Here is a 115,343-nt window from a genome sequence, read left to right on the forward strand (position 1 = left end):
GCTTTGCCGCCTGTTGCCTTTGCCGTCATCTTGATTGATGAACCAAGGTTAATTGATGTTGCGCTGATTGTAGAAGCATTTGCAAGTTCTGCAACCTTATTAACATTTACAGTAAATTGTTTTGTAAGATTCTTACCTGTTGAATCAAATACTCTTACTGCATAATAATATGTACCTACCTTAGTTGGCTTATAAGTATAGGTTGTTGCTGTTGTTGCATTCTTGAGAGTTACCCAATCAATTTCTCCGGCCGGCTTGCAGAAATAGCTGTACTTATATGGTGCTTTGCCGCCTGTTGCCTTTGCCGTCATCTTGATTGATGAACCAAGGTTAATTGATGTTGCGCTGATTGTAGAAGCATTTGCAAGTTCTGCAACCTTCTTAACATTTACATCAAATGTCTTTGTAAGATACTTACCTGTTGAATCAAATACTCTTACTGCATACTGATAGTTAGCCGCCTTAGTTGGCTTATGTGTGCATGTTGTTGCTGTTGTTGTGCCTGTAATAGCTGTCCAATCAATGTCGCCACGAAGTCTATAGAAATATCTATACTTATATGGTGCTTTGCCGCCTGTGGCCTTTGCGGTTATCTTAATTGATGAACCAAAATTGATTGATGTCGCACTGATTGTTGAATTGTTTGCAAGTGCTGTTGTAGTAGCCTTTACAGTAACTGTAAATTTGTTAGTTAGACTATTGCCTGTTGAATCAGTAACCCTAACCGCATAAGAATATGTACCTGCACTTGTTGGAGTATGCTTATAGCTTGTTGCCGTTGTTGTTTTAAGCGTTGTGTAGCTTGAGCTTGAAGGTGACTTGCAGAAATAGGTATAAGTATAAGGAGCTGTACCACCTGTTGCTGCTGCTGTCATTGTAATGGATTGTCCCTTATTGATAGTTGTAGCACTGATTGTTGAGTTGTTTACAAGCTCTGCTGGAGCATTGCTCTTATAAACATAACTTACAGTTATTGTGTCTGCTGTATAAACTCCAGATGCGTTTGAAGGAGTAGAAGAAAGTGTATAACCTTCAAAAGTTTTAGCTGATGTTGTGTACTTATTAGTACCATCAACCATGCCCTTGAGTGTTTCCTGAGCAAGGACCTTGCCATCGTCACCTGTGTAAATAACTTTTACTTTACCTGTTGGATAAACCTTTGCGTTCTTAATCCAAACTTCACCTGTTGATTCGTATCCCCTAGCAACCGTACCACCTGATGGCTCCTGAACACCTGAACCGTTATTGAAGATAACTAATGCAGATTCTGTATCTGCTGCTTCACCAACGAACCAGCCGTCGCTTTCTGCTTTCATCTGAGTTCCAGGCCACTTGCCATTATACTCAGTAGCTACTGAACCCTCTTCTGTGTATGTATACATATAAACAGAAGACCAATTGTTTGAGTTATAATAGTGAACCTGAAGATTTGTAGGCTCTACATAATTATACTTAAACACAACTTTAATATTACCGGATTTGTATGTGCCTGTTGCATTGTTTGTTTGTGTGAGGTCAACCTCATAGTTTTTGATAGTCTTAGGAGTTGCGGAATATGTTTCACCAATCTTGCCTGTCATTGTTGTAGAATCTGCAAGAGCAGTTCCGGTTGAAGCATCTACATAAGAAACTGAAACTGTACCAAACTTTGAAGCGTCAAGATGATAGTAGAAAGTAACTGTTGCGTCTGTTTCTGAATATGTGCCAGATGTAGAACCTTCTGTTCTTACGAGGTCATATGTTCTTGTAAGCTCAGAATCAGCAGAAACTGTGTAAGATTCGCCGATAAGACCTACCATTGTCTGAGTCTTGAGAACTTCGCCATTGTCTTGGTTGATATGCTTAACTATAACCTTACCCTTAGCACCCTGTGGTTCTTGGAGAAGGATTGTGCCATTAGCACCTGAATTAAATGTAACCTTACCACCAGAAACTGTGCATGTTGTATCATCATAACAGTTTGTGATAACCATACCGTCGCCCCATATAGAGGAAACATCAATAGTAATATCTTTATTTGCCTGTGCGAAGAGTGTAGCAATAATCTTGTCCTCTACACCATTCTTGTTATATGTTCTTGAGAATGTGTAACCATTTGAAGAATCATAAGAAGAGATAACCTTGTGCTGACCGGCACCAACTGAAAGGTGGTTATTTCTGAATGTACCAACCTTCTGCCAGTGAGAAAGAACGCCTTTGTCGATAGAATCCCAGTTCATAAAGCTTCTGAACTGATGTCCTGCACCTGGGTCAACATTTGCAAATTCGCTATTTACCAAAGGTCTGTTTGTTTCATCACCATAGTAAATCTGAACAGCACCAGGAAGCATAAGTAGGAATGAACCGGCATACTTTCTGTCGCCCTTTGCAAGAACTGTATCGTGAGAAGAAATGTAGCTCAATACATTGAAGCTATCGTCATTATTGATAGAACTTGCATATCTGCTATATGTACTTTCAACAGAACTTGCAGATGGAATATTACTGCTATTTACAGCAGGAGCAAACTCAAAGTTAATCATTGAGTCGAAACCGCCTTCTGTATAATATGCACTCTTACCAACCTGATGTCCGAAGCATTCACCTGTCATCCAGAAGTCGAGGTCGTCAAGCTTCTTTGTCGGATTTTTTTGCTTCCACTCTTTAAGAGCAGCTACGCACTTAGTTTTAAGTATTTTCCATGCTGAAAGCTCAACATGCTTAGCAGTATCGCAGCGGAAACCATCAACGCCGTAATCACGAACCCACTCTGCAAGCCAATCTGAGATATAGCCTGTAACTGTGTTTGAAGTGCCGTATTTACTTGACTTAGCAGAATATGTACCTTCTTTGTTCCACTTTGTCTTGAGAATTTGAGGAAGGCCTACATTATTATTTGAGCCTGTCTTGAAGTCAGGTAAGCCTGCAAGACACATTTCAATGTCACCGCCACCTTCTGTATAACCAGGGAGTCCGCAGCGAATCCAGTCAGAACCCCACCATTTGCCCCATACATCAGCAGAAGCGTTATAATCAATATAGCCGTGATAATCGTTATTGTTTATATTTTGATGTGCATAGTAGTATGAATCCCAACCACTCTTGATTGAACCAAAACCAAACTCGTCCATATCCTTAAGTGTGTTATAACCAGCGTGGTTCATAACGATATCCATAACGATACGGATTCCATGTTCGTGAGCTGTATCAACGAGAGTTTGGAACTCTGCCTTTGTACCGAAGTTTGCGTCAGATTCGGTGTAGTCAAGGACATAGTAGCCATGGTATGAATAGTGAGCGAAACTGTTTCCGTTACAACCTACGCAATAACCATGAATCTGCTCATATGGAGCAGAAAGCCAGATAGCATTAACACCAAGGTCATTGAAGTAACCTTCATTGATTTTCTTTGTGATACCAGCAAAGTCACCGCCCTGGAAAGCTGCATACTGGTCATAGTTTGCAACATTACCATTCTTGTCAAGACCTCTGCCGTAGCTATGGTCATTAGATGTGTCTCCGTTATAGAAACGGTCAGTAAGTAAGAAGTAAACTGTTGCGTTATCCCAAGAGAATGGGGTATCTTTTGGACTTGTTGAAGTAGAAGCTGCGTTTACTTCTGTGTTCATCGCAGGAATAGAGCCTGAAATGAAGCTTGTAAGAACCATAGCCATAGCTAATGCTGCACTTATGACTCTTGCACCGAATTTGCTTTTTCGTGTCATTTTTTTCCTTCTTTCTAAAATTTCGTCAAATTGTTTGCTTAGTTAACTGCCTAAAACTAAGTTTCACCTCCATTATAATAGAAATTTAATACAAGATTTACTATGACTGCACAATTTTCACACAGTCGTCATATATAATTTAACCTTTTTTGTTATAAATTTAATTCTAAATAAGAAATAAATGTCAGTTTTTACCTTATAAAGCAAAATTCGCTCTTTTAAACAAACAAAGTATATTTTTTTTGGTTAAATATTCTAATGATTTTAAATTATAACAAAATATCTATATCTCACAATATACAAAAAATCCTCTGCCTTTCGACAGAGGATTTTTATAAATTATATTAAATTAGATAAGCTCAATGATAGCCATCTCAGCTGCGTCACCGCGGCGTGGTCCAAGCTTTGTAATTCTTGTATATCCGCCGTTCTTATCAGCATACTTAGGAGCAATCTCCTTAAAGAGCTTTTGTGCTACATCTTCCTTTGTGATGAAAGAAAGAACGAGTCTCTTATTATGAAGATTTTCTTCCTTAGCTATTGTAATGAACTTCTCAGCCAAAGAGCTGACCTCTTTAGCACGAGTTACAGTTGTCTCTATCTTGCCATTCTCAAAGAGAAATGTTACCATTGCTCTGAGCATAGCGGTTCTGTGGGCAGTATCCCTGCCGAGCTTTCTTGTACCTGGCATAGATATTCACTCCTTTACCTTTTGGTTTGGTGATTGAAGAATTATTCTTCCTCGTTTTGTAAACTGAAACCGAGACTTGTCAACTTCTCGACAACCTCTTCAAGCGATTTGCGTCCAAGGTTACGAACCTTCATCATATCATCCTCAGACTTATTGATGAGGTCTTCGACTGTATTTATTCCAGCACGTTTTAGGCAGTTAAAGGAACGAACCGAAAGGTCGAGCTCCTCTATTGTCATCTCAAGAACCTTTTCCTTGCCCTTATCATCTTTTTCTACCATAATTTCGGTACTGCTGCCCTTATCAGATAGATTTACGAAAAGGTTAAGATGCTCTGTGAGAACCTTCGCTGCAAGCGAAACTGCCTCTTGTGCATTTATAACTCCGTTAGTCCAGACGTCGAGCGTTAGCTTGTCATAGTCTGTGATTTGACCTACACGAGTATTCTCGACAGTATAATTAACCTTGAGAACAGGAGTGTAGATAGAATCAACGGGGAGAACTCCGATAACATTCTGTGGCATACTTGCCTTATTTTTCTCGGCAGAAATATATCCACGACCTCTATCAAGAGTAATCTCCATATTGAGTTTAGCTCCCTCGCCGAGTGTGGCAATGTGCATATCAGGGTTGAGTATTTCAACTTCGCTATCACACTTGATTGAATCAGCTGTGACATTGCAAGGACCTTCAGCAGAGATATTAACTACCTTAGGACCGTTGCAATAAAGCTTAGCTGTAAGACCCTTCATATTGAGGACGATTTCTGTTACATCCTCTTTAACTCCGGGAATTGTAGAAAATTCGTGGAGCACACCATCAATCTTAATTGATGTTACAGCAACACCTTCGAGAGAAGAAAGAAGAACTCTTCTAAGGCTATTGCCGAGTGTGTTGCCAAAGCCTCGCTCGAGAGGCTCGACTACGAACTTACCGAAAGTACCGTCCGTTGTAAGCTCGGCTGTGTCTATTCGTGGCTTTTCTATCTCAATCATTAGCTAACCTCCTTAACAGACAGCGGCATATGCCGCCAAAAAGTGCATCCTGCAATAATCGACCGGATTACTTGGAGTACAACTCAACGATAAGGTGAGCTTCTACATCATAATCAAGATCTTCAATGTTTGGCATACGAGTTACTTTTGCTGAGAATTCATCTTTGTTAACTTCGAGCCAAAGCGGAACGATTCTTCCGTTTGTTTCTTCTACATTAGCCTTGAACTTAGGGCTGCTCTTGCTCTTATCTCTGAGGGAGATAACATCGCCAACCTTAATTCTATAAGAAGGAATATCTACTCTCTTACCGTTTACGAGGAAGTGACCGTGATTAACGAGCTGTCTTGCCTCTCTTCTTGTAAGAGCGAGTCCCATTCTGAAAACAACATTATCAAGTCTGGATTCGAGGCAAACGATAAGGTTATTACCTGCTTGACCTTCCATCTTAGAAGCGATCTCATAGTAGTGATAGAACTGCTTCTCAAGAACGCCATAGATGAACTTGAGCTTCTGCTTCTCTTTGAGCTGGAGTCCGTACTCAGAAACCTTTCTTCTGCTATTAGCATTAGGATTCATCTTGGATTCCTTATTGATGCCGACAACTGCCGGGCTGATGCCCAAATATCTGCATCTCTTTAAAACTGGATCTCTCTGAACTGCCATTTATCTAAACACCTCCAAATTTTATACTAAACGCGTCTTCTCTTAGGAGGACGGCAACCATTGTGTGGGATTGGAGTAACATCTTTAATCATGCTGACTTCAAGACCTGCTGTCTGAAGAGCACGAATTGCTGCCTCACGACCTGCACCTGGTCCCTTAACATATACTTCAACAGACTTCATGCCGTGCTCCATAGCAACCTTAGCTGCTGTTTCTGCAGCTGACTGAGCTGCGAAAGGAGTAGACTTTCTTGAACCTCTGAAGCCGAGTTCGCCTGCGCTTGCCCAAGAAATAGCATTGCCCTGTGTATCAGATATAGTAACAATAGTGTTATTGAAGGTTGACTGAATGTGTGCTGCACCCTTTTCGATGTTCTTGCGTTCACGACGTCTGCGGACGCCTGTCTTCTTAGCACCCTTTTGTACTGCCATCGATTAATCCCTCCTAAGATTATTTCTTTTTGTTCGCCATAGTCTTGCGTGGTCCCTTGCGAGTACGAGCGTTTGTCTTTGAACGCTGGCCTCTTACCGGAAGACTCTTGCGGTGACGAACGCCGCGGTAGCAACCGATTTCGATAAGTCTCTTAATATCGAAAGCAATGTCTCGTCTGAGATCACCCTCAACGCGGCAGTTATGATCGATATACTCACGAAGCTTAGAAATATCATCCTCTGTGAGGTCTCTGACTCTTGTGTCAGGGTTGATGCCTGTGGCTTCGATAATGTTTGTAGCTGTCTTACGGCCGATACCATAGATATATGTGAGGCCGATTTCTATTCTTTTATCTCTGGGTAAGTCAACGCCTGCTATACGCGCCATACTTTTAGCACCTCCATAAATTCCAAAGCGTCAATTAACCCTGACGCTGCTTATGCTTCGGATTTTCGCAGATAACCATAATCTTGCCCTTACGCTTGATTACCTTGCACTTTTCGCAAATTTTTTTAACAGAAGGTCTGACTTTCATTTATATCCTTCCTTTCATGTTAACAATATATATTACTTGCTTCGCCATGTGATACGACCCTTTGTAAGGTCATATGGCGACATTTCGATTGTAACCTTATCACCGGGAAGTATACGAATAAAATTCATTCTGAGTTTTCCCGATATATGAGCGTTAATTGTGTGTCCATTAGGAAGTTCTACTACAAACTGAGCGTTTGGCAATGCTTCCTTAACTGTACCTTCGATTTCGATTACATCCTGCTTTGACAATTTAATAACCTCCTCATATCAGTATAAGACAAACTTATTTCAGAGTGTCTGTTCTTCATCATCGGCGTTAAAAGCCGAAAGAAACTTTCTGATTCCACGGTTGGTCCGCATTGAAGCCTCATCAGCAACTGTATTAGTTACTGCAAGGTGTATCAGGTTTTTCTTCTTTGTCTTTTCAAGTGTTCTTCTTTTTCCGTCGCAGATAACTGCGAATTTGGAATCGCACTCTAATATAATGAAGAAACCACCTTTATCGTGTCCGTTAAGGGAGCGAACAACCAATCCTTTTTTAAATTCCATAACCACAATCGTCCTTTCTCTCAAGGAAGTGTCATTATAACAGGTCCATCAGATGTTATTGCGATTGTATGCTCAAAATGAGCCGAAAGGCTTCCGTCTGCTGTGACGGTGGTCCATCCATCGCTGAGAACCTTAACCTCGTGGTTGCCGGCATTTATCATAGGCTCAATGGCTATTGTCATACCAGGTAGAAGGCGCACACCACGCCCCGGTGTGCCGTAATTTGGTACACTTGGATCTTCATGCAGCTTCGCACCTACTCCGTGACCGACGAAATCTCGTACCACCGAGTAACTGCGCGGCTCGACATACCTCTGTACCGCGCTTCCGATATCGCCGATTCTATTACCTGCGACAGCCTTTTTGATACCTTCAAAAAGTGCTTCACGGGTTGTATCGAGTAGAGCCTGAGCTTCCTTAGAAATATCACCGCAGGCAAAAGTCCATGCGTTGTCTCCGTGATAACCCTGAAGGCAAGCACCAACATCTATGCTGACGATATCACCTTTTTTCAAGATTTTACTCTTGCTTGGTATGCCGTGGATGACTACATTATTAACAGATATACACGCACTTGCGGGAAATCCGCCGTAGCCGAGAAACGATGGGGTTGCCCCCTGTTCCTCGATATACTTACGGACAATCCTGTCGATTTCGAGTGTTGAAACACCCGGCTCGACTGCTTCACCAGCTAATCGCAAGGCTTTTTGAGAAACTCTGCCCGCATTACGCATGGCAGAGATTTCACGAGTTGTTTTGAGGACTACCATTTTTAAGCCTCAAGAGCTTCTATAAGAAGTCGAGTTGTATCTTCGATTTCTTCCTGACCCTCAACAACTGTGAGCTTACCTTGCTTCTCATAGTAATCCTTAAGAGGTTCTGTTTCACTATGATAAACATCAAGGCGTGACTTAACTGTGTCAGGATGGTCATCCTTGCGTTGAATAAGGGTGCCTGAGCAAGCGTCGCAAACGCCCTCAAACTTAGGCTTTTTATACTCAAGGTGATAACTTGCGCCACACTTTTCGCAGACACGGCGTCCGGACATTCTATTTATTATCTTTTCATCAGGTACTTCAATATCGATTACCTTGTCGATAATAATTCCCATCTTATCCAGAGCCTCAGCCTGAGGAATAGTTCTTGGAAAGCCATCGAGAATGAAACCGTCCTTGCAATCGTCCTTGACGATTCTTTCCTTAATGATGCCGATAACGACTTCATCAGGAACAAGAGCTCCGGATTCCATATAGCTCTTGGCTTTAAGCCCCATCTCTGTGCCGGTTTTCAACGCCTCACGGATAATGTTACCCGTAGAAATTGCGGGAATATTGTAGCGATTGCAGATAACCTCGGCCTGTGTGCCCTTACCTGCACCTGGTGCTCCGAGAAGTATGATTTTCATAAAATGTACTCCTTTCAGGATTCATCAGTCAAGGAAACCCTTATAATGACGCATCATCATCTGTGACTCAAGCTGCTTCAATGTTTCAAGAGCAACACCAACGAGAATGATAACTGATGTACCACCCATCATAAGGCTACTTGTATTCAAACCTGTAAGCTTTGAATAGAGAAGCGGAACAAGAGCAATAACTGCGAGGAATAATGCACCAATCAAAGTGATTTTTGACAATACCTTGGCAATAAAATCTACAGTTGGCTTACCAGGTCTGATACCTGGGATTGTTCCATTATTCTGACGGAGATTATTGGCCATTTCTACCGGATTATACTGAATTGCAACATAGAAATATGCAAACCCGAGAATGAGCAGGAACTCAAGAGCGATATAAAGCCAACCGCCCATAGAGAAAGCATTAAAGAAGCCTCTCCAGGAACCTGTAATATTCTGTGAGCCGATAAAGAACTCTATCGTGCTTGGAATAGAAAGAATCGAGCTTGCGAAGATTATTGGCATAACACCAGAGAGACCAACCTTAATTGGAAGGTGGCTGCTCTGACCACCGTACATTTTACGACCAACAACACGCTTTGCGTATTGAATTGGAATACGGCGTTCTGCTTCGTTCATAAAAACGATAAGCCATACGATTACAAGAGATATAATAACATAAAGTGGAACAAGAATCAAATACTGTGTTTGACCATTTACTCCGAGCATAAAGAAATTATAAAGTCCTGTAAACATATAAGGGATTCTTGCGACGATACCTGCGAAAAGGATAATTGAAATACCGTTGCCGATACCCTTTTGGTTAATTTGTTCACCAAGCCACATCATAAGAGCTGTGCCTGCGGTAAATGTAAGAATGATAGTTGCCGCAGCAAAAACGCCATAGAAACCATCTGTATATGTTACTATCTTAGAAGCTGAAAGCCACCAGTAGTAAGCACCACCTTGGATAAGACCAAGGAGAACTGTAACATATCTTGTAATCTTACCTATTTTCTTTCTGCCTTCTTCGCCTTCTTTAGAAAGACGCTCGAGAGCAGGAATTGCAACAGTCAGAAGCTGGATGATAATTGACGAGTTGATATATGGTGTAACCGACATAGCGAACAATGTTGCGTTAGAGAACGCACCACCCGACATTGTGTCGAGATAAGCGAGCATACCACCATTTTCGGAAAGATTGCCCATAAGTGAGTTCAACGCAGTAATATCAAGAAACGGAACAGGAATAACTGAACCGATTCTAAATATTATGATTATAAAAAGTGTAAAAAGAATTTTTTTGCGAAGATCAGGAATACCCCAGGCGTTTCTGATTGTTTTGAACAATTAAACCACCTCGGCCTTTCCTCCGGCGGCTTCAATTTTCTGCTTTGCAGACTCAGAATATGCAGCAACCTTAACAGTGAGCTTCTTAGAAATTTCACCATTTCCAAGAAGCTTTATGCCATCGTATTCTTTCTTAACGATACCTGCGTTAATGAGAGCCTGTGCATCAACTTCTGCTCCATCATCAAACTTATTAAGATCAGAAACATTGATTGCAACAATCTTCTTTGCGAAGATATTATTAAAGCCTCTCTTAGGGATTCTTCTTTGGAGAGGCATCTGGCCACCTTCGAATCCAGGACGAATGCTTCCGCCTGAACGAGCCTTTTGACCCTTATGACCCTTACCGGCTGTCTTGCCTTGGCCTGAACCATGGCCTCTGCCGATTCTCTTGCGTTCCTTAGTTGAACCCTCAACTGCTGTTAATTCGTGCAATTTCATCTTACTCGCACCTCCTTCTTTAACCTTCAACCTCGATGAGGTGGATTATCTTAGCCACCTTACCCTTTGTTGCGGCGTTATCCGGCTGAACTGTTGTGTCACCGGGCTTTTTAAGACCGAGTGAATGGGCGGTTGCAATCTGGTCCTTTAGAACTCCGATAAGACTTTTTTTAAGAGTAATCTTAATTTCTGCCATGTTTGCTTCCTCCCTTAAAGAATTTCTTTAACAGACTTGCCGCGGATAGCAGCAACTTCTTCTGCTGTTCTGAGGCTCTGAAGACCTGCGAGTGTAGCTCTAACTACATTGCAAGGATTAGAAGAACGAAGAGCCTTTGTTCTGATATCTCTGATACCGACTGCTTCAACAACAGCACGAACAGGGCCACCGGCGATAACACCGGTACCAGGAGCAGCAGGCTTCATAATAACCTTACCTGCACCAAAAATACCAACGATTTCATGTGGAATTGTGTTGCCCTTAAGTGCAACCTTAAAGAGGTTTTTCTTAGCGTCCTCGATACCCTTGCGGATAGCGTCCGGAACCTCTCCGGCTTTGCCGATACCGAAACCGACAGTGCCGTTGCCGTCGCCTACGACTACAAGAGCGGCAAATTTATATATACGACCGCCCTTAACAGTCTTAGAAACACGGTTGATTGTAACAACGTGCTCTTTCAAATCAAGCTTAGATGCGTCAATGATAGCCAAAGTTATTCCTCCTTATCAGAATTTAAGACCGCCCTCACGAGCGCCTTCGGCCAATTCCTTGACGCGTCCGTGGAAGATATATCCACCGCGGTCAAAAACGACCTCTGTGATGTTCTTTTCTGCTGCACGCTTTGCTATAAGAGCGCCAACCTTGCGAGCTGCGTCTTTGTTTCCGCCATAACCATCTATATCCTTATCAAGTGATGATGCAGAAGCGAGTGTAACACCCTTTACATCGTCGATAAGCTGAGCGTAGATGTTGTTAGTGGAGCGGAAAACATTAAGGCGAGGACGAGCCGCTGTACCGCTTACTTTACCACGCACTCTCTTGTGGCGGTTAAGTCTTGCCTTGTTTGTATCAGGCTTTTTCACCATAGTTTATTCACTCCTTAATTACTTCTTGCCGCCCTTACCGGCCTTGCCTTCCTTGCGGCGGATAACTTCATCGGCGTACTTAATACCCTTGCCCTTATATGGCTCAGGCGGACGCTTCTCTCTTACTTCAGCAGCGAACTGACCAACCTTTTGCTTATCAGCACCGCTGATGATAATCAAGTTAGGAGTCGGAGCTTCAATAGTGATATCGTCTGTATCAGAAACGATAACCTGATGTGAAAATCCGAGGTTCATAACAAGATCTTTGCCCTTCTTCTGAACACGGTAACCAACGCCGTTTACTTCGAGCTGCTTCTTGAAGCCATTTGTAACGCCTTCAATCATATTAGCGATAAGTGAACGAGTTAAACCGTGCAGTGAACGGTTCTCTTTGTCGTCATTAGGACGCTCAACAGTGATAACACCGTTTTCAATCTTTACAGTCATATTTGGGTGAACCTTCTGAGTAAGTGTACCCTTAGGTCCCTTAACTGTCATAACACCGTTTTCGAACTTAGCATCGACACCGGCGGGAATATTTATGGGTTTTCTTCCAATTCGAGACATTTACTGCACCCCCTCTTTTACCAGATGTATGCGAGAACTTCGCCGCCAACATTTTCCTTACGTGCCTGACGGTCTGTCATAACACCCTTAGAAGTTGAGATGATTGCGATTCCAAGGCCCTTCATAACCTTAGGAAGATTCTCTACATCACTATATATACGCAAGCCCGGCTTAGAAACTCTGCGGAGTCCTGTGATAACCGGAGCCTTGTCCTCTGTATACTTGAGAACAACCTTAATAACACCCTGTTTGCCGTCTTCAGTTACTGTGAAGCTCTTGATATAGCCTTCGTCGAGGAGAATCTGGACGATAGCCTTCTTAAGATTGGAAGCAGGGATTTCGACGGATTCATGCTTCTGAGTATTTGCATTACGAATTCTTGTAAGCAAATCTGCGATTGAATCTGTAATTTGCATACGGAAACCTCCTTCTTAAAGCCTTATTACCAGCTTGCTTTCTTTACGCCCGGAATCTCGCCCTTATAGGCAAGCTCACGGAAGCATATACGGCATATGCCGAACTTGCGGAGGTATGCATGAGGCCTGCCGCAAATCTTGCATCTGTTATATTCTCTTGTAGAGAATTTCTGGTCTCTTTGCTGCTTTACTTTCATTGATGTCTTGGCCACAATTATCCCTCCTTATTTCTCAAACGGAGCACCGAGAAGCTTTAAAAGCTCACGAGCCTCTTCGTCTGTCTGTGCTGTAGTAACGAAGCAGATATCCATGCCTCTTACCTTATCAACCTTATCAAACTCGATTTCTGGGAAAATGAGCTGTTCCTTGAGGCCCATGTTATAGTTACCACGGCCATCAAAAGAGTTAGCATTGATTCCTCTGAAGTCACGAACTCTTGGAAGAGCTACATTGAAAAGTCTGTCGAGGAATTCATACATTCTGTTGCCACGAAGTGTTACCTTAACACCGATAGGCATACCCTCACGAAGTTTGAAGTTAGCAACGCTCTTCTTAGCCTTGCAAACCATAGGCTTTTGACCTGTAATAGCTGCCAAATCGGAAGAAATGGCATCTATTGCCTTCGAGTTCTCTCTTGCTTCACCTGCACCGACATTGATAACAATCTTGTCGAGCTTAGGAATCTGCATAACGCTCTTATAGCCGAACTTCTTCATAAGAGCAGGAGCAATCTCGGAGATATATACATCTTTCATTCTAGCCATTTGTTATCCTCCTTAGAGTGCTTCGCCGCATTTTTTGCAAATACGCTGCTTGCTGCCATCAGTAAGAATCTGATGACCTACACGAGTAGGCTTGTTGCAGTGTGGGCAAACAACCTGTACCTTAGAAGCGTACATAGCGCCCTCTGCCTTAACAATACCGCCTGCTTCGCCCATCTTGCGGGGCTTAACGTGCTTAGAAACAAGGTTTACCTTCTCGATAATAACCTTGCCCTCTTTTGGGCTTACTTGAAGAACTTTGCCCTTCTTGCCACGCTGTGTGCCGGAGAGTACGACAACAGTGTCGCCTGTCTTAACATGAACCTTATTTTTCTTATCAGCCATTTCCGGCACCTCCTTAAAGGACCTCCGGAGCAAGGCTCAAGATTTTCATATAATCCTTATCTCTGAGCTCTCTTGCTACCGGGCCAAATATACGAGTACCTCTCGGGTTCTTATCGTCTCTGATGATAACTGCTGCATTCTCATCAAATCTGATGTATGTGCCGTCATCACGACGTACGCCTCTTGCCGAGCGTACTATAACTGCCTTAACTACATCGCCTTTTTTAACAACGCCGCCGGGTGCTGCTTTTTTAACTGAAGCTACGACTACGTCGCCTATATTAGCGTACCTCCTGCCGGTACCACCGAGAACGCGAATGCACATAAGCTCTTTCGCGCCGGTATTGTCGGCAACTTTGAGGTAGGTCTGCTGCTGTATCACAGTGCGTTCCTCCTTTTAATAAACGAAAAATTACTTCGCTTTCTCTATGATTTCTACAAGACGCCATCTCTTATCCTTAGAGATAGGGCGTGTCTCCATTATACGTACACGGTCGCCTACTGAGCACTCGTTCTTTTCATCGTGTACCTTAAGTCTAACTGTACGCTTAATAATCTTATTATAAAGCGGGTGCTTAACACTGTTTTCGATAGCAACGACAACAGTCTTATCCATCTTAGTGCTTACGACCCTGCCTACATCTGTTTTTCTAAGATTTCTTTCCACTTTGCGTTTCCTCCCTTCCCTTATGCATTAGTGCTGTCTTGGAGTTCGTTCTGACGCATAATTGTCTGTACGCGAGCGATGTCCTTCTTAACAGCAGAAATACGCATCGGGTTTTCGAGCTGGTTTATAGCAAGCTGAAAACGCAGGTTGAAAAGCTCCTCTTTAAGGCTCTTGAGTTTTTCTTCGAGCTCTGTGTTATTAAGTTCTCTGAGTTCTGAAGCCTTCATAATTACTCAACCTCCGTTTCTTCCTTAGTGACAAACTTGCACTTAACCGGCAACTTCATAGCCGCCAAACGCAAAGCCTCTCTTGCGGTCTCTTCTGGTACGCCGCCAAGCTCAAACATAACTCTGCCTGGCTTAACAACTGCTACCCAAAATTCCGGTGCACCTTTACCTTTACCCATACGAGTCTCTAAAGGTTTCTTTGTAACCGGCTTATCTGGGAAAATCTTAATCCAAACTTTACCGAATCTCTTGCAGTAACGTGTCATAGCAACACGGGCTGCTTCAATCTGGTTTGAGGTGATCCATACAGGCTCAAGTGCCTGAAGACCGTAATCACCGTAAACAACCTTGTTACCGCGTGTAGCCTTACCGGTCATACGACCTCTGTGAACTCTGCGGTACTTTACGCGCTTTGGTAACAGCATTATTTACTGCCTCCTTCCTTGCGGGGCCTGCGTGTCTCGTTGAGAACCTCGCCCTTATAAAGCCAAACCTTAACACCTACGATACCGTATGTTGTGTTTGCCTCAGCAAAGCCATAGTCGATATCTGCTCTAAGTGTCTGAAGGGGAATTGTTCCCTCGTGATACTGTTCTGATCTTGCGATTTCAGCACCGCCAAGACGGCCTGAGCACTGAATCTTTATACCCTTAGCACCGAATCTCATAGCGTGTCCGATAGACTGCTTCATAGCACGGCGGAAAGAAATTCTCTTCTCGAGCTGTTGTGCAATGTTCTCTGCTACGAGCTGTGCGTTCAAATCAGGGTTCTTAACCTCTACGATATTGATTGCAACCGGCTTGCCGAGGAATTTCTCGCACTGAATGCGAAGCTTCTCAATCTCACTGCCGCCCTTACCGATAACCATACCCGGCTTAGCACAGTGAATGTGAATTCTTACCTTGGAAGCGTCACGCTCAATCTCAATCTTTGGGACGCCTGCCGCATAAAGCTGCTTCTTGAGAAGCTTGCGGAGGTTATAGTCCTCAACGAGTGTATCACCGAAATCCTTATCGTTGACATACCAGCGAGAGTCCCAATTTTTAATTACGCCCACACGAAGACCGTGTGGATTAACTTTCTGGCCCATAATTTACCTCCTCATCACTTATTCTTTCTCTTTGAGTACGAGTGTTACGTGCGATGTCTTCTTATCAATTCTGTACGCACGACCCTGTGCTCTCGGACGAATACGCTTGAGAATCGGACCTTGAGATACGAAACACTCAGCTACATATAATTTAGAAACATCCATATTGTGGTTGTTCTCGGCATTTGCCATTGCTGATTTTAGAAGCTTTTCTAAGTCTTCACAAGCAGCCTTGGGGGTATGCTTGAGGACAGCCATCGCATATTCGCAAGGCTTATTACGGATTAAATCCAAAACAATCTTAACCTTGCGTGGTGAAATACGGGCGTATTTAAGCTCTGCCCTTGCTTCCATTTTCATACACTCCTTTCGGCTTATTTCGTTGTCTTAGAACCGGCATGACCCTTGAAGGTTCTTGTCGGAGCAAACTCACCGAGCTTGTGGCCGACCATGTCTTCTGTTACATAAACCGGAACGTGCTTGCGGCCATCGTGAACCGCAAATGTGTGTCCTACGAAGTCAGGGAAAATTGTAGAAGATCTGCTCCAGGTTTTGAGAATCTTCTTCTCGCCTGCTTCGTTCATCTGCTGAATCCTTTTAAGCAGCACAGGCTGTACATAAGGACCCTTTTTAATGCTTCTTCCCATAGTTCAAAGCTCCTTTCTGTATGCCTTACTTACCGTTTCTGCGTCTGACAATCATCTTGTCAGAGTTCTTATGCTTAGATCTTGTCTTATAACCGGCTGTTGGCTTACCCCAAGGTGTTACAGGACTTGGACGACCTACAGGGCTCTTACCTTCACCACCACCGTGTGGGTGATCGTTAGGGTTCATAACAGAACCTCTGACCTTTGGTCTCCAACCCATGTTACGCTTACGACCAGCCTTACCGATTTTAACATTCTCGTGGTCGATATTGCCGACCTGACCGATAGTAGCCATACAGGTGTTAGGAACATTTCTAAGCTCGCCTGACGGAAGTCTTAAAAGTGCGAGGTTACCTTCCTTAGCCATGAGCTGAGCCATGTTACCAGCACTTCTTGCGAGCTGAGCACCCTTACCAGGATAAAGCTCAACATTATGAATGAAAGTACCTGTTGGGATATTAATAAGTGGAAGTGCATTACCAGGCTTAATATCCGCACTAGGACCTGCTGTAATCTTGTCGCCAACCTTAAGTCCGTTAGGAGCGATGATGTAGCTCTTCTCGCCGTCAGCATACTGAACAAGAGCGATGTGAGCAGAGCGGTTTGGGTCATACTCAAGAGTAAGAACTGTACCCTCTACATCAAACTTCTGACGCTTAAAGTCGATGATACGATATTTTTGACGGTTACCGCCGCCTCTGTGGCGAACCGTAATTCTTCCGTAGCTGTTTCTACCTGAAGTCTTCTGCTTTGGTGCGAGAAGGCTCTTTTCAGGAGCAACCTTTGAAAGACCTGAATAATCAGTGACCGACATATTTCTTCTGGAAGGTGTAGTCGGCTTATAATTCTTTATTGCCATTCGTATTCACACTCCTCATGATGGCTTTGCGGAGAAATGGCGTTCTCCATTCATTCTGCCTGTGTTAATTTCAGGCTTACATCATGCCTTCAAAAAACTCGATTGTCTTGCTATCTTCTGTAAGAGTAACGATAGCCTTTTTCCAAGACGGTGTATATCCGCCTGTTCTGCCCTGACGGCGATACTGGCCTCTTACATTGATTGTGTTAACCTTCTTAACACTTACGCCGAAGATTTCCTCGACAGCCTTAGCTATCTCAATCTTACCAGCTGTTTTAGCAACCTTAAAGGTGTACTTCTTATCAACTGCACCTGCCATGCTCTTTTCTGTAATAACAGGCTTTATAATGATGTCACGAGCAATCATGCGTACACCTCCTCAATCTTTGTTAATGCATCCTTGGCAATGATGAGCTTATCAGCATTGAGAATATCATAAACATTGATTGTGTTAACCTGAGCTGTCTTAACGCCAGGAATATTTCTCGCAGACTTGATAACCTTGTCGTTTACTTCGGGGATGACTATGAGTGCTTTCTTATCTGCACCAACTGCTGAGAGGAAAGAAACGATTGTCTTTGTCTTGTACTCATCTGCATTGATGCTGTCTACTACGATAAGCTCCTTATCGAGTACCTTAGATGAGAGAGCAGACTTAAGAGCAAGTCTTCTTACCTTCTTATTAACCGAGAATCTGTAGCTTCTTGGCTTTGGTGCGAAAACAATACCTCCGTGTGTCCACTGTGGAGCACGAGTCGAACCCTGTCTTGCGTGGCCTGTACCCTTTTGCTTCCAAGGCTTTCTGCCGCCGCCGGAAACCTCTGAACGAGTTAGAGCGGACTGTGTGCCCTGACGGTTATTTGCAAGGTAGTTAACTACCATTCTGTGCATTGCCGGCTCATTAGGCTCGATACCGAAGATTGCTTCTGAAAGCTCAACTGTACCTACCTCTTTGCCGGTCATATCTACAACTGCTAAATTAGGCACTATAATTCCTCCTTCCCTTACGCCTTAACACTGTCACGAATTGTAACGGTACCACCGTTAGGACCCGGAACAGCGCCCTTGATGGCGATAAGGTTGTTTTCAGCGTCTATCTTAACAACCTGTAGGTTTTGAACGGTGACTCTTTCAGCACCGAGATGACCTGCCATCTTCTTGCCCTTCCAAACTCTTGAAGGAGTTGAGCAAGCACCCATTGAACCACCGTGACGAGCAACTGGACCCGAACCGTGTGTTTCCTTCAATCTCTGGAAGTTCCAACGCTTGATAACGCCTGCGTAACCCTTACCTTTGCTCTTACCGGTAACATCAATCTTGTCACCCTCAGCAAAAGCGTCTGCCTTGACAATGTCGCCTACGCTGTAAGCGGAAATGTCAGCAACTCTGAACTCACGAAGAGTTCTCTTAGGAGCTACATCTGCCTTCTTGAAGTGACCAAGAAGTGGCATTGTGATGTTTACAGGCTGATCCTTGAACTTATCACTGCGGACTCTCTTGCCCTTGCCGGTGCCGTTCTGAATCTTGAGCTTAACATCGCCGAAACCAAGCTGAATAGCTTCATATCCGTCATTTTCAACTGTCTTAATTTGAGCAACAACACAAGGTCCTGCTTCAACAACAGTTACAGGGATGACATTACCCTTCTCATCGAAAATCTGTGTCATACCGATTTTCTTACCGATGATTGCCTTTTGCATTTTGTTTCCTCCTTGATAGGTTATTGGTTGGATTCGGAATACCTTACCAACTTGACCTCAACCTGCCTGTTGGTCTAAATCAAAATTAAAGCTTAATTTCGATTTCTACACCGGCGGGGAGCTCTAATCCCATTAACGCTTCAACAGTCTTGTTTGAAGGTCTGAGAATATCGATAAGTCTCTTATGAGTTCTCATCTCGAACTGCTCACGGCTGTACTTGTACTTATGAACAGCACGGAGAATTGTGATGATCTGACGCTCTGTCGGAAGTGGTACAGGACCTGATACTCTCGCACCTGTACGCTTTGCTGTTGCAACAATCTTCTCAGCAGACTGGTCAACCAACTGGTGGTCATAACCCTTGATTCTTATCCTGATTTTTTCCTTGACTGCCACTGTAATCGCCTCCTTATTGTAGTTGGCGGGCGTTCTCTTTCTGACTTAACACCCTGCCGGGTGTTTCGTGAACTACCTTTAAAAAACCGGATTCGGCAATCCGAAATCCGGGTAAATAGTCAGAAAAAGGTCGTAGTAGTTCTGAGACACAGCAACCCTCAGTATCTCTTAACTTCCTTCTTTATTCTTTCGCCCGGTTTAAAAATCGGACATACTCCACGGAAAAACCGACTCTATGGTCGCAACCTCCCGCTTCATCGCATATCTGTCGCAGTCACGCTCAATTATAATACCATACCGACCTACATTTTGCAAGCTTTTTTCTTGTAATTTTCGTAAAATTTTGCATATATTTTTTATGCAACTTTACTAATGGTATTTGAACCGCTCTGCATTTCTATAAGGGTTCAACGCCCTCACAACATATTTATTATATCACAAACTCTGCAATTTGTCAATTATTTTTATAAATATTTTTAATTATTTTATATTTATTTAAAAGAAATAGTAACGAATTAGTGAATATAGTTTCTATATAACTAGTTAATAACAAAAGCATTAATAGGCGGATAAAATCCGCCTATTAGAAAAAACAAGTGTTGGGCTTCGCCAAAAGGTATTTCGCTCTCTGCGGAGAGCGACCAAAGGCTCTGCCTTTGGAAACTGCAAGCTTTTGAAAAAGCTTGAGCAAAACTTTTGCGGTGAGTCACCGCTCCCAAGTTTCATAATCGGTTTTGCGTTGCAAAACATCGACATTCATAAAAGAAATTTATCTACACATAGGAAATAGTTCCCGCTCTTCTAAATACATTTCATTAGCTTTTATTTTATATAAAAAGACACCGCTCAGAAATCATTTCTGAACAGTGTCTTATATCATTTATTAGTATTGTTTACCCCAATATACCATATGCTTTGCCGGTTTACCACAGCATACGCAGGTATCAGCCAAATGTTCCTCAACAAAAGGAATACATCTTGACTTTACGCCGCCTGTTTCTTCCTTGAGCTTTTCTTCACAAGCTGTTTCGCCACACCACATAGCTTTGATAAATCCAGGCTTATTCTTTGCAATATCAAGAAATTCCTCGTGTGTTGTTGCAACAAAGGTCTTTTCCTTGAGATTCTGCAAAGCTCTGTCATACATTGCATCGTGAATATCTTGCAATGTCTTTGCTATTGTTTCTTCAAGATTTTCAAGAGCAACAACAATCTTTTCTCTGTTATCACGCCTTACAATAACGCATTGTCCCTTTTCAATATCCTTAGGACCAAGCTCTACACGAACAGGCACACCCTTCATTTCATACTGTGAGAACTTCCAACCTGGTGAGTTATCGCTGTCATCAAGCTTTGTTCTGTAAGTATCAGAGATTCTGTTATAAAGCTCACGAGCCTTATCAAGAACACCTTCCTTATGCTGTGCAATAGGAACGATAACAACCTGAATCGGAGAAATCTTTGGTGGAAGTACAAGTCCGTCATCGTCACCATGAACCATAATGATTGCACCAATCATTCTTGTTGATGAACCCCATGAAGTCTGGTGCGGATACTGTAATGTATTATCTCTGCCTGTGAACTTAATATCAAAACTCTTAGCAAAACCATCACCGAAATAGTGTGATGTACCACCCTGCAATGCAACACCATTGTGCATCATAGGCTCGATTGTATATGTTTCCTCTGCACCTGCAAATTTTTCTTTTTCAGTCTTTCTACCGACAACAGCAGGAATAGCAAGAGTTTCTTTATAGAAATCCTCATAAACCTTGAGCATACGGAGAGTTTCTTCACGAGCCTCTTTTTCAGTTTCGTGCATTGTGTGACCTTCCTGCCAAAGGAACTCTGATGTTCTGAGGAAAGGTCTTGTTGTCTTTTCCCAACGAACAACTGAACACCACTGATTATAAAGCTTTGGCAAGTCACGATATGAATTGATAATCTTTGAGTAATGTTCGCAGAAAAGAGTTTCTGATGTAGGACGAACACAAAGACGCTCTGTAAGCTTTTCATTTCCGCCATGAGTTACCCATGCAACCTCAGGAGCAAAGCCCTCGACATGGTCTTTTTCCTTTTGTAGAAGGCTCTCCGGAATGAACATAGGCATATATACATTTTCGTGGCCCGTTTTCTTAAAGCGTTCGTCCATATCCTTCTGCATATTTTCCCAAATAGCATAGCCGTAAGGTCTGATAACCATACAACCTTTAACACCTGAATAGTCAACAAGTTCAGCTTTTTTGACTATATCAGTATACCATTTTGCAAAATCTTCATCTCTTGAGGTTATTGCCTCAACCATTTTCTTTTGATTAGCCATTATTAAAAATCCCCTCGGTAATTTATTTTTTAAAAGAAAATCACAATGCCATACCTTATCATTATATAATCAATTTACAAAATTTTCAACTATTTATTGAGCAAAACTAAATTTTGTCAACCAGTATTTCTTCATTCAATCTGATTATATTTTTCATAGCTTATGTATCTCCTATAATTTTTCTCTTAATCTTCTTGCTGAAACTATTTAAAACCGTATCATATGCAAGGTCAATCATATTAAACAATTCATCATCAGGAAAATCATTCAAATAAATTGTATTCCAATACGGCTGTTGTATAGGCGGACAATGATACCCTCTTACCACCTTATCAGGGTATAACGACCGAAAAAAATTTCCTGCATCGGCAGTACACTTCAGTGTGATTTTATAATCTGTTTCATTCGGATAAAGCTGGGCAAAAATTTTTCCATTTAATCTATAACATATCGGAATATCTCCGAATGGATAATCCTCATAGGCTTTGTGCTTACTCAAGCAATATTTTATAATATCTTCTACTGGCATAATACCCTCATCCCAATTTTTTGTTTAGTCTTAAATTCAATTTTTTAGACTTAAATCCTTAATAACCTCTCCTGCAATAATCAAGCCAACAACTGACGGAACAAAGGCTGTACTTCCTGGAATCTGTCTTCTTTCAGTACATTTTCTTGCCGCTCCCGGAGGGCATACACAATGAGCGCGACAACTAATAGACATATCCTCTATTGGTGTTATTGGTTTTTCCTTTGAATAGACAACCTTTAGCTTTTTAACTCCTCTTTTACGAAGTTCGGTTCTCATAACTCTTGCAAGCGGACAAACAGAAGTCTTATAAATATCCGCAACCTCAAAGGCTGTCGGGTCTAATTTATTTCCCGCACCCATAGAACAGATTATAGGTGTTTTTGTTTCATTAGCTTTCATAACAAGCTCTATCTTTCCTGTAACGGTATCAATCGCATCTACAACATAATCATACTGTGAAAAATCGAACTCTCCGCTTGTTTCAGGCGTAAAAAACATTTTATGTTTATTTACAACAATTTTAGGGTTTATATCTTTAATGCGTTCTTCGGCAACATCAACCTTATATTTGCCTATTGTACTTGTTAAGGCAATAATCTGTCTATTTATATTAGTAAGACAAACCTTATCATCATCAATAATATCAATAGTTCCGACGCCACTTCTTGCGAGAGCTTCTACGGTATATCCGCCGACGCCTCCAACGCCGAAAACTGCAACCCGAGAATTTTCGAGTTTCTTCATAGCCTCATTACCAAAAAGTAATTCAGTTCTTGAAAATCTACCAAGCATATTATCATTCCCTTTTCATAATTAGTATCAATCAAAAAGTGCGAACTTCGTTCGCACTTAGAATGCAAGAGATGTTAAGGGCTTTGCCCTTAAAACCCACCAAAGGCTCGAGCGGAAACTTTTATCTGTCTTTGGGAAGTTTTGTTGAGCCTAAAACAATGTCATCTGACTACTTTCCGGTAAATCTCCGAAAGCTCCTGTTGACTGTAAAAGTTCTATGGCGGTCTTAGATGCTTTTGAGCGGTCACGGAAATCCTCTATCGACATAAATTCTCCGTCTGCTCTTGCATCCATAAGTCCCTGTGCGGCGGAATCTCCGACGCCTGGTAAAGACGAGAACGGCAAACGAATATCTTCTCCCTCAACAAGAAATTTTCTTGCATCAGACTTATATATATCAACAGGCAATGCTTTTATACCTCTTGCCTGCATTTCATTGACAATCTGAAGCGTTGCAAATTCTGAATTTTCCTTTGCAGAAGCTTCCTTACCTTTCATCTTAATATCCTGCATTCTTTTTCTTACGGCATCTCTGCCCTTTGCAACGAGCAGTCCGTCAAGGTCTTCACTTCGTACCGTAAAATATGCGGCATAATATTCCTTTGGTCTGTGGACCTTGTACCAACCAAGTCTTAGCGTTGCAATCATATATGCGGCAGCGTGAGCCTTCGGGAACATATACTTAATCTTCATACAAGAATCAATATACCACTGTGGAACATTATGTTCTTTCATAGCGTTAATATGCTCTTGAGTAAGAAGCTTTGTACTTTTACCCTTACGGACAATTTCCATAATCTTAAATGCCATATCAGGCTCAAGACCCTTGTGCATAAGGTAAACCATAATATTATCACGAGTACCGATAACCTGTGAAATGTCGCAAACACCTTGTTTAATAAGTTCTGCGGCGTTTCCTATCCAAACATCTGTACCGTGTGAAAGTCCCGAAACCTGCAAAAGGTCAGAAAATGTTTTTGGCTGAGTTTCTATAAGCATTTGGCGAACAAAGTTTGTACCAACTTCCGGCAGAGAAAATGTTCCTGTAAGCGAATCTATATCCTCAGGTTCAAGACCAAGAGCCTTTGGAGATGTAAAGAGCGACATAACATCAGGGTCACTCATAGAAATATCCATAACGCTTATTCCCGTATAGTCTTCAAGATAACGATAAATCGTTGGAACATCGTGTCCAAGCTCATCAAGCTTACAAATAGTATCGTGAATAGAATGGAAGTCGAAGTGCGTTGTAATACTATCGGAATTCTGGTCATTAGCAGGGTGCTGAATCGGACAGAACTGGTATACATCATTCCTTCTCGGAACAACAACCATACCTCCCGGGTGCTGACCGGTAGTCCGTCTTACACCTGTACAACCAATTGCAAGACGCATTTCCTCTGCTCTGTGCATAATAACGCCGTTTTCCTCTGCATATTTCTTAACAAAACCGAGAGCGGTTTTTTCCGCAACAGTTGCAATAGTACCCGCTTTAAAGACATTCTCCTTGCCGAAAAGTTCTTCTGTATATCTGTGCGATTTATTCTGATATTCACCGGAGAAATTAAGGTCTATATCAGGTGTTTTATCTCCTTTAAAGCCAAGGAAGGTTTCAAACGGAATATCATGTCCGTCCTGTTTATAAAGTGTACCGCACTTAGGACAGTTTTTAGGTGGCAGGTCAAAGCCAGAACCAACCTCTCCATGTTCAAAGAACTCACTATTTTTACACTTAGGGCAAACATAGTGTGGTGCAAGCGGGTTAACTTCTGAAATACCAGACATAGTCGCAACAAATGAAGACCCAACAGAACCACGAGAACCAACCAAATATCCATGTTCCTCTGAATTTGCAACCAGCTTTTGAGCAGTCATATACAAAACAGAGAATCCATTCTTTATTATGGAGTTAAGTTCTTTTTCTATACGCTTTTCAACAATTTCAGGAAGTGGGTCGCCATATGTATTTCTTGCCCGTTCCCAAGTAATTCTTGTCAAGTCTTCCTCTGCACCCGGAATAAACGGCGGAAAGTTTCCTTTCGGAACAGCACGAATCTCGTCACACATATCAGCAATAAGATTTGTATTTTCTACAACGATTTCATATGCTTTTTCTTTGCCGAGATACTCAAATTCCTTGAGCATTTCAGCGGTAGTTCTGAGATAGAGTGGTGCCTGATTACCAGCGTCTTTAAAACCTTGACCAGCCATAAGAATTTTTCTGTATTCGCTGTGATGTGGTTCAAGGAAATGTACATCACAGGTAGCAACAACAGGGATAGACAATTCCTCGCCGAGTTTTACAACCGTTCTATTCAAATCCTGTAATTCTTCAATACTGCTTACCGTACCGTTATTCAGCATAAACATATTGTTTCCAAGTGGTTGAATCTCAAGATAATCATAGAATGAGGCTATCTTTTTCAAATCCTCCCAAGGTCGCTTTTCAACTATTGCTCTGAAAAGTTCTCCGGCCTCGCAAGCACTTCCGACAATCAAGCCCTCACGATATTTTATAAGTTCAGACTTAGGCAAAAGCGGTTTCTTATAGAAATAATTAAGATGTCCCTTTGAAATAAGTCTATAAAGATTTTTAAGTCCTGCGGTATTTTTCGCAAGAACGATTTGATGGAAATATTTTAAACTCTTATAGTCGCTATTAGAAAGCAAGCTGTTAAGCTGCGAAATATTCTTTGCACCGTAATCCTCAGAAAGCTTAGTAAGCATAACTTGAAATATCTTTGCAAGCATAAAGGCATCATCGCAAGCTCTATGATGATTAAAATCTCCGAGTTTCAGATATTCGGCAATGAAATTCAACTTATGCTTTTTAATCTGTGGAAACATTGAGCGTGACATCATAAGCGTATCTATACTTGTAAAATTCCACTCTATATGATGACGGTTCATAACCGCTCTCACGAATGATGTATCGAACGGTGCGTTATGCGCAACAAGAACACAGTTATCTCCACAAAATTCCATAAATTTACGAAGAGCCTCGTCCTCAAGCGGAGCATCCGAAACCATAGAATCGTCAATTCCTGTCAGCTCTGTAATCTTAGGCGGAATAGGTTTTTCAGGATTTACAAACATAGAAAATTGATCTTTAATTTCACCGTCAACTATTCTAACCGCACCAATTTCTGTTATCTTTTCCTTTGCCGCTCCCAATCCTGTTGTTTCGAGGTCAAATACTATAAATTCTCCTGAAAGCAATTCCTGACTTTCACCATTTACAACTCGGCTCGAAACATCATCTATAAAGTACGCCTCAACGCCATAAAGAATTTTAATATGACCGCCCTTTTTCTTTACATCATCGGCGGCATTCATAGCACCAGGGAAAGCCTGTACAACTCCGTGGTCCGTAATCGCAACCGCAGGCATACCAAAGCTATACGCTTTCTGAACAATATCTCCAACATCTGAAACACCGTCCATAGCGGACATATTTGTATGCAAATGAAGTTCAACACGCTTTTTCTCTGCTTTATCTACAACCTTAGCCTTGCTTATCCCAGAAATATTTGTTGCCATAACAACAAGCTCTCTGTCATATTTATCGTACTGTGCGTCACCCTTAACAAGTATAGAGCTTCCCTTTTTTAACTCTAAAATAGGGGCACACTTTGCGTTTAGGTCAATAACCTTAATTGTCGTAGAGCCTGTATAATCAGTAATATTTATAGAAATAATTTTCTTTTTTTTATCTCTTGTATCTCTTTCATCTATTGAGAAAATATCGCCTTTTATAATAACCTTACCCGAATCAGGAGCAAGTTCAGCAATCTTAATTGGATTTCCTTTCACATTCGTACCATATATAGGCTTAGGGTTATCCAAAATAAACAATGGATATAAAGATTCTCCCTCACGAATTTCAATTTCTGTGTTCACAGCTGGCTTATGCTCAGAACGCTTTTTAGCCTCGTGCATAACTCCCTCATAGATTTCCATTTCGTTGATTACAGCTTCACGCTTAGCAGTTTCCTCTGCAATCTTTTGATGTTCAATATAAATCTCACTGTCTGCGTCTATATGCGTTATACCATCGAATTCAACCTTTACATTAACGCCAAATTCCTCGTTAATAAGTTTTTGAAATTCCTTGTCAACCTTCTTTTCAAGAAGAATATCAGCACCACCATGTGTAAGATTTATTGTCATTTTACCATCAGCAATTTTAACAGTAGAACCATTCAACGTACCGTTTATGCTTGCAAGTCTACGGCGAATTTCCTCCACAAGGTCAAAATAGCAAGCCTCACCGAAAAGCGATGAATCAAAATGCGGGTGAATAATACACTTAGCTAAAGCAAGAGCCGATTGCTCTATTTGTTTTTCAGTTGAAAAAATCTCATTTCTTTTCACAAGTTGTGAAAGAAAGAGATTCATATCCATTGTTCTTTTTTTAGTGTCGATTTTTATACCGTCTACCTCAGCGTCAAGCAAGGTTTTAGACAGCTTTAAATCTCCTATGTACTGTGAAAATACATCTATAAATTTACTCAAAACTATTTTCCTCCAAACGGAAAGGTCAAAGTTCTATTTCTACTATCTTAAAATATAACATTATTCATAAATAGGCTGAAATTTTCTTGATAAAACTTATAAATCCTTCCAGCCACATAGATAACTATGCTCATAGACAAAACCTAAAACTTGAGCTTGAATCGCATTTTTATCTTCTTTCTTGCTAAAAAGCCAACCAAAAGTCCCATTTGGCTTCTTTTCTGACTGAACATATTCATAGCCCCAATATTCACAATCTTCAATAAAATCACACATCGTCATTCCTCTATGAATGTTATGGTGATTATACTCTGCATAGACAAAATATTGAGTATCAGACCAATCTTCTATAAATATTTCTACTTTTTCTTTCTTGAATATAAAAGTTTGATTCATAACTTTATCACCTATAAAAAGCTATTTCTAATTAGGTTAATATATTTTTGCTTTTTAAATTTTAACTTTTATAATGTCTATATTTTTATCTCAATAATAAGCTTTATCATATCTATCTTCATAATATATAATGTTACATCTTTTCTATCTCTGCCATAAGTTCGTCTAAGAGCTTATCTTCTTTAACTTTCTTAACTATTTGACCTTTTTTGAAAATAAGTCCGTCACCATTTCCGCCTGCAATTCCAATATCGGCCTCTTTTGCTTCGCCCGGCCCATTGACAGCACAACCCATAACTGCAACAGTAATATTCTTATCGCAGTTTTCAAGCCTTCTTTCGGCTTCCTGTGCAATGCTTATTAAGTCTATACTTGTTCTTCCACAAGTAGGGCAAGAAATAAACTGAACTCCTCTCTTGCGAATCTCAAGAGCCTTTAGAATATCCTTAGCGGCTTTAACCTCATTGACAGGATTATCAGTAAGCGAAACACGAATAGTGTCGCCAATACCTCTTAAAAGCAAAGCACCAAGACCGGCGGCGGATTTTATAATTCCCATACGCTGAGTACCTGCTTCGGTTACTCCAAGATGAAGCGGATAGTCGCACTTTTCTGCGGCAATCTCATATGCCTCAACCATAAAAGGCACAGATGAACTTTTCATCGAAAGAACTATATCATAAAAATCGAATTTTTCAAGCAATGATGCGTGGTATAATGCACTTTCACACAATGCTTGCGGTGTAGGGTGTCCATACTTTGCAAGGATTTCTTTCTCAAGAGAACCTGAATTTACTCCTATTCTTATAGGAATATTTCTTTCTCGGCAAGCCTTGACGACAGCCTTAACTCTGTCGTCACTGCCGATATTACCTGGATTTATTCTGATTTTGTCAACGCCTGCTGCGGCGGATTCTATTGCAAGACGATAGTCGAAGTGTATATCTGCAACAATTGGCACACTGACAGCCTCTTTAAGAGCGGGAATCAACTTAACTGCATTCATATTAGGAATAGCGGCTCTTATAATTTCACAGCCTGCTTTTTCAAGTTCAATAGCCTGTTTAACGCTTCCCTCAATATTACTTGCCGGAACGTTCAGCATAGATTGTACGGTAATCTCTGAATCTCCGCCTATATAAATATTTCCAAGTTTAATTTTTCTACTTTGTCTTTTCACTATCCACCAAGCCCCGTTCCTGTAAATAGTCTTAATATATCACTAAACGAAATTAAAGCCATAAATGCCAAAAGAACAATCATACCTATTGCGTGAACCAAACCCTCATACTTTGCCGGTACAGGCTTTCTTCTTATAAGTTCAACAACCAAGAATACAAGTCTACCACCGTCAAGAGCCGGTAAAGGCAACAAGTTGACAACACCAAGGTTTACAGTAATCATCATCATAATGCTTACAATATTCATAACAGCATCGCCGAAACTACTTTGAAGTCCTGCACTCGCAACCTGTGAAATCGCAGAAGTCATTCCGATAGGACCGGCAAGCTCATTAAATCCAAATCTTCCTGTAATCAATCCGAAAAGGCTTGCCCAGACAAGTCTTACAGTCGAAACAACGCCCTTGCCTGTTTCAGCAATAAGATTCCAGAAATTATTTTGTATCGGTGCAACATAGAAATCAAGCACTATTGCTTTTTTATCGTTGACCTCTCTCGAGCCGAATTTTACATTTCCGAGATTTACGGTTTCACCATTTCTTCTTACAACAATTTCAGGTGTAAATTCACCATCGCTATTTTGATTAGCTGTTACAAGAGAGAAAGATAAATCCTGAGAAGTATAAACACGATAACCGTTTATAGAAACAATCTCATCACCAACCTTTAATGCAGCTGATGTTGTAGCATTCTCGTGGAATTTTGAAATCGTAGTCGAGGCAAACTGAGAATTTGGCATAAGTGTTATCATCATAAGGATAAAGCCAAGTACGATATTCATTACCGCACCTGCAACTACTATTATAATTCGTTTCCAACAAGCAGCTTTGCCAAAGGCTCTCGGATTATCGCTGTCCTCATCCTCGCCTTCCATAGCACAAAAGCCGCCAATAGGCAAAAGTCTTAATGAATATATGGTTTCGCCCTTTTTGAATCTAAGAATTCTCGGTCCCATACCAAGAGCAAATTCGTTGACCTTAACACCCGATGCCTTTGCAGTCATAAAGTGTCCAAGTTCGTGTATGAAAATAATCAATTCAAAGAGTAAAACGCCGATTATTATAAGAAGTGCGGATTCTACAAAAGAAAATACACAAACAAGAGTAATAATTACAGCAAGAGCGGCTAAAACACCGACATAAATAAAGTTATTCTCACGAATATGTCCGATTTCTTCACCGTTGTCATCAACAAGTTTATTTCTTGCCGACATTTTATACATAATCTTTCCGTCATTATCAACTATCTTGTCTCCATCAATTTTTCCGACAGCCTTTTTGTTGCGTTTATCTGCAACTGTTCCATCCTTGCGAACTGAAAACAGCTTTTCACCGTCATTATCATAAATATGCTTCATTAAATCCCCTCTCCCTTAGTTAAATCAGCCTTTTAAGACAAGCTCCCTTGCCATTTTATCAGCATTAAATACATCATCTATATTTATGTTTTGTTTATTAGGAATATTTATCATAGCCTTTTTAATAAGCTTCGGAATATCCAGAAAGCCTATTTTCCCTTCAAGGAATAATTCAACTGCCGCCTCATTTGCACCATTTGCAATAGTAGGCATAATTCCACCTTGTCTGAAAGCATCCTCACATAAAGCAAGACACTCAAAAACTTCCCTGTCAGGCTTTGCAAAAGTAAGACTTTTAAGCGTAGTGAAATCAAGAGATTGGGCAGGTGATTCGTACCTTTCGGGATATGTAATCGCATACTGTATAGGTATACGCATATCTGCTGTTCCAAGCTGTGCAATAACCGCATTGTCGCTCAATTCTATCATAGAATGAATAATGCTCTCACGATGCACAACTACTTCAATCTGCTCTAATTCAACTGAAAACAGATGACAAGCCTCGATAACCTCAAGACCTTTATTCATCATTGTAGCAGAATCTATTGTTATTTTTGCACCCATACTCCAATTAGGATGGTTGAGTGCGTCTTTCACTGTAACATTTTCAAGTTCATCATAAGTTTTTCCGAAAAATGGACCGCCCGAAGCGGTAAGTATAATCTTCTTTAAAGAGCCATTTGGTGTACCCTGTAAGCACTGGAAAATTGCACTATGTTCACTATCAACAGGCAAAAGCTTTACGCCATTCTCACGAATAGCCTTTTTGACAAGTTCACCGCCTGTGACAAGAGTTTCCTTATTTGCAAGCGCAATATCTTTTTTTGCAGAAATAGCCTCAAGCGTAGGTTTTAGGCCTGCGATACCCACTATCGCATTAACCACAACATCGCTCTCTCTAAGTCTTGCGCACTCAAGTATGCCGTCACTTCCACCGAGAACTTTTATATCAGTGTCGGCAAGATTATTTTTTAATTCTAAATATTTATTTTCGTCAGCTATACAGACGGCACGCGGCTTAAATTCGCGTGCCTGTTCTTCAAGTAATTTAATACTGTTATTAGCCGTCAAAGCACAAACCTTGATGCCGAGCTTTCGCACGACATCAAGCGTTTGACGACCTATTGAACCCGTAGAGCCGAGAAGTGTGATATTTTGATACATAATTGACACACCTCTGATTTTTAAATTTAAAGTAACATAGATTTATGTTTTGCTTTTGTTTTTTGATAAATTTCTTCAGCTGTTAATTCCTTATTGTTAAAAAATATCCTATTACATATTTTTTCGTAAAATGGAACAGAATTTTCCAATTTGTGAATTACTTGGTATAATTTTACATCTGTCTCATCAGGAATTAGTTGTAATATTTTATCAATTATTTGGATTACTTCTTTTTCGCGTTATTTATATTTCATCACCAAAAATCAAGCTAATACCGGCAAATATGTCAACGAAATAAGCAAAAATGGTGAAACGAATACTACGCTATCAAATCTATCAAGCACACCGCCATGACCGGGTATGAGATTTCCGTAATCCTTTATATTATAGGTTCTCTTGACAAGTGAAAAGCTCAAATCGCCAAGAACCGAAAGCAGAGAACCGACAAAAGAAAGTATAATCAGATTAACATAATTTATGCTCTGAATATCCTTATAAATGAACGCTGAGAATATATATCCCATAAGACAACAAAATCCGACGCAGCCAATAACTCCGCCGATAACACCTTCAACTGTCTTTTTAGGACTGATTTTCGGGCAAAGCTTATGTTTGCCTAAAAAGCTTCCTGCAAAATATGCTCCGCCATCTGCAAGCCAAGGCAATGCAAGAGCAAGTACAAAATAGAATGATGAATGTGCAACATCAAGGTTTTTCATTGAGATAACTGTTGCCAATCCATATGATATGATAATCGTCATTCCGTAAGTATCTGAAACCTCTCTGAATGAAAGTTTTTCATGAAAGAATATCATCACAGAAAGCATAATTGCTGTATATACATACCATATTATAGACTGATAACCGTATGAAACCAGCATTGCATTACAGAATGCAAAAGCTATACTTGGTATGCTTATAAGATATTTTTTCAGTAAGCCTATTGCGTGAACAAATTCACCTACGGCAATAGCGCAAACCAATGCCATAAAAATATCTATCAATATATGCCAAGTATGGCTTAGAAATATAACAAGCAATATAAATGAAATGCCTACAATGGCAGAAATTATTCGTTTCGCCATTTATATACCTCCAAAACGTCTATTACGCTTGCTGTAATAATCAATCGCACGAATTAAATCGTCTTCGGAGAAATCAGGCCAAAGAGTATCTGTTATATAAAGTTCTGAATATGCCGCTTGATATAAAAGGAAGTTGCTTATACGAGCCTCACCGCCCGGACGAATTATCAAATCCGGGTCCGGTTGATTAGCTGTATAAAGCTTTTGTGCAAACATTTCCTTGGTAATATCATCGGCAGAAATTTTACCATTGATACAATCCTCACAAAGTAGTTTTGCTGCTCTTAAAATTTCATCTCTGCCCCCATAATTCATAGCTATGTTAAGAACCATTCCGGCTCTATCCTTAGAAACTTCCTCGGTTTCAGCAATAAGCTTTTGCAGGTTATCAGAAAAGCCACTTTTATCACCTATAAAACGAACTACAACATCGTCATCACGAAAATCTGTAAGTGATTCTACAAGCTGTTTATGAAATAGCTTCATAAGTGCATTGACTTCATCAGCAGGACGCTTCCAATTTTCTGTCGAAAAAGCATAAACCGTAAGATATTTTATACCAATTCTGCTCGCATATCTTGTGATATGACGAAAGGTAGCCGCTCCCGCTGTATGACCGGCAGTGCGTGGCAAGCCACGCTTTTTCGCCCAGCGACCATTTCCGTCCATAATAATAGCAACATGAACAGGTATACCACTTGATTGTTTATTATTAAGTTTTGCCATAGATTCATTCTCCCTTCTCGGGTAGGATAAGTCTAAAAATATCACCTGATAAGGCAGTATTTTTTAGATTTCCATAACCTGCTTTTGCTTACTTTCGCAGATTGAATCAATCTCCTTAATTTTCTTATCTGTAATATCCTGAACCTTTTTTTCGCCCTTGCTCTCATCATCTTCGGTGATTTCACCGCTCTTCTTCATTGCCTTGATTTTATCAATAGCATCTCTTCTTGATGAACGAACGGCAACCTTAGCTTCCTCAGCCATCTTAGAAACCTCTTTAACAATATCTTTACGCCTATCTTCTGTGAGCGGTGGGAATATCATTCTGATAACCTTACCGTCGGACTGTGGGTTGATACCAATATCAGAAGTTTGAATAGCCTTTTCAATAGCACGACAGATAGAAACATCCCAAGGCTGAATCATAAGTGTTCTTGCTTCTGTAACAGAAACAGCTGCAACTTGGTTGATTGGTGTAGGGGTGCCATAATAGTCTACTGTAAGCTTATCAAGTACAGCAGGATTAGCTCTGCCTGCTCTGATAGCTGAATAAGCTTCCTCAAGGTGAGTGATTGTTTTAGTCATTTTGTCCTCTGCATTTTTTAATACTGTTTTCATAGATAAAAGCCTCCTGTTTATATAATTTAATAAAATAAAAGTCCCAAGATTAAAAGTATAAAACCTATTAAAGAAAAATCTGAACCACCTGTTGCTTCCATAAAAACACCTATTATTCTACAAGTGTTCCTACATCTTCTCCGCAAACAGCAGATACAATATTCTGAGGATTATCAAGGCTGAATACAATAATCGGAATATTATTATCCTTGCAGATTGCTGCGGCTGTGCTATCCATAACACCAAGATTTTGATTAAGCACTTCTTGGAAAGTAAGAGTCTTAAATTTCTTTGCGTCCGGATTCTTTTTAGGGTCGCTATCATAAACGCCATCGACCATAGTTGCTTTAAGGATTATATCTGCCTCAATTTCAGCGGCTCTGAGTGCCGCTGCCGTATCTGTTGAGAAAAACGGATTACCGGTTCCGCAACCAAATACAACAACTCTACCCTTTTCAAGATGACGAACAGCTCTATTTCTGATATAAGGCTCTGCAACCTGCTGCATAGAAATAGCTGTCTGTACTCTAACCTGAAGGTCAAACTGCTCCAAAGCGTCAGCAACACCAAGAGCATTTATAACTGTTGCAAGCATACCCATATGGTCAGCACGAGTCCTATCCATCTGACCACTTGAACGACCTCTCCAGAAGTTTCCTCCGCCAACAACGATTGCAACTTCAACGCCCATATCAACAAGTTTTTTGACAGGTTCACAGAATTTAAGAACTGTATCAAAATCTATTCCATGTTTTTCATTTCCTGCAAGTGATTCACCGCTAAGCTTCAACAATACTCTCTTATATTTAGGCTTCAATTTAACCACTCCTAATTTTTATTTCTTATTTTTATCCATTTTTCATTTTACTATATTTTTGCAATTATGTAAAGATAAAAGTTATAAACGGCTAATTTAAAAGTTAAAACTATATTTTACAAATATAATAATTTTTTATAATTAAAACAGGCGAACACTCTTACCCTATTAAATAAATTACATTTAAAGGTAGCTGTATTCGCCTATTTCTATTATGATTTTAATTATAATTCCTCATCAATACCTTTACTGAGAGAAATATTAGTAACAAAATCATCCTCAAAAACAAATATTATTATATTTTTGCCTATTTCGTAAGATGTCATCTTGTCATCTGTAACCTTACCATATATCTTTTCAATACTGTCCTTAGTTGCACCGATTTTAACTCCATTTGCAGTGCTAGCATCTCCAGGACCATCTATAGAAACATCTGTTACATATTGCTTCTTATCTTTAAAATAAATATAGATAGTCATATTATCATAAGTATAAGAATATGAGCCTTCGGAATTATCCTCATTTGATTTGATGGTTTCACTATGGTCAGGCTTACCAAGCTTTTCAAGGATTGGTGAAGCATCCATTCCAATTTTAATTTCTACATTATTATATATAACTGCGTCAATTGCTTCTGACTTTTTATCTTCCTTAGAATTTTCATTTTTGGACTCTGCACTCTCAGTTTTAGAAGATTCTTTGCTATTTTCCTTGCTTTCCTCTGAATTTTTACTTTCTGACTTTGATGTATTTTTAGATTCATCTTTATCTGCTTGGCTTTCGCTACTACTTACCGTTGAATTAGTTGCTGAATTTGTTGATGTGTTACTTGAAGAATTATCAGAGCCACCTGAACAACCTGCCATAATAGCAGCAGCCAGTGCAGCTGTTAAAATTACTACTGTCATTTTTTTCATATTACCTCTCCTTTAAAAATTTAGGGCAAATTCAATTAATAGATATATTATACACTTAAACTATATCAAACTTTATGCTTTTATAGAATAAATTATAAAGAATTTAATGAACAATTTCAATTATTTATAGAAATCTACTTGATATTGCAATTTTCTTATACATTCAAATTCATATCGAAATTTCTTAATAAATAATAATATTTAATTACTTTACAATTTTCGAAAGATTAACTTTACTTATCTTTTTGCTATATCTAAAGCATTTATATTATATATTGCTGATTGTGTTTTTGTATTTATCGACATTATTTTAAATGAGTATACATACTGGTTACTTACTCAAAAACCAACATCTATTTTTAGATAAAGGAATAATACTAATAATTCATCAATTATCTTCTATACAATCTCTAATCTTCAATAAGATATTGAAAACAAACTTTCGTATATAAAATACTTAAAGCAAAAAGAAAGTGGACAGAAATCCACTTTCTCTAATTCTCAAACTTTTCTTATATCATTTTGAAGTATTAAAATACCTTCATAATCAACATTAACATATTCAATTTCTATTATCGTTGACCATTTTTCTACCCAAAAGAACTACTGTCTATACGTCGTTTCGTTTGAGCAATAATTTTTCTATACAGCAATAGCTGCTTATTTATCCAAGCTGTCCGGATCAAGCAGAAAATCGAATATGCTCATTACCAGCACACCCTTCTCATTGTAGAGCGGAGCAAGCGCATCCTTTGCAGTGCAGATTAACAGATTGAAATTTGTTCTTCTTTCAAAAACTGATTATTGATTCCTGAGAACCCCTTCAATTAATCGTACAGCCACAACGACTCCGTTTTCCTCTTTTATTTTTTCGGAGATCTCAAGCGCATTCTTCCTTTTTTCGTCATACGAAGAATTCATTTCTTCGATTGCTGCGATAATTGTTTGTTCGGATAAATCTTTGGCTTTTAAAGGCTTTGTCGCAACATTGATTTTGCCAAGCTGCAGCGCAAATCCCAATTGATCCAGCACATGAGGAACCGGTATCGAAGGCACTCCGTAAATCATTGTAGCTGCAGATGTTCCAAAGCCGCAGTGATGTATGACAAATTTAGCGTTCGCGAATAACCAGCTGTGTGGAACACTTCCACAGGCAATCATGGTTTCGGGCAATTCATAGTCCTCTAATGTTTTCTGAAATCCCTGTATAATTACCCTGCATCCTGTTTTGAAAAGTGCCTGTACAAACATATCCAGTTTATCTTTTTCCGGTTTGTCCTCAAATGACATTGCACCAAGTGCAAGCACCACCGGCTTTTCACCACTGTCTATAAAGCTCTTGAGTTTTTCATCCGGAACAAAGTCTTCATTTTCATCATACCAGTATCCCGTCAATATATTTTTATCTTCCCAGTATGGATTTCTTTCAATGACATACCTGCTGATCGGAATAAGATTTAATTCCTTTGACATGATTTCATCTACTGATTTAACCGGTTTGAGACCATATATCTTTCTGATTTTGTTGTAAGGCTTTGCAACCTGTTTTGCAATCGCTCCGCCTATAAGCTTATCCTTGAACGTTTTATGCTTTAATTTCTCTCCTATCATTTCTGTTTGCAGCGTTACGTTTACGGTGGGAATACCTAATACCTCTGCTTCAACAGCGCCCATCTGACTATGACTGACTATTATTAAATCCTTATCCTTGCAGACTTTATAAACTTCTTTACTGGAATCCTGAATCATTCGGAAAACAAAATTCATTGTTTTAAACATACTCAAAACAGGATTGGGATTCTTTCCTCTGATAGCAGCTGCTTCTTTTTCTATGTCAATTTCCGGTCCAATTGGTTCAAATCTAATTCCTGACCCTTCAATCAGTTTTCTCCAACATGGATGAGATCCTAATGTAACTTCATGATTATTCTTAATAAGCTGCTTCGATAAATAAATGTATGGCTGCACATCTCCGCGCGTGCCCATTGTGAACATTGCAATTTTACTCATCCGAATTTCCTCCTGAAACACTTCTCCATCTCATCATTGCCCTGTTGTAAAAACTATGTACTTCCTGAGAATAAGCTGCTTTTCTCTCCTCCGTAAGTTCACCATTAAGCAGATATTTATAAGTGAGCATAGTCATAAACGAGAAGAATTCCTGCACGAGCCATTCTGCCTCTGTTTCCGAAACCATGCCCGCCAACACAAATTGATTCAGAATTCTTTTCTGAATCTCATAAGGCTGCGTAAACATAAACTGCTCATATAAATCTCTTATTTCAGCATTATGAAACTGTTCGATCATCATAAGTCTGAGCATTAAATTACAAAAGGGCTCGAACAGATAACTATCCATCATATAGTTATCCATCATCTGCGCTTCACCGCTGTCATTTTTATCAGGATCAGGCATATTAATATTTCCAATTAATCCCTCAATATGATCCTCAAACCTGGTAATAAGAGAATCTAAGATATCGTGCTTATTCTTAAAGTGATAATAAAGTGTACTTTCCTTGATTCCGACTTCGCCGCAGATATCTCTTATCGAAGTTGCTGCATATCCTCTTTCGGAAAACATATGTAACGCAACATCCATGATTCGTTCTTTTGTACCCATAATCATCATTCCCTAACATTCGTTAGAATAATTATACCTAATACTCGTTAGAATGTCAAGCAAATTGTTTCTTTTGCTCATTCACAATGTCCTCCGGTCTTTTTATTACATTCCCGGAAATGACAAAAGCCCCTTGCTGCTTTATCGTCACCAAGAGGCTATGTAAAATATCAGTTATTCAATTGTCATGGACAAAAAATTAAAACTTTCTTTTCAGGTCTTTGATGTAATAGTAGTCCTCAGCATCCACACTTATTTACACATAGTCCTTCGATTTTGTATTTCCCTTGCTCATAAGAACCACCATCTCCACATGGCACGAGGCAACAAGTAGTACGTCAAATGTGTCGGCTCGTAAACGGAAACATGTCCACTCACTAGCATTATAGGAAAACTGTCGACTGAATTGTCCATATAAACGGGAATTTGAATGATTAACTTCCGATTTTATATCGCATTCCAAATAAATAAAAATGCGAACACACATCCCCATGAATTTCCTGTGTGTTTCCTGATGATCAGCATTCCATATAATGCTATGAATATCGTTATCAGCTCTATTATTCCAAGCAAGCTAAAACTTATCGGATGGAACAGGATTCCCATTATCGTACACACGAGCGCACCCCAATCGAAAAGCTTATTGTTCATAGGATAACGCCTGTCTATGATCTCACTTATAACAGCATAATTAAATCCTTCGAAAAATCCCCAGACAATTGCGATGATAAGAGTTCCTATGATCGTTGCAACAATGCCAGCCTTATGAAGATCAGGCGTCACCATGATGCTCAGAGGTTCATAGCCTTCAAATTGACCGGTTACAATAACATATACTATGTACGGCACAAAACACAGAATGGTTCCGCCGATACTTTTGAGAATATTCTTCCGCGTAAGTCCGAAGTTTGCAAAAGATTCTTTTCGAATAATACATACTATTGTTATCCCTAATCCCGCAATGCCATATTCCATTACAGTCGCAGCAAGAAGTCTCAACCACACGGAAACAGTGCTGTCTTTGCAAAAAGCCATAAGACAACTACCGATAAATGCATAGATGACATATACAAGTATAGTCGTAATCGCTATGATCCATAGATCCGCATCAAGTTTCTTTTGTTCATCCGATAAAGTTCTTTTTGTCTTCATTGTGTTTGCCTCCTTGTTATCTTCTGGGATAAATTGCCACTATATTATTGTAACATAACTCATTTTAGCACTTTCCGCTCATTTTTTCAATCATTTTAGTCTATCCAACCCAAAATTAACACCTCTATCTATCCAACTATAAAAATCAGTCTCTTTGCAGCCCCTAAAACGCAGAAAATTCGAGGATTTGGATTTCTGTTCAACCTCTCGAAAAAGCCTTATATTTTAAGCATTTTCACACTATTAATTATGTATCTTAGTCAACATTACTACGCACTCAACATGGCTCGATACGTGCTGATTGATGTCGCAATATCGGAACATATCGCCCTATTTTGAGCCGATTTTCGATTGTTCTCGGAAACATATCTATCGGCACATTTTGCCCTTATTCAATCCGCAACCTAAACCCTTCTCGTTGTCGGAAACATAGCGAGATTTTCTAGTTGCTACTATATATAAGCAGCACATAAGCTTCCATCGCCTCAAGCCCGGACTAGCCTTTTAGGGAATTAGTCATAGTAGAACTGTTTCCACATAGAAGGCATCGTCTCAACCTTATTATTTAGGACTTCCCGTGGCAAAATTTGTATTTCTTTCCACTTCCGCAAGGACACGGTTCATTGCGTCCAATTTTCTTAGGCCAGTTTGCCCGCTCTTGAACCATGAGAGGTATTTTACCATCATACATGAGTGCAAGTTCTCTCAAACGGTATAGATATTCCGAAATTCCTAATATACCTTGGAACATATGCATAGCTTCATTCTCAAACTGAAGAAGGTATTCAGTTTTCTTTTTTGTTCTGTCTTTCGGATTAGGAATATAAGTAATCAGCTGGTCTACTGAATTATATTCAACATCATTATGACCGATGGCATTTCTCAATTTCGCATTCACTAGGATTTTCAAAAAGCCTGTGTAAACTTCAGAGTCCAAACAGAAATGATATCTTGATGCTTTTGTAAGTTTAATATAGTCCTCCAAAGAATTTACATTCTTCTCTATCGGATTCATAGCATTGATGTCAGACCTGTATTTAATATTATTGAGAGCTACAGGTATAATCATTAAATTACCTAATGCTTCATAAACATCCAGATAAAACTGCTTTACACTATCAAAGCTGCTTGTTGTAGAGCCTTCGTGTTCAAAATCAAAAGAATTATCTTTACAGTATTGTAATGCAAACGCAGGTATAAGTCTTTGATATACGGCCATAAACTCATCATAGACCTTGTAAATTAATTCCTGCAATTCTTCGAGGTGGAAGCCATCATGAGAATTAAGGAAATCAATCAAACTCTTCATTTGCGCTGAATCCATTTTCATTATTCCGGCACTAAACGAAAGGTCATTAAGGATATCTTTTCTTAATGATGAGTAAAGACCATGCACCTCAATCATATGAACAGCTCTTAGCGTTTCAGATTCATCTCTACATTGAAAGAACTGACCAGAAAACTCCTTTTGAATTTCTTGAGTTAGATATTCGCTATTGTTTTTTGCTAATGTTAGAATTCTCTTATAACTCTTCCATTTTTGGGCTGTTGCATTCAGTCTAGACACATCTTGTCCAAATTCCTCATAAGAGTCATCCGTTTTCATGCAATTCATATATCGAATAAACGGTGTAATCACTAGCCCTTCTAATTCTGCTGCTTTTCCTTGTTTTACAGTAGGAAACTCTCCGGAGCACTCAACAATATAATCAGCTTCTGCATCTTGAACATCATCTGCATTATCGAATGAAAAACTTAACCCCGGATGCTCCTGTCCTATCTTAACGCTACCAGACAAGGAGGTTCCACATTTACCACACGCAACTTCTATCGGATGTTCTTCTTGCCAGCCAACTTGCAAGCGGATTCTAGTGATGCTGCCGCAAACTTGGCATTTAATAAAGGTATTAAAAACCATGAAACCTACCTCCTTTAGCTGGATTACATAAACATATCATCATTCCAAACGAGTTTTACCAAATCAACGAGTACTGCTATTCTCTCAGTAATCTCATTTTTGCCAAATGAAGCATACGATTTGAATCCAAGATTGTTATCTGCAATGAACTTCTTAAATTTAGGATTATTCTGATATGCCAAATCACCAAGCGATTCAGTATAGATATTGCCTTCGTTAGAACAATATTTCTTCAGTTTATAATCATACTTTGCATCATTTAAGCTGGCATTAATGCTCTTATGAAGAAGCAGTAACGCACCGATACTATTTCTCCAGCGTCTAAAATCATCTTGGTCAGAATACTCTGCAGTAAACCATTCATAGTGGTCTGTAATAATATGTTCAATCTCGAAAGGATTCTTTGTTTGAGTATTCATATAATTACAGTAGTTTGATGCAACACCAGTCTGCTCCTCGATGAAACCAGTAATACGTGCAAGAATGTTCTTGATGTATTTCTTTGTAAAACTGTTAAGTCTCAAATCACTTAATGCTGCGGCAGGGTCAAATGCAAGATTGATATACTGCTGCTCTAACTTCTGTTTCAAAGTAGGGATATCTGTCATACGAATATCCTTTGTCACATTGAAAACAAAGTTCTTGATAGTACTGTAATCAACAGAGCGATAATTCGTCACTCTAGATACTATCAAAACATCAATAAATCTTGCTACCAGATTAATCTTCTCGATAATAACTGGCCACGAATCTTCATAGCATACAGGAGCTAATAAAAGTTGTGGCTGTAATGTGAAGTTAACCTGCGCATTGTAATATACATATTTTGTTTCTTCAGCAAAGGTTGTTTCAGCCTGACGAATGCGCTCATAAACCTCTGCGAATTTTGCAAATTTCTTTATGAACAGCTCAAAATCATCGGAACCATTAAGCCCTAACTTATCGCGTTCATCTCGCACCCATTTATGGAAGGAACCACCGATGATGTCAAAATCCTTATTTACTGCACCGGCTTTTGTCTCACGGATTGTTTCTGCATAGTGAGCTCTAAGCCAAGCTTTAATAAATGTCTCGTCACCCTTGTCATCATCTTTTTTCAATGTAAGAACTTTATCCTTCCAAATACCATTCATCTTTTCACGTGATGAATCAGATTTGATTTCTGAAAGAATATAACCCTTTAACATTTCTGTAGATGTAATGCTCAAACCACGGTCGTTCATTGTAACAAATACTTTATGAGCGTCCTGCTCAGTTGTTGCTACAATTTCTATAAAGAATACTTTTTCCGCAACCCAATCGCAGAAATGCAACAACATATCATCTGTAATATCAGCTGGGAAAACATCCTGAATATCTTGATAACGTCCATAAAGATTTTTTACTGATTCTCCGGCACCTGTAGTATCAAAATCAGTATCGTTGAAAATTGCATTCATACAATCCTGACGGTCATCAACGTTGATGTTGAAAGACTTTGTACCAAAGGATTCTGAGAAAATCATTGTCTCAATCATGTTATAACTCTGACCGATATTCTTTAATCTGTTATTAAGATACATCAGCAACAATGTCAAAGAAGAGAATCTTTGCTGGCCATCAATGATTGCATTTTCTCTTCCGGCCAGAACAATAGAACCCATGAAATATGCACCGTAATCAGCTACAGCTTGTCTTGGGTCATCTGTTTTATAATATTCCAAGAATTCTGATGTAAGGTCATCAATCAATTCTTCTATGTGCTTACGCTGCCACATATACTCACGCTGGTAATAGTGAATAGAGTATTTCGTATTCTGTAATAATTGTTTTAGATTCTTTGGCGAACCTTCAATCTTCTTCATTAGGCGTCCTCCTCCAGAAACAGTTCTGGTGTATTATACCAAGCCAACTCAGCATCAGCTTTAACACCCTTGTTAGGACATTCTAATAGCGATTTCTTAAGTTTGAGCTCTGTTTCTGATTTATAAACATACTCTGCTTCATGCTGTAAAATGTACAAAGCAGATTCTCTTGAAAAGCCATATTTTTGTATTTCGATTGAACGTTTATTTGTTGAGCCATATTCAACAAACTCGTACCAATCATTCGGTGCTGGCTTTCCTTTAATATCCTTATAAGCATTTGATATTTTCAAAAAGTAGTTTGAAAGCTTAAACAGGATAATTTTATCAATTACTGATAGCACTTCGGAAATAATGATATTGTTATGCTCCGAACCTTCTTTATAATCCACTTTTTTGCCATCGATAAACATAGCCTCACGTGGATTATTCTTCTTAAATCTTATAGCCTCAGAAATAATCTGTTGCAGTCCATGTCCAGAAACCCACTGTCCAAGAATTACTCTGTAATAAGATAATGAGCTATATTTGTTCGGGTCATTTCCCGGAGCACCAAGCGTATAAGATTCGTAAGATTTCCATTTGAAAATCTTAGCAATTCTCAATAAGAAGTCCCACAGTTCATCTTTATCATATCGACCATTGCTGTCAATAGAAGGGAATTCTAAGCCATTAACCGCAATCGCCTCATATAATGATTCATTTTGGTCAACTGATACAGTTATGTCATTATCTTTCATGTGTTGCTGACGATTTGAGAAGTTTTCCTTAATCTTATCTTCATCGCCCGGTTTCATCACTTTTTGAAATTCTCGACGCACACGACTCTCTCTACCAGCCATGATATCATTCAAGAGAATAATCGCAAATTTCCTCATCAGGTCATATGAATCTTCAGTCTGTTTCTGCGGATGTTTAGGAAATTCAACATCGCCTTTCAACAGAATATTAATTACATTCTGCTTTTGAGGTTTTGTTAATCCCTTTTCAATAGATAGTGTTTGTTTATCAACTGATTCAGAAAGCAATGTTTCAAACTTATCTGATGCTTTCTCAGATGTTGCCACTAAAAATACATTTCCATAAAGATTGAACTCTAGACGTCCTACTCTACCAACAAGATTTCGGAAGTCTATAGGTCGCATGTCCTTCTGTCCGTTTCTATAATCAGTGATAAAAAGATTATCTGCAGGAAGATTCACGCCTTCAACAAGAGTACTTGTACAGAATAAAGCTGTTATCTTTCCGGCTTTAAACAAATCCTCTATACGTTGACGAATTGAAGCTGGAAGGTAACCAATATGGTATGCAACTCCCTTAGAAACCAAATCTGCAAGGTAGTAATCACCGTGGACTTCATTCTTTATATCTTTAGCAAGCTCTATCAATTCTTGACAATTTGTTTTAGGAATACGATTTGCACCAAAATCACGTGCAGCAACCACCGTCTTTCTCGTAGATGGGAAATATACAATAAATGGTTTCTCTTTCTGTTTTTCATCTTTTTCGAATCTAAGCAAAACATCTATTAAATCAGCATCATCAAGCGCAATCGAGGTAATAGGAATATTGCTATCATTGTGTTCGTTGTAGATACTTACTTCTCTGTTAATCAGATTAATAATAAACTTCGGCTGCGAAACTGGAGAATATGATGTCTGCAATTTATGTTCATTTGCAGACTGCACGTCCGGTATAGTATCTAAAAACACTTCAGGATTTGGCACATTGGGCGAAGCAAAGATTATATGCGGTCTGTGCGGTCTTACCGACAGCATATTTACAACCTGATAATAGAAAGGACTTCTTTTGTCTGCGCCTGTAATTTTATGAGCCTCATCTACAAACAGATAATCAATTTGAATATCCGGCTCATTTATCATCAGGTACAGCATTCGTTCCGGCGTCATAACAAAGATATAATTTTGCCCTTTGTCTTTCCAATTAGATAGAGCTGCATCACCTGCTGCAGTAACAACGTGGTAATTCTTTTGATGCAGAATTTCGCCTAAATCCTCTTTAGTGATTTTTATTCTGATTTCATTTATCAGCGCTTTGGTAGGTACAACAATTGCAAAATTGTGTCTACAATCACTGAGGATTTTCTCTTTAATGAACATTCTCATTATGAAAGATTTCCCCATAGATGTAGGCGCTGAATAGCTATAATATGAATTCGCAAAATGGTCATAAGCAGACTTTTGCGCTACCATAAATTGCTTATCCGGTGCCGATGGAATTGTATAATAATCCTTCTTTAATTCGAGATAAATCTTTTCCATAGCATCGGCCCCATTAAAGTCCGACTTAATGATATTGCGTCCCTGATAGTTACCAACGCTGGTCAAAACAGAGCCAGCTACGTATAAAACATCAGGATTTTCTGGGTATATGTAATTAAGCATGGTGACAATTTCTTGAGCCCATACTTTATGCTTATCTGCTTTTGTGCTGTGATTAGATTTTGAAAGAATATCTGCAAATCGTAACGCATCATTTATAGCAAGATTTCTTTTTAATCTTCTCGTATAACCGAATACTTTTAAGGCGTAGTTGTAAAGAATATCTTCATACAACTTCTTTAGGTATTCGTTCTCATCTATTTTCTCAAAGAAGATTTCTCCGAAGGTAGTATTAGATTCCATAGGCACCTCCAGTTACTTTCTTCATTATTGTCGTTTTATCTTCTGTGGCATCATCTAAAGGCACTACATAAATATAGAACGAGCGTCCTGACAAGCCTAAATCATCAATATGTTTTTTGATTCTTGGCAAATAATTATGAATATTACTCACCATCTTCTGTTCAACTAATTTTTTATATTCAGCTACTGAATATTTTGTTTTATCCAACCCTAAAGAGCAGCAAAGGAATATACCATAGGCAGAATCTACATCCGGAGCATCTGGTGCCGGTGTAATAATCTTGCTCAACGCATCTGCAAGAACTGTATCTGCACTTTGAGCAAAAACAAGGTCATTTACTAGAGCGATACCCCTTTTAGGTTGTTCAAGTCCATTTTTTATTTTCAGAAAGGCATTATCAATTACATCATCCATCTGGTCTTCAACATAAGAAGTGCCAAAAACCATCTGAAAAGATGTGTCATCCATCTTCAACAGATGGATACCATCATAGAAACTTTCGGAAGTTAAAGAATCCAATTCGATTTTGCTAAAAATCTTAGGCGCACCAAGCTTCTCCTCGAAAAATGCATACAGAAGGATTTCTCCAAGCATGTTCCCAAACGAATCCGGATTTTTGATTCTCTGCTCATTAATCAACTGCATTGCCTCAAGGCCTATACTTGCCTCGTCGTCTTCTTCCTTAAACTTAGCAATTCGTGTTCTTGAATAAACATACTGTCCGATATTCTTTCTCAAGCACTTATAAAGGCCTTCGTTGGTAAAAGTATCTCCATCAAGTTTCAGATGAAAAAGGCGCAGCTGAGCAGGGTTACGCAAACCAAGACTCTCAGAATGCGTAACCTCTTTAAAAACGGAATCAATTGTTCCAGCTTTTATAGTTGTATTGATATCAATAGTACTGCTCAACTTTAATCACCTCAATTTTTCTTCGTACCATATGGTGCAGGTTCCTCAGCAACCTTTAAAACTGCACTTGTACTTGGAGCATACTGATAAATCTTTGCTTTAGCAGGTTCTGGTGCATCTGAAGATACATCTGCATACTTTTTAAAGTTTTCAGCCTGTTCCATAACTTTTTCGAATACTTCTTCATCCCATTCAGGTGGATATCCATTTTTATAAAGAAGTACTGTCAAATCCATATTTAACTGATTTTTTATGTCATCTCTTGTAGACCAGTCAGCAAACTGTGCCTTATCATCTACAAGCTCTTTAATTTTCTTTGCAAGCAACAAGCACTTTTCTTCTTCATAAGGGAAGCCGTGGTCATCTCTTACTTTTACAAGAATATCGTAGAATGCTTTTTCTTCATAACTGATGCCGAGTTTTTCAAACGATGTTTTGTCCTGCTGTAAATCCTGCAGAATCTTAATCAACTCATCAGACAAATCATTTACAAAGTCAGCTACAACCTCACTGGTAAATACCAGCTTATCTCTGCTGTTGTAGGCTTCTACAACCTTGCGCAAACGCTCATCAAATTCAACTGCTTTAACTTTATTAGTTCTTCCATAAGCAGAGATAGCCTTACGAAGCAGCTTAAGTAAAGCATTGAACTTTGTAATTGGCATTTTTACTGTATCCAACTCAGCTAAGAAATCATCACTAAATAAATCTACTGATTTATGGTCGTCAACAATATTCTCGATACCAGTACAAGTAATCGCTTCTTTAACCATGTCTTCTACAACACGGTTCATGATTTCTGCATCTGGAGCGTTACCTTGAGTCTGCTTATAAATAATTGAACGTATAGCCAAGTAGAACTGAGCTGTAGCTGTCTCTTTTTCAGTCAGCTCACCTGAAGGGAAACAGATGCCATATGCACTTTTCAAACGTCTTGAAAGGCCCATAAATCTTGTCTGCATTTCCTTCTTCATCTGAACATATTCAGCTGCAGTATTTAAGCAGTTCAATCTTTCCAATGGTGTTCCGGTGTGGAATTTTGTCGCATTGAAATCAACAAGAAGTTCATCTATCAATGCAAGATGATTTCTAAAGATTCCAAGTGAGATGTTAAGCTCATCAATCGGACTTTCCTGTGGCCCACCATACTTCTTAACTGCTTCAAGCATATCGTTCTTGATGCCGATATAATCGACTACAAGACCTTTATCCTTACCATCAAACACACGGTTAACACGTGAAATTGTCTGAATCAAAGTATGCTTCTGAAGTGGCTTGTCAATATACATCACAGCAAGTGATGGAACATCGAAACCAGTAATCCACATATCCACAACGATTGCGACTTTAAAGTTTGAATTATTATTCTTGAACTGTTTATCAAGCTTCTTACGGTATTCCTTGGTACCACACATCTCGAACAGTTCTTTCTCATCATTCTGTCCCTGAGTTGCAACCATGTTTACTTTAGGAAGTGCCATAAGTTTATCTAACTCTTCCTTTGAAAGCTGACTTTCATCTTCAGCTTTCTTTGCTTCACCCCATTCAGGACGAATAGCAAGAATCTCTTTTAAAACCTTGAAAGCTAAAGGTCTGTCAGCACAAACAATCATAGCTTTCTGTACAATCTCAGGTTTTTCAGAACATAATGCTTCGTAGTGGCTAACAATGTCAGCAGCAAGCTTTTTCAGTCTATCCGGATGTCCAAGGATAGCTGTCATCTTACTCATCGCGCGCTGACTCTCCTCAATCTGTTCACTGGAAGAGCCTTCTGCAGCACACTGCTCATAATATTTTTGAATTTCTTTTGCCTGCTCATCTGATAACACGACACGAGCAAGACGAGGTTCATAAGCGATACGTACAGTAATACCATCATCGCTAGATTCCTTCATTGTATAGCTATCGACTACATCACCAAAAACAGCGATAGTTTCATCGATGGGAGTCCCAGTGAAGCCACAATATGTTGCGTTAGGGAAGCTAGCACGAAGATAATGACCAAATCCATATGTAGTAAATACACCCTTATCGGTCTTCTTCAATTTGCTTCCAGTGCTTGTCTGAGTTCTATGTGCTTCATCAGAAATGCATATAATATTGCTTCTGTCGGAAAGCAGTCCAGTGTTCTCACAGAATTTTTGAATAGTAGTGATATAAACACCGCCGCTTGGCCTGTCTTTTAATGTCTGCTCTAAGTCTTTACGACTTTCAATGCTTCGAACATCGCTCTCGTGTAAATACTTAGTGGCAGTAACAAATAATTCAGAAGTTTGAGTATCCAAATCCTCACGGTCAGCAAGGATGATAATCGTTGGATTATTAAATGCTTCATTATCTCTTTGTGCAATCAATCGAGATAAGAACAGCATTGTGTATGTTTTTCCACAACCTGTAGCACCAAAATACGTACCACCTTTACCGTCGCCAGCAGGACGCATATGCGCTTTAATATTTGCAAGCATTTTATTAGCTGCAAAGAACTGCGGATAACGACACACGATAGCTTCGCTCTTCTTACTATCATCTGGATAGAAAACGAAGTCTCTGATAACACGCAACAAACGCTCTGGTGCAAAGGCTCCGGCAATCATTGTTTTCAATGAGCTAATTCCGTTTGCTACTGTATCTGTATCATTTGCTTTATTCCATGAGTAGTAATACTCATAAGGAGTAAAGATACTACCAAGCTTTGTATTCGCTCCATCACTGATAACAGACAAGAAGCAATATTTCATCAGCTTAGGAATATCACGTGTGTAGCGGATAGTGATTTGTTCCCATGCATCATGAACAGTTGTATCCTCGTTGATTGCAGACTTAAACTCACAGATGGTTACAGGAATACCGTTAACAAAAACCAATAAATCAGGTCTGCGCAATCTTTCGCCCTGCACAGAATACTGGTTTACTACCTTAAAGATATTCTTTTCCGGATTGTCATAATCAATATAATCCACATGAAGTGCAACTTTGCTGATGTCATCACGTTGCAAATCAAAGCCCTCATTTACAAGCCAGAATGTTTCTCTGTTACCGAGATACAAAGGTGATGCCTGTATCAGCGCTATTTTATTTATAATCTTTTGTACTTCAACTTCACTTAGGTCTGTGTAGCGGCCAAGTAAATAAGTACGCAAGTCATCTTCCAACAAGATATCCTCATATTGACGATGAATATTTTCACCGTGGACATAGGTATATCCTTGCAATTGGAACAGCTCGATTATGGCCTGCTCCAACTGGTCTTCAGTGAACTTACCTTTTTCGAAGAAGTAGTCCATATACGACACCTCCTTTTATGCACGGGCCTCTTCGATTGACCCCTTTATCAATATCGGACACATATCCTTTATTTGTGCTTTTAATCTTTCATTAATTTCTCTTCTCTCAGAATATGAATTGTAAATATTCACAATGCTCTGCTGGATAGAAACATCCGGAATAGGAATTTTCGTATCTGCGAGAGTATCAAACGGATACAATTCTCTTGCAGAACCCCACGATTCAAATCTAGCATATCTGTCATACTCGCTTCTGTTAAACCACAAGCAAAGATATTCTGGTAATAAACCTTCTTTTACAACTCGGAAAGTAGTATAAAGAGGCGAAACTAGACACTTTTCAGAAGTATTTAATGCTATCGAAAGCTTATCTGCATTTCTTGTTGTTACAGTATTGTAAGCAAAGTCATATGGTTCAACCACCAAATAATTCTTGGTATCAACACCATTAACAACTGCTTCTTTTGCATCAATAAAAACTTTCGTATTTGAAACTGACCTATTTGGAAGTATCTCCGCATTTTCGTTCTTTTGCTTAGTTTCAAGCAAATATTCACCGATACGCTTACAAGGAGTTTTTCGTCTTAAATCTTCAATATAGGCATCACAAACAAATTTTAAATCATCTAATCCTCTCTCGTAACTTTGTTGATTAGCTAGCATCGAAATGTAAACATCAGCGAATCTTTTTTGAACATCAATGGATGGAAGTTCAATTTCTATATCACACATTTCATTCCAGTCAAAAGTTTCTCTAGCTGACCCCCATGAATTGAATCGAGAATATCTGTCGAACTCTGCTCTGTTGAAGTACATAAACAAATATTCAGACGAGAGAATTTCAGTATTTTTAACTCTAAATACGATGTATGAAGAAGATACAATATATGTCTTTTCAGTATTGTTATGTGCTAATGTTATTTTTTCACCATTTCTTGAAGTTACAGTAACATAAGCAAATTCATCCGGTTTAACAAGCTTATATGGTTTAAGCGAAACTCCTTCCATATCCGCTTTTGTTTCAATAAAAATCTTTTGAATTGAAATACCTTTAACATCATCTAATGTATATTTCAGCTCAGCATTTCGTTCATCACAAAGTTCTATCAATTCACCTAATCTATATTTAGTCAATGCCATATCCAATCCCCCTAAATGCATCTTCCAGCATCTGCTGAGATTTTTTCTCGACCTTCATAACATCTTGCATTTCGAGCTGAATGCGAGTCATTTCTTCTGCATAGTTAATATCTAAATCATGGTCAATAAACTCAACATACTTACTTGGTGCAAGTGAATAATTTCGAGCTCGCAAGTCATCGATTGTTGCTGATTTGCAGAATTCTGCCACATCACTATAACCAGATTTATCGGCACTCTGCCAAGCACTATATACCTTCTTGATTTCGGCAATCTGCTCATCGGTAAGTACTGTCTTCTTCTTTTTCTTACCTTTATCAATTACAATTTCTTCAATATTGCTATCCCAACGTCTTAAATCCATAAACAGAATTTCATTTGTTCTGTCACGAAGCTGATGACCATTCACAACACCAGCCTTTTTATTCATGTTTATAATCCAAAGCGTAACTGAAATATCCGTTGTATAAAACATATCTCTAGGAAGGACAATAATTGCTTCCACTTTATCATTTTCGAGAAGCTGTTTTCTAATCTCAAATTCGTCAGGGTCATTCAATGCACCATTGGCAAGAAGGAAACCTGCAATTCCATGACTAACGTCCAACTTAGAAATCATGTGCAGAATCCATGCATAGTTGGCATTGGATGCACGCGGAACGCTATAACCTCTCCAACGATAATCGTCAGTTAATTCGTCCTCTTTTCTCCAACCCTTAAGATTAAAAGGTGGATTAGCCATGATGAAGTCAACCTTTCTATCTTTATGAAGGTCTTCTGTGAATGTTGAAGCATTCTTTTCACCAAGGTTGTGCGCAATACCTCTGATTGCAAGATTCATCTTACAAAGACGCCAAGTCTCAGCCTGACTTTCCTGACCAATAACAGAAATTTTCTGACGGTTTCCATTATGACGGTCAACGAACTTCATACTCTGAACGAACATACCGCCGGAACCGCAACAAGGGTCATAAACAACACCACTGTAAGGCTCAATCATCTCTGCGATTAGTTTTACAACACATGCAGGAGTATAAAATTCACCATCTTCCTTTGTTCCAGAAGCCGCATAAATCTGAAGGAAGTATTCATAAACACGACCGATAAGGTCTTCTTCTTGGAATCTCTTCTCATCAATCTGGTTTACATTATCAATAAGGTCTTTAATCTTAGATTTATCTGCTCCAAGTGTTGCAAATAAGTTTAATGTCAATGCACCTTTAAGAGGCGGATTGCTTTCTTCAATATCTGCCATTGCTTGGTCGATAATAACTGCAATATTATTTGCAGATGCATTCTTAACAATATATGACCATCTAGCGGTTTCTTTTAAGTAGAAAACATTTGCCGCATTATAGAATGAAGGCTTTTCAAGGAAAGCTGGAATGTCACCGTACTGTTCCTGAAGTTCCTTACGGCGTTTCTCAAATTTGTCTCCTGCAAACTTTAAGAATACTAATCCAATTACCGCATCACGATTCTTTTCTGTTGTACCTACTCCACGAAGTGCTACTCGACAGTTCCAAAGGACGGTCTCTAATGAAACTTCCACTTCTTTTTTAGCTTTTGCTGCTCTTGCCATTGCTTTATTCCTCCTTGTTATCTGCCGGGTCTGTTTTATCAGCTGCTTCTCCAGAGTGTACCCACGCATCTACTTCTGATATTTTAAATTTCCATAGTCTGCCCATTTTATATGCTGGCATATTACGTTTTGCTATCCACTGCAAAATGGTTTCTCGTCCTACACCCAAATATGCCTGAATCTCTTTAAGGGTTACCCATTTTTCAATGTTGTTATCGTTCACAATTAGTCCTCCGTATCTATTTTGTATGACACATTAACAGTCACATTTAAGCCAGCACTCATTCTAAAACAAGACTGGTCTTTTGAGTCTTTCATATCCCACTCAATAATAAACTTTCCTTCCATGCTACGAGCTTCAAAGTTCGTAGCAATTTTTATAATTCCGTTTGGCCCAACGTCTGGAATCGGTATTTCCATCGCTTCTGGACGAGGGCTATTTTTGTTTGCATCCTTCAAGACAAGTTTTCTTCCGCTCCAATACACTGTTCCGGCATTATGAATCACCCAAGTATGATTAAATCTTTCAAAACAGTTCACTTCGTGTTTCTGATGGCTTTCTTCAGCCCAGAAGTTATCTCCCGGATATAAAACACTGTTTCGCAGTTCGTAGCTATTATCCACTCCATTAACAAGAGCTTCGTACTCAGTAGGAACCTCATTATTAACATCTTCTGAATCAGCTTCAATAAATCTTTGAAATTGCAAAGCTAATGCACGTGCTAATACCTTTTTATTTTCTTCGTGCATAGCTGCTATTCCAAAATGGTTCATGCATTCTCTAACAGAATCATCTCTTAGAGAATCATTCAGATATTTAGATAATCCATCAATGTCTATCGGATTTGGAAAATCGCTTCTCATCTGAAACACAGAACGGTCTTTAGCATAATGTCTTTCATTTTCTAAGTACTGTGTTGTTCTTTGAGCTTTGAGTCTTGGCAAAGTGAATGTTTTGCAACCTGCTGCATTAAAGAAATTAATAACATAGACGCCTTGGTTCTCTTGCTTGCTCAAATATCTATATAAATCTTTCAAAAATTCCTGACTTTTAATGCTAATCACCTGCCTGTACCTAGTCTTGTACCTACTGTACCTAATTCCCAGCGTTTAGCTCGTAGAGCCGTACCTAATCGAAAGTGTACTTTAATAATGTGCTTTGGAAAAGGGAGGCGCCTAGTGGCTTAAGTACAAAAATCCATTAAATATTATATCACGAAGATTTGTAAAAATCAATCTTACGGGCTAATACGAGATGTAAATACTTATAAATCCACTTTAAATAACTTAACCAATACATAAATTAACAGAAAGTGGTGATTCAAATGAATTATTCAGAACGAATGATGTGGGAAACCAACATCGAGAATGCCGCTTCAAGAGTGGCAGCCGAGTATGGTTCCGCTGTTGTTAATTCAGTGTTCGCAAGATATGACGCAACAGGATTACACAACTTAGCTTCCTGCTACTACAGCGAAGTCTTCGCAGATTTAGAGCAGATAGCAAACGACAACTAAATAAACAACCGTCCCAGACAAGACGTTAAACTGTCTGACCCAACTATCAATTCACCATCTTCGTGGCCACGTGGTGTGTTTGCAATTGATAGAAAGGTCTCACAAGTAAATACAGTGCCAGCTTAGCAAACGAGCTGGTCACCAGAAACAAAGCGGAGCAGTCCGCATGAGGTGACCAACTATGAACATGAATACTGGCAGCCATGCTTCTTTACTCCGCTTGGAAATTCAAGCCAACGGAGGTAAAAGACATGGCAAATTTAGACAATCAGAGTCAAAGATTCATCTACATTCGTTCACTCAAGGAGAAAGTTCCTTGTACTGAACAGCAATTTCAAGAATTCTATCGTGAAGCAACTCGCATCCGTAAGAAGGAACAGTACTACCATCGCTGCAAGTGCCCTAAGCAGTTCATCTGGGCCTGTGATGGTGATTGTGAGAATTGTGAACATCATTTAGGTTATGGACTTCTTTCACTTGATGCTCCTAATACTGAAGATGGCAGCACCCTTCTTGAATCAGAAGAGCTTGCTACTCCTGACTTAATGGAAGAAGTCATCAGCGACAGAATCTTATTAGAACAGCTCTTCCAGCGTTTAAGAGAGCTTGACCCGGATGCGGACAAGATTATCGAATACTGGAAAGACGACAGTTCTATCTCCGACAGAGAAATTGCAAAGCGCTTAGGTCGTAAACAGCGTACCTTTGCAGACCAGATGAAGAAAATCAGAACCGAACTTCATAAGGTTCGCGGCTACTAATATATAGGTAGCAACACGTCCCTCTGACCGTCCTTTCAAAGATAGTCAGAGGGATTTTAACTTTTTTCAAAATTTCTCCGCTCAAATCGTCTCCCTCTCTCCAGTGGGAAAGTGTAAGGCACGAAACAACAAGCCTTGCAACTAACACAGATTGGAGGTGACAACGATGAGAGAACACTACTTCGATTCCGGTGGTACCGACGCTGAAGTGATTGCAGTACTTAAAGCAATCAGTCAGGTCTCAGCAAGAATGGCGAGAAATATGACAATCCTCGCAAAGCAAAGACAATCTAAGGAAGGAGAAATTCACCATGAGCAAAATGAGCGATATGGCTATGACTATCGAAGAGTTACGCAATGCAGCCGCTGCTATTAATGAAGCAGCCAATTGGTTAGCTGCACAGTTTAGCTCAGATGCTGATGCGACTCCGGTAGCAGAAGCAAAAACAGAAAAGAAACCGGAACTTACATTAGAAGAGGTACGTGCTGTCTTAGCAGAAAAGTCTCGTGCAGGACATACAGCTGCTATCCGTACTCTGCTTCAGAAATATGGAGCTAAGAAGTTATCCGGTGTAGACCCTAAACACTATGAAGCCTTGTTAAAGGATGCGGAGGAACTGGATGATGGCAAGTAAAGCACATGCGGTCTTATCCGCTTCAGCATCACATCGCTGGCTTCACTGTCCACCTTCAGCAAGGTTATGTGAAACCTATGAAGACAAAGGTAGCGACTATGCTGCCGAAGGTACTGATGCTCATGAGCTTTGCGAGTACAAGCTTCGTAAAGCCTTAAACATGAAAGCTTCAGACCCTACTGAAAACTTAACATGGTACAGCGAGGAAATGGATGACTGCGCTAATGGCTATGCATCCTACATCCTTGAACAGGTAGAAGCTGCCAAAGAAACCTGTGCAGACCCAGTAGTCTTAATTGAACAGAGAGTTGATTTCTCACGCTGGGTTGAACAGGGATTTGGAACTGCCGACTGCATCATCATCGCAGATGGTACTCTTCGCATCATTGATTACAAGCACGGGCTTGGTGTTCTTGTATCAGCTGAAGATAACCCACAGATGAAATGCTACGCACTTGGCGCTCTGGAATTGTTCGATGACATCTATGACATTGATAACGTCAGCATGACCATCTATCAGCCTCGTCGTCAGAACATCTCTACCTATGAATTAAGCAAAGAAGATTTATACGCTTGGGCCGATGAAGTGTTGAAGCCTACTGCAGAACTTGCCTTTGCCGGTGATGGTAATTTCCTTTGTGGAGAATGGTGTGGTTTCTGTAAAGCCAAACATGAATGTCGCGCCAGAGCTGAAGCTAATCTTCTGCTTGCACAGCATGATTTCAAGCTTCCACCGCTGTTGGAAGATACAGAAATTGAAGTCATCTTATCTCGTGTGGATGAGCTTGTAGCATGGGCATCCGATATCAAGGAATACGCTCTTCAGCAGGCTATCAGCGGTAAAGAATGGACTGGTTGGAAGTTAGTCGAAGGTCGTTCTAACCGCAAGTACTCAAATGAAGCTGCAGTCATTGAAGCAGTCACAGATGCTGGATTTGACCCTTACGAAAAGAAGCTCCTTGGCATCACTGCCATGCAGAAGCTTTTAGGTAAATCTCGCTTCGATGAACTTCTTGCAGCCTACATCGAAAAGCCGCAAGGCAAACCAACTCTCGTACCGGAAAGCGATAAGCGTCCGGCTATGAACAACGCAAAATCTGATTTTATGGAGGAAAATTAAATGAACAAGAATGTAAAAGTATCTAATCCTATGAAGGTAATCACTGGCCCTGACACTCGTTGGTCTTACGCTAACGTATGGGAGCCTAAGTCAATCAATGGAGGTACACCTAAGTACAGCGTATCTCTTATCATCCCTAAGTCTGACACAAAGACTGTTGCCAAGATTAAAGCTGCTATCGAAGCTGCCTACAAGGAAGGTGAAAGCAAGCTAAAGGGCAACGGTAAGTCTGTTCCTGCTCTTTCTGTCATCAAGACTCCGCTTCGTGATGGTGACCTTGAAAGACCTGATGATGCAGCTTATGCGAATGCATACTTCGTCAACGCCAACGCAACATCTGCACCGGGTATCGTAGATGCAGACCGCAACCCTATCCTTACTCGCTCTGAAGTTTATTCTGGTGTATATGGTCGTGCCAGCATCAGCTTCTACGCATTCAACAGCTCTGGTAATAAGGGAATCGCCTGCGGTCTTAACAACTTACAGAAGATTCGCGATGGTGAGCCTCTTGGTGGTAAAGCAAGTGCTGAGTCTGATTTCGCATCTGATGAAGATGACGATTTCCTTGATTAATGGAGGTGCCGACTATGGAAATGATTGAAGCTATCCTTATTATCATTCTTCTTTCTATCTGGCTTGTATTTAGCGTGGTATTCCTTATCACTGCTATCCAGAACTTCATCAACGACCGCAAGCGTGAACAGCGCGAAGCTGACAAGGACAAACGCGACCTTGAATATCACGAAGCTCGTATGAAGGAATACAGAAAATAAATACCCAACCGGAGGTGGCATCCAGTCATCTCCGGGACTTTGAAAACGAGGTGACAATCAATGGATAATATGATTAATATTGCAAACCAGATTATTGTTTACTCCGTCTGCTACACTCTTATTTTCGTGGTCTATGGATATGTGTTCTATCACGTGTTCAAGTTCATTGCACAGATTGTAATCTATGCATATAAGAAACTTGCAGCTGACTGGCGTAAATGGCGCTCTGGTAAATAGCATCAAGCAGGCGGCAGGAAGGAACACAACCTCTCTGCCGCTTGTGTTATAGAAAGGACAAGCTAATGAAAACATTAAGTATTGATATCGAGACTTACAGTGATGTACAGCTTCCAAAGACTGGTGTGTATCGTTACTGCGAGTCCGATAATTTTGAAATATTACTCTTCGCCTACAGTGTCGATAGTCAGCCTGTTCAGGTGGTTGACTTAGCTTGTGGTGAAACTATCCCGGAAGAGATAATTGCAGCACTTGAAGATGATACTGTTATCAAGTGGGCCTTCAATGCAGCCTTTGAACGTATCTGTCTTTCGAGATTTCTTGGGTACCCTACTGGTACTTATCTTAATCCTGAAAGCTGGTGCTGTTCTATGATATGGGCTGCCACAATGGGACTGCCTTTATCTCTGGAAGGTGTCGGTGCTGTATTAGGTCTTGAAAAGCAGAAGCTCACAGAGGGAAAAGACCTCATCAAATATTTCTGCCAGCCTTGTGCTGCAACTAAAACCAATGGTGGCAGAATAAGGAATCGTCCTTTTCACGCACCAGACAAATGGGAAGCGTTCAAGCGTTATAACATCCGAGATGTAGAAACTGAGATGGGTATCCAGCACAAGCTTCGTAAATTCCCGGTACCTGATGAAGTCTGGGAGGAATACCATATCGACCAAGAAATCAACGACCGTGGTGTCAGACTTGATATGGAATTGGTGCAGCAGGCAATTGCAATGGATACACGTTCACGTGAAGAGTTAACCGCTGCTATGAAAGATATGACTGCACTTGAAAATCCAAACTCCGTCCAGCAGATGAAACAATGGTTATCGGATAATGGCATCGAAACAGATAGTCTTGATAAGAAAGCTGTGGCTGAATTATTAAAGGATGCACCAGATAATCTTGCCGATGTACTTACCCTTCGCCAGCAGCTTGCAAAATCATCTGTGCGTAAATATCAGGCTATGGAGAAAACTGTCTGCAGTGATGGTCGCGCTCGTGGGATGTTCCAATTCTATGGAGCAAACAGAACCGGTAGATTCTCCGGTCGTAATATTCAGTTACAGAACCTTCCGCAAAACCACCTGCCTGATTTATCAGAAGCCAGAGGTCTTGTAAAAGGCGGTGATTTTGATGGCGTTGAACTTTTATATGAAGATGTACCGGATACTTTATCTCAGCTTATCAGAACCGCATTTATACCAAGAGAAAATGCTTTATTCTACGTTGCTGACTTCTCTGCTATTGAAGCACGTGTTATCGCATGGTTTGCAGGTGAATCTTGGAGGCAGCAGGTCTTTGAAAAAGGTGGTGACATCTATTGTGCTTCTGCTTCTCAGATGTTTAAGGTTCCGGTTGAAAAGCACGGAATCAATGGTCACTTACGTCAAAAGGGTAAGATTGCAGAATTAGCACTTGGCTATGGAGGCAGTGTCGGTGCCTTAAAAGCAATGGGAGCTCTTGATATGGGCCTTAGTGAAGATGAACTTCCTGCTCTTGTGGATGCATGGAGACAAGCCAACCCACGTATCGTTGAATTCTGGTGGGCAGTCGACCGTGCTGTTATGGAAGCAGTCAAATATAAACATACCACAACAGATTATGGTCTGACCTTCTCTTGCAAAAGCGGTATGTTGTTTATCACCCTTCCTTCCGGCAGAAAGCTCGCTTACGTGAAACCGAAAATCGGAACCAATAAGTTCGGCGGTTCCTGCATCACCTATGAAGGAGTTGGTGGCACTAAGAAATGGGAACGCCTTGATTCCTATGGGCCAAAGTTCGTAGAAAATATTGTGCAGGCAACTGCGCGTGATATTTTGTGCTATGCCATGAAAACACTACGCTGTTGTTCCATTGTGATGCATATCCATGATGAGCTTGTTATTGAAGCTGACCCGAAGGTATCTCTTGATGCTATCTGTGAACAGATGGGCCGAACACCACCTTGGGCTAAAGGCTTACTTCTTCGTGCAGATGGGTACACTACACCTTTTTACAAAAAAGATTAAATAATTCCGCTCAAATCGAGCGTTCATCTCCAGTGGGAAATTAGAGGTGGACGCTCTTTTTATGTCTGCCGGAAAGGAGGACTCTGGTATGAGCATCAGTAAATACAACAACGAAGGTTATCCTGACCCAACAGCACACGGTGCATTGGAGATTATTGAACAGGAAGAACATGCCCTTCGCGCTTTCAGGCCTATCGTCTATATCTGTTCACCCTATGCAGGTGACATTGAAGCAAACGTAGCTGCTGCAAGACGATACAGTCGTTTCGCTGTGGATGCCGGATATATTCCGATAGCTCCACATTTGCTTTTCCCACAATTCCTTGATGATGCAAATCCAAAAGAACGTGAGTTTGGCTTGTTCTTCGGAAATGCCCTAATGAGTAAGTGCTCTGAGGTCTGGGTATTCGGCAGTCGCATCTCAGAAGGAATGAAAGCAGAAATCAACCGCGCCAAGTGGAAAAACTACCGCTTGCGCTATTTCACAGAAGAATGTCAGGAGGTTTAAGACTATGTATGAAATTAGAGAAAACAGACGCAGATTAAAAGATGGAACAGAAATTACTACTTACACACGCGATATCTACAGCTGCAACATTTTAGAAGTTGAAGCAGGCTCTACCGGTTATATGGGAGGCGATACAGGGCATGGTGGTCGTACCTACTTCCGCATCAAAGATGAAGGCTGTACCGATATGGATGTTCGTGTTATGCGTGACCGCTTCGGTGATACAGAAGGCTTCGAGGTTATGCTTGGTGGCGACTGTGAGCTTGAAACGATGATTCGTGCTTTGAAGTTCATCACTAAGGTTCTGGAAGATTCTGCAGAGGAGGTATACGACTAATGTTTACTATCTATAGCGCAGATGTTACTGGCAATCCGGGTAACTGTTCCTACCCTCATAAGACCATTGTCTTAGATGAAGCCAGCTTAAAAACAGCAATCAGCCACGATTATGTATGTGCTGAATATAAGAATAACTATCGTAATGGAGATAACTTCATCGGCAGTGATTGCCTTCCGGTTGATTGTGATAATGACCACTCTGAAAATCCTGATGATTGGGTCACACCTGAAGATGTCATGCAGGCGTTTCCGGGTGTAACATTCGCAGTCCACTTCAGTCGTTTCAATAACAAGGAGAAGAATGGCAAACCTGCCAGACCGAAGTTCCATGTTTTATTTCCAATCGATTATGTATCTGACGCTACACTTTATAGCGATATGAAGAAGCTGGTAAATTCTATCTTTTCTTACTTCGATACACAGGCACTGGACGCGGCTCGTTTCTTCTTTGGAACTGCTGCAGCTGATGTTGCTTTGTATCCGGGACGTATGAATTTGACAGAATTTCTAGATGAGGATTTATTCGATGAGGATATGGAAGATGGTCAGTATGATGGCTCAGTCATCCCTGAAGGAAGTCGTAATGCAACCATGTCCAGATTCGCCGGTCGTGTCATCAAAAAATATGGTGATAGTGATAAAGCATATCAAGCCTTCCTTGAAGAAGCTGCTAAGTGTGTACCGCCTCTTGATAACAGTGAATTATCTACCATCTGGCACAGCGCACAGAGATTCTTCGCTCGTGTGGCTCAGCAGGATGGCTATGTTGCTCCAGAAGTATATAACGACCCTTCTTGTTATAAACCAGAGGATTATTCCGATGTTGGTCAGGCTGAAGTGTTAGCAAAATATTTTTCAAATGAACTTCGCTACTCTCCGTCCACACACTTTATTCGTTACTCTGACCATTACTGGCAAGAAAGCGAGCCGGGTGCACAGGCTGTAGCACATGAGCTTACCCGTCGTCAGATGAAGGAAGCCAACAACGATTTGATGGAAGCTGTCGACAAAATGAAAAACTGTGGTGCTCAGAATATTCTTGATAGCACATCCAAGTCCAAGGCTGAACAGCTTATGAACGAAGAACAGCTGCAGGTATATCAGGAGTTCCTTGCTGCCAAGGCATATTTGAATTTTGCCATTAAGCGCCGTGATTCTAAGAATGTCACTTCGACCTTAAAGGAATCGCATCCGATGCTTGAGATTTCACCAAGGGACTTAGATGCAGACTGTTTTGCACTTTGTACACCGGAAGCTACCTACGACCTTCGTAAAGGTATCGCCGGAGCTCGTGAACATTCTGCTGAAGACTTTATTACCAAAATCACCTCGGTATCTCCAAGCCAGAAAGGTATGCCTATATGGTTGGATAGCTTGAATCTTATCTTCCAGCACAATCAGGAACTTATCGATTATGTACAGATGATTTGTGGTCTTGCCGCTATTGGAAAAGTATATGTAGAAGCACTCATCATTGCTTATGGTGATGGTCGTAATGGTAAGTCCACCTTCTGGAATGCCATCTCTCGTGTACTTGGACTTTATTCCGGTAACATCTCCGCAGACACCTTAACGGTTGGATGCAGAAGAAATATCAAACCTGAGATGGCAGAGGTTAAAGGTAAACGCCTTTTGATTGCTGCAGAAATGCAGGAAGGTGCCCGTCTTAATGACTCAACTGTAAAGCAGCTTTGTTCTACCGACGATGTGTTTGCAGAAAAGAAATACAAAGACCCCTTCTCGTTCAAGCCTTGCCATACGCTTGTTCTTTACACAAATCATTTACCTCGTGTATCCGCATCGGACGATGGTATCTGGAGACGTCTTATTGTTATTCCGTTCAATGCCAAGATTACCGGCAGCAGCGACATCAAGAATTACAGCGAGTACCTTTATGACAACGCTGGTGAAGCAATCCTTGCATGGGTTATCGAAGGTGCCAAGAAGGTCATCGAACTTGATTATCAGATTCCGGTTCCTGCTTGTGTACAAGATGCCATCAATGAATACCGTAGCCAGAATGACTGGTTCTCTCACTTCCTTGAAGATAAGTGCGACGTGGGCAGCGAGTATAAAGAAAGCTCTTCTGCTCTTTATCAGGCCTACCGAAATTACTGCATGGATACCAACGAGTACGTGCGCAGTACCGCCGACTTCTACTTTGCTTTGGAGAATGCTGGCTATGAGCGTATCACTCAGAACAGAAAGCGTTATTTTAAGGGCCTTCGTATCAGAACCGAGGACGATTTTGAAGAGGAATTCTTAGACTAATGGCTTTTATGACAAGGTGTATCAAGGTCTCTGTATAAACTTTTCTATAGCTTATAAAAAATCATATATAAAAAAGTTCAGTAAATACCATTGATACACCTTGCACATTAAGAAATTAAACCCTGATGGGAGGATGACAATGTTAGAAAAACAGATAGAAAACAACTTAACAACCGCAGTAAAAAAGGCTGGTGGTATTGCACCAAAGTTCGTGTCTCCTAGTTTTGCAGGAATGCCCGACCGCCTTGTATTACTGCCTGATGGGGTGTTTGCTTTTGTAGAGCTTAAGGCTCCCGGTGAAAGCCCACGCCCTCTTCAAAAAGCAAGACACAGAAAGCTTCGTTCACTAGGCTTCAAGGTTTATGTGATAGATAGCATTGATGGGATTGGAGGTATGCTACATGAACTTCTCTCCACATAATTATCAGTCTTATGCGATTGATTATATCGAAACACATCCAATAGCTGCTGTACTGCTCGATATGGGTCTTGGCAAGACGGTTATTTCCCTGACTGCCATCGCAGACCTTCTGTTCGACAGTTTTGAAGCACATCGTATCTTGGTGGTCGCTCCACTTCGAGTGGCCCGTGATACGTGGCCTGCAGAAATATCAAAATGGAAGCATCTCAAGCATCTGACTTATGCAGTCGCTGTTGGAACAGTTAAGGAAAGAAAAGCTGCACTTTCAGCAGGTGCGGATATCACAATTATCAATAGAGAAAATCTGGGATGGTTGATTGATAGCAGCGGATATGAATTCGATTACGATATGGTGATTATCGACGAGCTCTCTTCTTTTAAAAATCATAAGTCAAAAAGATTCCAGTCCTTGATGAAGGTTCGACCAAAGGTAAAACGAATCATAGGTTTGACTGGAACGCCAAGCTCAAATGGTTTGATGGATTTGTGGGCAGAATTTAAGCTTCTGGATTTTGGAGAACGCCTTGGTCGCTTCATCACCCACTATCGAAACAACTACTTCATTCCAGATAAAAGAAATGGTGAAATCATCTACTCTTACAAGCCGATGCCTTATGCAGAAGATGCCATCTACAGGAAAATATCGGATATCACGATTTCCATGAAATCCACCGACCATCTGCAGATGCCAGAATTGATTACTTCTCAATATGAGGTGCAGTTATCCGAAGAGGAAGAACAGCGCTACGAAGAACTCAAAGCAGATTTCATATTGGAACTTCCTGAAGGTGAAATCACTGCTGCAAATGCTGCTTCTCTTACAGGCAAACTATCACAGCTTGCTAATGGTGCCATCTATGATGATGAAGGCAATATCGTGGAATTTCATGACAGAAAGCTTGATGCCTTAGAGGATATTATCGAATCTGCAAATGGTAAACCTCTTCTGGTAGCCTACTGGTTCAAGCATGATTTACAGCGTATCAAGAAACGCTTTGATGTCAGAGAAATAAAGACCAGCAAAGATATCATCGATTGGAATAATGGTGATATTCCTGTAGCGGTCATACATCCAGCTTCTGCAGGTCATGGTTTGAATCTTCAAGCTGGCGGTTCCACACTTATCTGGTTCGGGTTGACATGGTCGCTGGAATTATATCAGCAAACCAACGCCCGTTTGTGGAGACAAGGCCAATCTTCCGGTACCGTGGTTATTGAACATATCATTACCAAAGGCACCATCGACGAAAGAATATTGAAGGCCTTATCTCTAAAAGAAGTATCGCAAAATGCACTTATCGATGCAGTAAAAGCCAATCTATGACAATCTAAGAAAATCAGTGTCAATCCAAGGGAAATCTTACATTCCGGAGGTATTGCATGAACGCAAAAGAATATTTATTACAGGCTCGTTATCTTGATGAGCGTATAACTTCAAAGACGCAGCAGATTGCTTCATTAAATGACTTAGCTACCAGATGCACCACTACATTTTCTGATATGCCTCGTAATCCAAATCGTGGTGGTTCCCGTTTGGAAGATTGCATTATTAAGATATTGGATTTGGAAGATGAGCTAAAAGCCGATATCGCAAAGCTTGTAAATCTCAAGAAAGAAATCATGGAAGTTATCAAGGCTGTTCCTAATGTGGAATATCAGACTCTTCTTGAAAAGCGATATCTTTGCTTTATCACATGGGAGCAGATTGCTGTGGATATGAACTACTCTATGCAGCATGTTCATCGTATGCATAGCGCTGCTTTGAAGGAAATTGTGGTTCCAGAAAAGGATGAGAGCTAATGTGATAGAATGAGAGTCTTATCTTATGATAGTATTACAATAGCAAAAAAGAAAATCACAGGAAGCCTTGTAGGTCACACCCGACCCACAGGGCTTTTCTTATGCCTACAAGGAGGTGTTTCGTTTGCCAAGACGACCAAAGAGACCCTGTTCTTATCCCGGCTGTCCCAACCTAACTGACGGTCGCTTCTGTGAAGAACATGCCAAGGCTGAGGCCAAGCGTTACGAACGATACGAACGTGACCCTGCTACCAAGAGAAGATATGGCAGAGCTTGGAAGCGTATCAGAGATAGTTATGCTGCTGCCCATCCCCTTTGTGAAGTTTGCCTTGAGAAAGGTGTGTACACGCCAACCGAGGAGATACATCACATGAAGCCTCTATCCCAAGGTGGAACACACGACAGAGAGAACTTGAAGGCCCTTTGCAAAGCGTGTCATGCAAGGATTCATGCTGAACATGGTGACCGCTGGCACAACAAAGAATGACCCTAGGGGCCTGTCAAATCTCTACAGCAAATCTCCCGTGGAACGGGCGTGGGGTCACACGCGCAAAGTCGCGGTTTCAAACAGGGTATATAAGGAGGTGCATGAATTATGGCTAAGGACGGTACAAACCGTGGTGGCGCTCGCATCGGCGCTGGAGCCAAAAAGAAGCCCTTAGCTGACAAAATCGCTGAGGGCAATCCGGGCAAGAGAACGTTGACTGTCATCGACTTCGATAATAAAGCAGTCGATTTAGAAGGTCAGCAGATGCCCAAACCATCCAAGCTGTTATCCGCTACTCAGAAAGATGGAAAACCGCTGGTGGCTGAAGAAGTTTATATTGCCACATGGGAGTGGCTGGCAGAACGCAAGTGTGCAACACTCGTTTCTCCTCAGCTGCTTGAACGCTATGCGATGAGCGTCGCCAGATGGATACAATGCGAAGAAGCCATATCTGATTTTGGTTTCCTTGCAAAGCACCCTACTACTGGTAATGCTATCCAATCACCTTATGTAGCAATGAGTCAGAACTTCATGAGCCAGACCAACAGGCTCTGGATGGAAATCTATCAAATTGTAAAAGAAAATTGCGCTACCGAATATAGCGGTGCTACTCCAATGGACGATGCTATGGAGCGCCTGCTTCGCGCAAGGAAAGGAAACTAACTATGATTGAAAAAGTAAATCCAAGTCATCCGGATAAGGTGGCAGATAGAATTGCTGGTGCAATTGTTGACTTAGCTTATAAAACAGAAGCTGCTCCAAAGATTGCAGTTGAAGTCCTTATCGGACATGGTAAGTGCCATGTGATTATTGAAACTACTGCTGCTATCAATCCATTAGATGTTGAAGATGCAATTCACAGAATCGCCGGTGCAGTATGGGCCGATATTGATATTGTTCCACAAGATAAACATTTATCTGATAACCAGTCTGCCGGTATTCGCTGTGGTGATAATGGTATCTTCAAGGGAATGCCTCTTACAGAGGAACAAAAAGCTATATCTGTGATTGCGCATGATATTTACACACATTATCCATATGATGGAAAGTACATTATTGATGAAGCAAGACTTATCATCTGTCAGAGCAATGCTTCCACTGCTGAGCTTTCAAATATGTACCCTCCTGCAGAAGTCAATCCGCTCGGTGACTGGACTGGAGGTACAGATGTTGATACTGGCGCTACAAACAGAAAGTTGGGAAGTGATATGGCTGACTCTGTTACTGGCGGTGGTCTTCATGGTAAAGACTTATCTAAGGCTGATGTCACACTTAATATCTACGCCTTCTTAAAAGCGCAAGAAACAGGTAAACAAGTACAGATTGCCTGCGCCATTGGTGATGACATTATTGATGGACATCCATATCGAGAACTCGTAGATATTGCAGCAGAATATATTTCATCCGTTGGCGGCTTTGAAAAGTTCGCTGAATGGGGATTGTTTTAAGGAGGTCGCTTATGCAGATTAAAAAGAAAAATGTCGCAGAGCTTCTTCCTGCGGATTATAACCCTCGTAAGGACTTGAAACCCGGCGACTCTGAATATGAAAAGTTAAAACGCTCGATTGAGCAGTTTGGTTATGTGGAGCCTGTTATCTGGAATGCTACTACCGGATGTGTGGTTGGTGGCCACCAGCGCTTAAAGGTGCTTCAGGATATGGGTATGACAGAAGTTGACTGCGTAGTTGTTGAGCTTGATGCCGAACATGAAAAAGCATTAAATGTTGCACTGAATAAAATCAGCGGTGAATGGGATAACGATAAATTAGCATTATTGATTGCAGACCTTCAGGGTGCTGACTTCGATGTATCCCTTACAGGTTTTGAGCCTGCAGAGCTTGATGATTTATTCAAAGATTCTACAAAGGACAATATCAAAGAAGATGACTTTGATGTTGCTGCAGAATTACAGAAGCCTACCATCACCAAGGCCGGTGACCTTTGGTGCCTTGGCTCACACCGTCTATTCTGCGGAGACAGCACTAAGGCTGAATCTTATGAAATGCTGATGGCTGGCAAGAAGGCCAATCTGGTGGTAACCGACCCTCCGTACAATGTTAACTACGAGGGCTCTGCCGGTAAGATTCAGAACGATAACATGGATAATGATTCCTTCTATCAGTTCTTATTTGATGCCTTCACCAATATGGAACAGGCTATGGCCGAAGATGCTTCCATTTACGTATTCCACGCTGATACTGAAGGCTTAAACTTTAGAAAAGCATTCGCTGATGCAGGCTTCTATTTGTCCGGTTGCTGTATCTGGAAGAAACCTTCTCTTGTGCTTGGTCGTTCTCCATATCAGTGGCAGCATGAACCTTGCCTGTTTGGTTGGAAGAAGTCCGGCAAGCATCAGTGGTATTCCGGTAGAAAAGAAACTACTATCTGGGAATTTGAAAAGCCTAAGAAAAATGCCGACCATCCTACAATGAAGCCGATTGCTTTAATTGCATATCCGATTATGAATTCCAGCATGAGCAACTGCATCGTACTTGACCCATTCGGTGGTTCCGGCAGTACGCTTATCGCTTGCGAACAGACCGGTCGTATCTGCCACACAATTGAATTAGATGAAAAATACGCAGACGTCATCGTGAAGCGCTACATTGAACAGGTAGGTACTTCCGATGGCGTTTCTGTTATCCGTGATGGCCTTACTTATTCCTATGATGAGGTGGCCATCGAAGAAGAATCCGACGTTGATTGATAGACAAAAACTACACTTTCTAAAGGCACATATTTGTTGGATATATAGCTTGCTATTATGTGCCTTTAGAGTGATTAATGTACTACCAAATCAAAAGGAGGATTTCATTATGTCAGAAACTACTGGACTTACCATTTCCATTCCACTTGATAAGGTCGCAGTTGGCAACCTTACCAACCTTCTGGATGCAAAAGGAACACTGATTAAAAAGGCTCTTGGTATTGCAGAACTTCCAATCATTATCGAAGAAGATGTTATTTCTTTTCCTTGGTTTGAAGCGATGCCTGCTGCTGAAGAATGCACAGCCTACACTGCTTTTATCGCAGCCCTTTGCCAGATGAGCATCAAGCAGAAACGAATCAACTCTGCTGAGAAACCTACGGACAATGAAAAGTATGCATTCCGCTGCTTCCTGCTTCGTCTTGGATTTATCGGCGATGCACATAAGGCAACCAGAAAAATCTTACTTAAGAACTTAAGCGGAAGTTCCGCTTTCAGGAACGGTTCACCTGCAAAGGAGGTGCATGAAAATGCGATTTCCTAATGCAGCAATCGTTGAACGATTAAGAAATCAATATCCTGTAGGTACTCGTGTTGAGCTATTGGAGATGGATGATGTACAGGCCCCACCAATCGGAACACAGGGAACAGTACTTGGAGTTGATGATACAGGCAGCTTGATGGTGAGCTGGGATAACGGTTCCGGACTCAATGTTGTGTATGGAATTGACCGCGTAAAAAAGCTGTAATTTACACACTTTTTGCGGCTGATATTTGTCACATATATGGCTCTAATTAACTTGCTATTATATGCTTTTAGAGTGATATATAGTACTACCAAAAGGAAATACACATTTAGGAGGAACCTACCATGACAAGAATTGAATTATTAGACAAAGCAGCAGAAAACGGAACACGCTTCAAGGACATCGACATCAACCCAACCTTCGGTGCAGCCTACTTCTACAGCATTGATGCAGGCAACGACCTTATCAACTTCGCCGAAGTTATCTGGGATTACGACATCGACCCAATCCTTGAAAACTGCAAGCGCCTTGGAATCAACGAGTTTACCATCAGCTCAACCTTCTCAAGCCTTATCACAACAATTGCAGAGCTTCAGAAAAAAGGATGCACACTTGACGGACTTACAGAAATCAACAGCCGCTACGACGACTGGAAAACAGGTAAGAAAGAACGCATTCCTGCATTCAAGATGAGCATTGCAAAGTAAGGAGGCGACAAGGATGTGGCACGAAGGAACCATTGGAATCCCACAAGGCGATAAGTACACCATCGCCCACTACTGGGTCAAGGCCTATGAAGAAGGAAGCGAGTACGGAATCAACAACGGTCGCATTTCCAAGCTGACCATTAAGATAGCCGGTAAGATTACAGCCAACTACGACAGGGGCTGGGACATCGAACCAGCTGAAGATGTTGAAGCAACACAGATTGCATACAGCATCCTCTTACAGAATTACAACTAAGAACCCGGAAATATAAAATCCCGGATGCAGAGCCGAAAGGCCCTGTATCTCGTTATGTCGGTCGCAATGATGCGGCTATTTTTTATGCCCTTTTGGAGGTGAAAATTTGAGAAAACTGAAAAAATATAAGCCGACAAAGTTCAAAGCCAAGGATTCTCACTACGATGAGGAGGCTGCCGATTATGCGGTGAATTTTATCGAATGCTTGTGTCACACCAAAGGAACATGGGCAGGTAAACCCTTTGAACTGATTGATTGGCAGGAACAAATCATCAGAGATATCTTCGGTACACTAAAGCCGAATGGTTATCGACAATTCAATACAGCTTATGTGGAAATCCCTAAGAAGATGGGGAAATCCGAACTTGCTGCAGCTGTCGCCCTACTACTTACTTGCGGTGATGGTGAAGAACGAGCTGAAGTATATGGCTGCGCCGCTGACCGCCAGCAGGCAACTATCGTATTTGATGTTGCTGCAGATATGGTGCGTATGTGTCCGGCGCTTAATAAAAGAGTGAAGATACTTGCATCCCAGAAGCGTATCGTGTACCAACCGACAAACAGCTTCTATCAGGTACTTTCTGCTGAGGCTTATTCAAAGCATGGTTTCAATATTCATGGCGTTGTTTTTGATGAGCTTCACACGCAGCCAAACAGAAAACTGTTTGATGTTATGACCAAGGGTTCCGGAGATGCTCGTATGCAGCCGCTCTATTTCCTTATCACAACTGCTGGTACTGATACAAATAGCATCTGTTATGAAACACACCAGAAAGCAAAGGATATTTTAGAGGGAAGAAAAATCGACCCAACTTTCTATCCCGTTATCTATGGTGCTGATGAATCAGATGATTGGACTGACCCGAAGGTCTGGAAGAAAGCGAATCCTTCCCTTGGTATCACTGTTGGCATCGATAAAGTAAAAGCTGCATGTGAGTCTGCAAAGCAAAATCCCGGTGAAGAGAACTCCTTCAGACAGCTTCGTTTGAATCAATGGGTAAAACAGGCAGTCAGATGGATGCCAATGGAGAAATGGGATAACTGCTCCTTCCGTGTTAATGAAGATGACCTTGAAGGTCGTGTTTGTTATGGCGGACTGGACTTATCTTCCACTACAGATATCACTGCATTTGTATTGGTGTTTCCACCTGCAGATAAAGATGATAAATATGCTATTCTTCCATACTTCTGGGTACCGGAAGATACACTAGACCTGCGAGTCAGACGAGACCATGTTCCTTACGATGTCTGGGAGCGTCAAGGTTTCCTGCAAACTACTGAAGGAAACGTTGTTCACTACGGTTATATTGAAAAATTCATAGAGCGACTTGGTGAGCGATTCAATATTAGAGAAATTGCCTTTGACCGCTGGGGTGCTGTCCAGATGGTGCAGAACCTTGAGAATATGGGATTCACTGTGGTTCCATTTGGTCAAGGCTTCAAAGATATGTCTCCACCTACCAAGGAACTTATGAAGCTGACACTTGAAGAAAAACTGGCCCACGGAGGTCATCCAGTATTGCGCTGGATGATGGATAACATTTATATCCGTACCGACCCGGCTGGAAATATTAAAGCAGATAAAGAGAAATCCACAGAGAAAATTGACGGTGCCATTGCAACGATTATGGGCCTTGACCGCGCAATCCGCTGTGGAAATGATACCGGTGCTTCTGTCTACGATAACAGAGGCATTTTGTTTATATAGAAAGGCTGGTGATGATATATGAGCTTTATTTCTGGTTTATTTCGTTCAAGAGATAAGCCCTCAAATAGCATTAACGGAAGCAGCTACCGCTTCTTGTTTGGTGGAAGCACATCTGGTAAATCCGTCAATGAACGTTCTGCCATGCAGATGACTGCAGTTTATGCCTGCGTTCGTATCCTGTCAGAGTCTATTGCTGGATTACCAGTTCATCTTTATCAATACAAAGATGGTGGTTCTAAAGCAAAAGCTATCGACCATCCACTTTATACCTTGCTTCATGATGAGCCGAATCCTGAAATGACATCATTTGTATTCAGGGAAACACTCATGACGCACCTTCTATTGTGGGGTAATGCTTATGCGCAAATCATCCGCAATGGTAAAGGTCAGGTCGTTGGCTTGTATCCTTTGATGCCAAATCGAATGTCGGTTGATAGAGATGATAAAGGCCAGCTCTACTACCAATATCAAATGCAGGATTCTGATGCTAATACAGGTAAAACAGGAACCGTAACTTTGAAACCATCAGATGTGCTTCATATACCGGGACTTGGCTTTGATGGTTTGGTTGGATACTCTCCCATCGCTATGGCTAAGAATGCAATCGGTCTTTCCATTGCTACAGAGGAATATGGTGCTAAGTTCTTCGCTAATGGCGCTACACCGGGAGGCCTTTTAGAATATCCGGGTACTGTAAAAAATCCTGATGCCATTAGAGAAAGCTGGAACAAAGGCTTCTCTGGCAGCAACTCTCATAAAGTTGCAATCTTGGAAGAAGGTATGCACTACACACCGATTTCCATATCTCCAGAACAAGCACAGTTTCTGGAAACAAGAAAATTTCAGATTGATGAAATAGCTCGAATCTTTAGAGTGCCACCTCATATGGTCGGCGACTTAGAGAAATCGAGCTTTTCTAATATTGAGCAGCAATCACTTGAGTTTGTGAAGTACACGCTGGAACCTTGGATAGTTCGCTGGGAACAGTCCTTAAACCGTGCCCTTCTTACGGATTCAGAGAAAGCTGCTTATTTTGTCAAGTTCAATGTCGATGGCTTGCTTCGTGGTGATTATCAGAGCCGAATGAACGGTTATGCCACCGCAAGACAGAATGGCTGGATGTCAGCTAATGACATTCGCGAGCTTGAAAACCTAGACCGTATTCCACCGGAACTTGGTGGTGATTTATATCTCATCAATGGAAACATGACCAAGCTGGAGGATGCAGGTATTTTTGCAGCGACCACTGCTGCTGGAAAGGAGGAAGATTCCGATGAAGAAGTTTTGGAAGTGGAAAAATCAGATGACGACAAATCAGGAGACTCAGGAACAGACGATGGAGAGAACTCTGTTTCTAAACGGAACAATCGCCGAGGAAAGCTGGTTTGATGATGACGTCACACCGCAGCTTTTTAAGGATGAGCTGCTTTCAGGCAGCGGTGATATCACCGTTTGGATTAATTCTCCCGGTGGTGATTGCGTCGCAGCTGCCCAGATTTACAACATGCTGATGGATTACAAAGGCAATGTCACAGTCAAAATCGATGGTATTGCGGCATCTGCTGCATCTGTTATTGCAATGGCAGGTACAAAGGTGCTGGTCTCTCCGGTATCCATGATGATGATTCACAATCCGATGACCGTTGCTTTTGGTAATACCGGCGAGATGGAAAAAGCTATCGCAATGCTTGATGAAGTCAAAGAATCCATTATCAACGCCTATGAAATCAAGACTGGTCTTAGCCGAGCCAAGTTATCTCATCTCATGGATGCAGAAACTTGGATGAATGCAAATATGGCAGTTGAACTTGGATTTGCTGATGAAGTCATGAAGCGTGAGGAAGCAGATAACGATATCCCTCAGCCTGCTGTAGCAGCAACCTACTCTCGTGTTGCAGTCACAAATTCTCTTATGGAGAAGCTTGCTGCAAAATGTCACATCGACTCGAAAAAAGTCGAACCAGAACCTACTGGTCGCTCCGTTGATGAACTAATGGAGCACCTTAACACAATCAAGAAATACATTTAATGGAGGTAAATAACCATGACTATTATGGAACTTCGCGAAAAGCGTAATAAAGCTTTGGATGCAGCTAAAGCATTCCTTGAATCTCATCGTACCGACAAGGGTGTTCTTTCTGTCGAGGACGATGCTACTTACACAAAGATGGAAGCAGATATTGATGCTCTTACAAATGAAATCCACAGACTTGAACGTCAGGAACAGCGTGAAGCTGAAATGAGTATGCCTATCAATACTCCGCTTACTTCTAAGCCTTCCGGAAATATGGCACACGACAAAAAGACTGGTCGTGCATCTGATGCGTATAAGGACGGTATGCTTACTGCCCTTCGTACAAACTTCCGTCAGGTATCTAATGTCTTGCAGGAAGGTGTAGATGCCGATGGTGGTTACCTTGTACCTGAAGAGTACGACAGCCGCTTAATCCGTGTACTTGAAGGTGAAAACATCATGCGTAAGCTTGGCCACAAGATTACTACTTCTGGCGACCACAAAATCAATATTGCTTCTACAGAACCTGCAGCAGCATGGATTGAGGAAGGTGGTGCACTTCAGTTCTCTGATGCTAAGTTCGCGCAGATTTTACTTGATGCCCACAAGCTTCATGTAGCCATCAAGGTAACTGAAGAGTTGCTTTATGACAATGCATTCAACCTTGAAAACTACATCATCGAGGAATTTGGCAAGGCACTTTCTAACGCTGAGGAAGATGCATTCCTTAACGGTACCGGTGTTGGACAGCCTCTTGGTCTTTTCGCTGCAACTGGCGGTGGAACTGTATATAAAACGGTCACAAAGCTTACTGCAGATGACATCATGAATCTTGTATATGCACTTAAACGTCCTTACAGAAAGAACTCTGCTTTCATTATGAATGACCAGATTATCGCTACTATCCGCACTTTCAAGGATGGCAATGGTGCCTATATGTGGCAGCCTTCTTATCAGGCTGGTGAACCGGATAAGCTTCTTGGATATCCTGTTTACACTTCTCCTTTCGCACCTGAAGATGCGATTTCCTTCGGTGATTACAGCTACTACAACATTGGCGACCGCGGTACTCGTTCCTTCAAGCAGCTTACTGAGCTTTTTGCCGGTAACGGTATGATTGGCTTTGTAGCAAAGGAACGTGTTGATGGTAAGCTTATCCTTCCTGAAGCAGTACAGATTTTGAAGATTGGCAGCACTACTGCTAAATCTTAAGAAAACGAACAGCGGTGTCATTCATTTAGAGTGGCATCGCTGATTTCATGATTGGAGGCGATGAGCAATGCTTGTAACACTGGAAGAAATGAAGAATTATCTGCGTGTGGATTATGACGATGATGATAGTTTAATCGAAACGCTCATAGCATCTGCTAAACGTATCTGTATGGATATTCTCAGAGTCGATGATGAATCTCTTCTTTTTGATATTGAAAATGCAAAGCCTGCAATCATGTACAGCGTTGCATATCTATATGAGCACCGAGAAGAAGCTGACCACCATGCTTTGACCATTACGCTTCGTTCACTTTTATTCGGTTCCCGTAAGGAGGTCTTCTGATGGATATTGGTTTATTGAATGTTCTCATAACAATTTCAAAAAACGCAATCACGACAGACGCCATCGGGAATCATAAAAATGAATGGGTACCCTTCTATACCTGCCATGCCACCGTTAGTGGTGAGGCTGGAAAAGAAGAAACTGACGCAGGCACTATCGTAGATGATTCAAAAATCGACTTTACTATCCGCTGGTGCAAGAAAGCTGCAGCACTTGATTCCACGCATTATCGTGTTGAATTTGGTGGTGAGCTTTATGACATCAAGGCCGTTGACCACATGAACTACAAGCGCAAATGCATCAAATTATCCTGCCAGAAAGTGAGGCGATAATTATGGCTACTAAAGTATCCATTGACCAGATGGCATCTGTCATCATGGATGGCCTAAAAGAATACGCTGACCTCGCCACTGATGATTTGAAAGCAGCTGTTAAGAAAACCGGCAACGAAGTCAGAAAACAGATTCAATCCACTGCCCCAAAAGCCAGCGGAAAATACAGCAAAAGCTGGTCAGTTAAGACAACTAAAGAATCCTCTAACGGCATGGAGGTAACAGTCTATTCCAGAAACAGATATCAGCTTGCACACCTGTTGGAATTTGGTCATGCCAAACGTGGTGGCGGTCGTGTTGCTGCAAGACCTCATATTGCTGCTGCAGAACAGGCCGGTATTGAATCGTTTGAACAGGCCATCGAAAGGAGCTTAAGAAATGGATAGAATTCTTGCTATTTTACAGGAGATAGAGCTTCCTTTTGCATACGACCATTTTGCTGAAGGTGAATCTCCTGAACCACCATTTATCTGCTACCTGATTCCCGGCAGTGATAACTTTGCTGCTGATGGAAAAGTCTACGTAAGGATAAATGAATTTCATATCGAGCTGTACACCGACTGCAAGAATCCTGCACTCGAAAACAGCGTCGAAGCTGTGCTTGATAACCACAGCATTTTCTATAACAAATCCGAAGTCTGGATTGAGAGCGAAAAGCTCTATGAAGTCCTATATACATTTGAAATGGAGGTATAAATCATGGGCAATAAAGTAAAATACAATCTTAAAAATGTTCATGCTGCAAAGCTTACAAAAACAGAAGATGGTAAGTACACCTACGCTGCACCTCAACCTATTCCGGGTGCAGTAAGTATCAGTCTTGATGCTGAGGGTGATTCCAGTCCGTTCTATGCAGACGGTATCGTATATTTCCGTTCTACTGCAAACAATGGTTATAGCGGTGACCTTGAAATCGCATTGATTCCTGAATGGTTCCGCACAGATATCTTGAAGGAAACCTTAGACAAGAATGGTGTTCTTATCGAAAGCTCTAAGGTCACTGAGATGGAGAAATTTGCACTGTTATTTGAATTTGATGGCGATGTTCGCTGCATCCGTCATGTTCTTTATAACTGCACAGCTTCTCGTCCTTCTATCGAGTCTGAAACCAAGGAAGATACTATCGAGCCGGGAACAGAAAAGCTTTCTCTTACTGCTGACCCTCGTGAAGATGGCCTTGTTAAGAGTAGAACTGGTGATTCCACTAGTGAAACAACTTATAACGACTGGTACAAGCAGGTATATATTCCTGTTGAGCCTACCACTGCCGGTTAAGGAGGAATCGTATGCTTAGTAAAACTATCAAGGTCGGCGATAAAGAAGTCGCCTTCCGCTCTTCTGCTACTATCCCAAGACTCTATCGTGCAAAGTTCAAAAGAGACATCTTCAAAGACCTGTCTAAACTGGAATCCTCTTATAAAGGTAACAGCGAGGCAGGTTCTTCTTTTGCCATCGAGGACTTGGAGATATTTGAAAATGTGGCCTACATCATGGCTTATCATGCTGACCACAACATTCCAGAGGATATCGATGATTGGCTTGACCAGTTTGAAATGTTCTCTATCTATGAGGTGCTTCCAGAAATTCTTGAACTCTGGGGTACAAATCTGATTACAGACGTGGAGTCTAAAAAAAACTTAAACGCAGTAATCGCGAAATGACAACCGCACTCTTCCTTCTGCGCTGCGTAGAAATAGGTATCTCCATTGCTGAGCTTGACCTTCTTACCATCGGTATGGTGATGGATATCTGGACGGAAAAAGGCAATGACGGAGCTACTTATGACAATCTTGCAACGCAGGAGGATTTTGACAAATTCTAAAGGAGGTAACCGCCAATGGCAAATAGAATCAAAGGTATTACCGTTGAAATTGGCGGCGATACCACTAAACTACAAACCGCCTTAAAAGGTGTAAACGGTCAAATTAAGAATACGCAATCTGCCCTACGAGATGTAGAAAAGCTGCTTAAACTTGACCCTCATAATACAGAACTGCTTTCTCAAAAGCAAAAATTACTGACACAGGCAATTGGAGAAACCAAAGAAAAGCTAGCCACACTTAAGACTGCTGCTGAACAGGCAAATGAACAGCTACAAAAAGGCGAAATAACACAGGAGCAGTATGATGCTCTCCAAAGAGAAATCGTCGAGACCGAGGCTGAATTAAAACGATTAGAACAGCAGGCATCAACAACCAATGCTACCCTTACAAAAATTGGTGATGTAGGTTCCAAGCTTGAAACTGTCGGTAATGGTATTACAAATGTTGGTAAGAAGGTATCTGTTGTATCTGCCGCAGTAACCGGCATGGGCATCGCTTCTGTAAAAACCGCTGCTGACTTTGAAAGCTCAATGAGTCAGGTGCAGGCGACAATGGGAATCACCAAAGATTCCATGTCCAATGTCAATGGTGAAAGTGTCAATACTATGGAGGCCCTTTCTGACCTTGCGAAGCAGATGGGTTCTGAGACAGCCTTCTCTGCAAGTGAATGTGCCGAAGCACTGAACTATCTGGCCCTTGCTGGTTATGATACGCAAGAAATGGTCGATACATTGCCAACAGTACTTAACTTAGCCGCTGCCGGTAATATCGACCTTGCTTCCGCATCGGATATGGTCACTGATGCCATGTCTGCTCTTGGAATGGAAACATCTGAGGCAGATACAATGGTTGACCAGATGGCTAAAACTGCATCTAGCACCAACACCTCTGTATCACAGTTAGGCGAAGGTATTCTTACAATTGGTGCGACTGCAAAATCCATCAAAGGCGGTACAGCTGAATTAAATACTGCTCTAGGTATCCTTGCAAACAATGGTATCAAGGGCGCTGAAGGTGGTACTCATCTTCGTAACGTCATTCTTTCATTGCAGAATCCTACTGACAAAGCTGCTGCCTGCATGGAACAGCTCGGTGTTGATGTTTATGACTCACAGGGAAATATGCGTTCTTTGAACGATATCCTTGGTGACTTAAATACCAGCATGGAAGGCATGACTTCTGCGGAGAAAACAAATATCATCAGTTCCATCTTCAACAAGACCGACCTCTCATCAGTAAATGCCCTTCTTGCAAATACAGGTGAGACATGGGATAGCTTACAAAATTCCATTACAAACAGCGCCGGTGCTGCACAGCAGATGGCGGATACACAGCTTGATAACTTATCTGGTCAGCTTACAATTCTGAAATCTGCATTAGAGGGACTTGCCATTTCCATCGGTGAAGCTCTGATGCCAATGGTAAAAAACATCGTTTCAAAGATTCAAGGATTCGTTACTTGGCTAAACAACCTTGATGATGGTACGAAACAGGTCATCGTTAAAATTGGATTATTTGTTGCTGCTCTTGGCCCAGCGCTAGTAATTCTAGGAACCGTAATATCAAAGGTTGGTGTCGCGATGCAGGCCTTCAGTAAATTTGGATTGAAGGTCACAAGCCTTGTATCAAAGGCTGGCGGATTATCCGGAGTCATGAGTAAGGTTGGTAGTGCAATCATGGGTATCAATCCAGTTGTACTTGCCGTGGTTGCCGCTATTGCAGTTCTGGTTGGTGCTTTCGTTCATCTTTGGAATACCAATGAGGAATTCCGAAATAAGATTACTACTATCTGGGAACGTATTAAGGGCATCTTTTCTGGATTTGCACAGGGCATCACTGACAGGCTTAATGCACTTGGCTTTGATTTCGAGAATTTCAGCGAAGTGGTATCTGCCATCTGGGAAGGATTATGCAATTTCTTAGCGCCTCTTTTTGAGGGCGTGTTCAAACAGATTGCAAATATCCTTGAAGGTGTTCTTGGTGTTATCACCGGATTACTTGACGTCTTTATCGGTATTTTCACTGGTAACTGGTCTCAGGTATGGGAAGGTGTCAAAGGAATATTCGGCTCTGTATGGGACTTTATCAAGAATACATTTACCAACTATATGAATATCATTCGTGGCGTTGCTGATGTTGTACTTGGCTGGTTCGGTACAAGCTGGAACGAAGTATGGACTGGTATCAGAGATTTCTTTGTAAATCTTTGGACAGGTATTGTGGACTTCTTCACAGGACTGTGGGAAGGCATCAAGAATACAGTCCAGACTGCCATTATGTTTATTGCATCAATTCTGGAAGCGGCATTTGATATCATCACTCTTCCGTTCAGATTTATCTGGGAGAACTGTAAAGAAATCATTATCGCAGTCTGGGATGCTATTAAGGAAAAGGTATCCACTGCAATCAATGCGATTTCTACTGTTATCAGCACTGTGCTTAACGCCATAAAGACAGTATTCACTACCGTTTGGAACGCAATCAAAACCCATGTGACAACTGTTGTAAATGCAGTAAAGACCGTCGTCACAACTGTATTCAATGCGATTAAGAGTGTCGCTACTAACGTATGGAATGGTATCAAAACCGCTATTACTACTGTTGTTGATGGTATTAAGAGCAAGGTTTCATCGGTATTCAATTCTGTAAAAAGCACAGTATCTTCTGTGTTCAATGGAATTAAATCCACTGCCACTTCTGTATGGAATGGTATCAAATCAGCTATCACTACACCAATTGAAGCTGCAAAGAATAAGGTAAAGTCTGTGGTTGATGCGATTAAGGGCTTCTTCTCTGGAATGAAGATATCCTTGCCTCACATCAAATTACCGCACTTTAAGGTAACAGGCTCGCTTTCCATCGCACCACCAAGCGTACCTCATCTATCAATCGACTGGTACAAAAACGGTGGTATTATGAATCGCCCTACCATCTTCGGTATGAATGGCAGTTCTTTGATGGCTGGTGGTGAAGCTGGACAAGAAGCAATCCTGCCACTTAGCGGATTCTATAAACAGCTAGAAGCAATGCTTGATAGCAAAATGAATACTGCTGGCATGGAAAGATATCTTGCTATTATCGCTGACAATAGCTCCAAGGGTATTTACTTGGAAGACGGTACTCTTGTTGGCCATCTTCTTCCTGTAATCGATAATGGCCTTGGAAAGCAACAAAAATTATCAAGGAGGCTTGCACTATGAGACCAGACATTTTAATCAATAGTATCTCACTTTTTCAGATGGGCTGGCTTAGAGAAAGCATCGACTTTCCAACGCCACAATCTCAAAGTGAAACCGTCGTTGTTCCCGGTCGCAATTCTCCAATCAGATTTACAGAGGCTCTTGGCTCGGTATCCTTCCAGCCAAGGGCCTTTACTATAGTTTTGTCAATGCTCGGAACACGAAGCGCCTTCAATAACAGAGTGACTGAGATAATAAATCAATTTACTGGAAGACTTGTACAGGTAATCTGTTCTGAAGAACCAACGCTCTACTGTATCGGAACCATTGAAGCCGCTCCAGCGTATGACCCTATTTCCAATAAAGGACAGCTCACTCTTAGCTGTTCTGATGGTGATGCTTATCGTTATCACGTAGATGAGACTGTTGTTCAAATAACTGGAACTAAGACCGTTACACTTGTGAACGATTTTATGCCGGTTGTACCTTCCATCACTACATCTGCAGAAACTACCCTTGCATGGAAAATAGGCGTTGATTCTTTTTCAAAGACTATTAGCGCAGGCACTTGGGAAATCCCTGAACTGCAGCTTGCCTATGGAAACAACTCTGTGAAGGTAACCAGCACCGGGACAACTACATTCAGATATAGGGAGGGCCGCCTATGAGTTTATTCAAAGTATATGTTGACGGTTCTCTTTTTTACCATCCGAACCTTTCAAAACTTGCAATCACGGAAGCCCAGATTCAGGAAGATGCCGAAAACATCGATAGTCTTAAACTATCCGCTCCGTTTAATCATCCTTACCTGACTTCTATCAAGCCAATGGCATCTGTGATTGTCTGCAAGAAAGGAAGTGATGTCGTGTTTGAAGGTCGTGCCTTGGATGATGGCAGTGATTTTTATAATACGCATTCATGGACTTGTGAATCCTGCCTTGCTTATCTGAAGGATACAATTCAGCCGCCATTTTCATATAAAGGAACGCTCAAGGGATTGCTGGAATACTTCATTTCTATCCACAACAAAAATGTGGAAGAACAGAAACGCTTCACCCTTGGAAGTGTAACGGTTAAAGATGATAACGATTATATTTCCTATAGCAATTCCGAATATTCCTGCACGATGGATGCCATCAAAAACAAGCTGATAAATACGCACGGCGGTTATCTACAAGTGCGCTACACAGCAAATGGTAAGTATCTGGACTACCTTGCAGACTTTACAACCAAATCAGTGCAGACCGTGGAATTCGGTAAAAACCTTTTGAATGTAAAAATCACAAAAGACCATACCGAACGTGTTACTGCGCTTATCCCTCTTGGTGCGAAGAAAAAAGAAACTGACGAAGAAGGAACCGAGGCAGAAACCGACGAGCGTGTCGATATCACCTCAGTCAATGATGGTAAAAATTATGTTTGCGATGAGACTGCCATTAAAGAAATTGGCTGGATATGGACTTCTGAAATCTGGGATGATGTAACTCTTCCCGGAAACCTGCTAAGAAAAGCAGAAGCCAGATTATCCGACTTGGTTAAAGGCATCACCAGCATTGAACTTACCATTGTTGATGAATCTGATACCGGTGCTGATATTGGTGATATTCGCGCTCGTATGTATGTGGAATGCATCTCTAAACCACATGGCATTCATGGCACTTATCTTTGTGTTAGCCGAACCAGAGATTACTTAAATCCTTCTGGAAACACCATCACTATTGGAGCCAGTGGCGTCACATTAACTGCTGCCTCTGCTAAGCAGAATAAGAATATTGCCGCTCTGGAAGATGACATTCTTGGGCAGACTTCAAAAATAGAATCTATATCCGGAAAAGTCGATACCATCAATTCACAGAAAATGTATCATACAGAACTTGTGGTTGATGGTGTCAACATTTTCAAGGATAAAGGCCAGTCAAGTCGAATGCACTGTAAGGTATTTTCTTGGGATAAAGACATCACAGATACCCTTAAAGCAGAAAGCTTTATCTGGCATCGAAAGTCCTCTGATGAGGCTGCTGACGCTGAGTGGGACAAAGCTCATCGCGGCATAAAAACAATCATAATCACAACAGAGGATGTTCAGGATAATGCTTCCTTCTATTGTGAAATCATTTTATAGGAGGTTATTTCATGGCTACAATTTTGACATCCAGCCAGCAGACCTTTGTGGATATTACTGACCAAAGGAAGCTGTCGGCATATATTACTTCAAATCTTCCTAAGACTCAGAGTGAAGACCCGAATATACTGCCTCATGAATATGCACCTAGCTGGGCAACTACAAATCTTGTATTGACTCCGGTTATCTTTCTTGACCAGACCAATATTTCATTGACCGCTACCGGTGTAACAATCTCATGGAAGCGTAAAGATGGTGTTGCTGCTGAGACTTCACTTACAACTGGTGAATCAGTAAATAAAGGTATTCTTACAGTCAATGCGAATAAGCTGGCTGCATCCGATTCCGGCATGATTACTTATATCTGTTATATCAGCTATTATGATTCAGAAACCAAGAACACCGTCAATATCTCCGCTGATATTACCTACACCTTGGTAAAGAATGCAACAAACGCTCGTCTTGCTTATGTAACAGCAGATACCTATGTATTCAAGTATGACACCTCTTCCACTTTAGTTGGTGCTTCGCAAGCTACTCTTACTGCACAAGTTCAGGGCGTAACCATCAGCAAATGGCAGTACAAGAACAGCTCCGGCAACTGGGCTGATTATCCTACTACCTCTGATAATACAAGCATCACCGGTGGGACTTTGGTAGTAAAGCCAACACATGCAGTATTCGTTGATAACGTGGCTCAAATCAAGCTCATAACAAGTGACTCTGATGTATTTGATACTGTAACCATCACCAAAATTTATGACGGTGCTAAGGGTGATAAAGGCGCTACAGGTTCTGCCGGAAGTGGCGGTATTTCTATTGTTTTAGGAAACGAAACACAATCCATCGCTTGTACATCAGCCGGTAAAACAGCTGCTGCATCAACTATTTCAATTCCATTTACCGGATATGTTGGTATTACACAGACCGCTTGTACTTGTGCTGTTGGAACTCTACCAACAGGTATCACACTAAAAACAAACACTGCTGCAACTGCAACCGCTGCAGGTTTAATTGAATTATCTGTTGCGGCATCTTCAAACCTTGGTGCTGATGCGACCTTAACCGGTAACATCAATCTGACATTTACTATTTCTGGAAAGACTGCAACTAAGGTATTTACTTGGACAAAATCAAAAGCTGGAAGCAATGGTACATCCGCAGTTGTTTTCTCTGTCTATGCTCCTAACGGAACTATCGTACAGAACCAGTCCGGGAAGCTTACACTGGCCACTTCTGCGTATAGCGGAACTACTGCTATCACAAGTGCTACTTACCAGTGGGCTAAATATGTGAATGGAACATGGACAAACATCAGCGGTGCTACGGGTTCCACCTTAGAAGTATCCGGTGCCGATATTATCAACATTCAGTCCTACCGCTGTACGATGACATACTCCAGCAAAAACTATGTCGACGTTATCACTGTTGAAGATAAATCTGACCCTTATGTATCAGAGATGCTTTCCATCGGTGGTTTCACCGTAAAAAACAATCTTGGTGGTCTTGTTCCATATATAATCGTTAGAACCAATCAGCAGGAAGTGGATGCCCTTCTTGGTATCATCAGCGAGACAGCGCCTTCCAGTCCGAAGTCAGGTGATTTCTGGTACAAGATTGACCATAGTGCAAAAACCGTAACACTGATGAAATATAGCGGTTCTGCTTGGGCCAACGCCACAGAAAAGCAAAGCCTTACTTACACTTGGTATGCGCAGGATAAGGATGGCAAAGAAGTAGCATTCACAAAGACCGGAAAAGTTATCTATCTTTCTGCAGCTGATATTGATAGCTTGCTTACTTTACAGTGTGATGTTTCTAACTGATGGGAGGTGTAATGAATGGCGCTATTAACTTCATGCCAGCACACCTTCCAAAGCGTGGTGGCTTATGAGGATGCTTTAGATGATGTAGAAATCCTGAAAATTCAGGTGCATGACTGCTACTCAGAAATTGCGAAAACTGCAGATGAAATTACCGGTACCGTTCATGATACCTACATTGAAAAGACTCAGTTAGAGACCATTCAGAAAGATTTCCAGTCTAGCATCACTCAAAACAGCAGTGAAATCCGTATGGACTTTACTGCCATCACTGATGAGATAAAAGGAAACGTAGCTTACAACCAACAGCTATTAGAAGAATACATCCGTTTCAAGGGTGCCCTTATTGAGCTTGGCAGAGTTGGAAATGCCTTCACTGCCGAGCTATCCAATGAGGAGCTTGCCTTCAAGGAAAACGGCCAGAAAATCGCTTTTATCTCAAATAACAGCTTGGTTATTACCAACGCAGAAATAAGAAACAAGTTATCTCTTGGAAATGAAACCAGAGGCTGGTTCGACTTTATTCCAAGAGCAAATGGTAATCTCTCCATCAAATGGCGAGACCCAGCATCTTAAGGAGGAATGATTCATGGCTAAAAGCGGAAGCATAACAACAAATGAAAAAGAAGGTCGTTCCATTACGCTGTCGTGGTCATTATCCAGTCAGGACGTAGCAAACAACACTTCTACTATCGCTTGGACACTTAAAGGCTCAGGTTCCGGCTCCGGCTGGGTTATGTCCGGTGCCTTCAAAGCAGTCATCAATGGAACAACCGTATATTCAAGTGACACCAGAATTCAGCTGTACAACAATACAACAATTGCGTCTGGAACAGCAAAAATCAGTCACAACTCTGATGGTACTAAATCATTCAGTTTGAGCTGTGAAGCTGGCGTTTATACCTATGCAGTCAGCGTTACTGCAAGTGGTACGCATACGCTTGATACGATTCCAAGGGCATCAACCGTATCAGCTACCAACACTAATCTGAATTCGGCCTCGACAATTACAATCACAAGAGCATCATCTTCGTTTACGCATACTTTGACTTATTCTTTTGGAAGCACCACAGGAACCATCGTTTCCAAAACAACATCAACATCCGTATCGTGGACGCCTGCTCTTACACTGGCAAATCAGATACCAAATGCGGTATCCGGAACCTGCACCATCACCTGTGATACCTACAATGGCTCTACAAAGATTGGCTCCAAAACCTGCACGCTTACATTGACAGTACCTGCTTCGGTAAAACCCACAATGACAAGTGTTACAGCTGCACGTGTTGATGGTGATGTTCCAGCAGCATGGGCCATCTATGTTCAAAGTAAGTCAAAAGCAACTGTTACTATCAACGGAGCTGCTGGTGCTTACGGTTCTACGATATCTTCCTACTCGATTTCAGGTGGTGGATATTCGAGTACAGCATCCAGCTTTACGACCGGATTTCTAACTACTTCAGGCACAATTACTTTTACTGCAAAGGTTACTGATTCCAGAGGACGTGTGTCTGATGCAGCAACTGTGAGTATCAGCGTGGTTGCTTATTCTGCACCATCTTTTACAAGCTATCTTTCACAAAGAGCAACCAGCGCTGGTGTCGTAAATGATGATGGAACTTATATCCGTGGTCTTATCTCTTACAGCTACGCTTCCTGCAGCAGTAAGAACACTGTAACCCGTGCAACCTACTATAAGAAATCATCTGCTACTTCATGGACTAATGCTAATAAGAGCTTCTCTTCAGGAACTGCATTCACTTTTGGTGGCGGTGCAATATCAACGGAAAGCTCCTATGATGTCAAATACACCATTACAGATGCTTTCACCACAGTAACAATTCTTGATACGGTTTCAACAGCAGCTGTATTGATGGACTTTAAAGCCGGTGGCAAAGGAATCGCAATTGGTAAAGTTGCAGAGAAAGACGATACTTTAGAAATCGCCATGACCACCAATCATACAAAAGCAGTGCAATCTGAGCATACAGATATCGCATATTGGCAAACAAGATATGGTGCTGATGGTGCAGCTTCTGCTAAGGCTGCCTTTGGAATCGGCACAGGCGGAGTTAATCGAGGCGTTTATGATGGAACTTTAAGCGAATGGCTAATCTATCGAAACTCGTTAACAGCTCATACCAATGTAATCAATGGCGATACTACTATCACCGGTAGTCTTAAGATTGGTAATCACTCAACAGCTATAGGAACGGTAACGGATTCAAACTCATCTACAGCTAAATCCTGTGCTAGTGGAACTTGGACAGATACCAATTCTCTTGTCACTGTTACCGCAGGTGTATATGTCATCTCCGCTAATCTGAATTTCGCTGCAGCCACCGCCAAACGACGTGGTGCCAGAATTCAGGTATCAACAGACGGTGGTACTACCTATAGCAATCTTACAAATGCGCAAATCTTATATGGAGGAAGTACAACCAGCCAGACTATTTATGTTCATACTGGCGGTATCGCATCAACGACTTCTTCTAATGGATTAAAAATCAAATTACAAGCATATCAGGATACAGGTGCTGCAATCAATATCACATCCTCATATCTGAGGGTCGTGCGAATTGCATAGCATCTTTTATTTTGGAATCAAGCATCTCTTCGGAGGTGCTTTTTTCATACCAATTCACAGAAATGGAGGACTCAAACATGAAGGAATTTTGGAACACAATCCAGCTCATCTTCACAGGCATTGGCGGCTGGCTTGGCTACTTTCTTGGTGGCTGGGACGGACTGCTTTATGCACTTATTGCCTTTGTTGTAATCGATTATCTCACTGGTGTCATGTGTGCAATCAATGACAGAACACTTTCCAGCGAAGTCGGCTTCAAAGGCATCTGTCGCAAGGTGCTTATTTTCTTGCTTGTAGGAATCGCCCACATTCTTGATGTAAATGTTATCGGCTCAGGCGGTGTTCTTCGCACTGCAGTCATCTTCTTCTACATCTCCAATGAAGGCGTTTCTCTTCTTGAAAATGCAGCACATCTTGGACTTCCGGTACCAGAAAAAATCAAGGTCGTATTAGAACAGCTTCACGACCGTTCAGAAAGCAAGGAGGAATAAAACATGGCTTACACAAACAGTTCATTGGTATCCTATACCAAACTTAGTCCGAACCACTCCGGACAGAGAACGCATTCCATTGACCGCATCACGCCTCACTGTGTTGTTGGTCAGTGCAGCGTTGAAACATTAGGTAATATTTTCTACCCTACTTCAAGACAGGCCAGCTGCCAGTACGGTATTGGCACTGATGGTAGAATCGGCATGTATGTAGAGGAGAAGAACCGCTCTTGGTGCTCTTCCAGCAATGCAAATGACCAGAGAGCAATCACTATTGAATGCGCCAGCGACACCACTGAACCTTACGCCATGAACAGTAAGGTTTATGATGCTCTTATCAAACTTTGCGTTGATATCTGCAAACGTAATGGTAAGAAGAAGCTTATCTGGCTTGGTGATAAGGATAAAACCCTTAACTACAATCCTAAGTCTGATGAGATGGTAATCACTGTACATAGATGGTTTGCCAACAAGTCCTGTCCGGGTAACTGGCTTTATGCTAGACTTGGCGACTTGGCAACAAAGGTTACTGCGCAGCTTGCCGGAACAACTACTACTCCTGAAACACCTACTGCAACTTTATATCGTGTACGTAAGACTTGGTCTGATAGCAAGAGTCAGAAAGGTGCCTTCAAGGTATTAAGCAATGCCAAGAAGTGTGCTGATGACAATGCTGGCTACAGCGTATTCGATGAAAAAGGAACTGTGGTTTATACCGGTAAGAATACTACAGCAAAGAAGACTGTATTAGAACTTGCAAAGGAAGTTATCGCTGGCAAATGGGGTAACGGTCAGGATAGAAAGAATCGCCTTACCGCTGCCGGTTATGACTACACCGCTGTACAGAACAAAGTAAATGAATTACTGAAGTAATTGGATGCCCATTGGAGTTTCGTGCTCTGATGGGCATTTTTTTATTTGTCTTTTATCCGCTCAAAATCACTTCTTATCTCCAGTGGGAAAGTGAAGGCATAGCTTTCAGATTGGAGGACATTATGAATCAAACTGAAAACAAGTCTGTTCTAAAAACCACAGACATTGCATCTCACTTAAAACTGGAGCCTACTCCGATTACAGATATTCAATTACAGCGTGATTATGATTATTTCAGAGCACAGGAAGTCGCAAAATCGATGCTGGATTCTGGACTTATTTCCTTGTTGGAATTCAACAAATTAACGCTCCTTAACCGCCAAACATTCTCACCGCTATATGTAGAAATAATGCCGGAAATAACTTGATAAATACAGCTTTTAGAGTGATGTATATACACTGACGAAGGGAGGTGAACTACCGTGAAGAAGGTTACAAAAATCGACAAAGTACAGAATGTAACAAGCAAAAAACAGAAGCTTCGCGTAGCAGCTTATTGTCGTGTTTCTACCAGCAATGATGCACAGCTTGAAAGCTTAGAAACACAGAAAGCACACTACGAAAGCTACATTACTTCTCGTGATGATTGGCAGTTTGCCGGTCTGTATTTTGATGAAGGTATCACAGGTACCAAGAAGGATAAACGTCCGGAACTAATGCGCCTGATGCAGGATTGTGCAGCAAAGAAGATAGACTTTATTATCACCAAGTCAATCAGCCGATTCTCAAGAAATACAACCGACTGCTTGGAACTTGTAAGAAAGCTGCAGGAACTGGATGTTCCAATCTACTTTGAAAAAGAAAACATCAACACCGGGTCAATGGAAAGTGAGCTGTTTCTTACAATCCTAAGCTCAATGGCCGAAGGTGAATCCACTTCTATTTCTGAAAACAGCAAGTGGTCAATTAAGAAGAGATTCCAAAACGGAACCTTCAAGCTTAGTTACGCACCTTATGGGTACCGCTGGGACGGACGCACACTTCGCATTATTCCTGAACAGGCAGAAGTTGTAAAACGCATCTTCGCCGATGTTCTTTCCGGTAAAGGTACTGATGCTATTGCTAAAGCGCTCGATGATGAAGGTGTACCTACCAAGCGTGGCGGCAAATGGACTTCGACCAGTGTCCGCGGCATTCTTGCTAATGAGAAATACACCGGCGATGTTATTTTCCAGAAAACCTATACCGATGATTCTTTCAACAGGCATACAAATAAAGGTGAGCTCGATATGTATTACGTTGCCGACCATCATGAAGCAATTATCAGTAAAGAGGATTTTGAAGCAGCCGGACTTCTGATAACGCAACGAGCTGCTGAAAAAGGTATCAAGAGAGAAAGTCAAAAATACCAACAGCGCTATGCATTTTCCGGAAAAATCATCTGCAACGAATGTGGTGATACCTTCAGAAGAAGAATGCACTCCAGCACCTATGGCAAATACGTAGCTTGGTGCTGCAATACCCATCTGGCAGATAAAGATAAATGCTCGATGCTGTATCTTAGGGATGATGATTTGAAGGTAGCATTCGTTACCGTTCTTAACAAACTAATCTACAGCCACAAGCTAGTCTTGAAACCTTATGCTACTGCACTGCAGAACAATTCCGGTGATGAGAGTTTTGTCAGAATCCAGCACTTAGAGCGCCTTTTGGAACAGAACACAGAACAGCGAGAAACCTTAACCAGATTGATGGCTCAGGGCTATATCGACCAAGTTTTGTATAACAGCGAAACAAACGCCCTTCTTACGCAGGCTAACACCTACAGGGAAGACATTGAAGTTATCAATGCCACCATGAGCGGTGACAGTTCAAGGTTCTTTGAAGCAGAACGCCTACTCCACTTTGCAGAGCGTGGGTCAATGCTTGAAGAATACAGCGAAGATTTATTTGAGAGATTTGTAGACCACATTCAGGTGTATTCCAGACATGAAGTCGGATTTGTCATGAAGTGTGGTCTTACTTTTAAGGAGATGATTTGATGGGACATACACCACTTGGCTATCGTATCGAGAATGGCATCGCAGTTATCGATGAAGAAGCTGCAGCTAAGGTACGACAGCTATACAAGAATTACCTTGGTGGTCTTTCACTTACGAATGCTGCCAAAGAAGCAGGAATCAATGCACTGCATGCTGGTTCCAAGCGAATTATGCAAAACAAGCATTATCTCGGTGATAACTTTTATCCAGCCATCATCGATAAGGATACCTTCATTGCCGCAGGTAGAGAAATCAGGCGCAGGTCAGCAAAACTTGGTCGCAACGACAGATTCAAAGAAATACCTGAGAAGAAGGCTCCGATACTCTTCCGCTTCGGCGACATCACAGAGTATTTTGACAATCCAGTAAAACAGGCTGAGTATTTATACAGCCTTATAGAAAGCGAGGTTATTTGATGGGAAATGTAATGGTCATCCCTGCCAAACGACAAATTGGTAATACCGGTCGTAAGCAGGATGCAAAGCCTAAACTCCGAGTCGCGGCGTACTGTAGAGTTAGTACTGACAGCGATGAGCAGGCTACAAGTTATGAAGCTCAGGTTGAGCACTACACAGAATATATTAAAAAGAACCCTGAATGGGAATTTGCCGGAATATACGCTGATGACGGTATTTCCGGTACCAACACAAAGAACAGAGAAGAATTCAACCGAATGATTGAGGATTGCGAAGCTGGCACCATTGACATGATTATCACAAAATCAATCAGCCGATTTGCCAGAAACACCTTAGACTGCTTGAAATACATTAGACAGCTTAAGGAAAAGAACATACCGGTGTTCTTTGAAAAGGAAGCTATCAATACAATGGATGCCAAGGGTGAAGTCCTTCTTACGATTATGGCTTCACTGGCCCAGCAAGAATCACAGTCATTAAGCCAGAACGTTAAGCTTGGACTTCAGTTCCGCTACCAGAATGGTCAGGTGCAGGTAAACCACAACCGCTTCCTTGGCTACACCAAAGATGAAGATGGTAACCTTGTCATTGACCCAGAACAGGCTGAAGTTGTAAAGCGCATCTACCGAGAGTACCTTGAAGGCTACAGCATGGATAAGATTGCTGCAGGACTTGAGGCTGATGGCATTCTTACCGGCGCAGGAAAACCACGATGGCATACAAGCACCATCAACAAGATTCTCCGCAATGAAAAATACATCGGTGATGCCCTTCTTCAAAAGACTTACACCACTGATTTTCTTAACAAGACCAGAGTTAAGAACACCGGAATCGTTCCTCAATATTATGTTGAAGGAAACCACGAAGCGATTATCCCAAGAGAGATTTACATGCGTGTACAGGAAGAATTGGTGCGTAGACGAGTGGTAAAGACCAGTGCCAATGGAAAGAAACGAAGCTACAGCTGCAACCACTGCTTCTCACAGATTATCATTTGCGGTGACTGCGGTGAGATGTTTAGAAGAATCCACTGGAACAACCGTGGCTGCAAGTCCATCGTCTGGCGCTGCATCAGCAAGTTAGAACCTACTGGCCTTGAATGCCATGCCAGAACCATCAACGAACTTGACCTGCAGGAAATCGTACTTACTGCCTTGAATGAGCTGCTTGGAGATAAATCCAAATACCAGAAACAGCTACAGCAAAACATCGCATCGGTCGTCAGAGCTTCTGCAGCAATCACTACGGATGGTATTGATGAGAAGCTTATGGAACTTCAACAGGAACTTGTAAAAAAGGCCAACAACAAAGAAGCCTATGATGAGATTGCCGACCAGATTTTTGCACTCAGAGAAAAGCGCCAGCAAGCCTCAATGGACACTGTACAACGCGATGAACAGCTGCAAAGAATTACAGAATTGCAGGATTTCATTAAAGAACAGCCTTCCGACCTTACCACATTTGATGAAGCCCTTGTAAAACGCTGGCTTAAGCAAATCACAATATGGGACGACCATTGCACGGTTGAATTGAAATCCGGACTTATGGTCGATGTAGAAAGATAAGCATAGACGCACAAAACCCTCCCAGCCATGATGGTTGAGAGGGTTGTTTTTATCGTCCAAAGAATTCCTGAAATACCTTTTTATCTTCGAGCTTATATTTTTTATCAAAATCAGATGTGTAATCAGTTAACATCAATTCATCAGCATCAATCGAAATCTTCACATTTCCATTTTTCTTAAAAAAGCCAAATGCATCAAGTTCATCTAATGCTGAAATAACATCATAATTTTTCTTTCTGAATTCTATATACTGGATAAATTCCTCGTATGATTTACATTCTCTTGTAATTATATCCAAGTCATAAACGTTGACCACATATGGAATGCCTAAGACATTATCAATTTCTATATAATCCTGTATTTCTGACGGAATTATTCCAAAATTCTCAGCAGTAACACAAACTATATATTTTGATGCGATATCATCTATTTCAATTTCTTCTCCAGATGTTGTAACGAATTTCTTTCCTTCTTGTACTCTTTCGATTGACCTGACTGCCTGCTCATAAGCCGCACCTATGGCTTGATATACATCTGTTTTAATGCTTTCGTGTAACCCTCTTATTGAATTCAGTGTAATAATTTTACTCTTACACTCACAGAAGAGCATACCCTCATTCACAACTGTAGTGACATCAGCCTCACCATCTTCTCCAAGATAAGAAAGGCTACAATATATTTTATTCTTATCTATCAACCTTGCTAAATAAGTAGCAGTAAGTTCCTCAACTACATCCCCACGATTTCCAGTATAAATTCCAACGGTCTTTTTATCGAATATCTTCTCCGCAATAAAGGAATAATGGAATTGTTTAGGAATGTTCATCAAAGTTGAAAATAGTAACGGCATATAAATATACTCCCCAAAGTCAACAAAAGGCTTTGACAATAAAATCTTAAAGTCCTCGAATTCGACTTTCTTAAAAGTATTATCGAAAGCTTTTACACTCATATAATCGAGCATTTTATATGCTGCATCACCTACAATTGACTTCAACTCAGACTTATATATCCTAAAAACAAATCCTTCCTTAATGCTTGGAAGACAAGGTTTATTTTTGCAAGAAAAGGCTTTTATCATATTTTTGAATTTATATTTTTCTTGATAAGCTTTGGCAATTTTAATGCCGTATTGTGTGAAAATGTATTTTATTGATTTTTCATATGCAGTAAATGAAAAACCAAGCTCACTTTCCATTTCATTATCAAGAGGTGCATATAAGCGTCTGGCAACGTCTACTAACTGATGAATATAACCGTCGCCTCTATAAAAGTTGCCCTTCATCTGCATCATTTTTGACTGTAGAAATTTTTGTTTTTCTTCATCACTGGCATTTACCATTTTAATTGTTTCGGAAAAAAGTTCATCTATATTAGGTGCACAGGCACTCTTTGCATGTTGTTCTAAGACTTCATAATCCCTCCACATAAAAGCTTTATTACCAACTTCCTTGCAAGCATATAAGGCATTTACTGCTAAATATTCAGAAGCTGGAATAAATGTATCATCATGTCCATAGAGAAGCATTTGAAGCTCTATGATTCCAGAAAGAACCTCTTCCAATGAATACTGCGACATAAACTGAATCACTTCATCTGTTTTCGTTCTACTCATTTTCTTCACTCCTTCCATAACATCTAATCCACTGCCTGCCATATTGCCAACAGTCGAGTTGCCGGATTAGACAACATCTAAATCACTCACTCAAATTGAGTTAGCACCCTAGATAACATCTATCCTAGTGCCACAACCCACGACATCTAATCCACTGCCTAAACCCTCTGACCATTTTTACAGTAGATATGTTTCAATATAAGAAATACGGACTTTCATGAGCTATTGCCTAATCTCAAAAAAGCCCGTAAATACGCTACTTTTCGCTATTTATTTCTCTTTCCTAGACATCAAGCAGACCGTCTCCACATGTCCCGTTCTAGGGAATAAATCTACAGGAGTAATTTTTTTAATAGAATATCCTGATTCATTAAAAATTTTCAGATCACGAGCAAGTGTAGCCGGGTCGCATGAAACATAAACTACTCTTGAGGGAGAAAACTTTTTTGTAACGGTTTCAATAAGCGTAGCATCACATCCCTTTCTTGGAGGGTCTATAATTATGCAATCAGCTTTAATACCTTGTTTTGCCAATTTTTCTGCCGCTAAAGAGGCATCACCGCAGAAAAATTCTGCATTTGTGATACCATTTATTTTTGCATTGATTTTAGCATCTTCAATTGCTTGTGGAATTATTTCAACACCATATAGTTTTTTCACATAATTAGCCATAGTCAAGCCAATGGTACCTGTTCCGCAGTAAAGATCAAGTAAAGTTTCATCTGGTTGAAGTTCTGCGAAATCCTTAGCTATAGTATAAAGTTTTTCTGCTTGAGAACGATTAACCTGATAAAATGATAGAGGAGATATTCTGAATAAAAACCCGCAAAGTTTATCTGTAATATATCCCGTTCCGAAAATATTTCGACATTCTTTGCCTGTAATAACATTAGTTTTATCACAATTTTTATTGATAACAATGGTCTTTATCCGATTTTCAACAGTAAGAAGTTTTTCGCAAAGTTCTTCTTCGTATGGAAGTTTTTTACCATTTATTATAATACATACCATAATTTCATCTGTACCCATTGCATGACGCATATATAGATGACGCAAAAGTCCACTATGAGATTTTTCATCATAAGGTGTAAGTTTATATTTGTTTGCAAAATCAATAAAGCAGTCGATTATCGGATTGAACGCTTCTGAATGCAACAAACAGTTATCAACAGGTATAACCCTATGACTTCTCTGTGCAAAAAATCCAACGGTTATATTTCCATCTTTACCATAAGCAATTGGAAGTTGTGCTTTATTTCTATAAGCTATGGTACTATCTGATGGAACAATCTCACCAACAAGCGAACCATCTATTCCGCCAATTCTTGTTATGGCGTCGTAAACCCGCTGATACTTGAATTTCAACTCAGCTTCATAACTTATATGGCGAAGTATACAGCCACCGCATTTTGTACTTATATGGCAATCCGGTGTAACTCTATCGGAAGATGGAGTAATAATATTTTCAATAATTCCAAAAGCATATTTTTTTAAAACCTTTACAATACGAACATTAAGAATATCGCCAACAGCAGTATTTGGCACAAAAACCGCCATGGAATCAATATGACATACTCCGTTTCCTTCACTTGTAAGTCCTGTTATTTCAGCCTGATATATTTGATTTTTATTAAGCAAGAGACTCTCTCCCTTAAAATTATTTTACATAATTATAACATAATAGATAGTTGATTATCAAGCAATTACTATTTTAAACTATAAAATATTTAATATATCAATTATTTACTTGCACAAAGCTAAATCTAAATAATTAAATAAAAGCGAAAGCAATTTATAAAAAATGCTTTCGCTTTTATATTTAATTACCTTTTGTTTCTCCATTTGCTTTTTTTCTTGCATTAGCTAAAGCTTTCATCTCTTGCGGAGTAAGTTCTCTGTATTTTCCCGGTTGAAGCATACCTAATTTAATCGGGCCAATAGCTGTTCGCTTTAATCTTGCTACCTCAAGTCCGACCGCTTCACACATTTTTCTGATTTGACGATTTCTGCCTTCTTCAAGAATAATCTCAAGGACAGTGCGTTCTCTTTCTTGAGCAAGAACCTTAATTCCAGCCGGTGAGGAAAGTCTTCCATCAACTAAAACACCTTTTGTCAAAGCTGTGAGTTGTTCCTCAGATATTCTTGGATGAACAGTTACACGATAAGTCTTTGCAACATGATGCGACGGGTGAATTATCTCATTCGCAAATGCTCCGTCATTAGTCATAAGCAGCAAGCCTTCGCTTTCTCTATCGAGTCTTCCGACAGGATAAAGTCTTGTTGGAAAATCTTTTATAAGCTCTGCAACGCATTTACGGTCACGCTCATCGCTCATCGTTGTAATGTATCCTCTCGGCTTATGGAGCATAACATAGTATTTTTTAGATTTTGCAGATGAATTTAGTTTTCTACCCTGAACAATGATTTCATCTTTTTTAGGATTAGCCTTATCGCCAAGAGTTACTGTCTTTCCGTTTACTTTTACCAAGCCTTTTTGTATAAGCTCCTCTGCCTTTCTTCGTGAAGCTATACCTGCGTCAGCTATAATTTTCTGTATCCTTATAAGTTCGTTAAAAGCCAAACTTATCCCTCTTTTCTTTATATTTTTATTATCTGAAAAGTTTTTCAAAAAATCCTTTTTCGTGAATAACCGCCTTGCATTCTTCTTTTGCGATAAGGTTGGCACAGCCTATAATTTTACCATTTATCCTAAAAATAATTTTGCCCTCAGCTTTGCCTTTTCTTATAGGTGCATAAATAAATCTCGGCAGTATAATTTCTGATTCTATTTTACATTGCTCCCCATCAATTACCGAAACACTTATATCCCTTGATGGATAAAGCTGAATTTCATCAGCTTCTCCACCAACAACATTAGCTTGAATAGCATCTTTTGCTTGACAAAGCGTTTCAGTTTTCATTTTAGAAAAGCCATAATCATATAATTTCTGGTGGTCATTCCAATCATCACCGTCATTAAGCGTAACGCATATTAAACGGACACCGTTCCTCTCAGCACAGCTTGAAAGAGTTCGACCCGCTGTTTTTGTGAAACCCGTCTTAACCCCAATACAGCCCTCATAAAGTGACAAAAGCCTGTTATGATTATTGCATATCTGAGTTTTGTTTTCAGGAGAGGTATATTTAACAGTTATGCTTTTTTGACTGACAGTTTCTTTAAACTGCTCATTTTCCATAGCATAAGCTGTAAGAATAGCCATATCATAAGCACTTGAATAATGTTCTTCATCATCAAGCCCTGACGGTGTAACAAAATGGGTATCTTTCATACCAAGTGATTCCGCCTTTTGATTCATCATCTCTGCAAAACCTTCTGTACTTTTGCCTAGAGTAATCGCAATAGCATTTGCGGCATCATTCCCAGAAACCATCATCATACCCTTTGCAAGCTCAGAAAGTTTTAGAATCTCACCATTTTTAAGATACATACTTGAACCCTCTGCCTGCATATTCGCTGTGAATTTAATATCAATGTCCTTAGATTGTGCAGATTCAAATGCAAGCAAGGCAGTCATAATTTTGGTAATACTCGCAATCGGTCGCCTTGTATGACTATCTTTTTCATAAATAACCGTTCCGCTATCGGGTGCATATAATATTGCACTCAACGCAGAAACTGACGGCTTATCACCGTCAGCCTTAGAATCAACACTTGCCCCTAAAGATATGAATGAATAAAATATCACTGCAAAGCACAGCAACAAAGCAGTTGTCCTTTTCATATGTAACCTCCGCCGAAAATTAAGATTATCTAATTATATGCTCGGCAGATTGTTAAATATAACGCTCTTTTATTTCAGAATTGCAACTATTATACTGTTGGGTCTGAAATTTCAGAATTTTCGTTATCATTACTTTCCTTTGATTCTTCTTTTTTATCTTTTTTGAAAAGACCAACAATCTTATCAATCAAATCCGGAACCATTGCAACAGCTCTGTCTTGGCTATCTTGGAAGCTTTCAATATTAAGAAGCTTTGCCTCACCGTTTGATACTGCAATAAATGCAATAGGGTTAATTGTAACACCTGCACCCGAACCGCCACCAAAAAGTCGATTGTTTTCCATTTTCTTTGACGCAAATTCAGAACCGCCTGATGCAAAACCATAAGTCACTTTAGATACTGGGATAATAGTAGTACCATCTGCTGTTGTAATAGGTGTTCCAATAACAGTATTAACATCTACCATTTGCTTGATTTTATCAAGTGTCGTATCCATAAGACCCTCAATAGGATGATGTTGTTGTTCGCTCATTTAAACCATTCCTTTCAAATCTTTATTTAGTTAAGGGCTTTGCCCTTAAAACCCACCAAAGGCTCTACAGTAGGTAAGTACCTTTGGAAACTGCAAGCTTTTGAAAAAGCTTGAGCAAAATTTTTAATTGTCTTAATGGAAGTTAATCAACTAAAACTATACTTCCATATCCTTTTTTATACCAAGTATAAGTTTAATTCCCCTGAAAGCTGCTGAAATCATTATCCCTAAAGCAAACCAAGGTCTTATACTTACTTTCGTTTCAGCGAAAATTTTAGTTTCTTTCTCTGTAAAGCCTGCCTCTATATCAATTTGCTTTTTTCTAAGCTTCATATTTGAATCAATAAAAGATACCGCAGGATATACCGCTGAACAGATATATCCATATTTCATAGCAGTATCTCCTGCATCTTCTCCAACAATAAGCAAATCTATTTTAAGCTTTTTGATAACAATATGCTTAATAAGCTTTGATGAAGTATCTTTTATAATGGATATAACATCAGACAAAATCTCAAATAATCCATCCAAACCACGCTTTTTATATAGCTTTTTTAGATTATTTCCTTTTTTTTCTGGCTTTTTCTCTTTTGGCTTTTCTGATTTTTCAGATTCAGTTTTTTGCTTTTCTGGCTTTTCCTTTGGTGGAACAAGCTTTATCTTTATAAAAAGATATTGCAATATGAGTTCAGGTTCACCATCATATCTGAAATGAAACGAAACAGGTATCATAAGCAAAAGAAAGATAAAAAGCAATATTCCGACTATTATATAAAGTGCGGTCATACATTTTCTTCTTTCTCAGGCTCTTTGTCTATGCTTTCGGTTTCGTTCTTTTCAGATGATTCTTCAGAATTTTCTTCATCACTATTTTTTTGTGGAAGTGGTGGCAATTCGCTTATATCACTTACATTAAAGCAACGCAAGAAATTTTCTGTTGTTCCATAAATCAAAGGTCTTCCCGGAAGTTCAAGTCTGCCTTTTTCTTCAATAAGTTCTCTTGCAACAAGACTCGAAACAACACCCGAACAATCAACGCCTCTTATCTGCTCAACAAAAGCCTTAGTAACCGGTTGATTATAGGCTATTATTGCAAGAACCTCCAAAGCCGCCTGTGAAAGTGGTGAATTTCTTCTTAAATCAAGAACTGTACGAATAACTTCGGCATATTCCTTTTCTGTACACATTTGATAGCTTTTCCCAAGCCTTACTATTTTTATACCTGATTTTCTACTGGAGTAATCTTCCATAAGCAATTTAAGCAATTCCTCGGCTTTTTCTTCCTTTATCTCCAATGCCTGAGCTATTTTTGTAAGTTCAGCCGGAGTACCACAAGCAAATAGAATTGCTTCTATCGCAGGTTTTAACTTTTCATCTTCCACAACTTATCACCGCCTTTGCAGCATTTGAACTTGAGCTTCTTCACCGTCACCCTCAACACGGACTCTTTTGCCCTTAATCAATTCAAGTACAGCAAGGAAAGTCGCAACCATCTGGCTTTTACTTTCGCTGTCATCAAATAATGTTGAATATCTGACCGGCTTTCCGCCCCACAAAATTCTCATTACACCTATAATTCTCGATGAAACTGAAACAATCTTTCGTCTGACAATAACCGAAAATGCCTCATCAGACGGCGGAAGATTTTTCTTTCCTCGACCAACCGCTGCCATATATGCCGCAACAAGCACAGACGGGTCGTGACTTCGTTTATATTTTGTGTCACATTTCATCTTAATCTGATTACGACAATAATTATCAAAGCTGACAATCTCGCCAAGCTTTTTGGCAGCCTTTCGGCACTCTTGATATTCAAGAAGTTGTCCCTGAAGTTCTTCCTTGAGTTTTTCACCCTCTTCATATTTCGGTAAAAGCTCATAGGATTTAATTTCTACAAGTCTTGATGCCATATCGAGAAATTCGCTGGCAACATCCATATTGTTTTCTTTCATAAGGTCGAGATGCTCCATATATTGATTAAGCAACTCTGAAATACTTATATCATAGATATTAAGCTTATTTTTGCTGATAAGATGCAAAAGTAAATCAAGCGGTCCTTCAAAGGCAGGAAGTTTATATGATATTTTTTCCATTTTTAACCGCCTTATTCATTACAATAGACTAAAATTTGGATTAAACGGACTTCCTGAGAATGGAAGTGCTGTTAAATTTAATATTCCGCTTGTAAGCCAGCTCTGAGCAACTGAAAGCGGTCCACTAAATGCACCAAAAGCAATAGCAATCATAAGAATCATAGAAATCATTGCCTCGTTGCGCTGGATTTGATAACAAATTCTATTTGGCAAAAATGCCATAAGTATCTTAGAACCGTCAAGCGGTGGTATAGGAATCAAATTAAAAACGGCGAGTGAAATATTTATGGCCATAAAGTAATATAGGAAAAGAACAATATATGATAAAATACCAACTGATTTTCCACTAAAAATCAATAATGCCATAGGGTCTATTGCTAAAACAAGATTTATAAGCAAACCGCCTACAATACCCGCAAGCAGATTGGCAAGGGGACCTGCCAAAGCAACAACCGCCATTGCACCCTTTGGATTCTTCCTATGGTCAAGGTTTACCGGAACAGGCTTTGCCCAACCAAAACCAAAAAGCAACAGCAATAATGCACCAACATAATCTATATGCTTTAATGGATTAAGTGTTTGTCTGCCGAGCATTTTTGCCGTTTTATCTCCAAACCAGCCGGCAACCGTTGCATGAGCAAATTCGTGAAACGGAAGCATTACAAAAATTACAAGCAATGACGCCAATATACTCGCAATAACACTCATAAGGTCTAAACCTTGTCCACTAAAAGCATTTCTTAATACACTAATCAGCAATAAAATCTCCCTTTCTCTAATACAAAGTAAGCGGAATCCTGCATTTTTTGAGCAGAATCCCGCTTGCAAACTCATTTAGTCCGCAACAAAGCCAAGGAATTACTCCTTGTCCTCATCACCGTCACTATCGGAGCTATCATCATCTGAATCTTCGAGGTCGGAATAATCGAACTCAAGTTCTTCACCGCATTTTGGGCAGGAAATACTGCCCTCAAGAAGCGTATTTTCGTCCATATAGGTTGTTTCGCCACAGCTTGGGCAAGTAACCTCATAGAAGTTATCGTCCTCGTCAACATAATCATCGTCATCATCTTCGAAGTCTTCATAATAATCTTCTTCAAGAGATGCGAGATCCTCATCAATCTCATCGACCTGTTCACAAAGTTCATCATAAGCATCATTCAAGTCAGAAACCTTGCCAGTGACCTCATTGAGAAGGTCTACAACCGCATTCAAAACCCTGACTGTCTTATCACTCTTATCAAGGTCCATACCATCAATCATGCCCTTAATGTATGCTGCCTTTTCATTTATACCCATTTTTAAACGCTCCTTCCGATTTTTAAGATTCTGATAATATAATTAAAATAAATTATGCACGAGCCATGTATTCGCCTGTTCTTGTATCAATTTCAATAAGATCTCCCTCGTTGATAAAGAGCGGAACCTTAATTTCTGCGCCTGTTTCAAGAACTGCTGGCTTTGTTACGTTAGTAGCTGTATCGCCCTTGAAACCAGGGTCTGTCTGAGTAACCTCAAGCTTAACAAAGTTAGGCGGCTCAACGCCGAAAACATTTCCTTTATAGGAAAGAACCTTACATACCATATTTTCCTTAACGAACTTAAAGTTGTCAGAAAGTGTTGAAGCGTTGATAGGAAGCTGTTCGTAAGTTTCGTTATCCATGAAGTAATAGAGGTCGCCATCTGTATAGAGATATTCCATATCTCTTCTGTCAATGAAAGCTGTTGGGTACTTATCGTTTGGGTTGAAAGTCTTTTCAACAACTGCACCTGTAATAACATTCTTAATCTTTGTACGAACGAAAGCCGCACCCTTACCAGGCTTAACATGCTGGAACTCAACGATAGAAACTACATTGCCGTCCATTTCAAATGTTACGCCGTTTCTGAAATCACCTGCTGAAATCATTAAATAATCCTCCTGTTATTTTAAGAATATCTCGTTTCATATTCAAGGCAATACTGCACATATTGCTCTCATATATTCAAGTATACAATAAACAAGCAAAAATTGCAACCATTTAATCTAAACACAATCCAAAATATACAAAAATTTAACAATATATGGGTCAATTTCCGAGAATAATTAAATCCTTAGTAAATGAATTAAAGTTCTTATAACCATCTTCTGTAACAAAAACCATATCTTCAATTCTTACACCAAATTCGTTATCAAGATAAATTCCCGGTTCGCTTGTCACTACCATTCCGCTTTCAAGCTTAAAGCAATTATTTGGAGAAAGGCTTGGCTTTTCGTGTATATCAAGACCTACACCGTGTCCTGTTGCGTGTCCAAAACAACCCTCAAAACCTGCTTTATAGATTATATCACGAGCTGTCTTATCAACTTCTCCACAGCTGACACCGCTCTTAATTTTATCAAGTGCGGCTTGCTGTGCAGTCTTTACTATATCATATACTTTAGCCTGATAGTCGCTAACTGCTCCAAGAGCAACTGTTCTTGTCATATCGCTCTTATAACCCTCTACATCTGCACCAATATCGAGGGTAATAAGGTCGCCATATTCAAGCTTTTTGTCATCAGGAACACCATGTGGCATAGATGTCTTTTTGCCAGAAGTTATAATCAAGTCAAAAGCAACGCCTACCGCACCATGCTGACGCATATACATTTCCATAAACAAAGCTAAATCTCTTTCGCAAGCTCCAACCTCAACTTTTTTAAGAGTTTCAGTAAGAGCCTCCTCTGTAAGATTTGTTGCTTTCTGCATAAGCTCAATTTCTTGCTCAGTTTTTATACCACGCATCTTGGCAATGATTCTATCAAGCTCGTCATTTTTAATTGTACTTACCTTGCAAAGCTTGAAAGTATCTTCCATTGAATTATACATTTCAAAGGTAAATGCTGAACTTTCGAGCATAATTACACGAAGATTTTCTTTTTCTATAATTTCCTTAAGGCTATCAGTAAACTTTCTGAACTGAATAACCTTGCAGTTCTTTGCAACAGCCCTCGCAGCCTCAGCATAACGAAAATCAACGAAAAGATATGTGTCACGCTTTGTAACAAGCAAATAACCAAGCGATGAAACAAAGCCTGTGAAATATTTGCGGTTATTCTGCGAATATATCAGAGCCGCATCTGCATAAGACGGAATCATATGAGCTAATTCTCTTGTTTTAGTCATTTTAAAAACTCCCTTTAAACCCTATTTAAATAACAGAGCCATAAATGTATCATTTACACTTATCAGACAATATTATGAGTGGTAAATTCAAGCAAGCTCCTCAAGGGCATAGAAATATCCATTTTTGCCAAAGCCTGCAATAACGCCTCTGCATACAGGTGAAATTACAGACTTATGCCTAAACTCCTCACGGGTATGAACATTTGACATATGCACCTCAATAGTTGGAATAGAATCCTCAACTGATGCAATAGCGTCACGCAAAGCATAACTATAATGGGTCAACGCACCTGCATTTATAACAATACCGCTGACATTTTCTCTATAAGCGGCGTGAATCCTATCTATAAGATCGCCCTCATGATTTGATTGATATATCTCACACTCAATATTGAGTGACTTTGCTTTCTCAAGAATATCTTCATTTATACTTTCTGCATTTTCTTTACCATAAATCGCCTTCTCTCTTATGCCTACCATATTAAGATTAGGCCCAAGTAAAACAAGAATTTTTTTCATTTCTTATCATCTCTTTCTAAAAGATTATATTTAGATAAATAATCTTCTCCGTAAAGTTTTTTCCTCATAGGAAGTTCCATCTTTCTGCGAAGCTTTATAGTTCTGCCTTTATCTGGAGATTGCGGCACAAGAAGTACGGATTTCATTCCGGCAAGTTTTGCGCCAAGTATATCTGTAAAAATCTGGTCACCAATAACCAAAGCATTTTTGGGCTTTACAGAAAGTTTTTTTTCGGCACGAATAAAGCCAAACGGTAAAGGTTTAAGGCTCATTGCTACGCAATCAAGTCCTATACTCTCTGCAAATGGATAAACTCGTTTTCTGAAATTATTTGAACATATTACAACTTCGATGCCACTTTTTTTAATTTCATCAAGCCATTCCACTACTCCATCATAAATTTTCTTAGATGAAGGCGGGGATACTGTATTATCAACATCAAGTAAAATCGCATCTATATTATTTTCTTTTAGGAACTCAACTGAAATATCTCTAAAAGATACAAAAGCCACTGTCGGCTTAATCACCGAATCACAACCTTTAATTTTTCAATCTTTTTAAACATCATAAATTTTTTAATACTTGCAAAAAAATCTGCCCTGAAACGTCTGCCGTGGATTAATACGGCTGACAATTCAAGGCAGACCCTCAATTTTTGTTATTTAATTGCGATAATTCTGAAATTCTCGTTATTACTTAAACTTACGCTTACGAGCAGCTTCAGACTTCTTTTTACGCTTTACAGAAGGCTTCTCATAAGCCTCTCTCTTGCGAACTTCAGCAATAACGCCAGCTCTTGCACACTGTTTCTTAAATCTTCTAAGCGCACTCTCAAGAGATTCGTTATCCTTAATTCTGATTTCAGCCATTTATCTTCCCTCCCATCCGCCATACGGCAGGGGTATTGTGTCATACGATACAAGTTGTATTATACTATATAAAGCTTGATTCTGTCAAGAGATTTTATAAAATTTGTTTATTTTTTCCGAATTTTATTTTGCAACAATATTTACAAGCTTGCCCTTAACATAAATCTCTTTGATTATATTTTTGCCCTCTGTAAATTCTGCTACCTTTGGTTCAGCTTTTGCAGCAGCAAGAGCAGTCTCTTGGTCTGCGTCAGCCTCGATTGTAATTCTTGCACGAAGCTTACCATTAACCTGAACAGCAATTTCAACTGTATCGTCCTTGCACTTGCTCTCATCATACTTAGGCCATTCTTGCTCGCAAGCAAGTCCTTCGCCGAGTTTAAGCTCATTGAAAACTTCCTCAGTAACATGAGGTGCAAATGGATTCATAAGAATTGTAAAAATACGAAGTTCTTCTCTTGTGATAGACTTTGTATTATAAATATCATTGATAAGAGCCATAAGAGTTGCAATAGCTGTATTGAATTTCAATGTTTCAATATCCTCAGAAACTTTCTTTATAGCCTTATGGAAGTTGCTTTCGAGTTCAGGACGAATACCTCCGTCTGTAACCATTGATGCAAGTCCATAATATCTCTCAATGAATCTTCTGCTTCCCTTGATACCTGATGTACTCCATGGAGCAGCTTTCTCAAAGTCACCGATAAACATTTCGTAAACACGCATAGTATCTGCACCATATTCATTTACGATATCATCAGGATTTATGACATTGCCTCTTGATTTACTCATCTTCTCGCCGTTTTCGCCAAGAATCATACCGTGGCTTGTACGCTTTGCATATGGCTCCGGAGTAGGAACTACACCAATATCATACAGGAACTTATGCCAGAAACGGCTATAAAGCAAATGGAGAGTTGTATGCTCCATACCGCCATTATACCAATCAACAGGTGACCAGTACTTCAATGCTTCTGGAGATGCAAGAGCCTCGTCATTGTGTGGGTCCATATATCTGAGGAAATACCAAGATGAACCTGCCCATTGTGGCATTGTATCTGTTTCACGCTTTGCCGGCTTTCCGCACTTAGGGCAAGTTGTATTTACCCATGAGTCGATAGCTGCAAGTGGAGATTCGCCGTTATCTGTTGGTTCATATGATTCAACATTAGGAAGTTCAAGCGGAAGTTCACTTTCAGGAAGTGCAACTGTTCCGCAACAAGGGCAATGTACAATCGGAATAGGCTCACCCCAATATCTCTGACGAGAGAAAACCCAGTCACGAAGCTTATAATTAACTTTTGAATGTCCAACTTTCTTTTCTGCGAGGAACTCAACTATTTTCTTCTTAGCCTCATCAACAGTAAGTCCATCGAGGATTCCGGAATTAACCATAATTCCTGTTGCACAATCTGTAAATGCTTCTTCTTGAACATTTCCGCCCTTAACAACCTCGATAATCGGAAGGTCGAACTTCTTTGCGAACTCCCAGTCACGAGTATCGTGTGCAGGAACGGCCATAATAGCACCTGTTCCGTAAGAAACAAGAACATAGTCAGAAATGAAAATAGGAATCCGCTTACCATTTACAGGATTTATAGCCTCAACACCCTGAAGCTTAACACCTGTCTTATCTTTAGCAACCTCTGTACGCTCGAAGTCAGACTTCTTTGAAGCCTCATACTGATAGTTGCGAATCTCATCTATGTTTGTGAGCTTATCTGCCCACTTCTCAATAAGTGGATGCTCAGGAGAGATAACCATATATGTTGCACCATAGAGAGTATCCGGACGAGTTGTATAGATAGTAAGTGTATCACCCATAGTTGTAGAGAAATCAACCTCCGCACCTGTTGAACGGCCAATCCAGTTTTTCTGCTGTGCCTTAACTCTATCAGGGTAGTCAACAAGGTCAAGGTCATTGATAAGTCTTTCTGCATACTCAGTAATCTTGAGCATCCACTGTGACTTAACCTTTCTTACAACTTCGCTATGGCATCTTTCACAAACGCCGCCAACAACCTCTTCATTTGCAAGAACGCACTTACAAGAAGTACACCAGTTTACAGCCATTTCTTTTTTATATGCAAGACCATGCTTATATAGTTGTAGGAAAATCCACTGTGTCCACTTAAAGTATTTAGGGTCGGTTGTGTTGATTTCTCTGCTCCAATCGAATGAAAGACCAAGTGCCTGAAGCTGTGCCTTAAAATGTGCTACATTTTGCTTTGTAACTTCGGCAGGGTGAATATGATTCTTAATAGCAAAATTCTCTGTTGGAAGTCCGAATGCGTCCCAACCGATTGGATAAAGGACATTATAGCCCTCTAAGCGTCTTTTTCTTGAAACAATGTCAAGAGCAGTATATGAGCGTGGGTGTCCTACATGAAGTCCCTGTCCTGATGGATATGGAAATTCTACAAGAGCGAAGAACTTAGGCTTTTTGCTATTCTGCTCTGCATGGAATACACCCTTATCTTCCCAGATTTTCTGCCATTTTGATTCAATTTTCTTGTGGTCATACTTTTTTTCAAAGCTCAATTTATTTCTCTCCTTAGTTGCAATTTTGCAGTTATTCACCGCTTGCATCAAGTGTTTCGTTGTCTATTGTAATAGTTTTTGCCCTATTAAAAAGTCCGAACGAAACTTTTAATTTTATCATAGATTATTCTATATCAATAATTTCTCCGTCCTGCCATAATCTTTCAAGGTCATAATATTCTCTTGCCTCGTCAGAGAAAACATGGACTACTACATCTACATAATCGAGAAGTATCCAAGAATTTGAGCGATAGCCCTCAACATGGCTTACGCTGATTCCGGATTCGTCAAGCTGTGCTTCAACCTCATCAGCAAGAGCCTTAACATGAGTGCTTGAAGTACCTGTTGCAATTACAAAATAATCTGCAATCGCAGAAATATCCTTAATTTTTATAACCTTAATATCAAGTGCCTTTTTGCTGTCAAGAGCCTTAACAGCCATCTTTGCTGTTTCTAATGATGTCATATATTTCCTCCATAAATTTATTTTTTCTTGAGAATAACCTCGTTATATGCGTCGAGGGTATCCCTTGCTATTGCAAGTCGTCTATGAGCCAAATCCTCTATGCTAAAGCTAAGTCCTTCAATCATAGCTGCCTCAAGACTTTTATCAGCCGCCTTGCGAATTTCGTCTACACCTTCATAATCTCTTTCGGCAGATGTAAAGTCAGCAATAAAAATTATCTTTTCAAGCAATGACATTCCACCTCTTGCCGTTGTATGATAACGAACCGCATTGAGAATATCTTCATCGTCAATTCCAAGAACAACCTTAATATATCCGCTTCCCGAAATTGCGTGCCAAAGCTTTGTTGAGTTTGCCTCGAGCGGAGAAAGCTCTATTCCGGCTTTCTTCATAATTTCAAGCTGTTCTTTCTCTGAGGTTTCTTTTGTAATATCGTGCAAAATTCCTGCGATAGCAGCTTTTTCTACATCAGCACCATACTTTTTCGCAAGTCGCACAGCCTCCTTAGATACATTCTTAGAATGTTCAAAGCGAGCGTCCTTTAATCTTGGACGAATAATTTTTTCGTAATCCTTGATATTCACAATATAAAACCTCCAAGCAATTTTATAAAAATCAGAGTTTACATCTGCTTAAAAAGCAATATAAATTATGCCATTCTGTAAATATATCTACAAATTTTCCTGTTTTCTCCCTGATAATTTCCAACACCCTCAAATAGCTTTATAAAACCTGTACGCTCTAAAACAATTTTTGAGGCAACATTATCAGCAAGACAAATACCAAAAATAGCATCTATATTCATTTTTTTCATAATTACAGGTAAAAAGGCTTTTACAGCTTCTGTCGCATAACCGTGCTTTGTAAACTCTTTTCCTATATGATAACCTATTTCCCAGCCCTCGTCAATGAGAACAGCCTGAACATATCCAATATTTTTTCCATTTTTTAATAAAATAGGATATACATAAGGGCCACTTTCGCCATTATATTGCTCAATCAAATATTCAAGAGTTTCTTTTGCTTCTTCAACAGTTTCAAAAACCTCGTCAGGAACAAATTTTCGGTTATCCTCATCAAGAGAATTGAGATGAACACTTTCTGCCATTGACAAATCAAATTCTGTGATGAGCAATCTTTCTGTTTCTATATTCATAAAACCACCTTAAAAATACAGGTTAATATGCAACTATATTTTCATTTATAAAATCAAATTTATTATTAATTAATATTTCTATAAATACAAACCTTTTTCAAGAATATAATTTTCAACCCGCTTAGGAACGAGTTTATCAATAGACTTTCCATTCTTGATAGCTTCTCGGATTTCACTTGATGAAACTTCCGGCAAGGTAAGGTTAAGCACCTGTGTTTCAGCACCTATTGATTTCAGAAAAGTTTCTCTGTCGATAAGCTCTTGTCTGCCACCGACTCCTTTTCTCGGAACTCCGCATATTTTCGCAAGCTTAAAGATTATTTCTGGATTTTTCCATGTTTCTATTGAAAGAAACATATCCGCTCCCATAATCAGAAATAAATCATCAGTGGGATAGATAGAATGTAATTCTTGCAAGGTTTCATAGGTATAGCTTTTCCCGCCACGCTTAATTTCTATATCAGAAATTTCCACCTTTGGAATATCAGAAATACAAAGCTTGCACATTGCTATTCTGTCCTGCGGAGAAACAGGTGATTCAACCAATTTATGCGGTGGTAAGAATGACGGTACAACAAGAAGTTTATCAAGATTAAGCTCACTGATAATTCCTTTTATAAGCTGAATATGTCCGTTATGTATTGGATTAAAGCTTCCGCCAAACATTCCTATCCGCACACATTTCACCCCATCTTTTATTCACATCTAAATTTTTAAACTTAATAGTTTCGCTCGAGGCGGAGTGCCTCCGCTGTCAAGACGCGTTCTACTTTTTTGTTAAATTAAAACTTGCTATTCGCGTCTAAATTTTTAACTTAAAAGTTTCGCTCGAGCCTTTTCAAAGGCTCGCAGTTTCCAAAGGCAGAGCCTTTGTTCGCCGTCCGCAGACGGCGAAATTCTTTTATACTCCTCAAAGCGCAGGAGGGTAGAAAAACATTCCAGCGGAATGTTTTTCGTAGGGAACCCTCGCAGGGGGGTCCCTACAAAAAATAAATGTCAGTTAAAGCCTTGAACTTAATAATTTTCCAAAGTTATTATCAAACTCACATTATATCAATTACTTTTTCTTAGATGTCTTTGGAAGAATGATTTTAGGCTCTTTGTCATTTCTTCTATATAGAACAAACTTTGAACCTATAACCTGTACGACCTCGCTGTTTGTTGACTTTGCGATTTCTTCAGCAACCTCTCTTGGAGTAATCTCCGCAGAGTTAAGAACCTTTCCCTTAATAAGCTCACGAGCCGCTAAAGCGTCATCAGCTTGCTTAATAATATTTTCATTCATATTGCCCTTGCCTACCATAATGATAGTATCAATATCAACTGCAAGAGAACGCAAAAATGCTCTTTGTTTACTTGTCATAATATCTCCTTAAAATTTCTTTTCTTTTAATTTTTCTCTTAGTTTTTCAGCTAAAGCTCTAAGCGCCTTTCCTCTATGGCTCATAGCGTCCTTTTGTATGCTTGAAAGCTCTGCAAATGTTTTGTTATCATCTGTGAAGAAAATCGGGTCATAGCCAAAACCATTGTTTCCTCTCGGAGCAAAACCGATTGAACCATCGCAAGAGCCTTCAACCTCAATCTTACTGCCATCAGGGAAGTAACAGCAAATAGCACAAACAAAATGTGCTGTACGCTGACCATCAGGCGTATCTTTAAGCTCAATCATAAGCTTTTCAATCTTTTCCTCATCAGACGCACCCTCACCCGCATATCTTGCAGAATAAACTCCAGGTCTGCCGCCAAGAGCGTCGACCATAAGTCCTGAATCATCTGCAATAGCAGGCATACCTGTTGCTTCGCAAGCACTCTTTGCTTTAAGTTCTGCATTTTCTGCAAAAGTTTTTCCTGTTTCATTTACCTCTGGCAATTTTTCTCCACATTCCTCTGCAGAAATAACTGAAATTCCGAGTGGCTTTAAAATTCTGTCAAATTCTTTAATTTTATTTTCGTTATGTGTAGCAGCTATATAAATCATATTATAACCTCCTGTAAAATAGGCAGTTCATTATTCTTCATTGTTATCATTTGTAAAAAGCGCTTTTGCAAAATCTGATGGATTGAATGGTTGTAAATCGTCAATTTGTTCTCCGACGCCGATATATTTAACCGGAATTTTAAGGTCGTCCATAATCGCAAGAACGACACCGCCCTTAGCTGTACCGTCAAGCTTTGTAAGAACAATACCTGTAATTCCTGCGGCATTCTGAAATTCTCTTGCCTGATTAACCGCATTTTGACCTGTTGTTGCATCAAGTACAAGCAAAACCTCTTTATCAGCATCAGGAAGCTCTCTGTCGATAATTCTGTTAATCTTAGCAAGCTCGTCCATAAGATGCTTTTTGTTGTGAAGTCTTCCTGCTGTATCTGCAATAATTACATCGCTGCCCTTAGCCTTTGCCGAAGAAATTGCATCAAACACAACAGCTGCAGGGTCCGAACCTTCTTGTTGCTTAACAATATCCGCACCTGAACGCTCTGCCCAGATTTCAAGCTGGTCTATAGCAGCGGCTCTGAACGTATCGGCGGCGGCAAGAGTAACCTTTTTTCCGGAACGAACAAGATTTGCAGCAATCTTTCCGATAGTAGTAGTTTTACCGACGCCATTTACACCTATTACAAGAATGATTGACGGCTTTGTATTTATCATCAATTCATTTGAATCGCCAAGCATATCGGCAATAACATCAGCCAATAAATCGTGAATCATTGCAGGGTCGGTAATACCCTCTTTTTTAACTCTTTTTCTTAGCTCATCACAAATATGCTCTGAGGTTGTTACACCTACATCGCCCATAATAAGCAATTCCAAAAGTTCCTCAAAAAGTTCTTCATCAATCTTTGTAAAGGACTTGAGCATTGTATCAATCTGACCGACAATGGCGTCCCTTGTCTTTTTAAGTCCCTCTTTTATTTTCTTGAATAAACCCATATTGTTTATCATTCCTTTACTACAAGAATTTGTTTAAGACTCAATCCAAAACTACTGATTTTTTCTTTCCGTTTTTCTTTCGTGGATATTCTCTGATTCTCACAACAAAATCAAGGTTTACAGCTTCAACAGTATTTCCTGTTTCCAAAAGCAAGGCATTTTTTGGAATCTCCTTTATAGTTCCCTGAATTGAAGAGCCATTGAATGTATATATAATACATTCTTTATCTATAAAGTTTTTTGCTAGTTCCAACATTTTCTCTTTATCTCCTTTTTTTCTTTTGAGATTCACAATAGTATAATTTTCTTTTTGCTTTCTTACAAAAAGAAGCAAAATTATGGTGATAAATATTATTAGAACCGGAATCAACATATCACTTCCATATAAAATTTCATCGAGCCTTTAAACCAAGTTTTTGCTCAATTTCAGATGCTCTCAATTCAAGCAATTTAGATATACCCTCATCCTGCATTGTAACACCATAAAGTACATCAGCTTCTTCCATAGTCCCTCGGCGGTGCGATATACATATAAACTGCGTCTTGTCATTCATACGGCGAAGATATTGTGCGAATCTGTCAACATTAACATCGTCAAGAGCCGCCTCTATTTCGTCCATCACGCAGAATGGCGCAGGACTTACTTTCATTATAGCAAAATATAGCGCGATTGCAACAAGAGCTTTTTCTCCACCAGACAAAAGCTCAATATGAGATACAATCTTTCCCGGAGGTGAAACCTTGATTTCAATTCCCGTTGTAAGAACATTGTCTGGGTCTGTGAGCGAAAGCTCTCCGCTTCCGCCTCCAAAAAGCTCCAAGAAAGTCTGCTTGAAGTTTTCGTTTATAAGTGCAAAACGCTCTACAAAAATATCCTGCATCTGATGTGTAAGTTCATCTATAAGTTTAAGTAACTCTGCTTTTGAGGTTTCAACATCGCCAATCTGAGTTTTAAGGAATTCGTATCTTTCGCTGACTTCCTTATATTCATCAATAGCCGAAACATTGACACTTCCTAAAGCACGGATTTTTTGCTTTAATTCCGAAAGTCTGCGTTGTGCCTTAGGAACATCTGGAATTTCAGGAGCTTTTTCCTCTGCCTCACGCTTAGTAAGCTCATATTCCTCCCAAAGCTTAGAAATAATTGTGTCATACTCATTTTGGAGATTATCTTTCTTTTCAGAAAGTCTTGCCAATTCACCACCTAAGCGTTCACGCTTTGCAGTTTCCTCACGCTCGTCTTGACGGAGTTTTGTTTGCTTTTTTTCAAGTTCTATTCTTACCTGTGATTGTTCAGTAATCAGGCTTGAATTGCCCTTAGATTGTTCAGAAAGTGCATTCGCCTGTGCAGTAAGTTCGGCAATCTTAGCTTTAAGCTCAACATTCTTTGCCTTTATGTTCTCGCTCTCAGCATTAAGAGCTTCAATTCTGCCACTTCCCGAATTTTTTCTGAGTATAAAACTTTCTATATCAGCATTGAGAGCCTCAATATCCTTTTCAGTTGTAACAATGGAAAGTCTTGTTTCCTGCAAACCGTTTGAAAGTTCCTCTCTTTTTTTGAGAAGTTCTTCCCTACTTCCTGAAAGAGTTCCCGCAAGAGATTCAAGTTCAGCTATTTTCTGCTTATATTCTTGAGTAAGTTTTTCGGCCTCTTCGCGTTCAAGTTTCAGCGATTCTATTCTCTCATCAGACCTTGCATAATCTGTATTAAGTTCTGCAAGAAGTTTTTGAGTGCTTTCGATTTCAGATTCACGGCTCTTTTTTTCAGCCTCAATCTTAACCTTATCGCCCTGCATAATATACAGTTCGCTTTGAGCCGTTGAAAGTTCAAATTTTATCTTAGAACTTTGCTCCGACGCCTGTCTTAACTTTTCGTTAACCTGTTCAAAATCTTCTTTAAGTTTTTGTGCTTGATTCTTGATGCTCTCTATTTCGCTTGCTCTGCCAAGAAGTCCGGCACTTTTTGCAAGAGAACCACCGGTAAGCGAACCACCCGCATTGACAACCTGTCCGTCAAGTGTAACAACCTTAAAACGGTAATTATACCTCTTTGCAATATTTACAGCACAGTCGAGATTTTCCGCTATAACAATTCTGCCAAGCAAAGAGCCAAGAATACCCTTATAACAATCCTTACAGGAGCATAATTCGGAAGCTACGCCGATAAAGCCCTCGCACTGCTCCAAGCCACGCTCATTGAAATCTCTTGCTTTAATAGTCGCAATCGGCAGGAAAGTTGCACGACCACCGTTACAGCGTTTCAAAAATGCAATAGCCTTTTTAGCGTCTGCGTCTGTATCTGTAACTATGTTCTGCATAGCACCGCCAAGAGCTGTTTCAACAGCCGTGCTGTATTTCTTAGGAACGGAAATAACTCTTGAAACAGGTCCGTGTATTCCAGTCAAACCGCCATTTTTAACCTCACGCATAACTGTCTTAACGCTTGCAGCAAAGCCCTCAAGGTTGCGTTCTAAATCCTCTAAAAGTTTTGCTTTTCTGAAAAGCTGTTCACTGTCAAGGCGGAGCTTTTCGGAACCTGCTTTCAATTCCTCGCACTGACGGCTTTTTTGCTCAAGTCTTAGTTCACAGCCCTTAGAAACATTGGTAAGTTCAGTTATTTTCTCATCGCAATCGGAAAGCATTTGTCCATAGTCTGCGATAATCTTTTTGAGTGTTTCAATCTGAGATGTTCTTTCCTTAATGTTGTTTTCAAAGGAATCCATTCTTGCACTTATCTCAGAAATTGATGTTCCCGAAGTCATATATTTAACATTAACTTCGGCAAGCTCTGCTGTCAGCTTAGAAAGCTCTGCATTTATTGACATAAGCTTGTCACTGCTTTCGCTTTCACCGTCACGCAAGGTATTAAGTTTTTCAAGATATGTATTAAGGCTGTCCTTTAACCTTGAAAGCGTTGTTTCTTTATCCTTGATAAGCTGATGTTTTTTCTCAATTTCTGCATCTATCTCAACAGAACTGCGTTTTGTTTCGTCTATATCTGATGCAATTCTTGAAACAGTTTCCTGATTATGAAATATGTCGTTCTGAAGAACATTAACCTCTGCACGCTTACCGGCCGCCTCCTCGTCAAGACGGGAAGTTTCTGAACGCAAGGTTTCAATCTTCGCTGTAATATCGCTCTGCTT

Annotated in this window: 128 protein-coding genes and 1 pseudogene (1 of these 129 cut by a window edge); 46 read left to right on the forward strand and 83 right to left on the reverse strand. The window is 40.3% G+C overall.

Going from position 1 to position 115,343, the window contains the following annotated elements; translation table 11 throughout:
- The 58 genes from ACLU24_RS07180 to ACLU24_RS07465 form a co-directional block, all read right to left on the reverse strand.
- Positions 1–3,704: alpha-amylase family glycosyl hydrolase (locus ACLU24_RS07180; RefSeq protein ID WP_412611440.1), on the reverse strand; the 3,704-nt coding region annotated here is incomplete at its 3' end.
- A 349-nt stretch (positions 3,705–4,053) separates the two neighbouring features.
- Entirely contained in the window at positions 4,054–4,395 is a 342-nt protein-coding gene (gene rplQ, locus ACLU24_RS07185; protein ID WP_412611442.1) for a 50S ribosomal protein L17, read from the reverse strand.
- A gap of 41 nt (positions 4,396–4,436) precedes the next feature.
- Entirely contained in the window at positions 4,437–5,390 is a 954-nt protein-coding gene (locus tag ACLU24_RS07190) for a DNA-directed RNA polymerase subunit alpha (RefSeq protein WP_412611444.1), read from the reverse strand.
- A 67-nt stretch (positions 5,391–5,457) separates the two neighbouring features.
- Complete coding sequence (gene rpsD, locus ACLU24_RS07195; RefSeq protein WP_022264960.1) at positions 5,458–6,054, reverse strand: 30S ribosomal protein S4; 597 nt, start codon at positions 6,052–6,054, stop codon at positions 5,458–5,460.
- A gap of 26 nt (positions 6,055–6,080) precedes the next feature.
- Positions 6,081–6,485 carry a 30S ribosomal protein S11 gene (gene rpsK, locus ACLU24_RS07200; RefSeq protein WP_022264961.1) on the reverse strand — a complete coding sequence of 135 codons (405 nt, stop codon included), beginning with the start codon at positions 6,483–6,485 and terminating at the stop codon, positions 6,081–6,083.
- A gap of 19 nt (positions 6,486–6,504) precedes the next feature.
- Positions 6,505–6,873, reverse strand: coding sequence for a 30S ribosomal protein S13 (rpsM, locus tag ACLU24_RS07205; protein ID WP_022264962.1), 369 nt, complete (start codon positions 6,871–6,873; stop codon positions 6,505–6,507).
- A 34-nt stretch (positions 6,874–6,907) separates the two neighbouring features.
- Entirely contained in the window at positions 6,908–7,021 is a 114-nt protein-coding gene (gene rpmJ / locus ACLU24_RS07210) for a 50S ribosomal protein L36 (RefSeq protein ID WP_022264963.1), read from the reverse strand.
- Between the two features lie 32 nt (positions 7,022–7,053).
- Entirely contained in the window at positions 7,054–7,272 is a 219-nt protein-coding gene (gene infA, locus ACLU24_RS07215; RefSeq protein ID WP_022264964.1) for a translation initiation factor IF-1, read from the reverse strand.
- Between the two features lie 39 nt (positions 7,273–7,311).
- The gene (locus tag ACLU24_RS07220; protein ID WP_412611448.1) at positions 7,312–7,572 is read right to left on the reverse strand and encodes a hypothetical protein; all 261 of its coding nucleotides are present in this window, start codon (positions 7,570–7,572) and stop codon (positions 7,312–7,314) included.
- Positions 7,573–7,592: 20 nt separating this feature from the next.
- Positions 7,593–8,342 (reverse strand): type I methionyl aminopeptidase, encoded by a 750-nt coding sequence (map, locus tag ACLU24_RS07225; protein WP_412611450.1) that lies wholly within the window; start codon positions 8,340–8,342, stop codon positions 7,593–7,595.
- A 2-nt stretch (positions 8,343–8,344) separates the two neighbouring features.
- Positions 8,345–8,977, reverse strand: coding sequence for an adenylate kinase (locus ACLU24_RS07230; RefSeq protein WP_412611452.1), 633 nt, complete (start codon positions 8,975–8,977; stop codon positions 8,345–8,347).
- 24 nt (positions 8,978–9,001) lie between these two features.
- Positions 9,002–10,318: a preprotein translocase subunit SecY gene (gene secY, locus ACLU24_RS07235; protein ID WP_412611455.1), complete on the reverse strand. Its 1,317-nt coding sequence runs from the start codon at positions 10,316–10,318 to the stop codon at positions 9,002–9,004.
- Complete coding sequence (rplO, locus tag ACLU24_RS07240; protein WP_412611458.1) at positions 10,319–10,759, reverse strand: 50S ribosomal protein L15; 441 nt, start codon at positions 10,757–10,759, stop codon at positions 10,319–10,321.
- 19 nt (positions 10,760–10,778) lie between these two features.
- Positions 10,779–10,955, reverse strand: coding sequence for a 50S ribosomal protein L30 (gene rpmD / locus ACLU24_RS07245; protein WP_022264970.1), 177 nt, complete (start codon positions 10,953–10,955; stop codon positions 10,779–10,781).
- Positions 10,956–10,969: 14 nt separating this feature from the next.
- On the reverse strand, positions 10,970–11,467 hold the full coding sequence (gene rpsE / locus ACLU24_RS07250) for a 30S ribosomal protein S5 (protein WP_022264971.1): 498 nt from the start codon (positions 11,465–11,467) through the stop codon (positions 10,970–10,972).
- 15 nt (positions 11,468–11,482) lie between these two features.
- Entirely contained in the window at positions 11,483–11,842 is a 360-nt protein-coding gene (gene rplR / locus ACLU24_RS07255) for a 50S ribosomal protein L18 (RefSeq protein WP_022264972.1), read from the reverse strand.
- Positions 11,843–11,860: 18 nt separating this feature from the next.
- The gene (gene rplF, locus ACLU24_RS07260; protein WP_412611460.1) at positions 11,861–12,409 is read right to left on the reverse strand and encodes a 50S ribosomal protein L6; all 549 of its coding nucleotides are present in this window, start codon (positions 12,407–12,409) and stop codon (positions 11,861–11,863) included.
- 17 nt (positions 12,410–12,426) lie between these two features.
- Complete coding sequence (gene rpsH / locus ACLU24_RS07265; RefSeq protein ID WP_412611462.1) at positions 12,427–12,825, reverse strand: 30S ribosomal protein S8; 399 nt, start codon at positions 12,823–12,825, stop codon at positions 12,427–12,429.
- 26 nt (positions 12,826–12,851) lie between these two features.
- Positions 12,852–13,037 carry a type Z 30S ribosomal protein S14 gene (locus ACLU24_RS07270; RefSeq protein WP_106762839.1) on the reverse strand — a complete coding sequence of 62 codons (186 nt, stop codon included), beginning with the start codon at positions 13,035–13,037 and terminating at the stop codon, positions 12,852–12,854.
- Positions 13,038–13,049: 12 nt separating this feature from the next.
- A complete protein-coding gene (rplE, locus tag ACLU24_RS07275) occupies positions 13,050–13,589 on the reverse strand; it encodes a 50S ribosomal protein L5 (RefSeq protein WP_412611464.1) in 540 nt (179 codons plus the stop codon).
- A 12-nt stretch (positions 13,590–13,601) separates the two neighbouring features.
- Positions 13,602–13,931 (reverse strand): 50S ribosomal protein L24, encoded by a 330-nt coding sequence (rplX, locus tag ACLU24_RS07280; protein ID WP_022264976.1) that lies wholly within the window; start codon positions 13,929–13,931, stop codon positions 13,602–13,604.
- A 13-nt stretch (positions 13,932–13,944) separates the two neighbouring features.
- Positions 13,945–14,313 carry a 50S ribosomal protein L14 gene (rplN, locus tag ACLU24_RS07285; protein WP_022264977.1) on the reverse strand — a complete coding sequence of 123 codons (369 nt, stop codon included), beginning with the start codon at positions 14,311–14,313 and terminating at the stop codon, positions 13,945–13,947.
- Between the two features lie 30 nt (positions 14,314–14,343).
- Entirely contained in the window at positions 14,344–14,598 is a 255-nt protein-coding gene (gene rpsQ / locus ACLU24_RS07290; RefSeq protein WP_022264978.1) for a 30S ribosomal protein S17, read from the reverse strand.
- Between the two features lie 20 nt (positions 14,599–14,618).
- On the reverse strand, positions 14,619–14,825 hold the full coding sequence (rpmC, locus tag ACLU24_RS07295; protein WP_022264979.1) for a 50S ribosomal protein L29: 207 nt from the start codon (positions 14,823–14,825) through the stop codon (positions 14,619–14,621).
- 2 nt (positions 14,826–14,827) lie between these two features.
- Entirely contained in the window at positions 14,828–15,250 is a 423-nt protein-coding gene (rplP, locus tag ACLU24_RS07300; RefSeq protein WP_022264980.1) for a 50S ribosomal protein L16, read from the reverse strand.
- The gene (gene rpsC, locus ACLU24_RS07305) at positions 15,250–15,915 is read right to left on the reverse strand and encodes a 30S ribosomal protein S3 (RefSeq protein WP_022264981.1); all 666 of its coding nucleotides are present in this window, start codon (positions 15,913–15,915) and stop codon (positions 15,250–15,252) included. The genes rplP and rpsC overlap by 1 nt, the downstream gene beginning before the upstream one ends.
- Before the next feature lie 18 nt (positions 15,916–15,933).
- Entirely contained in the window at positions 15,934–16,269 is a 336-nt protein-coding gene (rplV, locus tag ACLU24_RS07310) for a 50S ribosomal protein L22 (RefSeq protein WP_022264982.1), read from the reverse strand.
- Positions 16,270–16,289: 20 nt separating this feature from the next.
- Complete coding sequence (gene rpsS, locus ACLU24_RS07315) at positions 16,290–16,562, reverse strand: 30S ribosomal protein S19 (protein WP_022264983.1); 273 nt, start codon at positions 16,560–16,562, stop codon at positions 16,290–16,292.
- A gap of 25 nt (positions 16,563–16,587) precedes the next feature.
- Positions 16,588–17,421: a 50S ribosomal protein L2 gene (rplB, locus tag ACLU24_RS07320; protein ID WP_022264984.1), complete on the reverse strand. Its 834-nt coding sequence runs from the start codon at positions 17,419–17,421 to the stop codon at positions 16,588–16,590.
- Between the two features lie 76 nt (positions 17,422–17,497).
- The gene (gene rplW, locus ACLU24_RS07325; protein WP_022264985.1) at positions 17,498–17,788 is read right to left on the reverse strand and encodes a 50S ribosomal protein L23; all 291 of its coding nucleotides are present in this window, start codon (positions 17,786–17,788) and stop codon (positions 17,498–17,500) included.
- Positions 17,785–18,408: a 50S ribosomal protein L4 gene (gene rplD / locus ACLU24_RS07330; protein ID WP_022264986.1), complete on the reverse strand. Its 624-nt coding sequence runs from the start codon at positions 18,406–18,408 to the stop codon at positions 17,785–17,787. Before rplD ends, rplW begins: the two co-directional genes overlap by 4 nt.
- 17 nt (positions 18,409–18,425) lie before the next feature.
- Complete coding sequence (gene rplC / locus ACLU24_RS07335; RefSeq protein ID WP_022264987.1) at positions 18,426–19,121, reverse strand: 50S ribosomal protein L3; 696 nt, start codon at positions 19,119–19,121, stop codon at positions 18,426–18,428.
- An 85-nt stretch (positions 19,122–19,206) separates the two neighbouring features.
- On the reverse strand, positions 19,207–19,518 hold the full coding sequence (gene rpsJ, locus ACLU24_RS07340; RefSeq protein ID WP_412611468.1) for a 30S ribosomal protein S10: 312 nt from the start codon (positions 19,516–19,518) through the stop codon (positions 19,207–19,209).
- An 883-nt stretch (positions 19,519–20,401) separates the two neighbouring features.
- A complete protein-coding gene (proS, locus tag ACLU24_RS07345) occupies positions 20,402–21,841 on the reverse strand; it encodes a proline--tRNA ligase (protein ID WP_412611471.1) in 1,440 nt (479 codons plus the stop codon).
- 160 nt (positions 21,842–22,001) lie between these two features.
- The gene (locus tag ACLU24_RS07350) at positions 22,002–22,370 is read right to left on the reverse strand and encodes an MmcQ/YjbR family DNA-binding protein (protein ID WP_412611473.1); all 369 of its coding nucleotides are present in this window, start codon (positions 22,368–22,370) and stop codon (positions 22,002–22,004) included.
- Positions 22,371–22,406: 36 nt separating this feature from the next.
- Positions 22,407–23,165: a tRNA threonylcarbamoyladenosine dehydratase gene (locus ACLU24_RS07355; protein ID WP_412611474.1), complete on the reverse strand. Its 759-nt coding sequence runs from the start codon at positions 23,163–23,165 to the stop codon at positions 22,407–22,409.
- A gap of 150 nt (positions 23,166–23,315) precedes the next feature.
- Positions 23,316–27,680, reverse strand: a complete 4,365-nt coding sequence (locus ACLU24_RS07360) for a PolC-type DNA polymerase III (RefSeq protein ID WP_412611475.1) — start codon at positions 27,678–27,680, stop codon at positions 23,316–23,318.
- Between the two features lie 96 nt (positions 27,681–27,776).
- Positions 27,777–28,076, reverse strand: coding sequence for a hypothetical protein (locus tag ACLU24_RS07365; RefSeq protein WP_412611476.1), 300 nt, complete (start codon positions 28,074–28,076; stop codon positions 27,777–27,779).
- Between the two features lie 133 nt (positions 28,077–28,209).
- The gene (ispG, locus tag ACLU24_RS07370) at positions 28,210–29,259 is read right to left on the reverse strand and encodes a flavodoxin-dependent (E)-4-hydroxy-3-methylbut-2-enyl-diphosphate synthase (RefSeq protein WP_412611633.1); all 1,050 of its coding nucleotides are present in this window, start codon (positions 29,257–29,259) and stop codon (positions 28,210–28,212) included.
- Positions 29,256–30,614: a M50 family metallopeptidase gene (locus ACLU24_RS07375; protein WP_412611478.1), complete on the reverse strand. Its 1,359-nt coding sequence runs from the start codon at positions 30,612–30,614 to the stop codon at positions 29,256–29,258. Before ACLU24_RS07375 ends, ispG begins: the two co-directional genes overlap by 4 nt.
- A 24-nt stretch (positions 30,615–30,638) precedes the next feature.
- Positions 30,639–31,778 (reverse strand): 1-deoxy-D-xylulose-5-phosphate reductoisomerase, encoded by a 1,140-nt coding sequence (dxr, locus tag ACLU24_RS07380; protein ID WP_412611480.1) that lies wholly within the window; start codon positions 31,776–31,778, stop codon positions 30,639–30,641.
- 263 nt (positions 31,779–32,041) lie between these two features.
- Positions 32,042–32,863 (reverse strand): phosphatidate cytidylyltransferase, encoded by an 822-nt coding sequence (locus tag ACLU24_RS07385; RefSeq protein WP_412611481.1) that lies wholly within the window; start codon positions 32,861–32,863, stop codon positions 32,042–32,044.
- A complete protein-coding gene (locus ACLU24_RS07390) occupies positions 32,864–33,589 on the reverse strand; it encodes an isoprenyl transferase (RefSeq protein WP_412611483.1) in 726 nt (241 codons plus the stop codon).
- 63 nt (positions 33,590–33,652) lie between these two features.
- Positions 33,653–34,207 carry a ribosome recycling factor gene (gene frr, locus ACLU24_RS07395; protein WP_412611485.1) on the reverse strand — a complete coding sequence of 185 codons (555 nt, stop codon included), beginning with the start codon at positions 34,205–34,207 and terminating at the stop codon, positions 33,653–33,655.
- Between the two features lie 112 nt (positions 34,208–34,319).
- Complete coding sequence (gene pyrH / locus ACLU24_RS07400; RefSeq protein ID WP_412611487.1) at positions 34,320–35,024, reverse strand: UMP kinase; 705 nt, start codon at positions 35,022–35,024, stop codon at positions 34,320–34,322.
- Between the two features lie 224 nt (positions 35,025–35,248).
- Positions 35,249–35,941, reverse strand: a complete 693-nt coding sequence (locus tag ACLU24_RS07405) for a hypothetical protein (RefSeq protein ID WP_412611489.1) — start codon at positions 35,939–35,941, stop codon at positions 35,249–35,251.
- Between the two features lie 801 nt (positions 35,942–36,742).
- Positions 36,743–37,951, reverse strand: coding sequence for a glycosyltransferase (locus ACLU24_RS07410; protein ID WP_412611490.1), 1,209 nt, complete (start codon positions 37,949–37,951; stop codon positions 36,743–36,745).
- A complete protein-coding gene (locus tag ACLU24_RS07415) occupies positions 37,944–38,564 on the reverse strand; it encodes a TetR/AcrR family transcriptional regulator (protein ID WP_412611491.1) in 621 nt (206 codons plus the stop codon). Before ACLU24_RS07415 ends, ACLU24_RS07410 begins: the two co-directional genes overlap by 8 nt.
- A gap of 447 nt (positions 38,565–39,011) precedes the next feature.
- Positions 39,012–39,716, reverse strand: coding sequence for a hypothetical protein (locus ACLU24_RS07420; RefSeq protein WP_412611494.1), 705 nt, complete (start codon positions 39,714–39,716; stop codon positions 39,012–39,014).
- Positions 39,717–40,281: 565 nt separating this feature from the next.
- Entirely contained in the window at positions 40,282–41,634 is a 1,353-nt protein-coding gene (locus ACLU24_RS07425) for a YecA family protein (protein ID WP_412611496.1), read from the reverse strand.
- A gap of 23 nt (positions 41,635–41,657) precedes the next feature.
- Positions 41,658–43,478 carry a DUF262 domain-containing protein gene (locus ACLU24_RS07430; RefSeq protein WP_412611498.1) on the reverse strand — a complete coding sequence of 607 codons (1,821 nt, stop codon included), beginning with the start codon at positions 43,476–43,478 and terminating at the stop codon, positions 41,658–41,660.
- A complete protein-coding gene (locus ACLU24_RS07435; protein WP_412611501.1) occupies positions 43,478–46,123 on the reverse strand; it encodes a DEAD/DEAH box helicase in 2,646 nt (881 codons plus the stop codon). The genes ACLU24_RS07430 and ACLU24_RS07435 overlap by 1 nt, the downstream gene beginning before the upstream one ends.
- A complete protein-coding gene (locus ACLU24_RS07440; protein ID WP_412611503.1) occupies positions 46,113–47,033 on the reverse strand; it encodes a HamA C-terminal domain-containing protein in 921 nt (306 codons plus the stop codon). Before ACLU24_RS07440 ends, ACLU24_RS07435 begins: the two co-directional genes overlap by 11 nt.
- An 11-nt stretch (positions 47,034–47,044) precedes the next feature.
- Positions 47,045–50,317 (reverse strand): type I restriction endonuclease subunit R, encoded by a 3,273-nt coding sequence (locus ACLU24_RS07445; protein ID WP_412611504.1) that lies wholly within the window; start codon positions 50,315–50,317, stop codon positions 47,045–47,047.
- Between the two features lie 15 nt (positions 50,318–50,332).
- The gene (locus ACLU24_RS07450; protein WP_412611507.1) at positions 50,333–51,457 is read right to left on the reverse strand and encodes a restriction endonuclease subunit S; all 1,125 of its coding nucleotides are present in this window, start codon (positions 51,455–51,457) and stop codon (positions 50,333–50,335) included.
- A complete protein-coding gene (locus ACLU24_RS07455; RefSeq protein WP_412611509.1) occupies positions 51,444–53,039 on the reverse strand; it encodes a type I restriction-modification system subunit M in 1,596 nt (531 codons plus the stop codon). The genes ACLU24_RS07450 and ACLU24_RS07455 overlap by 14 nt, the downstream gene beginning before the upstream one ends.
- 4 nt (positions 53,040–53,043) lie before the next feature.
- Complete coding sequence (locus ACLU24_RS07460; RefSeq protein ID WP_475495305.1) at positions 53,044–53,265, reverse strand: helix-turn-helix domain-containing protein; 222 nt, start codon at positions 53,263–53,265, stop codon at positions 53,044–53,046.
- On the reverse strand, positions 53,265–54,104 hold the full coding sequence (locus ACLU24_RS07465) for an NBR1-Ig-like domain-containing protein (RefSeq protein WP_412611514.1): 840 nt from the start codon (positions 54,102–54,104) through the stop codon (positions 53,265–53,267). The genes ACLU24_RS07460 and ACLU24_RS07465 overlap by 1 nt, the downstream gene beginning before the upstream one ends.
- Before the next feature lie 260 nt (positions 54,105–54,364).
- On the opposite strand from ACLU24_RS07465, the gene ACLU24_RS07470 reads away from it, so the two are divergent.
- The 46 genes and pseudogenes from ACLU24_RS07470 (at position 54,365) to ACLU24_RS07690 (ending at position 92,581) form a co-directional block, all read left to right on the forward strand.
- The gene (locus tag ACLU24_RS07470) at positions 54,365–54,556 is read left to right on the forward strand and encodes a hypothetical protein (protein WP_412611516.1); all 192 of its coding nucleotides are present in this window, start codon (positions 54,365–54,367) and stop codon (positions 54,554–54,556) included.
- Positions 54,557–54,807: 251 nt separating this feature from the next.
- Positions 54,808–55,317 (forward strand): sigma-70 family RNA polymerase sigma factor, encoded by a 510-nt coding sequence (locus ACLU24_RS07475; protein ID WP_412611518.1) that lies wholly within the window; start codon positions 54,808–54,810, stop codon positions 55,315–55,317.
- A 166-nt stretch (positions 55,318–55,483) separates the two neighbouring features.
- Positions 55,484–55,693: a hypothetical protein gene (locus ACLU24_RS07480; protein WP_156907842.1), complete on the forward strand. Its 210-nt coding sequence runs from the start codon at positions 55,484–55,486 to the stop codon at positions 55,691–55,693.
- A complete protein-coding gene (locus tag ACLU24_RS07485; RefSeq protein WP_412611519.1) occupies positions 55,629–55,952 on the forward strand; it encodes a DNA ligase in 324 nt (107 codons plus the stop codon). Before ACLU24_RS07480 ends, ACLU24_RS07485 begins: the two co-directional genes overlap by 65 nt.
- Positions 55,942–57,072 (forward strand): DUF2800 domain-containing protein, encoded by a 1,131-nt coding sequence (locus tag ACLU24_RS07490; protein WP_203264664.1) that lies wholly within the window; start codon positions 55,942–55,944, stop codon positions 57,070–57,072. The genes ACLU24_RS07485 and ACLU24_RS07490 overlap by 11 nt, the downstream gene beginning before the upstream one ends.
- Positions 57,073–57,645: a DUF2815 family protein gene (locus tag ACLU24_RS07495; RefSeq protein ID WP_008978724.1), complete on the forward strand. Its 573-nt coding sequence runs from the start codon at positions 57,073–57,075 to the stop codon at positions 57,643–57,645.
- Between the two features lie 14 nt (positions 57,646–57,659).
- The gene (locus tag ACLU24_RS07500) at positions 57,660–57,845 is read left to right on the forward strand and encodes a hypothetical protein (RefSeq protein WP_042670406.1); all 186 of its coding nucleotides are present in this window, start codon (positions 57,660–57,662) and stop codon (positions 57,843–57,845) included.
- Positions 57,846–58,147: 302 nt separating this feature from the next.
- On the forward strand, positions 58,148–60,088 hold the full coding sequence (locus ACLU24_RS07505) for a DNA polymerase (protein ID WP_412611520.1): 1,941 nt from the start codon (positions 58,148–58,150) through the stop codon (positions 60,086–60,088).
- Positions 60,089–60,176: 88 nt separating this feature from the next.
- Positions 60,177–60,596 carry a DUF7768 domain-containing protein gene (locus ACLU24_RS07510; protein ID WP_412611523.1) on the forward strand — a complete coding sequence of 140 codons (420 nt, stop codon included), beginning with the start codon at positions 60,177–60,179 and terminating at the stop codon, positions 60,594–60,596.
- Positions 60,597–60,600: 4 nt separating this feature from the next.
- Positions 60,601–60,933: a hypothetical protein gene (locus ACLU24_RS07515; RefSeq protein WP_042670400.1), complete on the forward strand. Its 333-nt coding sequence runs from the start codon at positions 60,601–60,603 to the stop codon at positions 60,931–60,933.
- Complete coding sequence (locus ACLU24_RS07520) at positions 60,933–63,206, forward strand: phage/plasmid primase, P4 family (protein WP_412611524.1); 2,274 nt, start codon at positions 60,933–60,935, stop codon at positions 63,204–63,206. Before ACLU24_RS07515 ends, ACLU24_RS07520 begins: the two co-directional genes overlap by 1 nt.
- Before the next feature lie 139 nt (positions 63,207–63,345).
- Positions 63,346–63,627 carry a VRR-NUC domain-containing protein gene (locus tag ACLU24_RS07525; protein ID WP_412611527.1) on the forward strand — a complete coding sequence of 94 codons (282 nt, stop codon included), beginning with the start codon at positions 63,346–63,348 and terminating at the stop codon, positions 63,625–63,627.
- The gene (locus tag ACLU24_RS07530; protein WP_412611530.1) at positions 63,608–64,951 is read left to right on the forward strand and encodes an SNF2-related protein; all 1,344 of its coding nucleotides are present in this window, start codon (positions 63,608–63,610) and stop codon (positions 64,949–64,951) included. Before ACLU24_RS07525 ends, ACLU24_RS07530 begins: the two co-directional genes overlap by 20 nt.
- A 56-nt stretch (positions 64,952–65,007) precedes the next feature.
- A complete protein-coding gene (locus tag ACLU24_RS07535) occupies positions 65,008–65,427 on the forward strand; it encodes a DUF1492 domain-containing protein (RefSeq protein WP_008978732.1) in 420 nt (139 codons plus the stop codon).
- A gap of 124 nt (positions 65,428–65,551) precedes the next feature.
- Positions 65,552–65,914: an HNH endonuclease gene (locus ACLU24_RS07540; RefSeq protein ID WP_203264669.1), complete on the forward strand. Its 363-nt coding sequence runs from the start codon at positions 65,552–65,554 to the stop codon at positions 65,912–65,914.
- A 108-nt stretch (positions 65,915–66,022) separates the two neighbouring features.
- Positions 66,023–66,577 (forward strand): P27 family phage terminase small subunit, encoded by a 555-nt coding sequence (locus tag ACLU24_RS07545; RefSeq protein ID WP_042670393.1) that lies wholly within the window; start codon positions 66,023–66,025, stop codon positions 66,575–66,577.
- A 2-nt stretch (positions 66,578–66,579) separates the two neighbouring features.
- Entirely contained in the window at positions 66,580–67,362 is a 783-nt protein-coding gene (locus tag ACLU24_RS07550; protein ID WP_412611535.1) for an S-adenosylmethionine synthetase N-terminal domain-containing protein, read from the forward strand.
- Between the two features lie 11 nt (positions 67,363–67,373).
- The gene (locus tag ACLU24_RS07555) at positions 67,374–68,621 is read left to right on the forward strand and encodes a site-specific DNA-methyltransferase (RefSeq protein WP_412611537.1); all 1,248 of its coding nucleotides are present in this window, start codon (positions 67,374–67,376) and stop codon (positions 68,619–68,621) included.
- Between the two features lie 109 nt (positions 68,622–68,730).
- Positions 68,731–69,165 carry a hypothetical protein gene (locus ACLU24_RS07560; RefSeq protein ID WP_412611539.1) on the forward strand — a complete coding sequence of 145 codons (435 nt, stop codon included), beginning with the start codon at positions 68,731–68,733 and terminating at the stop codon, positions 69,163–69,165.
- The gene (locus ACLU24_RS07565) at positions 69,152–69,370 is read left to right on the forward strand and encodes a DUF4314 domain-containing protein (RefSeq protein WP_412611542.1); all 219 of its coding nucleotides are present in this window, start codon (positions 69,152–69,154) and stop codon (positions 69,368–69,370) included. The genes ACLU24_RS07560 and ACLU24_RS07565 overlap by 14 nt, the downstream gene beginning before the upstream one ends.
- A 122-nt stretch (positions 69,371–69,492) precedes the next feature.
- Positions 69,493–69,855 (forward strand): DUF7698 family protein, encoded by a 363-nt coding sequence (locus ACLU24_RS07570; protein ID WP_412611545.1) that lies wholly within the window; start codon positions 69,493–69,495, stop codon positions 69,853–69,855.
- Between the two features lie 13 nt (positions 69,856–69,868).
- Positions 69,869–70,111 (forward strand): DUF7678 domain-containing protein, encoded by a 243-nt coding sequence (locus tag ACLU24_RS07575; RefSeq protein WP_412611546.1) that lies wholly within the window; start codon positions 69,869–69,871, stop codon positions 70,109–70,111.
- Positions 70,112–70,217: 106 nt separating this feature from the next.
- A complete protein-coding gene (locus ACLU24_RS07580) occupies positions 70,218–71,819 on the forward strand; it encodes a terminase large subunit (RefSeq protein WP_203351102.1) in 1,602 nt (533 codons plus the stop codon).
- A gap of 18 nt (positions 71,820–71,837) precedes the next feature.
- Positions 71,838–73,208 (forward strand): phage portal protein, encoded by a 1,371-nt coding sequence (locus ACLU24_RS07585; RefSeq protein ID WP_203264675.1) that lies wholly within the window; start codon positions 71,838–71,840, stop codon positions 73,206–73,208.
- The gene (locus ACLU24_RS07590) at positions 73,093–73,848 is read left to right on the forward strand and encodes a head maturation protease, ClpP-related (RefSeq protein WP_156907843.1); all 756 of its coding nucleotides are present in this window, start codon (positions 73,093–73,095) and stop codon (positions 73,846–73,848) included. Before ACLU24_RS07585 ends, ACLU24_RS07590 begins: the two co-directional genes overlap by 116 nt.
- A 15-nt stretch (positions 73,849–73,863) precedes the next feature.
- A complete protein-coding gene (locus ACLU24_RS07595; protein WP_008978744.1) occupies positions 73,864–75,045 on the forward strand; it encodes a phage major capsid protein in 1,182 nt (393 codons plus the stop codon).
- A gap of 67 nt (positions 75,046–75,112) precedes the next feature.
- Positions 75,113–75,388: a head-tail connector protein gene (locus ACLU24_RS07600; protein ID WP_008978745.1), complete on the forward strand. Its 276-nt coding sequence runs from the start codon at positions 75,113–75,115 to the stop codon at positions 75,386–75,388.
- Positions 75,388–75,720, forward strand: coding sequence for a phage head closure protein (locus tag ACLU24_RS07605; protein ID WP_203351103.1), 333 nt, complete (start codon positions 75,388–75,390; stop codon positions 75,718–75,720). Before ACLU24_RS07600 ends, ACLU24_RS07605 begins: the two co-directional genes overlap by 1 nt.
- Before the next feature lie 2 nt (positions 75,721–75,722).
- Positions 75,723–76,106 carry an HK97 gp10 family phage protein gene (locus tag ACLU24_RS07610; protein ID WP_008978747.1) on the forward strand — a complete coding sequence of 128 codons (384 nt, stop codon included), beginning with the start codon at positions 75,723–75,725 and terminating at the stop codon, positions 76,104–76,106.
- Positions 76,099–76,416 carry a hypothetical protein gene (locus ACLU24_RS07615; RefSeq protein ID WP_128521272.1) on the forward strand — a complete coding sequence of 106 codons (318 nt, stop codon included), beginning with the start codon at positions 76,099–76,101 and terminating at the stop codon, positions 76,414–76,416. The genes ACLU24_RS07610 and ACLU24_RS07615 overlap by 8 nt, the downstream gene beginning before the upstream one ends.
- A gap of 3 nt (positions 76,417–76,419) precedes the next feature.
- Positions 76,420–76,995 (forward strand): major tail protein, encoded by a 576-nt coding sequence (locus ACLU24_RS07620; RefSeq protein ID WP_203351104.1) that lies wholly within the window; start codon positions 76,420–76,422, stop codon positions 76,993–76,995.
- Between the two features lie 11 nt (positions 76,996–77,006).
- A complete protein-coding gene (locus tag ACLU24_RS07625) occupies positions 77,007–77,381 on the forward strand; it encodes a hypothetical protein (protein WP_128521271.1) in 375 nt (124 codons plus the stop codon).
- Positions 77,378–77,542, forward strand: coding sequence for a hypothetical protein (locus tag ACLU24_RS07630; RefSeq protein ID WP_008978751.1), 165 nt, complete (start codon positions 77,378–77,380; stop codon positions 77,540–77,542). Before ACLU24_RS07625 ends, ACLU24_RS07630 begins: the two co-directional genes overlap by 4 nt.
- 15 nt (positions 77,543–77,557) lie before the next feature.
- Positions 77,558–80,743 carry a phage tail tape measure protein gene (locus ACLU24_RS07635; RefSeq protein WP_203351105.1) on the forward strand — a complete coding sequence of 1,062 codons (3,186 nt, stop codon included), beginning with the start codon at positions 77,558–77,560 and terminating at the stop codon, positions 80,741–80,743.
- Complete coding sequence (locus tag ACLU24_RS07640) at positions 80,740–81,390, forward strand: hypothetical protein (protein WP_203351106.1); 651 nt, start codon at positions 80,740–80,742, stop codon at positions 81,388–81,390. Before ACLU24_RS07635 ends, ACLU24_RS07640 begins: the two co-directional genes overlap by 4 nt.
- 158 nt (positions 81,391–81,548) lie before the next feature.
- Positions 81,549–82,844, forward strand: a complete 1,296-nt coding sequence (locus tag ACLU24_RS07645) for a phage tail protein (protein WP_412611550.1) — start codon at positions 81,549–81,551, stop codon at positions 82,842–82,844.
- 11 nt (positions 82,845–82,855) lie between these two features.
- The gene (locus tag ACLU24_RS07650; protein ID WP_412611552.1) at positions 82,856–84,670 is read left to right on the forward strand and encodes an autotransporter outer membrane beta-barrel domain-containing protein; all 1,815 of its coding nucleotides are present in this window, start codon (positions 82,856–82,858) and stop codon (positions 84,668–84,670) included.
- 15 nt (positions 84,671–84,685) lie between these two features.
- Positions 84,686–85,243, forward strand: coding sequence for a hypothetical protein (locus ACLU24_RS07655; protein ID WP_203351109.1), 558 nt, complete (start codon positions 84,686–84,688; stop codon positions 85,241–85,243).
- A gap of 13 nt (positions 85,244–85,256) precedes the next feature.
- Positions 85,257–87,254: a DUF859 family phage minor structural protein gene (locus tag ACLU24_RS07660; protein ID WP_412611554.1), complete on the forward strand. Its 1,998-nt coding sequence runs from the start codon at positions 85,257–85,259 to the stop codon at positions 87,252–87,254.
- A 77-nt stretch (positions 87,255–87,331) separates the two neighbouring features.
- Positions 87,332–87,745, forward strand: a complete 414-nt coding sequence (locus ACLU24_RS07665; RefSeq protein ID WP_008978758.1) for a phage holin family protein — start codon at positions 87,332–87,334, stop codon at positions 87,743–87,745.
- Positions 87,746–87,748: 3 nt separating this feature from the next.
- Entirely contained in the window at positions 87,749–88,618 is an 870-nt protein-coding gene (locus tag ACLU24_RS07670) for an N-acetylmuramoyl-L-alanine amidase (protein ID WP_008978759.1), read from the forward strand.
- 122 nt (positions 88,619–88,740) lie between these two features.
- Complete coding sequence (locus ACLU24_RS07675) at positions 88,741–88,986, forward strand: SHOCT domain-containing protein (protein WP_238991190.1); 246 nt, start codon at positions 88,741–88,743, stop codon at positions 88,984–88,986.
- A gap of 54 nt (positions 88,987–89,040) precedes the next feature.
- Complete coding sequence (locus ACLU24_RS07680; protein ID WP_412611556.1) at positions 89,041–90,600, forward strand: recombinase family protein; 1,560 nt, start codon at positions 89,041–89,043, stop codon at positions 90,598–90,600.
- Positions 90,600–91,016: a serine integrase family protein gene (locus tag ACLU24_RS07685; protein WP_203351111.1), complete on the forward strand. Its 417-nt coding sequence runs from the start codon at positions 90,600–90,602 to the stop codon at positions 91,014–91,016. The genes ACLU24_RS07680 and ACLU24_RS07685 overlap by 1 nt, the downstream gene beginning before the upstream one ends.
- A gap of 11 nt (positions 91,017–91,027) precedes the next feature.
- Positions 91,028–91,483, forward strand: a pseudogene (locus ACLU24_RS14650) (recombinase family protein); the annotation flags it as partial.
- Between the two features lie 60 nt (positions 91,484–91,543).
- Entirely contained in the window at positions 91,544–92,581 is a 1,038-nt protein-coding gene (locus tag ACLU24_RS07690; protein ID WP_475495306.1) for a recombinase family protein, read from the forward strand.
- A gap of 49 nt (positions 92,582–92,630) precedes the next feature.
- On the opposite strand, the gene ACLU24_RS07695 is transcribed toward ACLU24_RS07690, so the two are convergent.
- From ACLU24_RS07695 to smc, 25 genes are all read right to left on the reverse strand, one after another.
- The gene (locus ACLU24_RS07695; RefSeq protein WP_203351112.1) at positions 92,631–94,196 is read right to left on the reverse strand and encodes a hypothetical protein; all 1,566 of its coding nucleotides are present in this window, start codon (positions 94,194–94,196) and stop codon (positions 92,631–92,633) included.
- A 270-nt stretch (positions 94,197–94,466) separates the two neighbouring features.
- Positions 94,467–95,834 carry a 23S rRNA (uracil(1939)-C(5))-methyltransferase RlmD gene (gene rlmD, locus ACLU24_RS07700; protein ID WP_412611559.1) on the reverse strand — a complete coding sequence of 456 codons (1,368 nt, stop codon included), beginning with the start codon at positions 95,832–95,834 and terminating at the stop codon, positions 94,467–94,469.
- A 181-nt stretch (positions 95,835–96,015) separates the two neighbouring features.
- Entirely contained in the window at positions 96,016–96,777 is a 762-nt protein-coding gene (locus ACLU24_RS07705; protein WP_412611562.1) for a pseudouridine synthase, read from the reverse strand.
- A gap of 28 nt (positions 96,778–96,805) precedes the next feature.
- Entirely contained in the window at positions 96,806–97,939 is a 1,134-nt protein-coding gene (locus tag ACLU24_RS07710; protein WP_412611565.1) for a D-alanyl-D-alanine carboxypeptidase family protein, read from the reverse strand.
- An 89-nt stretch (positions 97,940–98,028) separates the two neighbouring features.
- Entirely contained in the window at positions 98,029–98,472 is a 444-nt protein-coding gene (gene ytfJ / locus ACLU24_RS07715; RefSeq protein WP_412611567.1) for a GerW family sporulation protein, read from the reverse strand.
- Between the two features lie 156 nt (positions 98,473–98,628).
- The gene (locus ACLU24_RS07720) at positions 98,629–99,258 is read right to left on the reverse strand and encodes a DUF2953 domain-containing protein (RefSeq protein ID WP_412611569.1); all 630 of its coding nucleotides are present in this window, start codon (positions 99,256–99,258) and stop codon (positions 98,629–98,631) included.
- On the reverse strand, positions 99,255–99,854 hold the full coding sequence (gene scpB, locus ACLU24_RS07725; protein WP_412611572.1) for an SMC-Scp complex subunit ScpB: 600 nt from the start codon (positions 99,852–99,854) through the stop codon (positions 99,255–99,257). The genes ACLU24_RS07720 and scpB overlap by 4 nt, the downstream gene beginning before the upstream one ends.
- A 6-nt stretch (positions 99,855–99,860) precedes the next feature.
- A complete protein-coding gene (locus ACLU24_RS07730) occupies positions 99,861–100,565 on the reverse strand; it encodes a segregation and condensation protein A (RefSeq protein WP_412611574.1) in 705 nt (234 codons plus the stop codon).
- Between the two features lie 18 nt (positions 100,566–100,583).
- Complete coding sequence (locus ACLU24_RS07735; RefSeq protein WP_412611577.1) at positions 100,584–101,324, reverse strand: site-2 protease family protein; 741 nt, start codon at positions 101,322–101,324, stop codon at positions 100,584–100,586.
- Between the two features lie 99 nt (positions 101,325–101,423).
- A complete protein-coding gene (locus tag ACLU24_RS07740; protein ID WP_412611579.1) occupies positions 101,424–101,864 on the reverse strand; it encodes a CD1247 N-terminal domain-containing protein in 441 nt (146 codons plus the stop codon).
- A gap of 52 nt (positions 101,865–101,916) precedes the next feature.
- Positions 101,917–102,474 carry an elongation factor P gene (gene efp / locus ACLU24_RS07745; RefSeq protein WP_022263643.1) on the reverse strand — a complete coding sequence of 186 codons (558 nt, stop codon included), beginning with the start codon at positions 102,472–102,474 and terminating at the stop codon, positions 101,917–101,919.
- Between the two features lie 160 nt (positions 102,475–102,634).
- Complete coding sequence (locus ACLU24_RS07750) at positions 102,635–103,714, reverse strand: M24 family metallopeptidase (protein WP_412611581.1); 1,080 nt, start codon at positions 103,712–103,714, stop codon at positions 102,635–102,637.
- Positions 103,715–103,801: 87 nt separating this feature from the next.
- Positions 103,802–104,233: a type II 3-dehydroquinate dehydratase gene (gene aroQ, locus ACLU24_RS07755; RefSeq protein WP_412611584.1), complete on the reverse strand. Its 432-nt coding sequence runs from the start codon at positions 104,231–104,233 to the stop codon at positions 103,802–103,804.
- On the reverse strand, positions 104,230–104,760 hold the full coding sequence (locus ACLU24_RS07760; protein WP_412611586.1) for a YqeG family HAD IIIA-type phosphatase: 531 nt from the start codon (positions 104,758–104,760) through the stop codon (positions 104,230–104,232). The genes aroQ and ACLU24_RS07760 overlap by 4 nt, the downstream gene beginning before the upstream one ends.
- 165 nt (positions 104,761–104,925) lie before the next feature.
- Positions 104,926–105,102, reverse strand: coding sequence for a 30S ribosomal protein S21 (gene rpsU, locus ACLU24_RS07765; protein WP_022263647.1), 177 nt, complete (start codon positions 105,100–105,102; stop codon positions 104,926–104,928).
- A 123-nt stretch (positions 105,103–105,225) separates the two neighbouring features.
- Positions 105,226–107,643, reverse strand: a complete 2,418-nt coding sequence (leuS, locus tag ACLU24_RS07770; RefSeq protein WP_412611587.1) for a leucine--tRNA ligase — start codon at positions 107,641–107,643, stop codon at positions 105,226–105,228.
- 124 nt (positions 107,644–107,767) lie between these two features.
- Complete coding sequence (gene rsfS, locus ACLU24_RS07775) at positions 107,768–108,109, reverse strand: ribosome silencing factor (RefSeq protein ID WP_412611589.1); 342 nt, start codon at positions 108,107–108,109, stop codon at positions 107,768–107,770.
- A 17-nt stretch (positions 108,110–108,126) separates the two neighbouring features.
- Positions 108,127–108,693 carry a bis(5'-nucleosyl)-tetraphosphatase (symmetrical) YqeK gene (yqeK, locus tag ACLU24_RS07780; RefSeq protein WP_412611592.1) on the reverse strand — a complete coding sequence of 189 codons (567 nt, stop codon included), beginning with the start codon at positions 108,691–108,693 and terminating at the stop codon, positions 108,127–108,129.
- A 65-nt stretch (positions 108,694–108,758) separates the two neighbouring features.
- A complete protein-coding gene (locus ACLU24_RS07785) occupies positions 108,759–109,265 on the reverse strand; it encodes a GNAT family N-acetyltransferase (RefSeq protein WP_412611595.1) in 507 nt (168 codons plus the stop codon).
- Between the two features lie 78 nt (positions 109,266–109,343).
- On the reverse strand, positions 109,344–109,943 hold the full coding sequence (gene nadD / locus ACLU24_RS07790) for a nicotinate (nicotinamide) nucleotide adenylyltransferase (protein ID WP_412611598.1): 600 nt from the start codon (positions 109,941–109,943) through the stop codon (positions 109,344–109,346).
- Positions 109,944–110,322: 379 nt separating this feature from the next.
- On the reverse strand, positions 110,323–110,631 hold the full coding sequence (yhbY, locus tag ACLU24_RS07795) for a ribosome assembly RNA-binding protein YhbY (protein WP_412611635.1): 309 nt from the start codon (positions 110,629–110,631) through the stop codon (positions 110,323–110,325).
- A 6-nt stretch (positions 110,632–110,637) separates the two neighbouring features.
- The gene (locus ACLU24_RS07800) at positions 110,638–111,243 is read right to left on the reverse strand and encodes an XTP/dITP diphosphatase (protein ID WP_412611599.1); all 606 of its coding nucleotides are present in this window, start codon (positions 111,241–111,243) and stop codon (positions 110,638–110,640) included.
- A 30-nt stretch (positions 111,244–111,273) separates the two neighbouring features.
- Positions 111,274–112,197 carry a signal recognition particle-docking protein FtsY gene (gene ftsY, locus ACLU24_RS07805; RefSeq protein WP_412611600.1) on the reverse strand — a complete coding sequence of 308 codons (924 nt, stop codon included), beginning with the start codon at positions 112,195–112,197 and terminating at the stop codon, positions 111,274–111,276.
- Positions 112,198–112,237: 40 nt separating this feature from the next.
- Positions 112,238–112,453 carry a DUF6897 domain-containing protein gene (locus tag ACLU24_RS07810; protein WP_412611603.1) on the reverse strand — a complete coding sequence of 72 codons (216 nt, stop codon included), beginning with the start codon at positions 112,451–112,453 and terminating at the stop codon, positions 112,238–112,240.
- Between the two features lie 136 nt (positions 112,454–112,589).
- A protein-coding gene (gene smc / locus ACLU24_RS07815) for a chromosome segregation protein SMC (RefSeq protein WP_412611605.1) crosses the window boundary here: on the reverse strand, positions 112,590–115,343 show its 3' portion. The gene runs 822 nt beyond the window's last position; only the last 2,754 of its 3,576 coding nucleotides appear in the window; its start codon lies off the right edge, out of view; it ends in the stop codon at positions 112,590–112,592.

It is taken from the genome of Pseudoruminococcus sp. (assembly GCF_047012705.1).
Classification (GTDB): Bacteria; Bacillota; Clostridia; order Oscillospirales; family Acutalibacteraceae; genus Pseudoruminococcus.

Bases quoted from the DNA above. Each gene is read 5' to 3' on its own strand.
- rplQ (WP_412611442.1), bottom strand. From the start codon at position 4,395: ATGCCAGGTACAAGAAAGCTCGGCAGGGATACTGCCCACAGAACCGCT.
- ACLU24_RS07190 (WP_412611444.1), bottom strand. From the start codon at position 5,390: ATGATTGAGATAGAAAAGCCACGAATAGACACAGCCGAGCTTACAACG.
- rpsD (WP_022264960.1), bottom strand. From the start codon at position 6,054: ATGGCAGTTCAGAGAGATCCAGTTTTAAAGAGATGCAGATATTTGGGC.
- rpsK (WP_022264961.1), bottom strand. From the start codon at position 6,485: ATGGCAGTACAAAAGGGTGCTAAGAAGACAGGCGTCCGCAGACGTCGT.
- rpsM (WP_022264962.1), bottom strand. From the start codon at position 6,873: ATGGCGCGTATAGCAGGCGTTGACTTACCCAGAGATAAAAGAATAGAA.
- rpmJ (WP_022264963.1), bottom strand. From the start codon at position 7,021: ATGAAAGTCAGACCTTCTGTTAAAAAAATTTGCGAAAAGTGCAAGGTA.
- ACLU24_RS07220 (WP_412611448.1), bottom strand. From the start codon at position 7,572: ATGGAATTTAAAAAAGGATTGGTTGTTCGCTCCCTTAACGGACACGAT.
- map (WP_412611450.1), bottom strand. From the start codon at position 8,342: ATGGTAGTCCTCAAAACAACTCGTGAAATCTCTGCCATGCGTAATGCG.
- ACLU24_RS07230 (WP_412611452.1), bottom strand. From the start codon at position 8,977: ATGAAAATCATACTTCTCGGAGCACCAGGTGCAGGTAAGGGCACACAG.
- rplO (WP_412611458.1), bottom strand. From the start codon at position 10,759: ATGAAATTGCACGAATTAACAGCAGTTGAGGGTTCAACTAAGGAACGC.
- rpmD (WP_022264970.1), bottom strand. From the start codon at position 10,955: ATGGCAGAAATTAAGATTACTCTTAAAAAAAGTCTTATCGGAGTTCTA.
- rplR (WP_022264972.1), bottom strand. From the start codon at position 11,842: ATGGTGAAAAAGCCTGATACAAACAAGGCAAGACTTAACCGCCACAAG.
- rplF (WP_412611460.1), bottom strand. From the start codon at position 12,409: ATGTCTCGAATTGGAAGAAAACCCATAAATATTCCCGCCGGTGTCGAT.
- rpsH (WP_412611462.1), bottom strand. From the start codon at position 12,825: ATGCAAATTACAGATTCAATCGCAGATTTGCTTACAAGAATTCGTAAT.
- rplE (WP_412611464.1), bottom strand. From the start codon at position 13,589: ATGGCTAGAATGAAAGATGTATATATCTCCGAGATTGCTCCTGCTCTT.
- rplX (WP_022264976.1), bottom strand. From the start codon at position 13,931: ATGGCTGATAAGAAAAATAAGGTTCATGTTAAGACAGGCGACACTGTT.
- rpmC (WP_022264979.1), bottom strand. From the start codon at position 14,825: ATGAAGGCTTCAGAACTCAGAGAACTTAATAACACAGAGCTCGAAGAA.
- rplP (WP_022264980.1), bottom strand. From the start codon at position 15,250: ATGCTGTTACCAAAGCGCGTAAAGTACCGCAGAGTTCACAGAGGTCGT.
- rpsC (WP_022264981.1), bottom strand. From the start codon at position 15,915: ATGGGCCAGAAAGTTAATCCACACGGTCTTCGTGTGGGCGTAATTAAA.
- rplV (WP_022264982.1), bottom strand. From the start codon at position 16,269: ATGGAAGCAAGGGCAGAGCTTAAATACGCCCGTATTTCACCACGCAAG.
- rpsS (WP_022264983.1), bottom strand. From the start codon at position 16,562: ATGGGAAGAAGCATTAAAAAGGGTCCTTATGTACAGCCTGTGCTGCTT.
- rplB (WP_022264984.1), bottom strand. From the start codon at position 17,421: ATGGCAATAAAGAATTATAAGCCGACTACACCTTCCAGAAGAAATATG.
- rplW (WP_022264985.1), bottom strand. From the start codon at position 17,788: ATGATTGCTCGTGACATCATTATAAAGCCTGTTATTACAGAAAAGAGC.
- rplC (WP_022264987.1), bottom strand. From the start codon at position 19,121: ATGCAAAAGGCAATCATCGGTAAGAAAATCGGTATGACACAGATTTTC.
- proS (WP_412611471.1), bottom strand. From the start codon at position 21,841: ATGGCTAATCAAAAGAAAATGGTTGAGGCAATAACCTCAAGAGATGAA.
- ACLU24_RS07350 (WP_412611473.1), bottom strand. From the start codon at position 22,370: ATGCCAGTAGAAGATATTATAAAATATTGCTTGAGTAAGCACAAAGCC.
- ACLU24_RS07355 (WP_412611474.1), bottom strand. From the start codon at position 23,165: ATGCTTGGTAGATTTTCAAGAACTGAATTACTTTTTGGTAATGAGGCT.
- ACLU24_RS07365 (WP_412611476.1), bottom strand. From the start codon at position 28,076: ATGAATCAAACTTTTATATTCAAGAAAGAAAAAGTAGAAATATTTATA.
- ACLU24_RS07375 (WP_412611478.1), bottom strand. From the start codon at position 30,614: ATGAAGCATATTTATGATAATGACGGTGAAAAGCTGTTTTCAGTTCGC.
- dxr (WP_412611480.1), bottom strand. From the start codon at position 31,778: ATGTATCAAAATATCACACTTCTCGGCTCTACGGGTTCAATAGGTCGT.
- ACLU24_RS07385 (WP_412611481.1), bottom strand. From the start codon at position 32,863: ATGGCGAAACGAATAATTTCTGCCATTGTAGGCATTTCATTTATATTG.
- ACLU24_RS07390 (WP_412611483.1), bottom strand. From the start codon at position 33,589: ATGGCAAAACTTAATAATAAACAATCAAGTGGTATACCTGTTCATGTT.
- frr (WP_412611485.1), bottom strand. From the start codon at position 34,207: ATGAAAACAGTATTAAAAAATGCAGAGGACAAAATGACTAAAACAATC.
- ACLU24_RS07405 (WP_412611489.1), bottom strand. From the start codon at position 35,941: ATGAAAAAAATGACAGTAGTAATTTTAACAGCTGCACTGGCTGCTGCT.
- ACLU24_RS07410 (WP_412611490.1), bottom strand. From the start codon at position 37,951: ATGAGTAAAATTGCAATGTTCACAATGGGCACGCGCGGAGATGTGCAG.
- ACLU24_RS07415 (WP_412611491.1), bottom strand. From the start codon at position 38,564: ATGGGTACAAAAGAACGAATCATGGATGTTGCGTTACATATGTTTTCC.
- ACLU24_RS07420 (WP_412611494.1), bottom strand. From the start codon at position 39,716: ATGAAGACAAAAAGAACTTTATCGGATGAACAAAAGAAACTTGATGCG.
- ACLU24_RS07425 (WP_412611496.1), bottom strand. From the start codon at position 41,634: ATGGTTTTTAATACCTTTATTAAATGCCAAGTTTGCGGCAGCATCACT.
- ACLU24_RS07430 (WP_412611498.1), bottom strand. From the start codon at position 43,478: ATGAAGAAGATTGAAGGTTCGCCAAAGAATCTAAAACAATTATTACAG.
- ACLU24_RS07435 (WP_412611501.1), bottom strand. From the start codon at position 46,123: ATGGAATCTAATACTACCTTCGGAGAAATCTTCTTTGAGAAAATAGAT.
- ACLU24_RS07445 (WP_412611504.1), bottom strand. From the start codon at position 50,317: ATGGACTACTTCTTCGAAAAAGGTAAGTTCACTGAAGACCAGTTGGAG.
- ACLU24_RS07450 (WP_412611507.1), bottom strand. From the start codon at position 51,457: ATGGCATTGACTAAATATAGATTAGGTGAATTGATAGAACTTTGTGAT.
- ACLU24_RS07455 (WP_412611509.1), bottom strand. From the start codon at position 53,039: ATGGCAAGAGCAGCAAAAGCTAAAAAAGAAGTGGAAGTTTCATTAGAG.
- ACLU24_RS07470 (WP_412611516.1), top strand. From the start codon at position 54,365: ATGAATTATTCAGAACGAATGATGTGGGAAACCAACATCGAGAATGCC.
- ACLU24_RS07475 (WP_412611518.1), top strand. From the start codon at position 54,808: ATGGCAAATTTAGACAATCAGAGTCAAAGATTCATCTACATTCGTTCA.
- ACLU24_RS07480 (WP_156907842.1), top strand. From the start codon at position 55,484: ATGAGAGAACACTACTTCGATTCCGGTGGTACCGACGCTGAAGTGATT.
- ACLU24_RS07485 (WP_412611519.1), top strand. From the start codon at position 55,629: ATGAGCAAAATGAGCGATATGGCTATGACTATCGAAGAGTTACGCAAT.
- ACLU24_RS07490 (WP_203264664.1), top strand. From the start codon at position 55,942: ATGGCAAGTAAAGCACATGCGGTCTTATCCGCTTCAGCATCACATCGC.
- ACLU24_RS07495 (WP_008978724.1), top strand. From the start codon at position 57,073: ATGAACAAGAATGTAAAAGTATCTAATCCTATGAAGGTAATCACTGGC.
- ACLU24_RS07500 (WP_042670406.1), top strand. From the start codon at position 57,660: ATGGAAATGATTGAAGCTATCCTTATTATCATTCTTCTTTCTATCTGG.
- ACLU24_RS07505 (WP_412611520.1), top strand. From the start codon at position 58,148: ATGAAAACATTAAGTATTGATATCGAGACTTACAGTGATGTACAGCTT.
- ACLU24_RS07510 (WP_412611523.1), top strand. From the start codon at position 60,177: ATGAGCATCAGTAAATACAACAACGAAGGTTATCCTGACCCAACAGCA.
- ACLU24_RS07515 (WP_042670400.1), top strand. From the start codon at position 60,601: ATGTATGAAATTAGAGAAAACAGACGCAGATTAAAAGATGGAACAGAA.
- ACLU24_RS07520 (WP_412611524.1), top strand. From the start codon at position 60,933: ATGTTTACTATCTATAGCGCAGATGTTACTGGCAATCCGGGTAACTGT.
- ACLU24_RS07525 (WP_412611527.1), top strand. From the start codon at position 63,346: ATGTTAGAAAAACAGATAGAAAACAACTTAACAACCGCAGTAAAAAAG.
- ACLU24_RS07530 (WP_412611530.1), top strand. From the start codon at position 63,608: ATGAACTTCTCTCCACATAATTATCAGTCTTATGCGATTGATTATATC.
- ACLU24_RS07535 (WP_008978732.1), top strand. From the start codon at position 65,008: ATGAACGCAAAAGAATATTTATTACAGGCTCGTTATCTTGATGAGCGT.
- ACLU24_RS07545 (WP_042670393.1), top strand. From the start codon at position 66,023: ATGGCTAAGGACGGTACAAACCGTGGTGGCGCTCGCATCGGCGCTGGA.
- ACLU24_RS07550 (WP_412611535.1), top strand. From the start codon at position 66,580: ATGATTGAAAAAGTAAATCCAAGTCATCCGGATAAGGTGGCAGATAGA.
- ACLU24_RS07555 (WP_412611537.1), top strand. From the start codon at position 67,374: ATGCAGATTAAAAAGAAAAATGTCGCAGAGCTTCTTCCTGCGGATTAT.
- ACLU24_RS07560 (WP_412611539.1), top strand. From the start codon at position 68,731: ATGTCAGAAACTACTGGACTTACCATTTCCATTCCACTTGATAAGGTC.
- ACLU24_RS07565 (WP_412611542.1), top strand. From the start codon at position 69,152: ATGCGATTTCCTAATGCAGCAATCGTTGAACGATTAAGAAATCAATAT.
- ACLU24_RS07570 (WP_412611545.1), top strand. From the start codon at position 69,493: ATGACAAGAATTGAATTATTAGACAAAGCAGCAGAAAACGGAACACGC.
- ACLU24_RS07575 (WP_412611546.1), top strand. From the start codon at position 69,869: ATGTGGCACGAAGGAACCATTGGAATCCCACAAGGCGATAAGTACACC.
- ACLU24_RS07585 (WP_203264675.1), top strand. From the start codon at position 71,838: ATGAGCTTTATTTCTGGTTTATTTCGTTCAAGAGATAAGCCCTCAAAT.
- ACLU24_RS07590 (WP_156907843.1), top strand. From the start codon at position 73,093: ATGAAGAAGTTTTGGAAGTGGAAAAATCAGATGACGACAAATCAGGAG.
- ACLU24_RS07595 (WP_008978744.1), top strand. From the start codon at position 73,864: ATGACTATTATGGAACTTCGCGAAAAGCGTAATAAAGCTTTGGATGCA.
- ACLU24_RS07600 (WP_008978745.1), top strand. From the start codon at position 75,113: ATGCTTGTAACACTGGAAGAAATGAAGAATTATCTGCGTGTGGATTAT.
- ACLU24_RS07605 (WP_203351103.1), top strand. From the start codon at position 75,388: ATGGATATTGGTTTATTGAATGTTCTCATAACAATTTCAAAAAACGCA.
- ACLU24_RS07610 (WP_008978747.1), top strand. From the start codon at position 75,723: ATGGCTACTAAAGTATCCATTGACCAGATGGCATCTGTCATCATGGAT.
- ACLU24_RS07615 (WP_128521272.1), top strand. From the start codon at position 76,099: ATGGATAGAATTCTTGCTATTTTACAGGAGATAGAGCTTCCTTTTGCA.
- ACLU24_RS07620 (WP_203351104.1), top strand. From the start codon at position 76,420: ATGGGCAATAAAGTAAAATACAATCTTAAAAATGTTCATGCTGCAAAG.
- ACLU24_RS07625 (WP_128521271.1), top strand. From the start codon at position 77,007: ATGCTTAGTAAAACTATCAAGGTCGGCGATAAAGAAGTCGCCTTCCGC.
- ACLU24_RS07630 (WP_008978751.1), top strand. From the start codon at position 77,378: ATGACAACCGCACTCTTCCTTCTGCGCTGCGTAGAAATAGGTATCTCC.
- ACLU24_RS07635 (WP_203351105.1), top strand. From the start codon at position 77,558: ATGGCAAATAGAATCAAAGGTATTACCGTTGAAATTGGCGGCGATACC.
- ACLU24_RS07640 (WP_203351106.1), top strand. From the start codon at position 80,740: ATGAGACCAGACATTTTAATCAATAGTATCTCACTTTTTCAGATGGGC.
- ACLU24_RS07645 (WP_412611550.1), top strand. From the start codon at position 81,549: ATGGCATCTGTGATTGTCTGCAAGAAAGGAAGTGATGTCGTGTTTGAA.
- ACLU24_RS07650 (WP_412611552.1), top strand. From the start codon at position 82,856: ATGGCTACAATTTTGACATCCAGCCAGCAGACCTTTGTGGATATTACT.
- ACLU24_RS07655 (WP_203351109.1), top strand. From the start codon at position 84,686: ATGGCGCTATTAACTTCATGCCAGCACACCTTCCAAAGCGTGGTGGCT.
- ACLU24_RS07660 (WP_412611554.1), top strand. From the start codon at position 85,257: ATGGCTAAAAGCGGAAGCATAACAACAAATGAAAAAGAAGGTCGTTCC.
- ACLU24_RS07665 (WP_008978758.1), top strand. From the start codon at position 87,332: ATGAAGGAATTTTGGAACACAATCCAGCTCATCTTCACAGGCATTGGC.
- ACLU24_RS07670 (WP_008978759.1), top strand. From the start codon at position 87,749: ATGGCTTACACAAACAGTTCATTGGTATCCTATACCAAACTTAGTCCG.
- ACLU24_RS07675 (WP_238991190.1), top strand. From the start codon at position 88,741: ATGAATCAAACTGAAAACAAGTCTGTTCTAAAAACCACAGACATTGCA.
- ACLU24_RS07685 (WP_203351111.1), top strand. From the start codon at position 90,600: ATGGGACATACACCACTTGGCTATCGTATCGAGAATGGCATCGCAGTT.
- ACLU24_RS07695 (WP_203351112.1), bottom strand. From the start codon at position 94,196: ATGAGTAGAACGAAAACAGATGAAGTGATTCAGTTTATGTCGCAGTAT.
- ACLU24_RS07710 (WP_412611565.1), bottom strand. From the start codon at position 97,939: ATGAAAAGGACAACTGCTTTGTTGCTGTGCTTTGCAGTGATATTTTAT.
- ytfJ (WP_412611567.1), bottom strand. From the start codon at position 98,472: ATGAGCGAACAACAACATCATCCTATTGAGGGTCTTATGGATACGACA.
- ACLU24_RS07720 (WP_412611569.1), bottom strand. From the start codon at position 99,258: ATGACCGCACTTTATATAATAGTCGGAATATTGCTTTTTATCTTTCTT.
- ACLU24_RS07730 (WP_412611574.1), bottom strand. From the start codon at position 100,565: ATGGAAAAAATATCATATAAACTTCCTGCCTTTGAAGGACCGCTTGAT.
- ACLU24_RS07740 (WP_412611579.1), bottom strand. From the start codon at position 101,864: ATGGGTATAAATGAAAAGGCAGCATACATTAAGGGCATGATTGATGGT.
- efp (WP_022263643.1), bottom strand. From the start codon at position 102,474: ATGATTTCAGCAGGTGATTTCAGAAACGGCGTAACATTTGAAATGGAC.
- ACLU24_RS07750 (WP_412611581.1), bottom strand. From the start codon at position 103,714: ATGACTAAAACAAGAGAATTAGCTCATATGATTCCGTCTTATGCAGAT.
- aroQ (WP_412611584.1), bottom strand. From the start codon at position 104,233: ATGAAAAAAATTCTTGTTTTACTTGGGCCTAATCTTAATATGGTAGGC.
- rpsU (WP_022263647.1), bottom strand. From the start codon at position 105,102: ATGGCTGAAATCAGAATTAAGGATAACGAATCTCTTGAGAGTGCGCTT.
- rsfS (WP_412611589.1), bottom strand. From the start codon at position 108,109: ATGACATCATTAGAAACAGCAAAGATGGCTGTTAAGGCTCTTGACAGC.
- ACLU24_RS07785 (WP_412611595.1), bottom strand. From the start codon at position 109,265: ATGAATATAGAAACAGAAAGATTGCTCATCACAGAATTTGATTTGTCA.
- ACLU24_RS07800 (WP_412611599.1), bottom strand. From the start codon at position 111,243: ATGATTTATATAGCTGCTACACATAACGAAAATAAAATTAAAGAATTT.
- ftsY (WP_412611600.1), bottom strand. From the start codon at position 112,197: ATGGGTTTATTCAAGAAAATAAAAGAGGGACTTAAAAAGACAAGGGAC.
- ACLU24_RS07810 (WP_412611603.1), bottom strand. From the start codon at position 112,453: ATGTTGGAACTAGCAAAAAACTTTATAGATAAAGAATGTATTATATAT.